The following is a 112498-nucleotide window of genomic DNA, read 5'->3' as shown; positions in this document are numbered from 1 at the left end:
TCGTCGACATCGCCGACCGGCTGCTCGCCCGCGCTGTCGCCCCCGTGGTCTCCGAGTTCTACCTCGAGGCGCACCGCCGCCGCGGCACCGAGGTCCTGCTCGGCACCGGGATCGAGCAGATCGTCGGCTCCGACGGCCACGTGACCGGGGTAAAGCTCGCCGCCGGGCAGACGCTTCCCGCCGACCTGGTCCTCGTCGGCGTAGGCCTGCAGCCGCGCATGGAGCTCGCCGAGCAGATGGGCCTGGACGTCGACGGCGGCATCGTGGTCGGCACCGACGCGCGTACGTCCCACCCCGCCGTGGTCGCTGCCGGAGACTGCACCGTCACCACCCACCCCGACCACGGCTCTCTCCGGCTCGAATCGGTGCAGAACGCGGTGGCACAGGCGAAGGTCGCCGCAGCCACGCTCCTCGGCGTCGTCCCGCCGGCCGCCGGCATCCCGTGGTTCTGGTCCGACCAGGCCGACCTGAAGCTGCAGGTCGCGGGGCTGAACAGCGGCTACGACGACGTGGTCGTGCGCGGCGAGCCCGACAGCGAATCCTTCTCCGCGCTCTACTATCACGACGGTCAGCTCGTCTCGACAGACTCCATCAACGCCCCGCGTGACTACATGGCCGTCCGCAAGATCCTCGAACGCGGCGGCAACGTATCCCCTGCCGCTGCCGCGAACCCCGACATCCCTCTCAAGGATCACCTGAAGGCGATCGCCTGAGCGACGAGCAACAAAGTACGTGTCGTGATCTCAGCCCTGGATGGGGTCAGAGGATGACGGTCACGGACTTGTTCCGGCCGTAGCTCAGCAGCTCGTCGAGCGAGCTCTCCTTGCCGAGACCGCTGCTCTTGAAGCCCCCGAACGGGGAGCCGGTCGGACGCTTGCCGGTGCCGTTGACCGAGATGTAGCCCGAGTCGATGTGCCGAGCCGTGCGAAGCGCCTGCGAGATGTCGTTGGTCCAGACGTTGCCGGTCAGCCCGAACTCGACATCGTTGGCCTGAGCGATCATCTCGTCATAGTCGTCCCAGTCCAGGACGGAGACGACCGGGCCGAAGATCTCCTCCTTGGCGATCCGCATGTCCATCGTGACGTCGGTGAACGCGGTGGGCTCAATGAAGAACCCGGTGTCCAGGCCGGCGGGCCGCTTGCCGCCGTGGGCGAGCGTGGCGCCCTCCTCGATGCCGGCCTCGACGTACGAGCAGACCTTCTCGTAGTGCGCGCGGAAGGCGATCGGGCCCATGTCGGTGTCGTCGCGCATGGGGTCGCCGACCTTCAGCTCGGAGAGCCGCTTGACCAAGGCGTTGACGAACCTGTCCTTGACGTCTCGGTGCACGAACACGCGCGACGACGAGCCACACGACTGCCCCATCGACCGCGCGAAGTTCATCGCTGCCACGGATGCGACCGCAGCCCGCTCGGCCTCAGCATCCGGGAAGACGATCATCGGGTTCTTCCCGCCGAGCTCGAGACTGACGTGCTTGATCGTGGGCGCACCTGCCGCCATGATGCGTGCCCCCGTCGGTACGGAGCCGGTGAAGGCAACCCGGGGTACGTCCGGGTGACCAGAGAGACCCGCGCCCGCCGTGGCACCGGAGCCGGTGATGATGTTGAGCACGCCCACGGGAAAGAGGTCTTTGACCAGCTCAGCGAGGCGGAGCGCGGACAGTGACGACTGCTCCCCCGGTTTGGCGACGACGGGAGCGCCGGCAGCCAGGGCTGCGGCGACCTTGCTCGAGATGAACTTGATGGGATGGTTGAACGGCACGATCCGCGCGACCACCGGGTACGGAACGAACTCGGTGTAGGTGAGCTGGTCGGGTCCGCTGGGGATCGTCTGTCCCTTCGTCTCACCAGCCAAGCCGGCGAAGTAGCGGATCTCGTTGGCAGCGCTCGTCACGTCCGCGCGCATGCTGGCGACAGGGAGGCCGGCATCGAGCGCGTCCAGCTCGGCCAGCTCGTCGCGGTGCTCGTCGAGCAGATCGGCGTAGTCGCGCAGCAATCGGCCGCGCTGCGTCCATGGCGTGCCGCTCCACTCAGGCGATGCTCGCCGCGCCGCCGCAACAGCCCTGTCCACGTCTTCAGCGGTGGCATCAGGAAGGTCGCCGATGACCTGCTCGGTCGTCGGGTTCTCGGCAGGAAGCGTCGCGCCGTTCGACGCGTTCACGAGTTCGCCGTCGATGAGCATCTTGCGGGATTGAATCGTCGTCACACCGTTCTCCGTCACTGTCGAATGACTCCGTCGGATACTTCGGCCCGCCCGAGGACGGGTGAGTGCCGACTTCCGGCACCCACCCGTTTCACGGTGGCTACTTCTGGCCGGTCACCTCGGCGTACATGTCCTGATAGGTGTCGAACTCGTCCTTGAGCTGCTCGACGTCGACCGAGACGATCTCGGTGCCCTGGTCGAGGCCCGCGTTGGCGTCCTTCTTCAGCGCCGAGGTCAGCCCTGCCTCACGCAGCACCTGCTGGCCATCGGTCAGGATCCATACGTAGAAGAGGTAGGCGGACGCGGGGTGGGGCGCACTGTTCATCAGAGCCACCCCGTTCGGCCGCTGCACGACCGGCTGGACCACAGGCTCGTACGACAGTGGCGCGCCGGTATGGGCCACACCGGCTGTCTGGTAGTCGTACGTCGACATCGCGACCGCGTACTTGCCGGCGGCGAGCTGGCTCATCTGCGCTGCGTGACCGTCGACCATGGCGGAGTTGGCGGCGATGGCCTTGAAGAGGTCGGTGACCTCCTGCTCGCTCATCCCCTTCTCGTTCATGTAGTAGTCGCGCAGCGCCATGAACCAGTCGACCTCGTTGATCTCCATGGACAGCTTCCCCTGGTACTTGGGGTCGGCGAAGTCCTCGATCCGCTTCGGCCAGTCCGCATCGGGCAGCTTCTCGGTGTTGCGTGCGACGACGAACCGGTTGAGCCGGTCGGCCGTCCACCCGTCCTTCTGCCCCTCGTCGACCACGAGGTCGCGCTCAGGACCGGTGAACTCACCGAAGTGACCCTCGGCGGCCAGGGCGGTCAGCTCGAAGCCGTTCAGCTCGAGCAGGTCGGCGCCGTTGTCGTTGCCGCCCGCCTGCTCGGTGTCGACCTTGGTGATGACGTCCTCGGACGACATCCGGGGCATCTCGACCTCGATGTCGTACGCGGCCTCGAACGCCTTCTCGACGACCGGCGCTGCCTCGGGGGTGAGGGTCGAGTAGACGGAGAGCTTGCCCTCGGCCTCGGCGGCCTTGACCAGCTCCTCCATGCGCTCCTCGCCCTCGAGGTTGTTGAACCTCTCGTAGACGTCGGCTGCCTGGTCGATGTTCTCCTCGTTGCCGACGGAGGCGGCGCGGTTCACTCCCCCGCCACAGCCGGTGAGCACGATCGATACGACGACCGCAACCGCGGCCAGTCCCTGGTAGGTCTTCATGGCTACTCTCTCTCCGCATCGGGGTCGAGGTCCTGGATCAGCAGGGTGTTGATCCGGTCGGGCGTGATGCCGGGCATCAGGTCGTACGCGAGGTCGGTCAGCGGCATCCGGTAGCCGAGCGGCTCGGCCATCTTGCGGGCGTTGTCGATGTCCTTCTTCCACCAGGTGAAGCGCATGTGGTCGATCTCGGCGAGCGTCCGGCTGGCGGCCGGGCTGTCCAGCAGCGCCTCCCGCAGCTTGGACGGCGCCACCCCCAGCCGTCGGCCGAGCAGCATCGCCTCGTGCACCCCGGAGATCTGGATCCAGTGGCACAGGTTGTTGACCGTCTTGCCCACCTGGCCGGACCCGAGCGGGCCGAGGTGATGGACAGCCTTGGTCCACGGCTCGAGCGACGGACGGATCCGGTCGAGCACTGCCTCGTCGCCACCGACGAGCAGGTTGATCTCGCCGCTCTCCGCCCCGCGTACGCCACCGGTCAGGGCCGCGTCGAGGACGGAGACGCCGTGCGGAGCACCGGCCTTGGCGATGTCCTCGCAGGTCTCGGGGGTGACCGAGGCGCTGATCACGATGACCGAGCCGTCCCTGGGCGCGGACAGCAGCCCGTCCTCACCGAGGCAGACGGTGCGTACGTCCTCGTCGGAGGGGACGACGACCAGGATCACGTCGTTGTCGGCGATCTCCGTCAGCGTCCGGGCAGGCTTCGCGCCACGTTCGACGACCTGCTGGCGCACGTCGGCGTCCACGTCGAGCACCGAGGTCGGCACCCCCGCGTCCACCAGGTACTCGGCCATCGGGCGACCCATCGCGCCCAGACCGATGACTCCCACACTCTGCGTCATATGTTCTGTTCCTCTTCTCGTGCCTGGATGTGATGTGTCAGCGGATGCCGTGGAAGAAGCCGCCGTCGACCAGCAGGTCGGCGGCAGTGACGAACCCGGCGTCGTCGGAGGCCATGAAGGCGACCGCGGCCGCGATGTCCTCGGGCTGCCCACCGCGGCCGAGCAGGTTCTCGCGCTTGCGGCCCTCGGGCTCGACCTCCTCGCCGACGGGCGAGCCGACCTTGTTGGGGATGACGGTGTTGACCCGGATCCCGTGCTTGCCGAGCTGGTTGGCCATCGAGCGCGACATGTTGAGGACTCCAGACTTGGCCACGCCGTAGACCAGCGCGTTGGGTCTGCCGTGGAAGCCGGAGGTGGAGCCGATGTTGATGATCGCGCCCTGCCGCTGCGTCGCGACCATGTGCTGTCCGACGTACTTGCTGCAGAGGAAGACGCTGTCGAGCGTCACCTTCAGGACCCGGTGCCAGACCTCTTCCTCGAGGTCCAGCACGGTGGCGCCGCGGTCGGTGATCGCGACGTTGTTGACCAAGATGTCGATGCCACCGAGATGCTCGACGACGCCTGCGACCAGGGCCCGGACATCGGCGCTCTCGGAAACGTCGCACTTGAAGAACTGCGCGGCGCCCGGGTGGGTCTCCTCTATCTCGGCGACCGTGCGCTGACCGCGCTCGACGTCGAGGTCGACGACCGCGATCCTGGCGCCCTCGTCGGCGAACCGCTTGGCCACCGCGGCGCCGACGTTGCGGCCCGCTCCGGTGACGAGGGCGACCTTGTTCTCGAATCTCATGAGCTCTCCTGGTTGTGGGAGTTGTCGGGTGGTCAGGCGGAGACCGCGGCGCGGAGCCGCGAGGTCTCGGTCTCGTCGACGCGGTAGCCGGCGTCGTCCGCGACCAGCGCGACGCCGTAGTCGCGGCGGGCGCCGTCGACTGTCACGTAGCCGTCGAGGACGTCGGCGACGACCTGCTCGACCGGGCGGGTCAGCGGGTTGCCATAGCCGCCGGCGCCGGTCATCTCGCGGCGCAGCACGTCACCGGCGTGCAGCCGGAAGGTGCCGTCCTCGGACAGGATCACGTGCTCCTGCGGCGTACCCGGGTTGACGACGGTCGCACCGGCCGAGCCCGGGCGGCCGCTCTGGCGTCCGTCCGGCGCCGAGAGCATCTGGCCGACCCGGCTGCTGAACTGGCCCTCGCCGAGCATGCGGTACTCACGGACGTACGCCAGGCCACCCCGGTGGCGACCGGGGCCGCCGGAGTCGGGGACCAGCTCGAAGCGGACCAGTTCGACGGGGAACTCCGACTCGATGATCTCGATCGGGGTGATGGTGCCGTTGGCGACGTGTGCCTTGGAGGCGGAGACGCCGTCCCCGTCGGCGCGAGCGCCGATCGCGCCCGCGGGCAGCTCGTACTGCACCCGCGGGAATCCCCCGCTCCTATCGAAGTGCGCCAGCGTGCCGCTGATCCCGCGGCTGCTCTCCGCGATCCGGGCCATCGGCAGGATCTCGGCGAGCGCATCGAAGACCGCCTCGGCGGCGACGTTCGCGATCGGCATGTAGGTGTTGACCGGTGCCGGGATGTACGGCTCGAGGCAGGATCCCGGACGGGTCAGGCTTTCCACGGCGAGGGTCAGCCCCTCGTTGGAGGGCAGGTCCGGGTCGACCAGGCACTTGATCGCATAGCTGCAGACCGCACGCACCAGCGGCGGCCGGATGTTGTACGGCCCCGCGACCTGGTCGTCGGAGGCCGTCCAGTCGAAGCTCGCCTGACCGCCGTCGATGCGCACCGAGACGCGTACGACGATCGGCTCACCGCCCTCCAGGCCGTCGCTGTGCACCTTGGCGCTGCCCGTGTAGACCCCGTCGGGCCACTCCTTGACCGCCGCGCAAACGCGCTGCTCGGTCAGCAGATAGAGCCGCTTGCCGGCCGCGGCGACGACCGCGGCGCCGTGCTTCGCGCACAGGTCGGCCACCCGGGAGGCACCCAGCGCGGTCGCGCCCACCTGCCCGCTGAGATCACCGAGAACCAGCTCCGGCGTACGGCTGTTGGCGGCCAGGATGGTCTCGACCTCGAGCACCACGAAGCCCTCGGCCATGAACTTCACCGGCGGCAGCATGATGCCCTCGTGGAAGATCTCCCGGGCCTGCCCCGAGCTGCTGCCCGGGACCATGCCACCGATGTCGCTCTTGTGCGCGATGCTGGCGCTGAAGCCGAACAGCTTCCCGTCGAGCACGATCGGCGAGATCAGCGCCATGTCGGGCGCGTGCGGGCTGCCGCCGTAGTAGGGGTGGTTGACAACGAAGGCGTCGCCCGACTTCAGGGTCTTCGCCGGGTAGCGCTCGAGCAGCGCGTCGACGCAGGCGGGGAAGGCACCGAGGTGCAGCGGCAGCACGGTGAACTGTGAGAGCACCCGCCCCTCGGAGTCGAGGATCGCGCAGCTCGCGTCGCGCGACTCACGCACGATGGTCGAGTAGCCGGTGCAGAAGAGCGCGTTCTGCATCTCCTGGACGATCCCGCCCAGGCTCTGGCTGATCACTTCGACGGTGATCGCGTCAACGGTGCTGTCATCGGTCACATGGGCGGTCATCAGCTGTTCTCCACGATGAGGTTGCCGAGGGTGTCGACGGTGACGCGCTGCCCGGGGCACACGACGGTCGTCGAGTCGTACTGGTCGATCAGGGCCGGGCCTTCGAACGAGTGGCCGGCGCGGAGCTTCTCGCGCTGGAAGACGTTCACCGGGAACGGCGTGCCCGAGACCTCGGAGAAGTACGCCTCGCGTGTCCCGACCACGGCGTCGGTGACCGGTCCGGTCGCCTCCTCCACCGCGGCCAGCTCGACCGAGGGGACCCGGCCGTACGCCTCGACGCGGTAGTTGACGACCTCGACCGGCTGGCCGGGTGCGCTGTGCCCGTGGCACTGCTCGTGGATCACGTCGAAGGCGCCGCGGATCGCGGCGACGTCCTCCGGGGTCTGCGGGAGGCCGGTGAGCGGGACCGGGTTCTCATAGCCCTGACCGGCGTAGCGCAGATCGGCGTAGTAGCGGAACGCCATCTGGTCGAGGTCGAAGCCCTCGGCACGCAGCTGCTGCTCACCCTGGGCCCGCAAGTCCTCGAAGAGCTCCGCCATCGAAGCCGGGTCGACGGTGGCGATGTCGGACAGACGGCTGCGCAGATAGTCGTGCTTGACGTCGGACATGAGCAGGCCCAACGCCGAGAACGCGCCCGGGTACGCCGGGATCACGACCTTGGCCAGGCCGAGGTCCTTCGCGATGCGACAGGCGTGCAACGGGCCGGCGCCGCCGAACGGGACCAGCGCGAACTCGCGCAGGTCGAAGCCACGCTCGGTAGAGATCGACTTGACCGCCTCGCCCATCTGGACGTCGATGATCTTCACGTGGCCCTCGGCTGCTTCGAGCAGGTCCATGCCGAGCGGGTCGGCGAGCCCGGTCCGCACGGCCTCCTCAGCGAGCGACCTGTCGATCCTCATCGCGCCGCCGAGGAGGGAGCCGGAGTCGAGGTAGCCGAGGACGACGTTGCAGTCGGTGGTCGTCGGTTGCGTGCCGCCGCGCAGATAGCAGGCCGGGCCTGGGACCGCGCCCGCGGAGGCCGGTCCGACGTGGAGGGCGCCGTAGGCGTCGACACGAGAGATCGTGCCGCCACCGGCGGCGACGGTAGTGATGTCGAGCATCGGGATCGCGATGTCACGACCGTCGATCTTGGAGCGGTCGGTGATCACCGGCTCGCCGTTCTGGATCAGGGCGACGTCGGTGCTCGTGCCGCCCATGTCGAACGTGATGATGTTCAGCGAACCCGTGTCGCGACTCAACGCACTGCCCGCGGTCACCCCGCCGGCCGGGCCGGACAGGATGGTCCCGACCGCGCGGCCCGCGGTGCTGGCGAAGGGAGCCGAGCCGCCGTTGGACTGCATCGTGAAGCGCGCCTCCGGCGCCACCTTGCGCTCGTCGAGCTCGCCTTCGAGCTTCTTCACGTAGCGTCCGAGGATCGGGGAGACGTACGCGTTGATGACGACGGTGCTGAGCCGGAAGTACTCCCTGATCTGTGGCAGGAGCTCACAGGAGGTCGAGACCCACCACTCCGGGTGCGCCTCGACCAGCATCTCCTTGATGCGGCGCTCGTGGGCGTCGTTCATGAAGGCGAAGAGCAGGCAGACCGCGACCGCCTCGACGCCCTCCTTCTCGAAGCGCTTGATGAGCTCCTTGACGGAGTCCTCGTCGAGAGGCTCGCGTACGCTCCCGTCGGCTGCGATGCGTTCGGCAGCCTCGCCCGTACGTCGCCCGGGGGCCAGCAGCGAAGGCTTCTGGTAGCCGAGGTCGAAGACCGCCGGGCCATACGGCCGGCTCTGCTCCATCGTCTCGTAGATGCCCGTGAAGCCCTCGGTCACGACCAGGCCGACATCGGCTCCCTTCTCCTCGAGCAAGGCATTCGTCGCCACGGTCGTCCCGTGGGAGAAGAAGACGATGTCGCTCGCCGCGATGCCCTCGGCTTCGAGGACGTCGAGCCCGTCGAGCACCGCCCTGCCGGGGTCGTCCGGAGTGGACGGGACCTTGAGGATCCGGTGCTTCCCGGTGTCCTCCTCGAGAAGCACGAAGTCGGAGAACGTTCCTCCGGTATCGACGGTCAGGCGATATCTCGGCACGGGCAACCTCCACCAATGGACTAATGTTCTTTGGTTAGTCCATATGAGGTTCGTCACATCCGTCAACCGGATCCACGGAGTGTGCACACAATTCGTGCCGATCCAGAACGGATCGTTCTGAATCGTTCGGCGGCTGGCTCAGGAGCCTGTCAGCAGAGAGACGACGACCCCGACGAGCGGATTGTCCGACCCGGCTCGATACCCCAGCACCAAGTCCAAGGTCCCGGCCTCGGGCAGGTCCCGAAACACCACGCCGTGCAGCGGATGCGAGCGCACCCCCTCGGGCACGATCGCCACCCCGAGACCTGCCGCGACCAGCGCCAGGAGAACCGATCCACCCGCCGCCTCGTGCTCACGCCGCGGCGTGTAGCCGGCCCCTGCACACAGGCGCGTGACTCGCGCATTGAGCGCAGAGTGCGGGCTGCTGTAGCAGACCCACGACTCATCACGCAGATCGCTCACCGAGATCCGTGCCTTCCCCACCAACCGATGCTTCGCGGGAAGGGCGAGCACCAGCGACTCCGAGACGAAGGGCGCCGTGGCGAGGTCCCGGCCGAGCACGGGCGGTCGCAGGATGCCGACCTCGAGGGTGCCGTCACGCAGCCCTTCACACTGAGCAGGGGTCAGCATGTCGGCATGGATCCCGAGCGCGACGTCCGGCAGCGCCCGCTTCACGACGCGGGCGATGCGCGGCAGGTGGGAGAAGGCAGCGGTGCCGTTCATCCCGATCCTGAGCAGGCCGGCCTGCCCCGCCGACAACCGGCGGACGCCGGCGATCGTGTCGTCGAGACGGCCGAACAGCTGGTCCGTCTCGGACTTGAGGAACTTGCCCGCCGTGGTCAACGACACCTGCCGGGTCGTCCGCTCGAAGAGCGTGACCCCGAGCTCCTCCTCCAGTTGGCGCACCTTCAGCGAGAGGGCAGGCTGGGCGACCTGGAGGCGCTCCGCCGCATGACCGAAGTGGCAGGTCTCCGCGACGGCAGCGAAATAGCGGAGATGGCGTAGATCCATCGACTGACACCAACCTTCCTTCTCTGTTCACCTGCAACCGCTCGTCCGGTGGCCACCCGGCCGGACCACCATAGACTCCGCGATTCCAGCACCGACCCTCCAATGCAGATGGGCACACGAGGGGTCCGGCTACAGTGACGCTGACGTCGCGCCGGCGCCCAGCCGGCGCCGAGCCGAGGGGACCAGCGATCGACGTACGACAGCTCCGCTACTTCGCCGCCCTGGCCGATACCCTCCATTACGGTAAGGCGGCCGAGCGCCTGCAGGTATCCCAGTCCGCACTCTCGCAGACGATCCGGCAGCTCGAGACCGAGCTCGGCGTCACTCTGCTCAACCGGACCACGCGCCAGGTGCTGCTCACGCCGGCGGGAGAGTTCCTGCAGTCCGAGGCGCAGCAGATGCTGAGCCGCCTGGACGAGACGACCGACAGCGTGCGCCGCTTCTCCGCCGGCCAGAAGGGATTGCTCCGCCTCGGACTGACCGGGACGGCGGCCTTTGCCTACCTTCCCCAGATCGCGCGTACGCTGCGGCAGCGCCTGCCTGAGGTCGAACTCGCCGTCCACGCCGACATGCTCACCCCAGACCAGTGCGATGGCATCCGCGCCGGCAGCCTGGACATCGGCATCCTGCGTCCGCCCGTGGTCGGCGACGACATCGAGACCATCCCGTTCACCACCGAGCCGCTGCTCCTGGCCATGCCGGCCGACCACAGGCTCGCCGACCGGTCAACCATCTCGGTCGCAGACCTGCGCAACGAGCCATGGGTGACCTACAGCAGTCACTACTCAGCCCTCAACGAGACCGCGACTCGGATGTGCCGCGAGGCCGGGTTCACCCCGCGCCGCGAGCACGCCGGAGCCGGCACCTCGGTCCTCCTCGGTCTCGTCGCCGCAGGCCTGGGCGTCGCGCTGGTACCCGGCGGCGTGCGCGCCTTCCCAATGGAAGGCGTCGTTTTCCACGAGCTCGACGAAGCCGAGCCGCTTGAGCTCGTGCTGGCCTTCCGCGCAAGCGGCGCGAGCGCGGTCGCGAAGGTCGCGCTGCCTCTGCTCGCCGGTTTCTGAGGTACGCACCACCACCGTCTGCTCGCACCTGTCGTCGCACGCCACGCGACACCAGGCAGCCCTGCGCGTCCTGGAGAGACACGCGAATGGTTATTTATTAGCCAGACCCTTGTCAACAACGCCGATTATTCAGTAGCGTCACGCCTCAATCGCACGACGGCGTGCCGACGACTCATGACGGGGCCGCCTAGTTCGACCCCGGGAACGGCGGTGAGGCAAGTGAACGAAGCTCGGCGCAGACGCAGGTCCCAATGTGTGGCGGTCGCGATGCTGGCGACCATGACGTGGGGAGCGGGAGCCTGCGGCTCTTCCCCAGTCGCATCCAAGGATGAATCCGACAGCTCAGCGAACCACCCGTGGACCGGGCTCACCGGTCAAGCACGGGAGGACGCCCTCCTCGAGGCCGCCAAGAAGGAGGACGAGCTCATGGTCTACTCGGCCTTCAACGACGAGCAGGCGATGGCTGATGCGTTCATGAAGGAGTACGGCCTGGAGGTGGCTGTCTACAACGGCAACTCCGAGTCGGTCCTACAGCGAGTCGTCCAGGAGACGTCCGGCAACAAGCTCAACAACGACGTCATCGTGCTCCCGGCACCGGATCTGGAGTCGCTCAACGACAGCGGCATCCTGACCCCGTACGAGTCCGAGTATCGCGACGCGGTCTCGGTGCGCGGCAAGGGCGAGGACTGGACCGGCATCCGTCGACTGGCGTTCGTGGCCGGCTGGAACACCAAGAAGGTGTCGGAAGACGAGGTTCCCACCGACTACGCCGACCTCACCGACCCCATCTGGAAGGACCGGATGAGCATGGAGCTGGGCGACTACGACTGGTATGCCACCTTGGCCGACCACTACCGGGACCAAGGCATGTCGGAGGCCGAGGTCGACGACCTCTTCGAAGGTCTGGTGGCGAACTCCGAGGTGACCAAGGGCCACACGGCCCAGGGTGAGTTCCTGATCGCTGGCAAGTTCGACATCGCCCTCTCGCTCTACTCCCAGACCGTCGACCGCGCGAAGGAGGATGGCGCCCCGATCTCCTACGGTGACGCCACACCACGGATCGGCCCGGTCGTCGTTCGCTACGACGCCGGCGCGCTCATGAAGGGCGCCGAGAACCCGGCTTCCGCCACCTTGTACCTCGACTTCCAGCTCAACGAAGCAGGCTTCGAGGTCGACCGCGAGCTCGGCTCGCTCCCCCCGGTCCCCAGCGCGGACGACCCGATCGCCGGGGCGGACATTCTCGAGCAGGACGTCGCCGAGCTCGTCGAGCACCGCGAGGAGCTGGCCGACAAGTACGACAGCCTCGTCAACCACTGAGAGGGAAGACAACTGCATGTGCATCGAACCCGAAGGCGTCCCCCCGATGCTCCCGAAGGAGGAGCGAGGCCCCTCTGACCGGATCGATCCTCGCGAGCTCACCCCGTTGGGGCCTGTCTCGTGGGGGTACGCGGCGGTCCCGTCTGTACCCGCGACGGCCCCGCGGCCGATCCTCATCCAGTGCCACGAGCGCTACGGTGTCGTCCAGCACACCGTCGAACTGGCCGACAGGTTCGCCGACGCCGGGCTGGTCACGGTGGCTCCGGACTTCTACGCCGATGTAGAGCTCACCGGCGAGGAAGAGCGGCTCCCGGAGATCTCCGACGCAGCGGCACTTCGCCACATCGACGCGGCGATCACGTACGCCCGCACGCTCGAGGGCTGCAGCGACGACTCGCCCGTCGCGGTGATCGGCGTGTGCCGTACCGGAAGCTACGGTCTGGTAGCCGATGCCGAGCGGGACGACATCAACGCCGTCGTCATGCTCTACGGCGGGGCGCAGGCGCGCGAGTACGAGCTCGGCGACCTGCGCTCGGTGCCGTACGACAAGATGATCCGGGCCGGCACCTCGCCCGTTCTGGGTCTGTGGGGCGAGAAGGACCACACGATGTCGGTCGATGACGTGCGCGCTGTGCGCAACCTGATCGAGGACGCCGGCCGCAGCTACGACTTCGTGCTCTACCCCGACATGCCGCACGGGTGGCTCAACGACACCATGCCGGGCCGCTTCCGTGAGCAGGAGGCCACCGAGTCGTTCGAGACCATCACCCGCTGGCTGCACGAGCGGCTCAGTGGCACCGACGACAACCAGGTCATCTGGTCGTTCACCTCGGCGTACGCCACCGACTACGACTTCGCCAGCAACCCCCGACTGCACTGAGGGAGACACCTTCATGGACCGCCCCACCCAACCGATCACCTCCTACGATCCCGCCCGCACGGCGCTCGTCGTCTTCGACATGCTCGAGGCCTACCGCCCAGCGATCGAGGAAGCCGGATCGCACCTGACGACCGCCAAGCTGATCGCGGCGTGCCGCTCGGTCGGAACCCCGATCTTCTACGCCCGGGCCGACCACCGCATCGACGGCGCCGACTTCGCGCGGTCGATCGCCGACACCGACTCCTCCTTCACGCCCTGGGGACCGGAGAACCTGATCAAGCACAACCCACCCCACGACAGCGGCTCCCCCGAGTACCAGGTGCTCGCCGAGCTGGCGCCACAGCCCGGCGACTACGACGTGCCCAAGCATCGCTGGTCGGCCTTCCATGGCACGCACCTGGAGGTATCCCTCCGCAGTCGCGGGATCGAGCGGATCATGCTCGTCGGCGGCTCGGTCCATGTCGGCATCGCCTCCACGGCGTACGACGCCCGCGACATGGACTTCCAGGTCACTGTCGTCGAGGACTGCTGCAACGGTTTCCTCGAGCAGCGCGAGTTCTTCATGCGCAAGGTGTTCCCGCGCATGGTCAACGTACGCACCCTCGATCAGGTCGTCGAAGCGCTCGGCGCGTGAGCGACCGGACGACACCGGAGGGCGCGGTGATGAAGCGATGGACGCAGAACGTGCCCGAGCATGAGGCTGGCGCGCTCGGTGCCGGGCGACTCGGGCTCGGGCAGAGGTCGGCGCTGATCGTCGTCGACGTGACGTACGGGTTCACGGGGTCGGCGGGTCTGACCCTCGATGAGGCACGGCAGGAGTACTCCACCGCGGCTGGCCCCTCGGCGTGGGAGGCCATGCCGCACATCGCCCGGCTGATCGAGCTCGTACGCAGCAAGAGCATGCCCGTCGTCTACACCCGCTCGAGCGCGAACGACCAGGCCTTCGTCGGTCGAGCGACGAAGAAGCCCAGGACCGGCGCCAGGCTCGCGGACGGCTTCGGCGACTTTCCGGGCACGATCGCTCCCGAGACAGGCGACTGGGTGCTCGAGAAGACCAAGGCGAGTGCGTTCTTCCAGACGCCGCTCTCGGTCTTCCTCGTGCGCGAGAAGGTCGAGTCGGTCATCGTCTGCGGCGTATCGACCTCCGGGTGTGTCCGGGCAACGGCCGTCGACTCGTGCTCGAACGGCTTCAGCACCTTCGTCGTCGACGACGCGTGCTTCGACCGGTCCTGGTTCGCGCACTGCAACAACCTCTTCGACATGGCCACCAAGTACGCCGACGTGCTGTCGGTCGACGAGCTCGAGAAGAAATGGAGTTGAGGATGAAGCACCAGGTTCTCGCGGGAACGGCCGGAACGTTCGCTCTCGCACTACTCGTGACCGGATGTGGCGGCAGCCCCGTCGCTGGCAGCGCGCCGGAGGCGAACGCGGACGCGACGGCTGTCTACGACAGGATCAACAGCCTCAGCGGCCAGGAACGCGAGGCGGAGCTGACCGAGCTCGCCGAGGAGGAGGGCCAGCTGACCGTATACACCTCGAACACCGACATGGAGGCGATCATCGCGGGCTTCGAGGAGGAGTACGACATCGATGTCGAGCTCACTCGCGGCAACTCCGAGACGGTGCTGCAGAAGCTCCTCACCGAAGGGAGCGCGGGCAAGCTCAAGGTCGACTTCGTCGACAACAACGCCAACGAGCTCAACATCATGGCCGACCAGGGCTTCCTCTACGACTACGAGAGCGAGTACCGCGATGCCGTCCGTCAGGACGGCCAGATGGACGGCTGGACCTCCCACTACTTCAACGCGTTCGTCGTCGGCTGGAACACCGACAAGGTCGAGGCCACAGACCTGCCGAAGGAGATCAAGGACTTCGCCGACCCGAAGTGGAAGGGCCTCATCTCGCTCGAGCTCAGCGACATCGACTGGTACGCCGCCGTCTCTACCTACTACCTCGACCGGGGCATGAGCGAGCAGGAGGTCGACAGGATGTGGGCCGGCATCGCGGCCAACGCCTCGGTCGAGAAGGGGCACAGCACGATGGGTGACATGCTCTCGGCCGGCAAGCTCGACATCGCCCTCTCGATCTACCAGCACACCGTCGACGGCGCCTCCGCCGACAACGGTGCCCCGGTGGCGTGGAACCCCGACGGTCAGCACGTGGAGCCCGTCGTGGTCCGTCCCAACGGCGCCGGCCTCATGTCGGCGGCCGAGCACCCTGCGGCCGCCATGCTGTTCATGGACTACGTGCTCAGCGAGGGGCAGCAGACCATCGCCGACGTCCACCGGATCCCGACCGTGGAGGGAGTTCCCTCACCGATCGACGAGGTCGAGACGATCGGCGTCCCGGAGGAGGAGATGACCGGCGACCGGTACGAGTACTGGGACGACAAGTACCGCGACCTGGTCGGTGGTTGATGCCGCCCGCCGACGCGAGCGCCGGGTTCGAGGAGTCAGCTGGTCCCGAATGCCTTCTCTACATGGGAGGGGTCGATCAAGCCATCAAGGTCCACGTCCTCGACCCCCTCGACGGACCCATCCAGGAACTCCACCGATAGTTCCAGCTGCTCCGGCGAAGCGAGTGGAGCCTCCTGGATGACCTCGGAGGTGTAGTAGTTCCATGCGTCATCCAGTGCCGCCTGATCGTCCTCACCGAGGTAGTCGCCGAGGATCCGAGTGGCGCCCTTCTGGTTGCCCTGTACGAAGTCCGTGCCCTGCTTCAAGGCAGCGAAGAACTGGTCCAACACCTCCGGGTGTTCCTCGTTGTAGGAGGTCAGTGCGACGTAGCTGACGTTCATGTACGGGATGTCCTCCTTGGCCAGGTCCACCAGACGGTGCAGACCCGCGTTCTTGAACTGCAAGCTCGCCGGCGGATGCGTCGCGGCCGCGTCGATGGCCCCGCTCAGCAGTGCGTTGTTGACGTTGGACACGTTGCCCAAGGGCACCAGGTCGACGTCCGACGGTTCCAAGCCGGCAGCCTTGATCGCCTCGACCGTGCCGACGTACTGCGAACCGCTCTTCGAGGTGTAGCCGACCTTCTTGCCCTTCAGCTCTACACCGGTGGCCACGTCCGCATACAGCTCGAAGGGCAGCACAGGTGTGGCCGCGCCGAGGATCTTGACGTCGTTTCCCGCCGCAGCGGCCGAGACGACCTGAGTGCCACCGATGGCGGCCATGTCGACCTGGCCGGACAGCAACGCCGGGAAGCCCTTCTCACTGTCCAGGTTGACGAGCTCGACCTCGAGGCCATGCGCCTCGAAAAAGCCTTGCTCCTTCGCGGCCCACAGCGGCAGGTTGTCGGCCACCTTCTCGCTGTAGCTCACCTTGATAGTGGTGAGGCCGTCCGCCGACTCGTCGCCGCCGCAGGCGGTGAGTGTGGCTGAGGCGACCGCGATCAGGGCCGCTGCGACGACACCTCGCTTCATCCAGGTTCCTTGGTTCATCTGTCTCTCCTTGTCGTGGGGTTGGACGGTCAGTGGCTGGCGGGGCGCCAGGATGCGAAGTGCGCCTCCACACGGCGCAGGAGCGCCGTAAGCGCCACGCCGGTGATCGCGAAGACGAAGAGGCCGACGAAGATCTTCGACGACTGGTACTGCTGGGCAGCGGTGTTCATCATCATCCCGACGCCGTGTTGGGCACCGCTCAGCTCGGCGACGTAGACGCCGATGAGCGCCTGGCCAACCGCGAGCCGTAGGCCGCCCGCGATGAAGGGGACGGTGCCCGGCAGCGCGACGGTGCGGAAGAGCTGGAGGTCGCTGGCGCCGAAGCACTGGGCCACCCGCACGACGCCCTGCTCGAGGGCGTGCATGCCCTGCGCCGTGTTGATGAGGATCGGGAAGACCGACATCAGGAACACGATGATGACCTTCGGTGTGATGCCGAACCCGAAGAAGACGATGATGAGCGGTGTCATGGCGATGCGCGGCGTCGCGTAGAGGAACGTGATGAACGGCGACAGTGCCCAGTCGACCGGCCGATACCAGCCGATCAGCAGTCCCAGCGGCAGCCCGACGAGCACGGCGAAGAAGAGTCCGATCACCAGCTCTTGGAAGCTGGCCCCCATGTCCGCCCAGAAGGACGCCTGCTGGAACATGGAGACGCCCTCGTCGAGCACGTCGAATGGCCCTGGGAGTACGCCACGTGGCTTGATCTCCAGCAGCACGACCACCTGCCAGGCGACGAGCGCGGTGAGTACCGCTGCGGTTCCCACGAGGAACTTCGGCGACAGCCACGGCCTGCGCGCTGGCCTTCCGCCGGCCGGGGTGCTCGCCTGTGGTGGCGATTTCACCGTGGTCGTCGTGCTCATGATCGGGCTCCTTCCTTGGCGGCGTACAGCACGTCGGCGATCTCGTCGTGCAGGTCGGCGAACTCCCTCGTACGCCTGATGCCCTGCGCCCGAGGGCGCTCCCAGGGCACCGTGATCTCCTGGACGATGCGGCCGGGTCGAGGGCTGAAGACGGCGACCCGGTCGGCGAGAAAGGCCGCCTCGGAGATGTCGTGCGTGACAAACAGCGCGGTGACGTCCCGGGCCGCGCACACCCGCAGCAGCTCGGCCTGGAGAATCTCGCGGGTCTGTGCATCGATGGCCGCGAACGGCTCATCGAGCAGCAGGATCTCCGGGTCGACGGCGAGCGCACGGGCCAGGTTGACCCGTGCCTGCATGCCGCCGGAGAGCTGGCTCGGAAAGGAGCTCGCCGCGTCGGTGAGCCCGACCAGCTCGATCAGCTCCATGCCGCGCTCGCGGGCCTCTGTCTTCGACCAGGCCTTCGAAATCTCGAGCCCGTAGGTGACGTTCGCGAGCACGGATCGCCAGGGCAGCAGGTTGGGCTGCTGGAAGACCATCGCCCGGTCGGGGCCTGGCCCCGGGATGACGCGCCCATCGAGGGTCAACTCTCCCCCACTGGTCGGGACGAAGCCCGCGACTGCGTTCAGCACCGTCGTCTTGCCGCAGCCAGAGGGACCGACGAGGCACACGAAGTCGCCGCGACTGATCTCGAGGTCGACGGAATCTACGGCCGTGACGACCTCGTCCGTGCCCGGTTTCGCATACTGAATGAGCAGGTCACGTGCAAGCAGGTGACTGGCGGTTGCTTCCAAGGCGCTGCCTTTCTGGTGGGGGTGGGGCGATCTCAGATGACGAAGGACTCGGTCGCCTCGGGCGCAAACAGCTCATCGGCGGTCCGAGGCCGGGAGGAGAGTCCCTGATCGTGGTGGTAGCGACAGAAGACATCGAGGACGTGCCGGTTCGCCTCCAGGCCGTAGGACCAGTAGTCCTGGCCGAGCAGCCCGCGTGCCTCCTCGAGGTGAGGCATCAGCCAGGGCTCCATGAACCGCAGCGCGGAGGCGTCATAGATCCGGTCGTACGCCTGGTTCTTGGCGATGTCGAGCGCCTTGGTCAGCGACTGGGCGACCCACGGGTACCGCTCATAGACCTCGCGCCGGACCGCCACCACGTGCATGATCGGGAAGATCCCGGTGCTGGCGTAGTAGTCCTTCTCCGCGGACACCATGTCCGGGAAGAGCCGGCGGACGCGGCCGTCGCCGCGCCCGAACGAGCTCGGGATCCGGGGACCGTAGAACGCGTCGATCTCGCCGGCGTGGAGCATCTCGTTGAGCGTGCGGCCAGCCGGGATCGGGGTCACCTCGAAGCGGGTGCTGATCGCGCCCTTCTCGATCCGGCCTGGTGCCTCCTGACCGCCGGTGAGATAGGTGACCGAGTCCAGCGGGACGTCGTACTCGTCGGCCAGGATTCCGCGGATCCAGACGTTCGCCGTCAGCTGGAACTCGGCGTTGCCGACCTTCTTGCCGCGCAGGTCCGAGGGTTTCTCGATACCGGACTCGGCGTTGACGAAGATCCCACCGTGACGGAACTGCCGCGAGGTGAAGACCGGCAGCGCCACGAACGGGACCGGGTCGCGATCCAGGGTCGCCAGGTAGGTCGACAGCGACATCTCAGCGACGTCGAACTCCTGGTGTCGTGCCATCCGGAAGAAGGTCTCCTCGACCGGCAGACGAAGGTACGTCAGGTCGATGCCGTCCGCGCGGACGGACCCATCCTCGAGGGCCCGGGTGCGGTCGTAGTCGCCGCAGGCGAAGGAGAGATGGAGGTTCCCCATCAGCGCCCCATCGCGGTCAGGCGCTGGTCCAGGCGCGGGTAGACCCGGCGCGCATTCGCCTCATAGATCTTGGTGAGCTCCTCCCGCTTCAGGCCGGAGGCTTCGACGTACTGCAGGGTGTCGTCCCACTCCAAGCCGGTCTCCGGGTCGGCACCACGTACGGCGCCCAGCATCTCGGCGGCGAACAGGATGTTGTCCGCGGGGATCACCCGGGTGAGCAGGTCGATGCCGGGTTGGTGGTAGACGGCGGTGTCGAAGAAGACGTTGTCGAGGAGCTCGGCTGGGTCCTGCCAGCCGTAGCGCATCGCAAGACCGCGGTAGCGGCCCCAGTGGTAGGGCACCGCTCCCCCACCGTGCGGGATCACGAATCTGAGCCCGGGGAACCGCTCGAACAGGTCCGACTGGAGCAGCTGCACGAAGACGCTCGTGTCAGCGTTGAGGTAGTGGGCGCCGAGGGTGTGGAAGTTGGGGTTGCAGGCGCTGGAGACGTGGACCATCGCCGGGACATCCAGCTCCTCGAGGGTCTCGTAGACCGGGAACCAGTAGGGGTCGGTCATCGGGACACCGGCCCAGGTGCCGGACGGGTCCGGGTTGAGGTTGACCCCAACGAACCCGAGCTCGGTGACCACTCGATGGATCTCCTTGACCACCCGGCCGAGCGATCCCTCCGGCGTCTGCGGCAGCTGCGCGACGGGGGCAAAGTTGTCCGGGAAGAGCTGGGTCACCCGGTGGACCAGGTCGTTGCAGGTGCGCGCCCAGTGGACCGCGACATCGCGGTCGGTGACGTGGTGCTCCATACCGGAGGCCTTCGGCGAGAACAGCATGAAGTCGGCGCCGCGCTCGCGCAGGACCTTGAGCTGGTTGTGCTCGATGCTCTCGCGGATCTGGTCGTCGCTGATCTGTGCCGGGTACGGCACGGGCGCCGAGGCGTCGGCGAGCCTGGCGAGCTGTCCGTCGCGGAAGTCCTGGTGCTCTCGCGGCGTGGTCGTGTAGTGGCCGTGGACGTCTATGATCATGCCTGCTGCTCCTTAACCCAGTCCTCGTAGTCGACGTAGCGGGTGCCCGCCTTCTCGACCATCGGACGCATGTTGTTGACGTCGAGCGCGATCTCACCTGCCTGGTAGCGGGCCCGCGCCTTCGACTCCTTCTCCTCGCGGGCGGACGACGCGGCGAGCACGGCCGCGGCCCGCAGTCGCGGGACGGCGACGACCCCGTCGTCATCGGCGACGATCACGTCGCCGGGGTTGACGATGCGACCGGCGATGCTGATCGGCACGTTGACGTCGCCGACGGTGCCCTTGCCGGTGCCTTCGGCCGAGACCGCCTTCGACCAGACCGGGAAGTCCATCTCGTTGAGGTCGGCGACATCGCGTACGCCCGCCTCGATCACCAGGCCGCGTACGCCGCGGGCCTTGAGCGAGGTGGCGAGCAGGTCGCCGAAGTAGCCCATGTCGCATGGCGCGGTCGGCGCGACGACGAGAACATCGCCCTCGGCGCACTGCTCGACTGCGACGCCGATGGTGGTGTTGTCGCCGGGCGCGACGGTGACCGTGACCGCGTTTCCGGCAATGCGTACGCCGTGCTGGATCGGGGTCAGGTGCGACCCGAGCAGGCCGATGCGATTCTGTGCCTCGTGGACGGTGGCGACCCCGTACGCAGCCAGCGCATCCACCGTCTCGCGGTCTGCGCGCGGAGGGTTGGTGACGACGACGGGCATCAGCGCACCGCCCCGCCGGCCTGGCCGATCATGTCGGGCATCATCGAGACGTGGATCGCATCTTCGTCGGTCTCCCCCGCGAGCACGCGGATGGCGTGGTCGACCTGGTCGATGCCGTAGCGATGCGTGGCCAGCTTCTCCAATGGGTAGCGGTGCGAAGCGAGTTGGGCGACCGCCAGCTCGCAGGCGTTGAAGGAGTGGCCACGGGCGGACTTGATCGTGATCGACTTCTCGGTGACCTTCTTGACCGGGAAGTCGGGGAAAGCGGCGAGTTCACCCTGAATGAGCAGGGTGCCCTCTCGGCGCTTGAGAACATCGACGCCCAGCAGCACCGGGGCCGTGCCGGCGCGGGAGGTGCAGTCGAGGACGAAGTCGACACCGCGGCCGTCGGTCAGGTCCATGACCTTCTCGCGCGGGTCCTCCGTGAGGACGTCGACGACCGCGTCGGCGCCGAGTTCCTTCGCGAGCTCGAAGCGCTTCGCATCGCGCGTGGTGCCCGAGACGATCACCTGGGCGGCACCGGCGGTCTTGGCGGCGACCAACTGGGCGAGCCCCTGCTGGCCGGGGCCCTGGATCAGGACGGTGTCGTTGTAACCGACCCCAGCGGTGAGCAGCGCCCACTCGATACCGTTGGACAGCGGCATCACCAGGCCGGCCTCCTCGGCCGTGATGGAATCCGGGATCTTGTGCATCACCGAGTTCCAGGGCAGGTACATGTACTCCGCGAAGCCGCCCCACAGGGCACCCTCGAAGCCGGTGGAGGTGTAGCCGAAGCGACGGGCGTCGGGGTTGGTGCGCCAGTCGGTCGCCTCGCAGTGGCGGTACTCACCGATCCGGCACCACTCGCAGCTGAAGCAGGCCACGTAGTGCTCCAGGAAGATGCGGTCGCCGATCTCGACGTCGTGGCGGCGCAGGAAGTTCTCGCCGGCCTCGGCGATGACCCCGACGTTCTCGTGGCCCATGATCACCTCGCCCTTGGTGGCGGGGGTGGTCGGCGGGCTGGAGTAGAGCTTCACGTCGGTGCCGCAGATGCCTGCGACCTCGACCCGGAGCAGGGCCGAGTCGGCATCGATCCGGGGCCTGTCGAACTCGCGCATCTCGGTCGTGCCGGGTGCGGTGCGGACTGCCGCGAGCACCTTGTCGGTCATGGACTCTCCCTCGTGAACTGGCATTGGCAGAATGGTATGACCAACACTATCATTCAAATGTGAGAGGGGTCACCCGCTGCTCCTCTCCCCCCCGTCTCACGTCAGGAGAGCCGATGCCGGAGCTGAAGACCCTCACCCGCGCCCAGGGCGCAAACCAGGCGCTGATCTCACACGAGGTCGAACCGGACGGCTGGACACTGTCGTTCGCCGACGAGCCCGTCCTCGTCAAGGGCTTCCGCAAGATGGTGCGCGACGACGAGTACGACGTCGCCGAGCTCGCCGTGACGACCTATCTGACGGCCAAGGAGCATGGTGCGAAGTTCACCGCGCTGCCGATCTTCATCGTCCGTGACTTCCACCACGGCAAGACCCAGGTGCTCGCGGACGGGCCCGTCAGGACCACCGCCGATCTGGCTGGCAAGCGCGTCGGCGTGAACCGCGGCTACACCGTCACCGCAGGCGTCTGGGCCCGAGCGGCCCTCGCCGACGCCGGCCTCGACCTGTCCTCGGTCACCTGGGTTCTCTCCGGCGACGAGCACGTGGCGACGTACGTTCCGCCGGCCAATGTCGAGGCCGCTCCCGTGGACCGCACCCTGGAGGAGATGCTGCTCTCCGGCGAGCTCGACGCGGTCGTCAACGCGGGCATCGAGAACGACACCGTCGTCTCCCTCCTACCGGAGAGCGCCGCCTGGGACTCGCTGAAGGAGACCGGTTTCGTGCCGGTCAACCATCTCGTCGTGGTCCGTGACGAGCTGCTCGAGGCGAACCCAGGCCTGGCGACGGCGATCTTCGAGGCCTTCGCCGAGGCCAAACGCAGGTACGTCGCGCGACTCCAGGACGGGCTCGCGGAGACGAAGCAGGACCGCAGCTTCCTGAGGTTCACCGAGGTCACCGGCCAGGTCGACCCGCTGCCCTACGGGGTCGAGGCCAACCGCGCCGTCCTGGAGAAGCTCATGGAGAACGCGATCGCGCAGGGGATCCTGACCAGGCCGCTCGCGCTCGAGGACGTGTTCGCCGCCGAGACCCTCGGGCTTGAGGGATGACCCCGCGACGACTGGCGGTCGCCGCCGACCACAACGGCGTCGCGCTCAAGGCTCTCGTCGTCGAGCGCCTGTCGGCGGCCGGGCACCAGCTGACCGACCACGGCGCCGACGCCGCGGCCGGCGAGGTGCACTACCCGCCGCTGTGTGCCGCCGTGTGCGACGACATCCTCACGGGACGCGCCGACGGCGGGATCATCATCGGCGGCAGCGGCTCTGGCGAGTCGATCGCCTGCAACCGGCGTCCCGGCATCCGCGCGGGCATCGCCTGGTCCCGCTGGGCCACCGAGATCTCCCGCGGCAACAACGACGCCAACGTCATGATCGTCCCAGCCAAGGCACTCGACGACACTGCCGCGCTCGAGCTGGTCGAGATCTGGCTGCGCACGCCCTTCAAGCGCGGCGTGCATGCCGAGCGGCTGGCTCAGATCGAGGCGCACGGGACCGGGCGTTGAGCGATCACGACGGCCCGGCCCGTGGGCACCTCCAAGGTGCAGGCCTGCTCGTCGGTCAGCCCCTCGACCAGCCGCCGCAGCATCCGGATGGTGTTGCCGTGCGAGACGACGAGCACGGTGCAGCCCGCGGCGACCTGCGGCAACAGGATGCTGACCACGTACGGCTCCAGCCGGGCGCGTACGTCGGCGAGGCTCTCGGCCCGACCCTCGGCATCGCGCGGCGGCCGGCCATCGATGCCGCGTCGCCAGCGAGCGACCGGCCCGGCGCCGTAGCGCGCGACCGCGTCGGCGCGGCGCATCCCCTGGAGCGCCCCGTAGTGCCGCTCGTTGAGCAACTCGGTCCGCAGGGCACCCACGTCCGGACCACCGCAGCTCTCCAGCACGAGGTCGGCGGTGTCGACCGCGCGAGCCAGCCGGGAGGTGTGCACCATGTCCGGGACCAGACCATCGGCGAGGAGCAGTCGGCCGGCCGTACGCGCCTCGTCGCGCCCGGTCGCGGTGAGCCCGACATCGACCCAGCCAGCAAACCGGTCCGCGGCGTTCCACTCGCTCTCGCCGTGGCGCAGCACGACGAGGGTCAATGCCGGTCCAAGAAGGCCAGGATGCGCGCCGGTGCGGTCTCCGGAGTCTGCTCGACGACCGGGACGTCCCAGTAGTCGTGCACCGGCAGGCACTCCTCGAGGTAGCGCGCCGCCGAGGGAGCGTGTGAGACGTCCTGTCCCGGCACGATCAGGGCCGGTACCTCGAGGGCCATCAGGTCCTCGGCCTCGACCCCGGGCACGGTGTCCCGGTCGAAGAGCCCGCGAACGGTGGCGGTCACGATCAGGTCGTAGCGCACCGGATCGATCGTGGCGTACTCCTTCGCGAACGCCTCGTCGGTGCGCAGCGGCGCCGCCCACGGCCCCACGCGCGGGTCCTTGCTGAAGCCCGCGGTCGTCGAGCGCGCCAGGTCGACGACCGCGGGCAGGCCGTGCTCGGCGACGTAGGCGAGGTGCTGGACGAAACGGCGGTGCTGCGCCTGGCGGTAACGCGGCCCACCGGCCGGGGAGAAGAGCACCATGCTCCGCACCCGGTCGGGAGCCGCGACCGCGAGCGCGGCAGCGGTGGAGCAGCCCACACAACCGCCCATGGTGTGCGCCTGCTCGATCCCGAGGTGATCGAGCAGGCCGAGCGCCTGGGTCACGTAGACCGGCCAGTCGAGCCGTTCCACGCGGCCGCTCGACTGCCCCGACTCCCGACGGTCGAAGACCACACAGGTGTAGCGGTGCTTGAACGCGTCGACGAACCCGAGGTCGCGGTAGCGGCCGAAGTGGGTCCAGTTGTCGAGGCTCGAGTCGAACCCGCCCGGGCTGAACATCAGGATCGGCGGGCCGTCACCGACGGTCTCGTAGCGGGTCCTGATGCCGTCGATGTCGACGTACGGCATGCTCTGCTCCTGGTTCTCAGCTGGACGGTGGCACCGGGACGCCGCCGCGGATCTGGCGAGCAGCACGGACGTCGGAGGCGTACTCGGTCAGTGCGTCGTACGCCGTCCTGGCCACGTTGGCGTAGGTGTCCGGCTCGGAGTCGAGCCACTTCTCGTGGTAGCCGATGGCAGCGGTCGCCATCCGGATCCGGCCGTCCAGCCAGGGTCCACCGCCGAAGCCACCGAGCACCGGTACGTCCACAGCGGCCACCACGGCCGGCCCGACCACGGGGCCGGAGTTGGTGAAGTTGAGCAGCGAGGCGCCGGCACGGACGAGCCGCTTGGCATCGACGACCATCTCGGCCTGCATCTCCTCGGGGATCGCGCCTGTTGCGGCGCCGGTATAGGCGACGCCATAGCGAAGAGCGGTCTGCGGGGTGATGCCGAACTGGGCGAAGACCGGGATCCCGGCACGCACGATCGCCTCGACCGCCTCCGGGTAGTCGGCCGCACCGTCGAGCTTGACCAGGTCGACGCCGGTCTCCTTGACCAGTCTGATCGCTGCCCTCACCGCAGCGCCGGTGCCTTCCTGGAGAGGACCGTAGGGGAAGTCGACGCTCACCAGAGCGCGCGTGACACCTCGGCGCACGGCCTTCGCCACGACGATCATCTCCTCGAGCGTGACCTCGAGCGGGTTGTCGTGACCCCAGAGGTTGGCGCCGACGGTATCGCCGACCGAGATGATGTCGGCGCCTGCCCTGTCGGCGATCCGGGCCATCTGGTAGTCCCAGGCGACGACGCAGACACTCTTCTCGCCTGCTCGCTTCATCTCCTGCAGTCGCTGCAGCGTGACCTTCTCGATGCTCATGCGCGCGTCGCCCTCAGCAGCTCGACCAGGTCGTCCTCGTCGGCGGGCACCAGCAGGATCCGGGCGTACGGCCGTAGCGTGAGCAGGGCTTCGCTGCTCAGCCTGCCCGGCGTGATGACCAGGCCGGCCGTCATGATGCCGCGAACCTTGCAAGCCGCACCGATGGTGGCGGCCGCCTCCGAGTTCTCACCCGCGGTGGAGACCAGCACGACGGTGTTGCTCTGCTCGAGCTCGCCGGCGAGCGGGACCGTCTCACCAGCCATGGTGATCAGATCGTGTCCGGGGTCGTGCGCGACATAGAAACGAGCCTGCCCCCAGTCCTCTTCCGAGGCCGCGCGGACGATCATCTCTGCGGCCTCGTCCAGGGCGACCACACGGGTGTTGCGTGCCGCCGCTAGCGGGTAGTCGATGCGGTATCGGGCTTCCTCCGTCGTCGTCGCACGAGCGGAGCTGCTGATCGGCACAGGCGTTGACACAGACACAGCTCCTACTCAGACCGTGGTCTGCGGAACGCCCGGCTTGGCGACCATCGCCTCGCCGATACCTTCGACGAAGGGCTGATCCTTGGGCAACACGATGGCAACCGAACGCACCTTCTGGTCCTCTGGGCGGTTGCCGATGGGCTCGACCCCCTCGGCCAGAGCCAGAGCGGCCTTGCGGAGCTTCTGACGGGCCTTGATGATGCCGGCGTCCGTTGCGACGAGTCGTTCCTTGGTCCGGTCGACAACCGGCCCCATCGACTCCTGCAAGGAGGAGTCCTGCAGCGCGATGCCGTGGATCCCGGAGTACGTCTCACCGCGGCGCTGGGCCTCGCGGTCCATCAGATAGTCGTTGTCCTTGTTGGCAAGCGGGCGGTAGGCATCGTCGTTGGCGCTGTGGACACCCTTGCCTGCGCGCATCGCCTCGACCTCGGTGTCAGTGAGCTCGCGGGTGGGGTGGTAGTCGAAGCTCCATGCCCAGCAGTTGTCGTCGTCGATCGGCACCCAGAAGTGGCCGTGCATCGGATGGTCGGCGCGCGGCGGGACCATGGTGAAGTTGGGCAGCACCCACGGCGTCACGCGCCAGTAGTAGTGGCCCTCCTCCGCGTTGCGGCGGGCACCGATGAGCAGGCCGCCCTCGTAGTCGACGACCTCGAAGAACGGCTTGAGGTCACCGGCGTTGTACTCGTTGCCCTTGGATCCCTTGAACAGCGGGTCGGTATTGAGGTTGCCCGAGTGCAGGAAGGTGACGTGGCTGGAGTCGATGCCGCCCTCGAGTGCCTGCAGCCAGTTGCACTCCTGCAGACGCTTGGACGTGAAGTTCTGCTTCTCGGAAACCGTGTAGGCCTCCCACTCGGGAAGCGGCGGCTGGTTGGCCGGGTCACCCATGTAGGTCCACAGCACGTCACCGAGCTTGACCAGCGGGTAGCCCTTGAGCTTGACGTTCTCACAGAAGTTGCTGGTGGCCGGTTCGCTCGGAACCTCGATCGCCTGGCCCGTGTAGTCGTACTTCCAACCGTGGTAGGGGCAACGCAGGCCACCCTCCTCGTTGCGGCCGAACCACAGGCTCACACCGCGGTGGGCGCAGAACTCGTCCATCAGGCCGTAGTTGCCGTCACTGTCGCGGATGGCGATCAGCCGCTCGGAGAGAATCTTGACCCGGACCGGCGGGCAGTCGTTGTCGGGCAGCTCCTCGGCGAGGAGCACGGGCTGCCAATAGCGACGGAACAGGTCGCCCATCTTCGTCCCCGGGCCGGTCTGCGTCAGCAGATCGTTGATCTCTTTCCTGAGCACCACATCGTCCTTTCGCTTGTGGCCGTTGCCACATCAAGATAATTATCAGACCATTAATCCATTAGGCAAGGCCTAGTACTGCGAGGGAGGAACATCGACCACGAGCCCATCCAGCTCGGCCGTCATCTCGATCTGGCAACCCAGGCGGCTTCCAGGCCGTCGGTCCTCGACACCGAGGTCGAGGAGGTCGTCCTCGAGGTCGCCGGGAGCGCCGACCGCATCAAGGAACTCCTCGCGCACCCAGACATGACAGGTCGCGCACGAGTTGTTGCCGCCGCACTCCCCGACGATCCCGGGGACCCCGTTACGGACAGCCGAGGCCATGACGTTGTCCCCGAGCGCAGCATCCACAGCGCGCTCGACACCGGATTCGTCGACGTAGACAACCTTGGGCACTTCAACTCCTCAATTCGAATGACTAATGGCCTTACCAATATACCATCGTCAAGCGAGTGCCACTAGACCCAACTCGATCGCCGTCATGCCGCGGGTCGGCGAGAGCACGTGAAAGCGCTCGGCCGCCCACGGGGCCCAGGGAAGCGCTGGAGAGGGCGCGCGAGGACGCGCCAGCGGCATCGACGAGCGCGGTCGAAGCCGAGATCGACCGCGCGGCAACTCCCGATGCTCCGGGCGCGTGATCGAATCAGAAAGGCCGTCTGATCTGCTTCTCAGCAGGTCAGACGGCCTTTTCGAGGTGGTGCGTGATACTGGGTTCGAACCAGTGACCCCCTCGGTGTGAACGAGGTGCGCTACCACTGCGCCAATCACGCGTTGCGGGTGAAACATTAGCGCATCCGCTCACCGGACCCACATTCGGGCCATGCCGGACGTAGGCTCCCGGCCATCGGCAGGACACGTGGATGCAACCGAAGGAGCGAAGATGCTCGCGTACGAACGGACCGGCAGCGGGGAGCCGCTGCTCCTGATCCATGGCATCGCGCACCGCAGGCAGGCGTGGGGCGGGGTGGTGGAGCGGCTGGCCGAGGAGTTCGAGGTGATCACGATCGATCTGCCGGGGCACGGTGAGTCGCCGGCGTTCGATCTGGCGGGGCGTACGGTGCGGGAGGCGGTGGCCCACGAGCTGAACGAGCTCCGAAGGGAGCTCGGGATCGAGCGGCCGCACGTCGCCGGCAACAGCCTCGGCGGGCTGCTCGCGCTGGAGATGGCCGATGCCGGGCACGCGCGGTCGGTGACGGCGCTCTCCCCCGCCGGGTTCTGGATGAACGGCCTCGACTACCTCTACGTCAGGGGCCTGTTCGCCGGGATCCAGGCGGTCGCGCGGCCGCTGGCGCCGGTGGCGGGGTCGCTGCTGCAGTCGAGGGTGGCGCGTACGGTCACGATGGGCTGCTTCTTCGCCCACCCGGAGCGGCTCGACCCTTCCGTGGCGGCCGCCGATACAGCCAACATGGTCGCCTCGCGCGCGGGGATCAAGACGTTCTTCGGCGGTGTCTACCGCTACAGCTACCCGGGGCCGACACAGACCGATGTCCCCACCACGATCGCCTGGGCGTCGCGCGACCTCACCCTGCTCCCCTACCAGGCGAAGGTGGCCGCGCGGCAGCTTCCGCACGCGACCCACCGGTGGCTTGCGGGTTGCGGCCACGTACCGATGAACGATGACCCCGACCTGGTGGCCGAGGTCATCCGCGAGACTGCCCGGACGCAGCCGCGCGACGAGCAGGTCGCCTAGCCCGTCTAGCCGCGAGCGGCGAGGATCCCGCGCGGGTCGAAGGCGACCCGGATCTCCGTGATCAGCCCATCCTCGACGCGCATCCAGTTGGCGGTGGGGGCGGGCTCGGCGACGGTGGTGTGCAGGTCGAACCAGGTGATCACGCTCGGCCCGTCGGCGAGCCGCTCCTTCACCTCGATCTTGTCGAGCACCTGGGCCATGCCCTCCAGTCCGGCGACGCATTCGTCGGCGCCCTCGATCGTGGCGAGGGGGCCGGCGAAGCTCACGTCGTCGGCGAGCAGCGCACGCAGACGGGTGAAGTCACGCTCTTGCCAGTCGGTGAAGTACGCCTCGGCGAGCTCGGCAGCGGATGCGGTCATCGGATCTCCTCAGGTCGATGGGGCTTTCACCTCCCAGCCTGTCCCGAAGCCAGCAAACACTCAAACAGATAGTTCTGCTGCTTGCTAGCATCAACGGTGATGGAAATCGGACAGCTCCGCTACTTCGTCGCCGTCGTCGACCACGGCTCGTTCACGGCCGCGGCCCAGCGCCTCCACGTCAGCCAGTCGGGCATCAGCGCCCAGCTGGCCAAGCTCGAGCGCGAGCTCGGCCATGACCTGCTCGTCCGGGGTCCCCGCAACGTACGTCTCACCCACGCCGGCGAGACGCTCCTCCCCCGCGCCCGCGAGGCGATCCGGGCGATCGAGGGTGTGCGGCAGAGCGCCGACGAGCTGAGCGACCTGATCCACGGCCAGGTACGCCTCGGGATGATCTCCGGCTGCACGATCCCTGGCTTCCTGGACGCCGTCGCCACCTTCCACCGGGAGCATCCCGGGGTCAGCGTCGAGCTCGTCGAGGACACCTCCGACCGCCTCCAGCGGCGTACGCTGGCCGGCGAGCTCGACCTCGGCCTGATCTCCCACGCGGGACCCGTCATCGACGGCCTGGCCACCGAGTCCGTCAGCGACGAGCGGCTCGCGGTGATCACGCCGCCCGGCCACCGCCTCGCCGGCGCCCGGCCGAGGCTCGCCGACCTCCACGAGGAGACGGTGCTCTGCATCCCGCCGGGCACGGGCGTACGCACGGCTCTGGAGCAGTCGTGCGCGCGGGCGGGTGTGGAGTCGAAGGTCGACCTGTCCGGGTCCAACCCGGAGACGCTGCTCGGGCTGACCGCCCGCGGACTGGGAGTCTGCGTGCTGGCCGAGTCGATGGCGGCCGGGACCGATCTGGTCGCGACGCCGATCGTCGACGCGGAAGTGAGGGCCGGGCTCGCGCTCGTGGTCCGCGACGGTGACCAGCAGCGCGCGACCCGGCGGCTCTACGACCTGCTTCAGGCAGCGCTCACCTGAGGATGGCGCAGCCCGGGATGATCCTCGGGCAGCGAGCGCCGCAGGACGACCCAGCTCACCAGCAGGCACAGCGCGACCAGGGGCCAGCTGAGCGCGACCCGGGCGATCGCCAAGGCGACCACGTCGCCCGACCACCACAGCGGGCCGAAGACGGCGACCCGGATGACGTACTGACACACCCAGACCCAGCTCGCCAGCGCATAGCCCCGCAGCAGGGCGGGGTCGCGACGCCAGGCGCCGCGCTGGCGCAGCACCAGACCGACAACCACGCCGAGCAGCGGCCAGCGGAACGCGATGCTGACCACCCACACCAGGGCGCTGGCCGCGTTGGCGGCGAGCTGGACCACGAAGAAGTCCTCCGCCCGGCCCGTACGCAGCGCGATCATCGCCGCGACCGCGACGCCCGCCACGCCCAGCAACACCGCGCGTGGCTTCCGACCCTTGCGCCACTGCCAGATGGCCACGATCGCGGCCACCGCGACCGCCACCACGGTCGCGATCCACAGCTCTCCGCTGACCAGCCAGCCGGCCGCGAACGCGACCGGCGGGACGGTGGCGTCGATCGCGCCGCGCGCGCCTCCGAGGAGGTCTGCGAGGGTCTCGGCGTCTTCGTTGCGGCGGTCGGTGGTCATCACGCGAGTAAGGCTAGCCTTACTTGCAAGGGCGCGTGACGTCTCGGTCCCCCTGAGTGACTTCTCGGGCGACGGGACTGACGCCTCGGCCGACGGGGGTGACGCCTCGGCAAAATTTCACCGGGAGGGCAACCGGCGGACGTACACCGGCCATCCGGCGCGGCTTTGCTCTGAGCGCCGCTGCTCGGGCACGCGGAAGACGCCCTATCCAAGCGGAGGATTCAACGTGTCACACGAGCACCACCCCCACTCGCACGGGCCGGACGGGCGCCACCACGCCCACGCGCACGGCCACACTCACTCCCACGAGGTCGACGAGATCACCCTCGCCGCCTCCTCGGACGCGTCCGACAGCGACCTGCGTCCCGCCGAGGTCACCCGGCGCAACCTGCTCCGCGCCGCCGGCATCGCCGGCGCCGTGACCGCCGGGATGGCCGGCATGACCGGCGTGACCCCGGCGATGGCCGAGACCGCCACGACCGCCACCGCGAAGGGCGGCAACCGGGCCACGATCCGGCACTGGCTCGCCGGCGACCACCACATCCACACCCAGCACAGCTCGGACGCGATGTACCGGGTCATCGACCAGGCACAGCACGGCGCCGCGTACGGCCTGGACTGGCTGGTCATCACCGACCACGGCGGTGCGACCCACGCCAAGCTGGGCGTCGACCTGGTCAACCCCGACATCGTGGCCGCGCGCAAGGTGCTCAAGGACACCCTGATCTTCCAGGGTCTGGAATGGAACATCCCGGCTGCCGAGCACGGGACCGTCTTCGTCGCGCCGGGGCGCAACGAGGTCGCGGTGCTCAAGCAGTTCGAGAACGACTACGACGGCTCCGTCAAGGGCGCCAGCGGCAACTCCCCGGAGAACGAGGCGCTCGCCGTCGCCGGCATCCAGTGGCTCGGCAAGCAGGTCGACAAGCGCCGCGTCGCGGACGCGCTCTTCCTGGCCAACCACCCCGCCCGCAACGGCATCGACAGCCCCCACGAGGTGCGTGCCTGGCGCGACGCCGACCCGCGGATCGCGATCGGCTGGGAGGGCGCGCCCGGCCACCAGGCGGCGGGCCTGCCCGCCGGCTACGGCCCCGGCAGCGCCCGCGGCTACTACGGCAACTCCGCCGGCCCGAACTCCTTCCCCGGCTACCCCGCCGAGTCCTACCGCTCCTGGGGCGGCTTCGACTGGTTCACCTCGACCGTCGGCGGCCTGTGGGACTCGCTGCTCGCCGAGGGCAAGCCGTGGTCGATCAGCGCCAACTCCGACTCCCACGTCAACTGGGGCACCACCTCGCGCCGCCCCGACGGGTCGGACTCGGCCTACTTCAACGCCAACGGCCGATACGGCGACCCGGTCTACGCCGGCTCCCTCAACACCACCGCCGGTGACTTCTGGCCGGGCTACTACAGCCGCACCCACGTCGGCGCCTCCGAGCGCAGCTACGGCGCGGTCATGAAGGGCCTGCGCAACGGCCGCGTCTGGGTCGACCATGGCGCGCTGGTGAAGTCGGTCGACGTACGCGTCGTCTCCTCCGACGGTGGCTCGGAGAGCCTCGGCGGCACCCTGAAGGCGAAGAGGGGCAGCCGGATCTCGCTGGTCGTCACCATCGCCGCCCAGGACGTCCCGAACTGGTCGCAGTTCCTCCCCAGCCTCAACCGGGTCGACGTGATCCGGGGCGCGGTCGACCCGACGTACGTCTCCGACCGCGACACCTGGAAGGCGCCCGACACGAAGGTGATCGAGCAGACCGACACCTCGGGCCGCACCGGCACCTTCCAGCTGCGCTACGACCTCGGTCGTGTCGAGGAGGCGTTCTACGTGCGTGTCCGCGGCACCGACGCCAACCGGTCCCAGCCCGGCTACCTCGGCGCCAGCATCGACCCGGCCGGTCCCGCCATCGACGTCGTCGGCGACGCCGACCCGTGGGTCGACCTGTGGTTCTACACCAACCCGGTCTGGGTCGTCCCGACTCGATGACCACCCGACCCCTGGCCGTCGATGCCGACGCCCGGGACCTCGCCGCCGCCGAGCACCTCGTCCATCGCCTGGACGAGGTGCTCGGCGCGGGGCAGCCCGAGGATGCGTACGTCATCAGCACCCATGTCGTCCGCGAGCCGACCGGCCGCTTCGTCGCGGTCCTCGACTGGCCCGATGGCCCGGCGGTCGACGAGCTGACCGCGCTCCTCACGGACCAGCTCCCCGAGGCGTACGTCACCCTCGACTCCCCCGCGATCGACGAAGCCGCCGCGCGCACTGCCGGGCGGCTGGCCCGCTACCCGGGACGTACCGCAATCGAGACCGTGACGACGGTGGCCGCCGTCGAGACGGACAGCGTCGTCGACGCCGTCGAGGGCCTGGCCGGGATATCGCTGGAACCCGGCGACACCCTTGATCTCACCGGGTTCGCGCGGCCGGTGTGGCGCGAGGGGCGCTGCGTACTCCTGGTCCAGCGCTCCGCCACCGGTCTGGTGCCGTTCGAGATGCGTCACCAGATCCCCTGCTGCTCGGATCACTGAGGTTCAGACCGACGCGGAGCCTCGCGGCAACGGAGCCTCCCAGTGGCGCCACATCGCCAGCAGCCGCCAGCCGGCGCAGGCGATGAAGGCGGCGGTCATCACCAGCGGCTGGGGCAGCGCGAGGAACAGGCCGAAGGCCACGATCGCGGCGCCGGCGAAGGCGGGGATGGCGTAGAAGACGCTGCGGCGCAGGATGATCGGCACCTGACCGGCGAGCACGTCCCGGAGCACACCACCGCCCACGCCGGTGGCCAGCCCCATGATCGCGGCCGCCAGCGGGGAGAGCCCGAAGTCGAGTGCCTTGACCGCCCCCGCGATGACGAACAGCCCCAGGCCCAGGGCGTCGAAGACGTTGATCATCGGCCCGAGCCGGCCCAGCGCGGGATGGAAGTAGAAGGTGAGCAGACCGGCCGCCATCGGCACCACGAGGTAGCGCCAGTCGGAGAGCGCGGCGACCGGGGTCGCACCTATGGACATGTCACGCAGGATGCCTCCGCCGAGCCCGGTGACGCAGGCGAGGACGACCACGCCGAAGATGTCGAGCTCCTTGCGGACCGCCATCAGGCCGCCGGAGAGCGCGAAGACGAAGCACCCGACCAGGTCGAGCACGAGGAGGGTCAGCGTCTGTTCCACCACCGAATGGTCGCCTCGTTCGTCCCAAAAACCCCAAATGCCACGGCCACGCCGCACGACCACCCAATACGATGCAGGTCTGTGGCGTAGGGTCGTCACAACCGTATCTAGAATTGAGAAGAGGATGTCAGCCGAAGGATTGCCCCTGACTCCGGGCCAGCTCGAAGAGCAGGCACCGGATGAGGCTGGTCCCGTCCTTCTGCGGCTCATCTCGGTCAGTGACGATGGTTTACGCATGCTTCTCGTCGATGACGAGGACCGTGAATACACCGCCGACATCGACGACCGTCTCCGTGCAGCACTCGAGGCTGTGTCGACCCGCCGATCGGAGCAAACCGTGAACAAGACCCCGAGCAGCAGCCTGCGGCCCCGTGACATTCAGACCCGTATTCGTTCGGGCGAGAGTGCCGAGGAGGTCGCCGCTGTCGCCGGCACCACGGTCGAGAAGATCTTGGCCTTCGCCGGTCCCGTCCTCGCCGAGCGCGAGCACATGGCACAGCGCGCCCAGCAGGCTTCCGTGCGCCGTCGGCCCGGTGAGGCCGCCAGCACCGCCCGCACCTTGGGCGAGGCGGTCGGCGCCCACTTCCAGACGATGTACGTCGACCCCGAGTCGGTCAACTGGGACTCCTACCGGCGACCCGACGGGCGTTGGAAGCTCACCGGTGAGTACGAGACCCCCGAGCGCTCCGGCATCGCCGAGCTGACCTACGACGCCCCCGGCAACTTCGTCGAGCTCGACAACGACGACGCCCGCTGGCTGACCGGCGAGAAGCTCGAGGCCGCGGCGCCCGAGCCGGAGCCGATCACCGACGACATGCTCGCCGCGCGGCGTCGCCGCGCACAGAGCTCGACCCCGTCGGCCCCTGCAGCGCAGGCTCCGGCAGCGCCGGCCGCGCCCGCCCCGGCACCGGCTCCGGTCACTCCTCCCCCTGCTCCCCAGCCGGTCAAGGAGGCCAAGCCGGCCAAGACGGCTCAGGTCGATGTCGACACCCCGCTCGAGGCATTCCTCGGCGACGAGACGCCAACCGGCAAGCAGGAGCCGGTCCCGGCCGAGCCCGAGCTCGAGCCGACGGTCGTCGAGCCCGCGGCCGCCGAGGCTCCGGCCGATCCCGAGCAGTCCGACGAGGCCCAGCAGAAACCGGCCAAGAAGTCGTCCGCGCGCCGCAAGCGCGCCTCGGTCCCGAGCTGGGACGAGATCATGTTCGGCGGCGGCAAGTCGGAGTGAACCCACTGGTGTGAACCCGTTCACGGACCGGCCATCGGCCGGTCCGTGTTGCGTCGGCGACCCGACCCGACAGAGTCGGCAGCGGGTCGGGCGCAGTTCACGCGCCCCCGATGAAGTGAGTGGAGGCAAGCACTTCCACCCTTCTCGGAGGCCCCCCGATGCTCCTGCCCGACTCGCTGAGCCGACGCTCCCTCCTCTCCAGCACCGCCACGACCGGCTTCGCCGCATCCGCAGCCATGCTGCTCGGCACCGGCTCGATCCCCGCCGACGCGGTATCCGTCAAGGGCGCCACGTCGCTCTCCGGCTACCCGTTCACCATGGGCGTCGCCTCCGGCGACCCGCTCCCCAACTCCGTCGTCCTCTGGACCCGCCTCGCCCCCGAACCGCTCGCCGCCGATGGTCTGGGCGGCATGCCGCAGCAGCCGGTCAAGGTCCGCTGGCAGGTTGCTGAGGACCCCCTCTTCCGCAAGGTCGTGAAGTCCGGCACCGTCACCGCCACCCCGAACTTCGGCCACTCGGTCCACCCCGAGGTCTGGGGTCTGCGTCCCGGCCGCGACTACTGGTACCGCTTCCTGGCCGCCGGCGAGGTCAGCCAGACCGGGCACACCCGGACCGCCCCGGCGTACGGCTCCTCGCCGCGCCAGATGAGCTTCGCCTTCGCCTCCTGCGCGCTCTACAGCCACGGCTTCTACACCGCCTACCGGCACCTGGCCGACGAGGACGTCGACGTCGTCTTCCACCTGGGCGACTACCTGTACGAGTCCGGCGTGACTCCCGAGAACAACTGGCGCAACACCCCGGTCTCCCCCGCCGTCGGCGGCGAGACGCTCGACCTGGCGCGCTACCGCCTGCAGTACGGCCTCTACAAGTCCGACCCGGACCTGATGGCGGCCCACCAGTCCCACGCGTTCGTCGTGGCACCCGACGACCACGAGGTCGAGAACAACTGGGCCGACGAGACTCCCGAGGAGCGGAGCCAGTCGCAGGGCGAGCTGTGGATGCCACGACGTACGGCTGCCTTCCAGGCCTACTACGAGCATCTGCCGTTCCGCGCCAGCTCGCTGCCGGAGGGTCCGGACATGCAGATCTACCGGAGCCTGCGCTACGGCGACCTGGTCGACTTCAACGTGCTCGACACCCGCCAGTACCGCGACGACCAGGCGTACGCCGACGGCAGCGACCCCGCGAGCCCGGAGCTGACGCCGGACATCTACGATCCGTCGCGTTCGATGATGGGTTTCGAGCAGGAGAAGTGGCTCCAGCGCAGCTGGCGCCGCTCGAGCGCCCGCTGGCAGGTGCTCGCCAACCAGGCGCCGATGGCGGAGACCGACCTAGACGAGACCGAGAAGAAGACCCTCTACATGGACCCGTGGGACGGCTACATCGCCAACCGTAACCGGCTCCTCGAGGGCGCTCGCACCAGCGGCATCGAGAACCTCGTCGTCATCACCGGCGACCGCCACCACAACTACGCCAGCAACCTGCTGGCCGACTACGACGACCCCGAGTCGGCCGTCGTCGGCAGCGAGTTCGTCGGCACCTCCATCGCCAGCGGCGGCGACGGCGCCGACATGACCACCGGCGGCGAGACCCTGCTGCGAGCCAACGACCACCTGAAGTTCTTCAACAGCCAGCGCGGCTACGTACGCGTCACGGTCACGCCCGAGGAGCTCTCCAGCGACTTCCGGGTCGTGCCGTACGTCCAGCGCCCGGGCGCGCCGATCTCCACCCGCGCGACCTACGTCGTCGAGAACGGCCGCCCCGGCGTCCAGCTCGACACCCAGAGCACCCCCGTCGGAACGAGGTACGCCGACGTGCCCATGCCGACGCTCAACCGCTGACCGCTGGTCGAGCCGCCGGAGCCGCTAGGCGGAGGCGTGTCGAGACCAACACGGTCCGATCGAGCGCCGACGGGACCGTGTTGGTCTCGACACGCTCGGCCGCAGGCGGCCTCGCGGCTCGACCAGCGTGGCGGGGTCAGCCGAACGGCAGCGGCTCGGGCACCAGGGAGACCGACTGGGCCCGGGCCGCGGTCAGGCGGCGGCGGTGGTGCTGGCGGCAGAGGACCTCGTAGGAGACCGCGCTGGGGGCCTCGTCGGTGTCGCCGACGACGACCTGGTCGCCCTCGGTGACCATGACGCCGTCCTCGACCCGGGCGTTGTGGGTGGCCCGCTTGCCGCACCAGCACAGCGCCTCGACCTGCAGCACCTCGGTACGGTCGGCGAGCTCGACCAGACGAGCGGCACCGGGGAAGAGCCGGGTGCGGAAGTCGGTGAGGATGCCGAAGCAGAAGACGTCGATCTGCAGCTCGTCGGTGATCTTGGCCAGCGCCTCGATCTGCACTGGCGTGTAGAACTGGGCCTCGTCACAGATGAGGTAGTCGATCCGGGCGCCGTGGGTCAGCGAGTCCACGGCGTGGCGCCAGAAGTCGAAGTCGTCGGTGACCTCGATCGCGTCGTGGGTCAGACCCAGCCGCGAGGTGACCACCGCCTCGCCGGAGCGGTCGTGGGCGGTGAAGATCAGCCCCACCCTGCCGCGAGTCGCGTGGTTGTGGTTGGTCTGCAGCGCGAGAGTCGACTTCCCCGCGTCCATCGTCCCGGTCCAGAAGGTCAGCTCAGCCACTTGCGGAAGCCTAGTGGGCTGCGCTGCGGCTCGTGGCAGGACCCTCAGAGCTGGACGTGTTCCGCCGATAGTGGCGCGCGACCCGTGCCCGGTTGCCGCAGCCCGCGGAGCACCACTCGCGCCGTGGGTGGTCGCGGACGAAGTAAAGGACGCAGCCGGGGCCACCGCACGCCTTCAGCTCGTGGGGCGCGCGCTGGGCCAGCACCTCGGATCCCTCCAGCGCCATCAGGCTCAGCTCCCGCTGCGGACCGGTGCCGTTGGCGAGCCACTCGCGCTCGTAGCCACCCTGCGCACCGTGGCGGAGCGTCGGCGCGCAGTGGGACACGAACTCGTTGAGCACCGCGAGCGCCCCCTCCGTGCTGAGCGCCTCGGAGACGGCGGCCGGCCGGCCGTCGGCGGTCAGGTCGGCGGCCAGCCGGCGCAGGGCGTCGCGCAGCGCTCGGGCCCGGCCGAGGTCGTGCTCGTTCAGATCTGGGTGGCGGCCGAGGCCCGCCTCCTCGGCCCAGGCCTCCAGGTGCGCCAAGCTCTCCAGCGAGTCGTGCACGCCCGTCCGGTCGGCCCAGATCGTGTTCATGAGACGTACGGCCCGGGGCTGGGTCGGGTACAGCACCGGCACCTGCAGCTCCACGGCCGCCTCCTCCGTCATCGATCTCTGTCGGTCGGTTCTAATGGTCAGTCTAAGGTTCAGCCGTTACGCCACGCGAGGCGGCCAGCTCGGTCTCGAGCTCGCTGATCCGCTGGGTCAGCTCGGCGACGGTGTGCCGGGCGGCCTCCAGGGGCACCAGCTGCGGGATGTGCTGCTTGCAGTTCCAGTCGAACGCCTCGACGTCGATCAGGATCCCGCGCTCCACGCGTGCCGAGCTCCCGGCCGAAGCGAGCGAGCCGACCAGCTCGGGGTCGTCCTCGAGCTCGACGACCCGCGCACGACCGAAGATCTTCATCCGGGCCTGCAGCTGGTAGTCGATCAGGAACAGCGAGACCCGCTCGTCGTGATCGAGGTTGCCGCGGGTGATGTACTGCCGGTTGCCCCGGAAGTCGGCGAACCCCAGCGTCGTCTCGTCGACGACCTTCAGGAACCCGGGCGGTCCGCCGCGGTGCTGGACGTAGGGCCATCCGGTCTCGCTGACGGTCGCCAGGAAGAAGCTGTCCCGCGAGGTGATGAACGCAGCCTCGCCCCTGCCGATCCGGTCCGGAGCGTCACCCGCCTCCGCCATCCGCGCGTACGCGGCGGCACTTCCGTGGATCGCCTGGTGCTCGGTCACCAGCGGCGTGAACGCGACCTGCCCGTAGTGCCCGGTCATCGCCGGCCCTCGTCGACTCTGTGCTCACCCATGACAAACCCTTCCGCCGGACACGACGAGTGTCCTTCTAATGGATACGTAAGTTGTAACCATTAAAACGGCCAGTCATTCCCGCCCGACGAGGTTGGAGCAGAGCAGCGCCCGGGACGAGCGCGTCAGGAGACCAGCAGCGGGATGAGCATCTCGTCCGGGGTCAGCGAGCCGTGCAACCCGACCAGGGTCGTCTCGTACTGGAACAGGCTGGTCGAGACGACCGCGTGCTCGCCGTGGGAGGCGACGATGACGTCACCGAGCCGCGGCAGCACCGAGGGGGTGACCGGCCCGAACCAGCCACGCCGGATCGCGGTCTCCCGGGTCATCACGTCGGCCTTGTCCCCCAGCGTCTCCGACCAGGTCGCGACCACGTCTTCGACCGCGCCGCGCGAGCAGTAGAGATGCCGGAAACGGGCCTCGCCACCGACCAGAGCGACCCCGTGGCGGAGCTCGGACGCGTCATCGATGTCGGTGCGGGAGGTGGCGGGCGAGTCGACCATGCCGTGGTCGGCGAGCACCAGGAGGCGTACGGACGGGTCCAGGGCGTCCCGCAGCTGCTCGGCCTCGGCGTCGATCATCGAGAGCTGCTGCAGCCAGGGCGAGGAGGCGACGCCGTACTTGTGGCCGGTCCAGTCGAGGTCGCCGTCGTAGAGGTAGGTCAGGGACCCTGGCACCCGCGAGAGCGCGACCGCCGAGGCGATCCGCTCTCCCACCCGGTCGGCGCCGACGAACTCCGCCCCCCGGTGGGCGGCGATGGTCAGCCCCGAGCCGCCGAAGACGCGCTTGTTGATCACCGTGACCGGCACGCCGGCCTCGCCCAGCCGCTGGAAGACGGTCTGGTTGGGCTGCCACTCGACCGGGTCGACGTCCTTGCGCCACTGCAGCGCGTTGAGCAGGTGCTCGGTGCCGGGGATGCGGGAGGTGTAGCCGACCAGCCCGTGTCCGCCGGGCGTCAGCCCGGTGCCGAACGAGGTGAGGCTGGTCGCCGTCGTCGATGGCACCCCGGCCGTGCCGGTCTCCTGGTCCTCGCTCAGCGAGGCCAGGAACGGCGCGGCGTGCGCATAACGGCGCAGCAGGTTGGTGCCCATCCCGTCGACCAGGAAGACGACGTACGCAGCGGCCGGGGGCAGCTCGAGACCGGGTCGCGCCTCGGAGGTGCCCAACGGGATGCCCATCGCGGCGGCGACCGCCGGCAGGACATCACCCAGTGAGCGCTCCCCGTACGCAGGGGCGACGAACCCGGTCATCAGCTCCTCACCGGTTGTGGGTGCGAGCCGAGAGCGATTCTGCGAAGGAGAGCAGGCGGTCGACCGAGTCGTGACCGTCGGCGGCAGCCGAGACGCGCAGCGAGAAGTCGTCGGGGGTGAGCACCCCGGTGTAGCCGTGGTCGGCGTCGCAGTTGGGGTCGGAGCAGCCCGCGGGCTCCAGGTCGACGCGGTTGACGCCGCCCCAGCCGATGGTCATGACCACCTCGGCCGGCTTGCTCGATCCCTTGGTCGGGTTGGTGATCATCCGGGTCACGACCACGGAGTTGACCGAGTCGATGCGTACGGCCTCGGTCGACGTCGAGGTGTAGGGCTCGGGCAGCAGGTCGTCGCCGGCGTGCTCGTCGGTGTGGGCCAGGATCAACCGCGTCGGGGTCAGCACCAGCACGGAGAGGTGGCGGCGCACCTCGTCACGGTCGAACGTCGGCTCGTGGTGCAGGAAGAAGGAGGACACCTTCTCCCCCGCCACGGCGGAGGCCACGCAGTCGGCCACCACCTCGGGGTAGTAGCCGGTGCGGTCGATCTCGGCGCGCAGGTCGTCGGCGCGGTCGAGATCATCGGTGCGGGTGCTCATGGGTGCCAGTCTGTCACGCTCGCGTGTAGCACGGGCCACTGGCGGCACGGGAGCACGCCTGGAGCATTGCCGTCGACTTTCCCGTTCTGATGGTGTAAATCCTTGCAACGCACCAGACACCGGCGGAGGGAAGCCATGGACGGGATCGGGCTCAGCCAGGCGATCGAGACGTTGAGACAGGAACTCTCCGACGCCCAGGCGAGCGGCCGGGAGGGTGAGCTGCGGTTCGAGCTGGGGACGGTCGACCTGGAGCTCAGCGTCGCCATGACCAAGGACGCCAACGGCAAGGTCGGCTGGAGGATCCTCGAGGCCGGCGGGTCGATCGGCACGGAGCGTACGCAGACGATCAGGCTGTCGCTGAAGCCGCTGCCCAGCGGTGCCGCGTCCGCGCAGGAGAACATGGGCGGGATCATCATCGCCGGCGAGACGTCCCCGTCCCGCGACGGCCACGCACCCGAGCACGTCGTCCCCATGATCGACACGGCAGAGGAAGCCGAATAGTCGTCAGATGACGAGCCACCCGTCCGGTCCGGCGAACGATCGCGTCGTCGCCGTCGTCGTCCATGTCTCCGAGACACGGGAGAAGTGGGGCACCGGATATCTCGTCTCTCCGCACGAGGTCCTGACGGCGTGGCACTGCACGGTCGACGATCCGGACACCGCCGACGCGACGCCAACGCCCAATCCTCGCGTCACGGTCCGCCGGAAGCGCCGGGACGGCACCTGGGAGCACAGCTCCGTCGCGGAAATCACCGCGAGCCGGCAGCGTGACCATGCAGGCTGGGGTCTCGATATCGCGCTCATCACGCTCATCGATCCGCCCTGGCGCGACGCCGAATGGGAGCTGCCGACCTTCGCGCGGTGCGATCGCAGTGGAGGTGGCTCGCTGCGTGACTGCGAGGCTCACGGCTACCCCAGCTTCGCGATCGACCCGACCGATCCGGATCGGAAGCACTCCATCGCGACGCTGTCGGGCACGATCAGGCTCGGGGACCGAGCGAACGAGGCGTACGAACACCTGATCCTGCGTGACTCCGCGATCGGGATCGTCAACGATCCGCTGGCCCCGGCCGGCAAGTCGCCGTGGGGCGGACTGTCGGGTGCCCTGGTCTTCTACGACGGACACGTGCTCGGCCACGTCGTCGAGCACCATCCGCACATGGGAACCAACGCGGTGAAGGTCATTCCCGTCTCCCGGCTCGCCCGAGCCACGAAGCAGCGTGCGAGACAGATCGCCGGACGCCTCGGCATCACCTCGGAGGAGAATCTCGCGCACGTAGGCCCGCCGACTCCGCCCCGCACGTCTAGCCATGGCGACCGACACAGCCTCCTTGCACCGGGGTCTCTGCGTCTCGTTCGGGACGGCCTGCCCCGCGAGGAGCTCGGCATCAAGGAGTCCACCAGGCTCCCCGCCGACCTGCCGGACACCGCAGACGTGGACCTGTCGACCAGCTTCCCGCTGTACGTCGCGCGCGATCACGACCAGCGGGTCCGCCAGGCCATCCGGAGCGCCGCGGAATCAGATGGCGGCATCGTGCTCCTCCGCGGCGAGCCGGGCTCGGGCAAGTCCCGGTGCCTCTACGAGGCGGTCCGAGAGGTCCTCCCCACATGGCGGTTGTTCGCCCCCGTCGGCGACAACGCCTCAGCCGAGCTCACGGAGTGGGCTCGAGGGACCGACGTGGGTCGGACGGTGATCTGGCTGGACGAGATCGCCGGCTTCCTCGGATCGGACAAGGTGCCGTATCGAGTGTTCAAGGACCTGCTCGACGACCGGGACAACCCTGTTGTCATCCTCGGCACGATCTGGCCCAACACCTACGCGGACCTCATCTCGTCCTCTTCTTCTCCTGACGGCCGGGACTACGGCGGCCGTGACTTCGGCGGCCACGACGCACGCCTGCTGCTCAAGTGGGCGCCTCCCGACCGGGTTCCTCTCGAGCCCATCGACATCAGTCTGGAGTTCTCCGAGGAGGAGTACGAACGGGCTGCATCCCTAGCCGCTCGTGATCCGCGGCTGGCATCTGCGGTCGCCGAGGACGGTCAGTCCCTCGCGGAGAGCCTCGCCGCTGCTCCTGCGATCCGTGAGCGACTGTACGGGGACAACAGAGACCCCGGCCAGACCGTGTTGCGCGCCTGCGCGGACATTCAGCGCTACCTGCACCCCGAGCTCATGCCCGTTCCAGGCACGGTGCTGCGGGCCGTCGCACTCACCTATATGACACGTTCCGAGCGTGCGACGCTCGCGTCCCGCCCCGACTGGTTCGACGAAGCGGTCGCGTGGGCGTGCGCGCCCGTCAGGGGCAGCGGCAGCGCCGCGATGCAGGCGCTCGCGCCGGCAGACCCAGCGGCCGACGAGGGTGCGATCGAGGGCTACGTCGTCTCACACTTCCTGCTTCGAGGTGGCCCCAACGATCCGCCTGCGGAGCTGTCCGAACATGTTTGGCGAACACTCGCCAAACATGCTGATGAGGTGCAGCCGACGATGCTCGGCCAGCTCGCCCGCATGGCGTACCGCAAGGACGACTTCCCCCACGCCGAGGAGATTGCGCGCAGCGCGCAGGGCCGGGACGCCGCCGCACTTCTGACGCTCGGCAACGTGAAGCTCGAAGACGGCGACCGCGACGCCGCCGAGCAGTTCTACCTCGAGGCCCACGCCCGCGACGAGAAGTACTCTCCCGCGATGAACGCGCTCGGGTTCCTCGCCTACAAGGACGGTCGCTCCGATGAGGAGCGCGAGTGGTACGAGCGGGCTCATCTCGCCGATGGTTCAGCCGTCTGGCCGATGAACAACCTAGGTGTCCGCGCCCGCATCGAGGGCAACCAGCAGAAGGCGGACGATTGGCATCTCAAGGCATTCGAAGCCGATCCCACCGTGCCGCGGACGATGACCAACCTGGGCGGCATCGCGGCACGTCGCGGGGCAGTCGCGGAGGAGCGCGACTGGTACCAGAAGGCCCATGCCAGCGACCCCTCTGTCTACTGGGTCATGCACACCCTCGGGTACATCGAGGAACGAGCCGGTGACGCCGCGGCTGCCCTTGCGTGGCGCGAGAAGGCTTTCGCCTGCGCGCAGAGCGCCGTCGACTCCTGCCGCCACCTCAGGGAGGCCCACCCCACACGGTATGCATCCTCGCTCGCGGAGAAGCTTCGAGACCTCGGTGACGCACACGCTGCTCTCGGGCAACACGACGAGGCCCTGAGCGTGGCCGAGGAGGAAGTCGCGCTCCACCGCGCCCTGGTCCAGAGATCCGAACGGATGCTTCCTGAGCTGGCGGAAGCCCTCCGCACCCTCGGCATCCGGCTGAGCGCGGTGCAGAAGACCCAGGAGTCTCTCCTCGTCAGCACTGAAGCGGCCTATGTCTACAAGGAGCTCGCAGACCGCAACCCACGGGCATTCCGCGGTGGCTACGCCGCCGCTCTTCACGACGCCGCGTACGCCTACGGCGACCTCAATCGCGAGGTCGCCGCACGCATCATGCGGCGTCAGGCACTCCGGAGCTATCGGTATGCCGCCGATCAGGACAGCGACTGGCAGATCCCGCTCGCAAGCTGCCTCGAGGCTCTGGCGGCCAGCTACGCCAACTACCTGTCCACCACGGAGAGAGCCATTCCACTCTTTCTGGAGGCCCGCCTGATCCGCCGACGCGTGGCAGCCATCGACGTGAGGGAGACAGCCGTGCTTGCTGACGCGAGCGCCTCGCTCGGCCGAGCATTGCTGATGACAAGGCGATACCGTGCCGCGGCGGCTGTGTCAGGCCACGAAGTCCAACTGCGCTCGGGCCTCGACGATGCCCAAGGCACTGAAGGGTCGTTGTGCGACGCATATGTGAGACTCGCCGAGTCCCTCGCCCTGGCTGGAATGCCGGATCTGGCACGCGGCGCCGCCCGACGAGCCGAACGGCTGTACCTCCGAATGATGGCCCGAAGCAGTCAGAGCTCGTACGACTGCGTCGTCATCCTGCGAAAGCTGGCTCGGATGCTGCTCGTGAGCACCCGCTACACCTGCCGCCCGCCGCAGCGTGCCCTGACCTACTCGACGAAGGCGTTCGAGATTCATCGAAGGCTCGCACAGGAGAGTCCCGCGACCTACGTCAGCAGCCTGAGCCGCACGGCGCGTTCTCACGCCGACGTCCTGGCGCGGTTCGGCGCTCATGATCCAGCCACGACAAACAGCACCTAGAGGAGTTGATGACATGCCCGAAGGTCCATCCGAAGACCGTCTGGACAAGTTGCTCGACGAGATCATCGAGGAAGAGATACAGAAGGAGAAGTCGCCGGACCTGTTCTACGGAAATGTCGAGGAATTCGTCAAAGACAGGTTCGTCTATCTGTTCGCGCGGTCCCCCGAGTCGGGGCTCGTGTGGTGCCCGGAGTGGTACCGCCATGCCGAGGCCCTCTCGCGGCTGGACGCGATCTGGCGGGCGTGGGAGAACCTGCGGCTCGACCCTGCGACCGGCATCTCGAACTGGTGGCTGCACCATGTCGACCCGAACATGCGCGTACTGATGGATCCTGTCGCCGGTCCCTTTGCCCGATGCACGAACTGGGTACACGGCGAGACTCTGCCTCCGCTGCCCCACGTGGATGCCCCACCCGGTCTGTTCACCGATGCCCGAGCCGAATGGTACGCCGGATCACCGCTGGGACTGCCCGACAACTGAGGCAGCGCTCGGCGTCAGGTCAGCCCGGCAGGGTGTCGCCGACCGCGGGATTGAGGCGGCGTACGAACCAGTCCGAGCGCGGATCGGCGACCAGGTCGACCCGGGCGCCGGCGGTGAGGACGGCCGATCCCTCGAGCCCGACCAGGACCAGCGAGAGGTCGAGGGAGGAGATCTGGGGCAGGTCGTTCTGCAGCTGAGCGACCCTGAGGACGAGCCGCTCGATCTCGTCGACGTCGACCATGTCGCCGCCGCGGTAGCCGAAGAGCATCGGCGCGGCCTTGATCTCGCGCACCATCGAGGCGGCATCGCGCTCGGACAGCGGCGGGATCCGGTAGGCCTTGTCGGCCACCAACTCGGTGATCGGGCCGGCGATGCCGAAGGAGACCACGGGGCCGAACAGCGGGTCCTCCATCGAGCGGATCGCGACCGGGACACCCGGCGGTGCGGTGCGCTGCACCGTGAACCCGCCGGTCTCGGGCGGGATCCGGCTGGTGATCAGCTCCCAGGCCTCGGTCATCTCGTCGACGTCGTCGATGTTGCGTACGACGTGGGCCTGGTCGGGCCGCTCCCGGACGCTCTCGACGGTCGCCTTGAGGACGACACCCCAGCCGAGGTCGTCGCCTGCGGCGATCGCCTCCTCGAGGGTGCTGACGCTGTGGGTGTTCCACAGCTTGATGCCGTAGGCGGCCAGGACCATGCCCAGGTCCTCGCGGCTCAGGTCGCCTCCGGCCGGGCGCGCGGCGAGCACGTCGGTGACGATCTTGCGCGCCGTGCGCGGGTCGCACTCGTCGGTGCTGAGCCACGGGGTCTCGCCGTCGGCGGAGCGCAGCCACACGGCGTACTCCACGACCTTGGCCAGGGCGCGTACGGCCGACTCCACCGAGGAGTAGGACGGCACCGAGCCGCGGCCGGCGGTCGAGCCGGCGACGTCGGGGACGCGGAGCAGCTCGGGGACACCCTCGGCACCCAGGAAGCTGGTGACCAGCGGCTTGTCGGACTGCTCCCCCACCGCGGCGAGCACGTTGGCGATCTCCTCGCCGGAGACGTTGAGCGGCGGGATGTAGACCGAGATCACCGCGTCGACCTCGGGGTCGTCGATGGCCGCGTCGAGCGCGTCCTCGAAGTCCTCGGCGCTCGGCTCGGTGGGGAGCGGGACCTGCTTGTTGACCTGCAGTCCCGCCGAGACGGCGGCGTCGGCGGCCAGCAGACCGAGGGCGTCGGAGTTGCCGACGATGGCGACCCGCCGCCCGCGCGGGAGCGGCTGGTGGGCGAGGAGCTGGGCGACGTCGAACATCTCGTCGAGGGTGTCGACCTGGATGATCCCGGCCTGGCGGAACATCGCGTCGACGGCCGCCGGCGGGGCGCTGATCTTGCGGACCGCGTGACCCATCGGCACACCCTGGGTGGTGCGGCCCGAGCGGACCGCGACGATCGGCTTGCGCAGCGAGACGCGGCGGGCGATGCGGGAGAACTTGCGCGGGTTACCGATCGACTCGAGGTACATCATCACGACCTCGGTCGAGACGTCCTCCTCCCAGTACTGCAGGAGGTCGTTGCCGGAGACGTCGGCGCGGTTTCCGGCGCTGACGAAGGTCGACAGGCCCAGGCCTCGGTTGTTGACCTTCTCCAGGATCGCGGAGCCGAGCGCACCCGACTGGCAGAAGAAGCCCGCGCGGCCGCGCGGCGGCATCGTCGGGGCGAGGCTGGCGTTGATCTTGACCTGCGGGTCGGTGTTGATGACGCCGAGCGCGTTGGGCCCGATCAGCCGCAGCCCGTAGGAGCGGGACAGGTTCACCAGCCGCCGCTGCCGCTGGCGGCCCTCCTCGCCGGTCTCGGCGAAGCCGCTGGAGATGACCACGAGCCCGTGCACGCCCTTGGCGGCACAGTCGAGGACGACGTCCTGGACGGCGTCGGCGGGCACCGCGACGATGGCCACGTCGACGTCGTCGGGGATGTCCTGGACGCTCTTGTACGCCGGCATGCCGCTGACGGCGGTGGAGCTGGGGTTGACCATGTAGACCCGGCCGGTGAAGTCGCCGATCACCAGGTTGCGCACGAGCGCCTGGCCGACGGTCTCCTGTCGCCGGCTGGCCCCGATGACCGCGACCGAGCGCGGGTTGAAGAAGCGGTGGATGGAGGCGGACTCGGCCTCGTGCTCGCGCAGGGCGAGGCGGCCGACCGCGGTGTCGGTGACGTCGATCCCGAACTGCAGCGAGATGACCCCGTCCTCGTAGACGCTGGCCACCTTGTAGCCGGCGTCGCGGAAGGTCTGGATCATCCGCGCGTTGTCGGGGAGCACGTCGGCGGTGAACTTGGTGACCCCACGCTCACGCCCGGCCTGGGCGAGGTGCTCGAGCAGGATCTGTGCGATCCCCCGGCCCTGGTAGTCGTCCTCGACGAGGAAGGCGACCTCGGCCTCGCCGGGCTTGACCACGTCGTAGCGCCCGACGGCGATCATCCGGCCCCGCAGGGTCAGGATGAACGCCACCCGGTCCTTGTGGTCGACCTCGGTGAAGCGCGCGACGTCGCGGGCGGACAGGTGCGGCATCGGCGAGAAGAATCGGTAGTACTTCGACTCGTCGCTGACCCGGTGGTCGTAGAAGTCGACCAGCAGGTCCTTGTCCGCCGACCGGATCGGCCGGATGTGGGCCGTCCGCCCGTCGCGCAGCAGCACGTCCGCCTCCCAGTGGGAGGGGTACGGCGGGGTCTGCTGCGCGGTCACGAGAGAAATCTAGCGGTACGCACCAGTCGCCGCTCAGTCCACGATGCCCAGACGTGGCGTCGGCGCGAGGACCGTGACCAGATGTGCGAAGGGCTTGAAGTCATCGGCGTTCAGCGTCATGACGCCGGCTCCGTGGCGGTGTGCCTGCGCGGCGATCAGGGCGTCCTTGCCTCTGACCTTGGCGCCCGTGGCCTTGGCTCCGGCCGCGACCAGGCCATAGGACCGCGTCGATTCCTTGTCCATGGGCAACCAGTCGAAGCGTGCGTCGAGCTGGTTGAGACGCTGGGTGCGTTTCGCGATCTGCTCGGGGCTCGTGGCGGCCTGGACGCCGAACTCCAGCTCGGCGCGCGAAAGAATGCTGGCTGCGTAGGCCTCACCAGCGTCGAAGAGGTAGCGGTCGTAGTCGATGAGGACGTTGGTGTCGAGGATGATCACCGGCGGTCCCAGGGATCGGTGACCTCGTCGTCGAAAGTGTCGTCGACATCAGCGAGCCACGCATCAGCCTCCGCCGGCGTGAGGCCGGGCTCGTCGGCGTTGAGCACGTCGCCGCGGACCCAGCGGGCCGGACCCGCGTGCGTCGGAACCAAGCGCACCCCAGTCGCGTGGCCGTGCGCAGTGATCTCGAACTCCTCCCCGGTCTCCAGGACACGCTGGATCACGGAGTTGGGGTTCTGCTTGAGATCGCGGGTTCCGATCGTGTTCATGCACCCATCATAGGCTGGGGTGTAGACGTACGTCTACACCCCGGGTGTCAGTGACGTACGACGTTGGCGCGGTCGCGCTCGTTGAGCACCCGCCAGCCGTCATAGTCCCAGTTCCGCGCCAGCTTCTGGGCGTGCTTGGGAGCGTCGCCCTCATGGTTGCGGATGACGAGCTCGCGCACGGCGAACTCCACCGCCTCCTGGGGCGTGGTCGTGCCGGAGATCCGCTGGATCTCCTCGAGCAGCTCGGTGTCGAGCTCGATCTGGGTGACAGCCATCTTCAAGCACCTCCATGTGCGTTGAACCGGTGACTCCGGACGGATTGATCTCTACTGCCAATGTACGCGGATGCGCGGCGTACGGAAGGGCGGCTCGGCTACGACTTGGGCCCAATCGGCGAGCCCGGTGTGGCGTTCGCACAGGGATTCGAGACAATGCCCCTTATGGCACGCGGCAAGACCAAGCAGGACGTACCCGACGACTTCGAGGAGCACATCCTCGACACCGACATCGGGGACGAGATGCGGTCCTCATTCCTGGAGTACTCCTACTCCGTCATCTACTCCCGGGCACTGCCCGACGCCCGCGACGGTCTCAAGCCCGTGCAGCGCCGGATCCTCTACACGATGAACGACATGGGCGTACGTCCAGACCGCGGCCACGTGAAGTGTGCCCGCATCGTCGGTGAGGTGATGGGCAAGCTGCACCCGCACGGCGACGGCGCGATCTACGACGCCCTCGTCCGGATGGCGCAGCCGTGGGCGATGCGGCTGCCGATGATCGACGGGCACGGCAACTTCGGCTCTCCCGGCGGTGACGACCCGGCTGCCGCGATGCGTTACACCGAGGCCCGGATGGGCCCGGCGGCGCAGGCGATGACCGACGACATCAAGGAAGACACGGTCGACTTCCGGCCCAACTACGACTCGCGGGAGATGGAGCCGAGCGTGCTCCCCGCCGCGATCCCCAACCTGCTGGTCAACGGTGCCACCGGCATCGCGGTCGGCATGGCCACCAACATGGCCCCGCACAACCTGATCGAGGTCATCGCCGCCGCGCGCCACCTGATCAAGCACCCCGGCGCCGAGCTCGACACGCTGATGAAGTTCATCCCCGGCCCCGATCTCCCCACCGGCGGCACCATCGTCGGCCTGGACGGGATCCGGGATGCGTACGAGACCGGCCGCGGCTCCTTCAAGATCCGCGCCACCACGCGGATCGAGCCGTTCGGGCGCCGCAAGGGCATCGTGATCACCGAGCTGCCGTTCAACATCGGCACCGAGAAGATCATCGAGCGCGTCAAGGTCCTGGTGCAGTCCAAGAAGATCCAGGGCATCGCCGACCTCAAGGACCTCACCGACCGCGAGCACGGCACCCGGCTGGTGATCGAGGTCAAGAACGGGTTCGTGCCCGAGGCCGTCCTCGAGCAGCTCTACAAGATGACGCCGCTGGAGGACTCCTTCGGCATCAACAACGTCGCGCTCGTCGACGGGCAGCCGCGCACGCTCGGCCTCAAGGAGCTGCTCGAGGTCTTCCTGGGACACCGCTACGACGTCGTGCGCCGCCGTTCGCAGTTCCGTCGTGACAAGGCTGCCGACCGGCTCCACCTGGTCGACGGGCTGCTGATCGCGATCCTCGACATCGACGAGGTCATCCAGCTGATCCGCGCCTCCGACAACGCCGGCGAGGCCAAGGAGCGGCTGATGTCGGTCTTCGACCTGAGCCAGCCGCAGGCGGAGTACATCCTCGACATGGCGCTGCGCCGGCTGACGAAGTTCTCCAAGATCGAGCTGGAGAAGGAGCGCGACGACCTGCGCGCGACGATCGAGTACCTCGACTCGATCCTCGGCGACGACGAGATGCTGCGGAAGGTCGTCTCCGACGAGCTCGGCGAGGTCTCCAAGACCTTCGGCACGCCGCGGCGCACCGTGCTGCTCGCCTCCGCCGGGACGCCGGCGCTCGAGGCGATGAGCCTCGAGGTCGCCGACGACCCGTGCTTCGCGCTGCTCTCCTCGACCGGTCTCCTGGCCCGCTCCTCGGACGCGGAGCCCTTCTCGACCGGCTCCGGCCGCGCCAACCACGACGTGATCGTCTCGGTGGTCCCGGCGACCGCGCGCGGCCAGATCGGCGTGCTCACCTCCCGCGGCCGTCTCGTACGTCTCGGGGTGCTCGACCTGCCGGCGCTGCCGCCGACGCACGGCGACCCGAACCTCTCCGGCGGCCTGCCGCTGTCCGCGCTGCTCTCGCTGGAGTCCGACGAGCGCGCTCTGGCGCTCACGACGCTGGCCACCGACGGTCCCGGCATCGCGCTCGGCACCAAGCTCGGCGTCGTCAAGCGGGTCAACCCCGAGGTGCTGCTCAACAAGGACGAGTGGGAGGTCATCAAGCTCGCCGACGGCGACGAGGTGGTCGGCGCGGCGCAGCTGCGCACCGGCACCGAGTCGCTGGTCTTCGTCACCTCCGACGCCCAGCTCCTTCACTTCCCGGCGGACGTCGTCCGTCCTCAGGGCCGCAGCGCCGGCGGGATGGCCGGCGTTCGGATGGCGCACGGCTCCCGCGTCGTCTTCTTCGGAGTCGTCTCCGCCGACGCTCCCGAGGGTGCCGCGGTCGTCACCGTCGCCGGCTCCTCGAGCGCTCTGCCAGGGACCGAGACCGGCTCGGTGAAGACCACGCCGTTCAGCGAGTACCCGGCCAAGGGCCGGGCCACCGGCGGCGTACGCGCGCACCGCTACCTCAAGGGCGAGGACTCGATCGTCTTCGCCTGGGTCGGCGCCGCTCCTGCGATGGCCGCCGCGGCCTCCGGGGCGCCCATCGAGCTGCCCGAGATCGACCCGCGCCGCGACGGCTCCGGGATCCCCCTCGAGCAGCCCATCGACGCCATCTCCGGACCGGTCGCCAACAGGTAGCCACCGCCAACCGCCCCGCTGGTCAGCGCAGCGCGATGGGGTTCACCGGGGCGCCGACGGCACCGGTGACGCGCAGCGGCGCCGCGGTGAGCAGGAAGTCGTAGCGCCCGTCCTCCGCGCAGACGGACGCGAGGCCGTCCAGGTCCCACATCTCGCCCAGGAAGAGGCCGAGGTGTGGGATCGCGACCTGGTGCAGGGGCTGGAAGGCGTCGTCGAACTCGTTCGGGCGCACCTCGAAGCCCCAGGTGTCGGTGGCGATCGCGGCGATCTCGGTCCGGTGCAGCCAGTCGGCGGTGGTGAAGGAGAGGCCGGGGGCCGCTCCCCCGGCGTAGCCGCCCCAGCCGTCGCCGGCGGCGACGCCCCGGCGGGCGCGGGAGAGCTGCCCGGTGCGTACGACGACGATGTCGCCGCGGCCCACGGCCGCGCTGGCACCCTGGGCCGCGATCGTTTGCTCCAGGTGCTCCTCGGTGATGGCGAACCCGTCGGGGAGCTCTCCGTCGGTGCCGACCGCGCGGCCGACGTCGAGCAGCACCCCGCGACCGCAGACCACGTCGGCGACCGTCTCGATCCCGGTGACACCGTCGCCCAGCGAGGTCACCACCGACTCCGCCGGGCGGCCGTTCCAGGCCCGTCCGTGGTCGAAGATGTGGCCGAGCCCGTCCCACTGGGTCGAGCACTGCAGCGGCATCGCGATGACGTCGTCCGCGCCGCCGATCCCGTGCGGGAACCCCTGGATGCCGGCGACCGCGTCGGTGCCGGTGTCCAGCATGGTGTGCACCGGATTCGTACGCCGCCGCCAACCGTTCTGCGGCCCGTCCATGTCGAAGGGCAGCGAGAGCGAGTAGGAACGGCCGGCCTGCACCAGCCCCGCAGCCGAGACCCGCTTGGCGTCGGTGAGGAAGTTCATCGTCCCGTGGACGTCGTCCTCGCCCCAGCGCCCCCAGTTGGATACGCGGGCGACCGTCTTCGCGATCTCGCCTTCGGGATCGCTCCGATCAAGGGAGGTCACGACGCGTCCAGCTCGGCGAAGGTGTCGGCGACCCAGTCGGCGATGAAGCCGATGACGTGCGGGAAGTGGTCCAGGCCGATGTGCTCGGTGGCTCCCTCCTCCGGCGTGAAGATCCGCAGCTCGCGCTTGGGGCTGTTGACCGCCTGGTCGTAGGAGCGATGCGCGTACGAGAGCGGGATCTGGCGGTCGTTCTCGCCGTGGGCGATGAGGAACGGCAGGGTGATCTCCTCGACCACGCCGTCGAGGTTCACGTCCTCGGCGAAGTCGATGAAAGTGTCGACGTCGGGCTGCCCCCACACCCACAGCACGTGGTCCCAGTAGTGCGGCACCGGGTTCTCGCCCTCACGCTGCAGCCGGCGCTTCTGCACCGCGCCCCAGTCGTGGTTGGCACCCCAGGCCACGCACAGCGCCAGCCGCTTCTCGTACGCCGCGGCGCGAGGCGCGTAGTAGCCGCCCAGCGACCAGCCCACGAGCCCGATCCGGTCGGCACGTACATCCGAGCGCGTCTCGAGCCAGTCGACGCAGGCCGCGGCCCAGGCCTCGGTGTCGACGCGCGCGGTGAGGCCGTCCAGACGCAGCGCCTCACCGGAGCCACCGCAGTCGACCATCAGCGTCGAGATACCGCGGGCGGCGAGCTCGGTGTGGACACCGGCGCCGACCATCATCTCCTTGGTCGAGTCGAGCCCGTTCCACACGATCATGACCGGCGCCGCCTCGCCCGCACCGACCGCCGGGTGGAAGTAGGCGGGCAGGCTGGTCTCGCGGCCGTTCTCGACGTACGGGATGGCGACCTTGACCGTCGGCTGGTCGAGGAGCTCGAAGGAGCGGACCAGCACGTCGACGCTGCGCTGGTACTCGGCGTTGCGGCCCGGGTCCTTCGCGCTCTGCATCCGCTCGGCCTGGGAGACGTAGACGGAGGCACGGAAGAGCTTCTGCCCAGCCGTACGCCGGTGGCCGGCCTTCTCGGCCTCGGCCGCCTGCTCCTCGAGCTGGTCGGCGACACCGCGCCAGGCGGCCATGAACTCGGCGGTGCCCACGTCGGAGCCCTGTGCCGCCAGCTCCTTCAGCGGCCGGCAGGCACGGTCGACCTCGTCGATCAGGCCGCCGGAGTTGAGCGTGGCGACCACGCCCAGGTTCCAGACGTAGTTGCCGGGAAAGTACTCGAACATCTCTTGTCCTCTTCTAATGGGTGTCTCAGCGCAGGGCGTCGGAGACGGTCTTGGCGCCGGCGTGCGAGGAGACCCCGCCGTCGACGGGGATCTCGGCACCGGTGACGTACGCCGCGCCGTCCCCGAGCAGGAAGACCACGACCGACGCGACCTCCTCAGGCATGCCGGGGCGCCCTAGCGGGGCAGCGGCGACCGAGGCCTCGCGGAACGCAGCCGGAGCCGAGGCGGTCATGGCGGTCTCGATGAAGCCGGGATGTACGGCGTTGACGCGGATGCCGCGCTCCCCCAGCTCGAGCGCCGCGGTGTGTGTGAGCCCGCGGACGGCCCACTTGCTGGTGGTGTAGGCCACCGGGTAGTGCCCCTGCAGCGCGGCGAGCGATCCGATGGTGACGATCGACCCGCCCGGCGGCATCAGCGGCGCCAGCGCCTGGATCCCGAGCAGCGGCCCGAGCACGTTGACGTCATGGGCGTCCCGCATGTCGGCGACGCTCGCAGCCCCGACCCTGGCACGGCGGGTGACGCCGGCGCAGCTCACCAGCCCATGGACCTGCCCGGCGAGCTCGCCCGCGAGGTCGGCCCAGGCGTCCTCGTCGCGGACGTCGAGGCTCCGGACGCCAGGCGCCGCCTCGCGGTCGACGCCCACCGCCGTCCCACCTTCCGCGGTCACGGCGGCGGCCACCGCCGCCCCGATTCCCGAGGCGGCCCCGGTGACCACGACCGTACGTCCGGCCAGCGAGCTCATCGGGGCGCCTCACGAGCAGCCGCCCGTGCGGCACTGTCGCGGCGCCGCACCGGCGGCAGCTCGGGGGCGGGCGGCGCGACGCCGACGGTGTTGGTGAGGGTGCCGATCCCCTCGACCTCGAGGGTGACCACGTCACCGGGTTGCAGCGGCTTCGGCTCCTGCGAGCCATGACGGCCCCACAGCTCGGCCAGGCACCCGCCGTTGCCGACGGTGCCCGAACCGAGGACGTCGCCGGCGACCACGCGGGAGTCGCGGGAGGCGTACGCGATCATCGTCTCGAAGGTCCAGCCGACGTTCGAGAGCCGGTCGCGGCCGATCTCGGCGCCGTTGACCGACACCGTGCACAGCAGGTCGAGGAAGCCGTCCTCGTCGCGGTACGGCTCCAGTTCGTCGGCCGTCACGATCCACGGCCCGAGCGTGGTCGCGAAGTCCTTGCCCTTCGCCGGACCGAGACCGACCTGCATCTCGCGGCCCTGCAGATCACGAGCCGACCAGTCGTTGAAGATCGTGTAGCCGAAGACGTACGCCCCGGCCTCCTCGGGCGGGACCGACCGGCCCTCGGCCCCGACGACGGCGGCGACCTCCAGTTCGAAGTCGCGGGCCGCGCAGGCCGCCGGGAACGGGACCTCCGCGCCCGGTCCGAGGATCGCGTGCGGGTTGGTGAAGTAGAAGGCCGGGGCGTCGTACCAGGCGTCGGGGACCCCGCTGACGCCGTCGACCGAGCGGCGTACGCCCTCGACGTGCTCCTCGAAGGCGACGAAGTCGCGCACCGAGGCCGGCTCCAGCGGCGCCAGCAGCTCGACCTCGGCGAGGTCGATGGCGTCCGCTGCCCGGGCATGGTCGGCGGCACGGTCGAGCACCTCGCGCCCGCCGGCGATGAGCGTACGCATCGTGTGCCGCACGGCGAACGGGTGCAGTCCGTCCTCGGTGACCAGGCCGACGCGCGGCACGTCGAGGTCAGGATCGCGGAAGGTTGCCAGCTTCATCGGGCTCTCCTCATTCGAACGCAGCTCAGACCGGCGGGGCGACGAAGACGCCCTTGTCCGGGTCGTTGAAGGACTTGCCGGCGACCAGCTCGTCCATCGGGTTCGCCGTGCCCCACTGGTCGGAGACGTCCGGGTCGCTGAAGTCGTACAGATGCGGGTGCCAGTTGTCCTCGACGAGCTCCTCGAGCTCGGTGGTGTACTCGACGGTGTTGCCGTGCGGGTCCAGGAAGTAGCTGAAGGTGTTGTTGCCGGCCAGGTGCCGCCCGGGGCCCCAGATCTTCTCCACGCCCGCCCGCAGCAGCCGCCCGGTCCCGCGCATGTACTCGTCCAGGCCGCGCATCTCGAAGGAGGCGTGGTGCAGCGCGACGTGCGGCCCGCGGGCGATCGCGAGGCTGTGGTGGAACCGGTTCGTACGCAGGAACCACATCATCGACCCCAGCCGCGGGTGCATCAAGGTGTCGGAGAGCGCGAAGCCGAGGTGGCGCTGGTAGAACGCCACGGTCTGCTCGGGGTTGGGCGAGTTGATGACGACGTGGGAGAGCTTGACCGGGACCGCCTCGCCCTCCTCGATCTTGCGGTGCTGCCGCACGGCGACGTCGCAGGAGACCTCGACCGTACGTCCGTCGTTGTCGAAGAAGCGGAAGCCGTAGCCGCCGCCCGGCGTCAGGACCGGGCCCGGCTCGCCGACGAGCTTCACCCCGGCACGGCCGAGCCGCTCGGCCATCGCGTCCACGTCGGCCGGGCTGGCCGCACCGAAGGCGATCAGGTCCAGGCGCTTGTCGTCGGCGCGGCGCAGGCGGACGGAGTAGTGCTCCGGGGAGCCCTCCGCGGCCAGGAACGCCAGGCCGCTGTCGGTCGTCTCGGCCTTGAGCTTCCAGGTGTTCGTGTAGAACTCCAGCTGCCGCTCGTAGTCCGGCACGGCCAGGTCGACGTGGCGCAGGTGGGTGATCAGCCGCTCGGCGGGCGGGGTCTCGATGACTGGGTCGATGGCGGTCTCGGTCACGGTGTTCTCCTCGTGAGATGGGGTGGTCAGGCGGGCTGGGTGACGAGGGCGGCGACGCGGGCCATCAGCCCGGGTACGTCACCGCGCTCGCGCGCCTTCAGCCAGGTGCAGAGTTGGAGCGAGGCCTCGACGACGGCCCGCGCACGGGGCAGCCGGCGCTCGGTGAACGCGGGCCAGACGGCGGCCAGGTCGTCGTGGCCGGTGAGCAGCTCGGCGAGCACGGCGGCGTCCTCGAGCGCCTGAGCGGCGCCCTGGGCGAGGGTCGGCGGGCAGCTGTGGGCGGCGTCGCCGATGATCACGACCCGGCCGCGGTTCCAGGGGCCGTCGACGACGTGGCTCTCGAAGTGGGTGTGGTTGACCCGCGTCGGATCGGTCAGCGATCCGCGGATCTCGTCCCAGGGCCCGTGATAGGCCGCCGCGAGCTCGCGCATCACCGCCAGGCCCTCCTCGGCCGACAGACCGCTCCGGTCCTGGGCGGGCTCGACGATGTAGGCGTAGAGGCTCTCCTCCGAGGTCGGGCAGTAGCCGGCGATGTAGGACGGCCCGCCGTAGACGAGGTCGGTGCGGGTGACCTCGGCCGGTCGACGCGTGAACGCGCGCCAGATCCCCATGCCGACCGGCTCGGGCTCGACGTCGATGCCGACCGCCCGCCGCGTCCACGACCGCACGCCGTCGGCGCCGACGACGACGTCGTAGCGTCCGTGCGACCCGTCCGCGAACGCGACGTCGACGCCGGTCTCGTCCTGGGAGAGCTCGGTCGCGGTGGCCCCGAAGCGCACCTTGGCGCCGGCGGCCCTGGCCCGCTCGAGCAGGATCCGGGCCAGCGTGGGCCGGTACATCCCCATCGTCGCGGGCAGGTCCGGCCCGCCGGTGCGGTGGTCCTCGAGCTCGACCAGGAGCGTGCCGGCCGGGTCGGGCGCGCGCAGCCCGAGGGTGTCGTACCCGTAGCCCTCGGCGCGGACCTGCTCCCACACGCCGAGGTCGCGCAGCACCCGCAGCGCGTTGCCCTGCAGGGTGATCCCGGAGCCGAGGGCGGAGACGTCCGGCTTGGCCTCGACGAGGTCGACCGAGACGCCCCGCTCGGCGAGCAGGATGGCGGTCGCCGTCCCGGCGGTTCCGGCACCGATGACGAGAACCGAGCTGATGGCGGGCATGAGATCTCCCTGATGTGCGAGATGGTGGAGTGACGAGCACCACTCTGAACCGCACGCAACTATTCGGGAAGAGCAGATTTCCTATCCCGCCTATACACCGCGTTTATAGTCGGACCATGGCGACCGATCCGCTCCGCAACCTCGATCTCAACCTGCTGCTCTCCCTGGACGCGCTGCTCGAGGAGCGCAACGTGACCCGCGCGGCCGCGCGGCTCGGCCTGAGCCAGCCGGCGGTCTCGGCGGCGCTGCGGCGCCTGCGGCGTCACTTCGGCGACGAGCTCCTCGTCCGCACCGGCAACCGCTACGACCTCACTCCCCTGGCCACCCAGCTGCGCGGGACCACCACGACAGCCCTCGCCGGCGTACGTCGGGTCTTCGAGGCCGAGCCGGGGTTCGACCCGGCGACCTCGACCCGGGAGTTCACCGTGGTCGCCTCCGACTACTCCACGACCGTGCTCGGCGACCACCTCGCCACCGAGCTGGCCCGGGAGGCCCCCGGCGTACGCCTCCGGTTCCAGCTGCAGACCCATCACGACGTCGACCAAGCGCCGGAGTCGCTGCGGCACGTCGACGGGATGGTCCTCCCCCACGGTTTCCTCCAGGACCAGCCCGCGGTCGAGCTCCACACCGACAGCTGGGTGCTGGTCGTGTCCGCCGACAACGACGCCGTCGGCAAGACGATCACCATGGAGCAGCTCGCCGAGATGCCCTGGGTCGTCACCCACCACGCCCCGACCGCCTTCACCCCGGCCGTACGCCAGCTCAGCATGATCGGGGTCGAGCCCGACGTCCATGTGGTGACCGAGAGCTTCCTCCCGGTCCCGTTCCTGGTCGCCGGGACCCCGCGCGTCGCCCTCCTGCAGCGCCAGCTCGCCACCCGGCTGGCGGGCGCCGCCGGCGTACGCACCCTCGACTGCCCCTGGGACGTGGTCCCGCTGAAGGAGGCGTTCTGGTGGCACCCCGCCCATCGCGCGGACCCGGCGCACGGCTGGCTGCGCCGGATGATGACGCGTGCCGCCGCGCGACTGGAGGAGTCGGACTGACGTCGGGCTATCGACGGGGCGGATACCCGGCAGAAGCAGGTTTGGCTTCCGCAATACCTCCTGGATCTCCCACGATGCTGTGACTGCTGTCACACGATCTCGGCCCGATCCATGGAGACCCCATGTCCGACACCCTCACGCCCGTCCGGCAAGCCGGACGCACGCAGGGCTTCCTGCTGATGTTCATGAGCTGCCTGCCGATCCTCGGCGCGGTGCTGCTCGCTCCCGTCCTGCCCCGGATGCAGGACCACTTCGGCGACGGCGGCGCCGCGACCGCGCTGGTCCCGCTCTCCCTCACCGTCCCGGCGCTGATGATCGCGCTGCTGGCGCCGTTCGCGGGCCGCATCGTAGACAGGTTCGGGCGCAAGCGACTGCTGCTGACCGGCCTGGCGGTCTACGCCGTCTTCGGCACCGCGCCGCTGTGGCTCGATGGCCTGGGCGCGATCGTGCTCAGCCGTGCTGGGGTCGGTGTCGCCGAGGCGGCGATCATGACCTGCTGCACCACGTTGATCTCCGACTACTTCTCCGGCACCGAGCGCGACCGCTGGCTCGGCATGCAAACCGTGTTCGCATCGCTGTCGGCCACGTTGTTCTTCGCGCTCGGCGGGGCGCTGGGCGCCCAGGACTGGCGCAACCCGTTCTGGCTCTACGCCTCCAGCCTGATCTTCCTCGTCCTCGCCGCCGCACTCATCTGGCAGCCTGCCGGCGAGTCCGCCCCCACCGAGGAGCGCACCCCGCTCCCGCCGCTGCCCACCCGCGCCCTCGCGCTGCCGTGCGCGGTCACGGTCGTCGGCGGGATCGTCTTCTACACCCCGATCGTGGAGCTCCCCTACGTGCTCGACGCGGCCGGGATCACCGCCGTCCCTGCCATCGGCGCGTTCGCCGCGCTCGCCTCCCTCGCCACGGCCGGTGGTGCGTACGCCTTCGGCCGGGTCTCCGGCCGCGGCACCGCGACGCTGCTGCCGATCGCCTTCGGGCTGGCCGGGATCGGTCTGGTCGTGCTCGGTGCCACCTCGGTCGTGCCGGTCATCGTGCTCGGCGCGGTCATCGCCTCGGCCGGCACCGGCCTGATGCTGCCCACCCTGCTCGTCTGGGCGGTGTCCGGTCTCAGCTTCGAGCAGCGCGGTCGCGGCACCGGCCTGTGGACCGCTGCCCTGTTCCTCGGCGAGTTCGTCTGCCCGCTCCTGGTCGTCGCCTTCACCGGTGCCTTAGGCGGCCTCGGCGCCGCCGTCATCCTCGTCGGCGCCATTGCCCTCCTCCTCGCCCTCCTCACCCGCCGCGTCCTCACCCGCGACGTGGCCGTCACCGCCTGATCAGGAGCCGATCCACATGTGTCATGTCCTCAACGAGGCCGTCGCCTCGATCCCCTCGACCGACCGGCGCCGGCTGCTGTCGATGGTCGGCCTCGGAGCCGTCGGCGCGGTGACCGCGACAGCCCTGGGTACGCCGGCGGCGGCCGCCGCGCCCGCGCCCGCGGCCCGGACCGGGCACGGCTCGAAGGCACGGACCCGTGTCGTGCTGCTCGGCACATCAGGCGGCCCGGCCGTCCTCGACGGCGGCCGGCACGGGGTCTCGACCGCGATCGCCTTCGAGGACAAGGTGTACGTCGTCGACCTCGGGGTGGGCGCCTTCGGCCGGCTGCAGCAGAGCGGCCTCGCCCCGGACACCGGCCTGGGTTCCGCCCTCTCCTGGATGCGCGGCATCTTCTTCACCCACCTGCACAGCGACCACACGGTCGACTGGCCCACGACGTACGCGATCGGGTCGATGAACATCGTCGGGCGCTCCGGCGGGCCGGTCCAGGTGTTCGGCCCCGCTCCCCGCGACACGCTCAGCAGGGTCTTCCCGCCCACCCGGCCCGCACCCGCCCTGGTCAACCCGGACGAGCCGATGCCCGGCATCTCCTCGATGACCGGTCATCTGCGCAACGCGTTCGCCCAGGACTTCAACGACCGGCTCCGAGACAGCAACTTCCCCGACCCGGACACGCTCTTCGAGGTCCACGACATCGACCACTCGGCGCTGTGGACGATCGACCCGGAAGGCGTCCCGCCGCGGCTCGAGGCGCCGATCCAGGTCTGGAAGGACGGCGAGGTCACCGTGACGGCGACGCTCGTCGATCACCATCCCACCGCGCCGGCGTACGGCTATCGCTTCGACACCCCGGACGGGTCGGTCGTGGTCTCCGGCGACACCTGCGTGAGCCAGAACCTCATCGATCTGGCGCGTGGCGCGGACGTCCTGGTCCACGAGGTGATCGACCCCGAGTTCGTCGAGCGGCTCACCGCGGCACTACCTCCCGAGACCGCAGAGGCGCTCCGCAAGCACCTGCTCGAGTCGCACACAACCATCGAGCAGGTCGGCCGTGACGTCGCCGAACCGGCCGGTGTCGGCACCCTCGCCCTCTCCCATCTGGTCCCCGGCAACAACCCGTCCGCACGCTGGCGTAAGGCCCAGCGGGGCTTCTCGGGAGACCTCGTCGTCGGCGAGGACCTGATGGTGATCCCGGTCGGCCGCGCGCGCTGGAACGGCTGAACCGGGATGGCCAAGGCCACCTCACCACCCACAGGGTTGCGGGACGTGGCATTCTGACCCGCATGCTCAGCTCGATTCTGGGACGGACCCTGCCGCGCCTCGTGTTCGGTCTCGTCGCCCTCCTCGCCGCCACGTTGGTGCTCACCTCCTGCGGCGACGAGGACCCCGCCAAGGGACGTACGCCGAAACAGGTGCTCGCGGCGGCGCAGAAGCACCTCGACGAGACGAGCGGGATCAACTTCTCGATCGCCTCCGACGACCTGCCCGAGGGCATCACGACGTTGAAGGCGGCGACCGGGACGCTGACCCGTGAGCCCGCCTTCGAGGGCACCTTGACGGTGCCGGTGATGGGCGCTGAGGCGCAGGTCGAGGTGGTCTCGGTCGATGACGTCGTCTACGCGAAGCTGCCGTTCACGACCACGTTCCAGGAGCTCGACCCGGCCGACTACGGGGTGCCCGACCCGGCCGCGCTGATCGCGCCGGAGACCGGCATCTCCTCGCTGCTGGCCGCGACCGAGGACGTGAAGATCGGCAAGTCCGTACGCGGCGGCGCCGACAACGACGAGATCCTCTCGACCTACACCGGCACGCTCCCGGACACCGCGGTCCAGAAGATCCTCGCCGGCGCGACCGGCGACTTCGACGTCACCTACATCATCAACGACTCCGACGAGCTCACCGAGGCCACCATCAAGGGCAACTTCAGCGGTGAGGGCGAGGCGGCGTACTCCTACACGATCGACGTGACCGAGTACGGCGTCGAGAAGGAGATCGCCAAGCCGTGAGGGCAGTCCTCTGGCTCGCTGCGATCGCGGTGGCGTTCGCCGCCGCGGACACCTACGTCGTGGTGCTGGCACTGCCGGACATGATGGCGGGCGTCGGGCTCTCGATCGAGGAGCTGCAGCGGGCCGCACCGCTGATCTCCGGGTTCCTGCTGGGCTACGTGGCGGTGCTCCCGCTGATCGGGCGGCTCGCCGATCTCCTCGGGCACCTTCCGGTGCTCGTCGGCGGGCTGATCGTCTTCGCGTTCGGCTCGTTCCTGACGGCGCTGTCGTGGGACCTGGCCGCGATGGTGGTCGGCCGGTTCTTCCAGGGGCTGGGCGGTGGTGCACTCGTGCCGGCGACCCTCGCGCTCGTCGCGGCGCTCTACCCCGCTGAGCGCCGTGGGGTTCCGCTCGGGCTGGTCTCGGCGGTCCAGGAGCTCGGCTCGGTGCTCGGGCCGCTCATCGGAGCGGCCGTGCTCGCCGTCGCGGACTGGCGCGCGATCTTCGTGCTCAACCTCGTCGTCGGCGCCATCTTGGCGATCGCCATCAGGCAGATGGGCCGCTCGGATCCTGGCACTGTCGCCCGGGGTCGCCCACGGCCGGACCTGATCGCGCTGCTGCTGTTGCTGGTCGCCGGCGTGGCGTTCGTGCTGTTGGCGATCGAGCCGACCGCCCTGGTCCAGGACCTGACCTGGGGCGCGCTCTACGTGCCCGCGGCCGGGTCGACGCGCTGGCTGACCCCGCTGGGCCTGGTCACGATCATCGCGACCCTCGGGTTCCTGGTGAAGTGCGGCCTGCGGCCGAACGTACGCCGCGTGCTCGGCCGGATCGCCGCCGAGGTCGACGTCCTCGGGGCGCTGCTGCTCTCGTTCGCCCTGGCCGGGGTGATCCTGGCCTTCGCGACCGCCGACCCTGAGGTGGCGGTCTTCTCCGAGCAGGGCACCTGGTACCTGGTCGCCGGTGGGTTGGCGCTGCTCGGCTTCGTCTTCCACCTGCGCCGGGCGCAGGACCCGATCGTGCCCCGGGGCGCGTTCGCCCGGACGCCGGCGTGGGGCTCGGTGCTGATCTCGTTCTTCGTCGGCGCCGCGCTGGTGGCGGCGCTGATCGACGTGCCGCTCTTCGCCCGCACCACGATCTACGGCGACAGCCAGCTGAAGGCGGCCCTGGTGCTGCTCGAGTTCCTGGTCGCGCTGCCGGTGGGTGCCGTGCTGGGTGGCTTCCTGACCAGGCGACTGCCGGCGGGCGTGATCGCGGGTGGCGGGATGCTGCTGGCCGCGGTGGCGTTCGTGCTCATGGCACGCTGGGACGCCGACGCGCTGCGCTCGCTGTCGGCGACCGTCGTGCTCGTCGCCGGCGGCCTCGGCTTCGGCCTCGCCCTGGCGCCGGTCAACGCGGCGATCCTGGCCACGACCGAGCAGTCGATGCACGGCCTGACCACGTCCTTCACCGTGGTGGCCCGCATGGTCGGCATGCTGGTCGGCATCTCCGCGCTGACCACGATCGGCCTGCGCAGCTACTACGCCGCCCAGGCCGACCTCCCATCGCTGTCGTCGGTGTGCACCGGCGGCGGCATGTGCGAGGACTACCAGGACCTGCTCATCGGCGCCGCCATCGCCCAGGAGCACACCGTCTTCGCCGGCGCCGCGGTCTGCGCCGGGATCGCCGCCGTCCTCTCCGTGGTGCTGCTGCGGGGCGCGCCTACACGCGCGCTCTCCCCCAACCAGACCGTCACGGCACTGTAGAGGTCTCGACGTACTCCGGGCGGGTGGAGCCCATCCGCTCGTGGGTCGCGTTCCGCCGTCCGGAGGCACGCTCGACGACCCCGAGCGCGGCACCGAGGCCGAAGGCCGGCATGTTGCCGTACAGCGTCTCGACCTGGTCTGCGGGGACCCGATAGGTCTCGTGCCAGATCCCGATGTCGCCGGTCGAGGCCGCGCGCCGGTTGAAGGCGGCCCAGGCGGGAGCGTGCGTGAGGGACGGGTCCTTGGCGAACCGGCCGAGGTCCTCGACGCTGCGCCAGTACTGAACCGTCAGCAACGCCCTCCCCGACCAGTAGCTGCGGGCCGAGAGAAGCCCGAGGTCGGGCTTCTTGGCGAGCTCGGCGAGCATCCGCGGCATCCCGACGAACGCCGGGAACCAGCTGCGCACCTTGTGCCAGCGGTGGATGCGCATCCCGATCAGGAACACCACGACCTCGTCGGTGCCGACATCGGCGACGCTGTGGCCGGGCGTGACGCCGCCCGGCACGTTCTCAGGAGCCTCCCGATAGCCCCGGGCGATCTTCGACATTCCCGTCCCCCTGACTGGATAGCGATAGTATCTAGTCTAAGATAGTGCTCCTATCCAGCAGCGCTGTCAACCAGTTCCCGGAGGAACGATGCGGATCTCCGAGCTAGCCGACTCGACCGGCGTGAGCGTCGCGACCATCAAGTACTACGTCCGCGAGGGCCTCCTCTCCCCCGGCAGGAAGCTCTCCGAGCGCCTGGCCGACTACGACGACCAGCACGCACGCCGCCTGCGCCTGCTCCGCGTGCTCCGCGATGTCGGCGCCATCCCCGTCGGGGCGCTCAAGGCGCTGGTCGACGCGACCCAGGACCGCACCGCATCGGTGCACGACATGTTCGGCAAAGCCTGCGACGCGCTCCGTGTCGAGACGAGCGTCCCCGCGGCCCGCGGCGACCACACCCGCGAGCTCGCCGACCAGATCGTCGCCCAGGCGGGATGGACCGAGGTCAGGGCCGATGCCCCCGAGCGCGACCACCTCGCCGGGATCATCGAGGTCATCCTCGACAGCGGCCTGCCCACCGACCCCGAAGGCGCTGCGACCTACCTCCCCCTCATCGACGCGATCGCCGCCTACGAGCTCGATCAGATCGACGACACCCAGGACCGCGAGGCGATGATGGAGCAGATGGTCCTGGGGCAGGTCGTCCTCGGGGAGTTCCTGCTCTGTCTGCGCCGGCTGGCCCACGAGCACCACAGCGCTCTGCGATTCGCCGAGCGCCGCTGAGCGATCGGGCAGGGCGCCGCGCTCAGGAGCCGCTGGTGACCCTGTCCCTCACACCCGTCACGCCGACCGAGTGGGCACAGTGGGCGCTGCAGAACATGTGCTCCTCGTTCTGCACGCCGTGCCCGAGGATGCGGGTGCCGCAGTTGACGCACACGGGCGCGATCTGCGGCGCCGCGCACTCGATCGAGTCGAAGACGAAGTGCTCACCCGAGGCCGTCGTCACCTCGAAAGTCCCGTCGTAGTCGTTTCCGCACGTGACGCACTTACCCATGGTCGGTCCTCTCGTTCGACTTCACCCCGGACGCCACGCGACCCGGGACCCTCGAGGGGCACCGGGCCGCATGGTGTCTAGGTGAAGATGCTCACCCCACCGGGACCGACCGCCAAGCCGACCACGATGAGGACGATTCCCCATAGGATTTGGCCACGGACCAGCGACAGGATGCCGCCGATCACCAGGACTGCCGCGATCAACCAGAGAATTAATGCCATTCGGATCTCACCTCGGTGTGTGTGTAGTTGTTCCTGCTCTCGGTACCCATCCGGCACCTGTTCAAACCTCCCGAGTTGCGCTGAGTTCGTCCGAGGTCACGGTGCGGCCCCCGCGACGACCGTATGGAGCACGTCATCCCACTCGTCGAGGAACCGGTCCAGGCCGTAGCGCTTCCTCGCGTGCCGACGCCCGATGAGCCCGGCCTCCTCGGCCACGTCGGGATCCTTCATCAGGTGGCGTACGGCCGGGACGATCTCGTCGCGGCGGGTGGTGACGTAGCCGGCCTCGTGCGGCACCGCGAGCGGGGTCTCGGCCGTGGCCAGGGCGACGACCGGCATGCCCAGATGCATCGCCTCGATCAGGGAGAGTCCCAGCGAGGTCCAGCGATGGAGCTGGACGTAGACGCGTCGCCGCGGGAGGTGGTCGTGCAGGTCCTGCTGCGACAGGTCCTCGTACGTCCGCAGCCCGTGGTACGCCGGCAGGCGCTCGACGCGCATGCCGAAGACGTCGGCGCCGACGCCCTCGGCCAGCGCCGGGATGAGGTCGGCGCCGACCGAGCGGCCTCGGCGTACGGGATCGTTGACGACCACCCCGGCGCGCTCGATGTCGCCGGTGTAGCGGCGACCAGGGTCGAGGATGCCGGGCTCGATCACGGTGGTCGGGGTGCCGGCGCAGTCCCAGACGAGGTCGTTGAAGCCGGTGACGTGAACGATCGGGATGCTGCCGCCCGCCACCGGGTGGCGGGTGTCGAGGACCCCGCCGGCGGGGGTGTTGTGCTCCAGGTAGACGGCGGGCAGATCGCGGCCGGGACGCCGCCCGCCGAGCCACTTCTCGGCCAGTTCGAGCTCGTGCGGACGCTGCAGGACGACGATGTCGACCTCCTCGTCCGCGAGGGCCTCGCTGCTCACCTCACGGGCGGCCGACGGCCAGTCCGATGTCCCGGCGCGGCCGAGACCGTCGGGGCCACGGTCGGGCGTCGTCGGAAGGAGGTATTCGTGGCGGCCGTGCACGAACGCCGTCGTCCAGGGGCCGTGCACGCGCCAGATCAGGATTCTCATTCCCTGTCGGTACCCGCAGCCACCCGTCACAGCCCGGTCGGCGCACTTACCACCCCCAGGGGTGGTTGCGGCGTCGACGACCCACACCCGCGGGGGTGAACCTTGCGGCGAAGCCGTTGGGAGGCGGTCGAGTCGGGCACTACCTACACATGACGACGACAACTTTCGAGACAGACCTACCCCGGGCCGAGCGACAACGACTGACTTCAGAGCTGTTGGCGAAGGCACACACCGCCGTAGGTAAGGAGAAGGACCTGATCCTCGAGGAGGTGATCCTGCTCAACGCCGCGGTCGCCCGCTCGATCGCCCACCGCTACACCGGCCGAGGCATCCCGCGTGCGGACCTGGAGCAGGTGGCGTACACCGCCCTCGTAAGGGCCGCGAAGAGCTTCCACCCCGATCGTGCCGACGACTTCCTCACCTATGCCGTACCCACGATCCGCGGTGAGGTGAAACGCTGGTTCCGTGACCACGGCTGGACGGTGCGGCCGCCGCGCCCCATCCAGGAGCTGCAGAGCACGCTGCTGCGGATCGGATCGGAGCGGGGCAACCTGCCCACCGCCGAGCTGGCCGAGATCGCCCACGTGCCGGAGCAGAGGGTACGCGAGGCGCTCGATGCCCGCGGCTGCTTCACCCCCTCCTCGCTGGACGCCCCGCTGCGCCCCGGCTCGGCCCAGTCCTCGGCCGAGGCGACTCTCGGCGACATGCTGCCCGGCATCGACGGCGGACTCGCCGACTGCGAGACCCGGCTGGCGCTGGAGCAGGCGATCCGCGTGCTGTGCCCGCGTGACCAGCTCGTGGTGAGGCTGCGCTTCATCGAGGACCGCAGCCAGGCAGAGATCGGCGAGGCCATCGGCGTCACCCAGACCCAGGTCTCCCGGATCCTGACGCGGATCATCGACGAGCTCCGTGAGCAGCTCGAAGGAGTAGGGATCGCCGCATGACCTGCACCCACCACGGGTACGGGACACGAAAGCCGACCGCGACACAAGGAGATCTGGCATGACGTACTCAACGATCACCGGCGAGCGCGCCAAGAACGCTCAGCGCTCGCTGTGGAACGGCACGACGCCCAAGACCAAGTGGCAGGAGTCGTCCCGGGGCAAGCGGGTCACGGCTGTCGCCGCGTTCGTGGTCCCGATCGTGATGGCGGTCGCCACCACCGTCATCCGCAAGAAGGGAACCGACGCACTGCTGCGAAAGTTCAAGGCAGGTGAGAAGAAGTGAGGACGAAACGAAACCTCTTCACCTTCGCGCTGGGTGGCGTAATCGGCTACGTCGTCGGCCGCTATCCTGCCGCGACGTACGAGAAGCTACGCGACGGCGCCGGCATGACCTTGAGCCTGGCCCGCGAGCGGATCGGCATCATGTCCGAGACCTTCCCGCTCGGGCGGCCCGGTGACCACCGAGCTCCTACCACCCAGCCGCCGGAGACCGGTGACGACGTCATCGACCGGACCTCGACGGCCTACGTCTCTCGGCCGCATCCCTAGCCCCGGGCTGACCAGCTCCCCACTCATCCGAACTGTCCCCACCTGCGCGAAAAGTGCCCCACCCTCCGGAGGGTGGGGCACTTTCACCGCAGTGGGGAAATGTCTCCGCTAGCGCCCAACCGCCTTCTCGAGCTCGGCCTTGTTCATCTTCGAACGCCCCTTGACGTTCTTGTCCTTGGCCTCTTCGTACAGCTGAGCCTTGGTACGCCCGCCCGGGCCGCGATGACTGCGCAAGCCACCGCGGCGGCCTGAGGAGATGTCCTTGGTCGAGGTACGGCTGCGTTCGCGGGACTCTCCCCCGCGGGCACGCTCCTTGTTCACCGTACGAGCCGCGATCTCCTCGGCGGTGTCCTCGTTCTCACCGCGCTCGAGCAGACCTTCCTTGATGTGGTCGTACTGTCGTTCTCGCTTCTTGCTCCAGGCACGTTGCGGCATCTCAGCTCTTCCTCCTTCTCGGCTGATCGAAGCGCTCCTCGTCATCGGCGACGCGCTTGTTCCGGCGGGCGTCGTAGAGCCAGGCGGCGATGCCGGCCAGGATCACGATCACCCCGATCACGGTGAAGATGACGGCTTGGGTAGTCATATCTACCGGTACCCACCCGATGCATCGGTTACGCGGCGACGGCGATCCGCATCCGGCGGATGATCCGGGCAAGAGCGCGGGAGACCTGCGCCTGGGTGGCACCGATCCGCTCGCCGATCTCGGCCTGAGAAAGACCGTCGATGAAGCGCAGCCGCAGGATCATCAGGTCGGTCTCGCGGAGATCGCCGATCGCCTCCGCGACCACGACTCGCGCCTCGGCGCGGTCGAAGCCGGGGTCGGGCTCCCCCATCTGCCCGAGCAGCTCATCGTCTGCACCGTGCGGACGTACGCAGCGGGCCAGCTCGCGGAAGCAGTGACGGATCTCGCCCTTGGCCATCGGCACGGCGTAGGCCAGGAACTCACCCTCGGCGGGGTCGTAGCGGCGAGCAGCCTTCACCAGCCCCATGTGCGCCGCCTGGCGTAGGTCGTCGGCCTCGACGCCGCGGCCCGAGTAACGGGCAGCGAGTGAACGGGCCACCGGGAGGTGGCTTACGACCAGATCCTCCTGCTGAAGCGGAGGCAACGGCGATGCTTCCTGGGTCCTGTCCATGGTCCGAGTCTGTCGCGCAGACCAGCCAGATCTCCACGCTCAGGGGAGGAAATGGCCCTCAGGGGTGAGCTAAACCCCCACAGCGCACTCACCCCTGAGGGTTAGAACCGCGGTCCCGGGTCCGTTGCCGAGACCGCGGCACCGACAGTGCAATCGTGGTGTCCACCCCCATACCGCGGCAGGCGGAAGTCACCCAGACTGCTCTGTCGATATGCCATCGGTAACCATCCGGGCCGCCACCGATGCACCCGACTCCAGAGAATTCTCGTCGGGCGGCGCGAACCCGTGGGTGATCGCCCAGCTCACCGCCTGGCTGCGGGTGGTGACGTCGATCTTTCGGTAGGCCTGACGGATGTGACTCTTGAGCGTGTTCACGCTCACCACGAGCTTCTCGGCGATCTCCTTGTTTGACAGCCCCTGGGTGATCAGTGCGAGCACCTCGACCTCACGAGTGCTGAGCCCGGCGAGCGTGCCCACCCGGTCCTCGTTCTCGCCGACCGGCTCGCCGGCGGCGACGAGTTCGATGCTGCGTACGAGCTCACCGGCGTGCACGCTCATCGACACCCAGGCCTGGGCTCCCAGCGCGTAGGCCTGGACCCTCAGATCGGGGCGCATGTCGCGGCTGAAGATCAGCACCTTGGCGTCGGTCTCGTGCAGCAGATGCTGCAGATCGGCGCCGTCGCTCAGGTACAGACCGAAGGTGTCGTAGAGGATCACGTCGACGCCCGGCGCCCGGCTGCGTATCGCCGGAAGAGCGGTCACGACCAGCCGGTCGGGAAAGTCCGCGAGCATGCTGACGAGCCCGCGCACGACAACCTCCTGTGGGCTGACCACCGCGACCCGCAACACCCCCGACCTCATCACTCTTGAACTTTCTCAGATCGGTGGTCAATTGGACAGGTGTATGGGCAGAACACGCCGTGGGTACCTGGGCTTATGTCCACAGATCCGAGACAGGAGCAGCCATGTCCCACGTGACCGAAGACCTCAAGAAGGCCTCCGAGCTACCCGACGGCGACGTGGTCAGGATCCTGCTGCAGCAGCACGCCGGCATCCGGCAGCTCTGCGCGACGGTGGGGAACTCCGAGGGCCCGGCCAAGCGCCAGGCGTTCGACGACCGCCGGGTCCTGCTCACGGTGCACGAGACCGCCGAGGAGGAGCGTGTCGAGTTCCCGCTGCTGCTCACGACGATCGATGAGACGTCCCGGCACATGATGGGCAAGCGGCTGAACGCGACCGAGCTCGTCGCGCCGACCCACCCCCACCCCGGTTCCGCCGGATCGGTGCCCAAGCAGCTGGCCACCATGCCGTTCCACTCCATCGTCGACCGAGTCAAGGCGATGTATCGAGCCTGTCGAGATGACGCCCTCCGATCGTGACGTGGCACAGTGGATGCTGAACGGCATCGACGACAGCATCGAAGTCTTCAGATGGGAGCAGAGAACATGGTCGAGAAGGAAACCAAGGACCCCGAGACCGGCGCCGACGAGAGCACCGAGTCCCCAATCCCCTTCCCCACCCCGGAGCGGGTCAAGGAGGAGGGCGACGAGCGCGACCGCCAGGACGAGACCGAGGAAGAGACCTTTCCCGCCAGCGACCCGCAGTCCAGCTGGGCAGGACCTGCGGATCCGCGGGACCGCTGATACTCAGGCGTTCCAGGCCGAGTGGCCAGGGTCGGCCGGACCCTCGACGCGGTATCGCAGATGCGTCACCCGGTCGCCCTGGACCACCTCGGGATCGCTGAGCAGCACCGAGGATGCGTACGTCCCGAAGAACGGCTTTCCCTTGCCGATGAGCAATGGTGCGACATCGAGCTGGATCTCGTCCACCAGCCCGGCAGCGAGCGCCTGACCGGCCACATCGCCGGCGCACAGGCCGATCGGGGTGCCGCCGGCCAACTCCTTCGCCTTGGCGATGCCCGCGTCGACCGAGGTCTCGAAGTGGTAGCTGGCTTCGGGGTGCCACCCTTCGGGCTTGGGTCGATGACTCACGACCACCACGTGCTCGCCCGACGGCGGCTTGCCGTCCCAGCCGTTGGTGATGTCGAAGAGATGGCGCCCGATCACCATCGTCGTCGAGGTCTCCCAGAAGTCGCGTACGTAGTCCCACGACGCCTTCGAGATCCGTCCGGCACCGCCGAGCACCTCGATGTCGCCGTTGTTGTACCAGTCGAACAGGTGCCCGGGCATGTCGTCCTCGTAGCCGATGAACCCGTCGACCGACACCACTGCCTGCATGATCACCGTCATCGTCCCCACCCACCTCCACTAGTCAACCGATTGGTTGATTACTAGGAAAGCGCGAAACGGCGCCGCTTGTCAACCATATAGTTGATAAACGGCGCCGCTCGGCGGTGATCCGAGCGCCTCAGGCGAGGCCGCGGCGCTCCAGCAGCGGAGCGATCGGGGCCGGCCGGCCGCGCCACTCCGCGTAGGACTCCAGCGGGTCCCGAGTGCCGCCGATGCCGATCACATAACGGACGTACGCCTCGCCGTTCTCCCGCGTCAGCCCGCCGTTCTCCTTGAACCACGCGACCGTGTCGGCGTCGAGGACCTCGGACCAGATGTAGGAGTAGTAGGCCGAGGCGTAGCCGCCGAAGATGTGCTTGAAGTACGCCGTGTAGTAGCGCGGCCGCACCGCCGGGTTGTCCAGGCCGACCGCCGAGAGCGCGGCCGCCTCGAACTCCTCCACGGCCTCCGGCGAGGTCGGCACCTCGGCCGGACCGAGCTCGTGCCAGGCGAGGTCGATGAGCGCGGCGGCCAGGTATTCGGAGGTCGCGAACCCCTCGTTGAACGTGGCGGACGCCTCGAGCTTGCCGAGCACGTCGGCCGGGATCGGCTCACCGGTCTCGTGATGCACGGCGTAGTTGGCGAGCACCTCGGGCCAGAGCATCCACATCTCGTTGACCTGGGACGGGTACTCGACGAAGTCGCGGTAGACCGACGTCGCCGCGAACCGCGGGTACGTCGCCCGCGCCAGCAGCCCGTGGAGCGCGTGCCCGAACTCGTGGAAGAGAGTGTTGACCTGGTCGAAGGTGAGCAGCGTCGGCTCCCCCGGCGCCGGCTTGGGCACGTTGAGGTTGTTGGTCACGACCGCCGACGGCTCACCCAGCAGCGTGTTGGCGGTGACGTAGGAGTTCATCCACGCACCGCCCTTCTTCGAGTCCCGGGTGTAGAGGTCGAGCAGGAAGAGCCCGATCGGCTCGCCGTCGCGGGAGACCTCGAAGACGCGTACCTCGGGGTGGTAGCCCTGCAGGTCGGGGCGCTCCTCGAAGGTCAGCCCGTAGAGCCGGCCGGCGGCGAAGAAGACGCCGTCGCGCAGCACCCGGTCGGCCTCGAACCACGGCCGTAGGACGGCCAGGTCGACGTCGTACTCCGAGACCCGGACCTTCTCCGCGTAGTAGGGCCAGTCCCAGGCCTCGATCGGCCCGCCTGCCGATGCCTCGAGCGCAGACTGCTCGGCCCGGGCGTTGCGAGCCGCCGGCGCGGCCAGCCGCTCCAGCATGTCGCGGACGGCCTTCGGGGTGCCGGCCGTGTTGTCGGCGGTCACCAGACCGGCGTAGCTGTCGAACCCGAGCAGCTGCGCCTTCTCGGCCCGCAGCCGCAGCGCGTCGAGCGCGATGCCGCGGGTGTCGTTGGCGTTGCCGCGCGAGCCTCGGGCGAGCTGCGCCTCGAACAGCCGCTGCCGAAGCTCCCGGTTCTCGAGCACCGACAGGTAGGGATGGGCGGTGAACAGGGTCAGCGTGATCAGGAACTTGCCCGCCAGCCCCCTGCCCTCGGCGGCCGCCGCAGCCGCGGAGATCTCCCCCGGGGTCAGCCCGGCGAGCTCCTCGACGGTGTCGACGACCACGGCGAGGTCGTTGGAGTCGGCCTGCGCCGCCTGCCCGAACGCCGCCTCCAGGCCGGAGATCTCCTGGTTGAGCTCCCGCAGCCGGGCCTTCTCGGCGGGCCCCAGAGCAGCACCGGCGAGCACGAAGTCGCGGTGGTAGCGCTCGACCAGATAGCGGTCCTCGCCCTCCAGCTCGGACCGCTTCTCGTAGACCGCGTTCACCCGGGCGAAGAGCACGTCGTCGAGGAGCAGCGCGTCGTGGTGGGCCGCCAGCCGCGGAGCGTACGCAGCGTGGAGCTCGTCCAGATCGTCGTCGGAGTCCGCGGAGAGCAGCGAGAAGAAGACCCGCAGGACCCGGTCCAGCCGCTCACCGGACCGCTCCAGGGCGACCAGGGTGTTCTCGAACGTCGGCTCGTCGGCGGAGGACGTGATCGCCGCGAGCGCGGCCAGCTGATCGGCCATCCCCTGCTCGATCGCCGGGCCGTAGTCCTCGATCGAGATGTCCGCGAAACGGGGCAGGCGGTGGGGCAGGTCACTGGGCTCGAGTAGGGCATCGATCACATCGCGCACGCTATCTGAAACAGCGTGAGGACGGCCCGCGGATATCGGCTACCTTGGCGTCATGGCCGATTTCGATGACCTGCTTGCCGCGAACCAGACCTACGCCAACACGTTCGACACCGGCGGCTTCGACGGCGTCGCCCACGCCGGAGTAGCGATCGTGACCTGCATGGACTCCCGAATCGAGCCGCTGGCCATGCTGGGCCTGAGCCTCGGGGACGCCAAGATCTTCCGCAACCCGGGTGGCCGGGTGACCCCGCAAGCGATGGAGGCGCTGGTGCTCGGCGTGCACCTCCTCAACGTCAAGCGCATCCTGATCGTGCCCCACACCCGCTGTGCGGTCGCCTCCAACACCGAGGCCGAACTGCGCGCCAAGCTCGCCGAGTCCGCCGGCCAGGACGCCTCCTGGCTCCACCTGCACGTCGTCGACGACCAGGTCCGCGCGCTCGCCGAGGACGTCGCCAAGGTCCGCTCGCACCCGTTCGTCCCCGAGGACATCAAGGTCGGCGGCTTCATCTACGACGTCGACACGGGTCTGCTCAACCAGAAGATCTGAGCCCGCTCACCTGCGAGGCGGGTTGCGATCTACCTCTGAAATGGCATGCGCCCCAACCACCTGTAGGCAAGAGTTGAGGCGTGAGCCTCACAGACCCGGCACAGCGTGAGATCGCCGCCCAGGCGATCGACCTGCACAAGACCTACGGCAAGGGCGCCGCGGAGGTCCGCGCGCTCGACGGCGTGAGCCTGGACCTCTATGCGGGGCAGTTCACCGCGATCATGGGCCCATCGGGCTCGGGCAAGTCGACGCTGATGCACTGCCTGGCCGCGCTCGACAAGCCCACGACGGGCGAGGTGGTCGTCGGCGGTCGCAAGCTCGGCAAGATGCGCGACCGCCGCCTCACCTCGCTCCGGCGCGACAAGATCGGGTTCGTCTTCCAGGCGTTCAACCTGGTGCCGACGCTGACCGCGCAGGAGAACATCCTGCTGCCGCTCTCGCTGGCCCGGAAGAAGCCGGATCCGGGCTGGTTCGACCAGGTCATCGACACGGTCGACCTGCGGCCGCGGCTCTCCCACAAGCCGAGCGAGCTCTCCGGCGGACAGCAGCAGAGGGTCGCCTGCGCCCGGGCGCTGGTCTCCAAGCCTGACATCGTCTTCGCCGACGAGCCGACCGGCAACCTCGACTCCACCTCGGCCGCCCAGGTGCTCGACTTCCTGCGTCACAGCGTCGACGACCTGGGCCAGACCATCGTCATGGTCTCCCACGACCCGGTCGCCGCCTCCTACTGCGACCGGGTGATCTTCCTGGCCGACGGCCGCGTCGTCGACGAGCTGGCCAAGCCGAGCCGCGAGGAGATCCTGGCCCACATGGCCGACCTGCAGGCGCGGGCGATGGGCCTGGCTCCGATCCGCGAAGGAGCCTGAGGGTGAACGAGCGTCAGCGAGTGAACCAGACAATCGGCACGCCGCCACGTCCGTACTCTGGCGCCTGCGCAACGGCGACGACCGGAGCGAGGTCGAGCGGCGAGACGACCGGAGCGAGGTCGAGCGGCGAGCTTGCTCGTCCGTTCGCGCCGAGCGAGGGAGTAACCGCGCGCAGCGCGGAGCTTGCTCGTCCGTTCGTGCCGAGCGAGGGAGTGACCCCGCGAAGCGGGGAGGTGGCGGCGTGCTCCGGCTGACGCTGCGCAACCTCGCCGCGCACAAGGTGCGCCTGCTCATGTCGACGCTCGCGATCGTCTTGGGCGTGGCGTTCCTGGCCGGCGTACTCACCTTCTCGCACGGGCTCGACCGCACCTTCTCCGGGATCATCAACGGCTCCACGCCCGACGGCCAGGTACGCCCGACCAACAGCGCCAGCTCGGCCGAGGCCAGCCGCCCCGGCAGTGGCGGCGCGGCCACGCTGGGACCGGCGGCCATCGAGAAGCTGCGTACGCTGCCGGAGGTCGCCCGCGCCGACGGCGTCGTCCAGGGCGCGGGGCTCTACGTGCTCGACACCGACGACAAGCTGGTCAGCAGCTCGGGTGCGCCGACGCTGGCGTTCAACCACACCGGAACCCCCAACCTGCTCGGCGAGCCGTCCCTCGAACTCATCCGAGGGAGCTGGCCGACCGGGGACAAGGAGCTCGTCCTCGACGAGGCGACCGCGGAGAAGGCCGGCTACCAGGTGGGAGACTCCGTCACCCTGATCGCGCCCCAGGGCGAGACCCGCCGCAAGATCACCCTCACCGGCACCGCCTCCTTCAACGGCGGCGGCACCGCCGGCGCGCAGCTGCTGATCTTCAGCACCGCAGGCGCCCAAAGCCTGTTCACCGACGGCAAGGACGTCTACTCCGGGATCTCGTTGACCGCCGCTCCCGGGGTTTCCCAGAAGGAGCTCGTCGAGGCCGCGGAGACGGTGGTCCCGAAGGGGTTCGAGGCCGTCACCGGCGACAAGATGGTCGAGGAGTCCGAGGACGCGATCGGCGAGTTCCTCGACGTGATCTCGGTCTTCCTCATCGTCTTCGCGGTGATCGCGGTCATCGTCGGCGCCTTCATCATCGTCAACACCTTCTCGATCCTGATCGCGCAGCGCTCCCGCCAGCTGGCGCTGCTGCGAGCCCTGGGGGCTTCCCGCCGCCAGGTCACCACCTCGGTGCTCTTCGAGGCGCTGGTGATGTCGCTGATCGCGGCCACCATCGGCGTCATCGCCGGCTGGGGGCTCGCCCACGGCCTGGCCGCCGCCTTCCGTCAGGCGGGTCTGGAGATCGCCTCCGACGTCCTTGTCCTCACCCCGCGCACCATCTGGATCTCCTACGCCGTGGGCGTCTGCGTCACGCTCGCCGCGGCCCTGCTCCCCTCCCGCCGGGCCGGAAAGGTCCCGCCGGTGGCGGCGATGCGCGAGGACACCCAGCCTCCGGCCAGATCCACCATCCTGCGTACGTCGGTGGGGCTCGTCCTGCTGGCCGCCGGGCTCGCGATCGCCGCGGTGCCACGGATCGGAGTCCCGGAGATCACTCTTCCCGGCGGCTTCGACGTGCCGACCAGCCCGGCGCTGTGGGTGGGTGTCGGGGCCGGGATCTCGATCCTCTCGGTCGCCTGGATCAGCGCGTTCCTCGGCCGCCCGGTGCTGGCGGCGCTGCGTACGGTCTCGGGGGCGCTCTTCGGGATGACCGGCAAGCTGGCCGGCCAGAACGCGATGCGCGACCCGCGGCGCACCGGCGCCACCGCGTCGGCGCTGATGATCGGCCTGGCGCTGGTCTCCCTGATCGGCGTGCTCGCCGCCTCGATGAACGCCTCGATCTCCGACGTGGTCGAGGAGCAGTTCAAGCCCGACCTGGTCGTGCAGAGCCCGACCTTCACCCCGTTCCCGACCTCGATCGGCGACGAGATGGAGAAGGTGGAGGGCGTCGCGACCGTCTCCCGCTCGCAGATCGCCCAGGCCGTCGTCGGCAAGGTGGACCTGCAGAACCCCAAGAAGAACGAGGTCGCGTTCCTCTTCGGCGTCGACGAGCACCTGCCACAGGTCTATGACCTCGATGTGCTCGAGGGCAGCGAGGACGTCAAGCCCGGCCAGGTGCTGGTCACCGACGAGGCCGCGAAGGAGCACAACTGGCAGCTCGGCGACCGCATCGACCTCACCTTCGTCAGCGGCCGACAGCAGCGCCCGCAGATCAGCGGGATCATCGCCCAGACCCAGGTCACCGGCGACATCACGGTACGCATCGAGGACCTCGTCGCGGCCAAGGTGCCGCGCGAGGACGCCTCGCTGAGCATCATGCTCGCCCGCGGAGCCGACCCGGCCGTCGTCCACGACCGTCTCGACAAGCTCGTCGAGGACCAGCCGGTGGTCGCGGTGCAGGACAAGGAGGAGTTCGCCGAGTCGATCAAGGGGCAGGTCAACCAGCTGCTCTACATGATCTACGGCCTGCTCGCGCTGGCGATCGTGATCGCCGTGATCGGCATCGTCAACACCCTCGGCCTCAGCGTCATCGAGCGCACCCGCGAGATCGGGCTGCTGCGCGCCATCGGCCTCTCCCGCAGCCAGCTGCGCCGGATGATCACCCTGGAGTCGGTGACGATCGCGGTCCTCGGCGCGGTCCTCGGGCTCGCCCTCGGGGTGCTCTTCGGGGTGCTGCTGCGCGACGCGCTGCGCGAAGACCTCACCAGCCTGTGGGTGCCGCTTGACCAGCTGGCCGTCTTCATGGCGATCGCGGTGGTCGTCGGCGTCCTGGCCGCGCTCCTTCCGGCCATCCGCGCGGGGAGGGAAGACGTCCTCAAGGCCATCGCCTCGGAGTAGTGTGCCTCGGGTGAGCACCGAGCACTCCACCGACCTGCCCGAACCCACCCTCCGCGTCCACAAGCCGGAGACGGCTGCGGTGGGGCTTCCCGGGGTGGCCCACTCGATGGAGTACGCGCTGCGCGAGATGGGCCCCAGACGCAGCCTGCAGACGCTGCTCAAGGTCAACCAGGTCGGCGGCTTCGACTGCCCCTCGTGCGCCTGGCCGGACCCTGACCACCGCAAGGCGGCGGAGTTCTGCGAGAACGGCGCCAAGGCGGTGGCGTGGGAGGCGACCCGCAAGCGGGTCGACCGCGACTTCTTCGCGGCCAACTCGGTCGCCTCCCTCAACGAGCGCGACGACCACTGGCTGGAGTCGCAGGGCCGGCTGACCGAGCCGATGTACATCGCCCCCGGCGAGACCCACTACTCCCCCATCACCTGGTCCGACGCGATCTCGCTGATCGCCGATCGGATGCGCGCGACCGACCCCGACCGTTCGGTCTTCTACACCTCCGGCCGGGCGTCCAACGAGGCCGCGTTCGTCTACCAGCTGCTCGCCCGCCAGCTCGGCACCAACAACCTGCCCGACTGCTCCAACATGTGCCACGAGTCCAGCGGCACCGCGCTCGGCGAGGTCATCGGCATCGGCAAGGGCACGGTCACCTACGACGACCTCGCCGAACACTCCGACCTGATCTTCGTGGTCGGCCAGAACCCCGGCACCAACCACCCGCGGATGCTGACCGCGCTCGAGTCCGCCAAGGAGAACGGCGCCAAGGTGGTGTCGATCAACCCGCTGCGCGAGGCCGGGATGGGGCGGTTCCGCAATCCCCAGACCGTACGCGGCGTCACCGGCGTCGGCACCCAGCTCGCCGACGTCCACGTGCCCGTGCAGGTCAACGGCGACCTGGCGCTGTTCGCCGGTATCAACAAGCTGCTCGTCGAGCGCGACGCCATCGCACACCCCTTCATCGAGGAGCACACCGACGGCTTCGAGGTCGCGGCGCAGGCGTGGGCGGCGATGGAGTGGGACGAAATCACCCGGCTCAGCGGCATCTCCCGCGAGGAGATCGAGTCCCTGACCGACCTGGTCGAGTCCCGCGAGCGCGTCATCGTGTGCTGGGCGATGGGACTGACCCAGCACAAGAACTCGGTCGCCACGATCCGCGAGATCGCCTCGTTCCTGCTGCTGCGTGGCAACATCGGCAAGCCCGGCGCGGGCGCCTGCCCGGTCCGTGGCCACTCCAACGTCCAGGGCGACCGCACGATGGGCATCTGGGAGAAGCCGCCGGCGTGGTTCCTCGACGCGGTCGGTGCCGAGTTCGGGATCACGCCGCCGCGTGAGGACGGATTCGACGTGGTCGCGGCGATCGAGGCGATGCGCGACGGCGCCGTCGACGTCTTCCTCGCCCTGGGCGGCAACTTCGCCGCCGCGACCCCCGACACCGCCGTCACCACGGCCGCGCTGGCCAACGTCGGCCTCACCGTCCAGATCTCGACCAAGCTCAACCGCAGCCACCTCCACCACGGCCGCGAGGGCCTGATCCTCCCCTGCCTGGGCCGCACCGAGCGCGACGAGACCGGCGGCCGCGAGCAGTACGTCACCGTCGAGGACTCGATGGGCATGGTCCACGCCTCCCACGGCCGGCTGCTACCCGGTTCGAAGGAGCTGCGCAGCGAGGTCGGCATCGTCTGCGCGATCGGCGAGGCGCTGTTCGGCTCGGATCAGGGCGTCGACTGGGCCACGATGGGCTCGGACTACTCCCGGATCCGCTGGCACATCTCCGCGGTGATCCCCGGGTTCGAGGACTTCGAGACCCGACTGAAGACGCCCGGGGGCTTCTCCCTGCCCAACGGCCCGCGCGACTCGCGCACCTTCAACACCGCGACCGGCCGGGCCCGGGTCACCGCCAACCCGCTGACCGCGGTATCGGCTCCCCCGGGCCACCTGCTGCTGCAGACCCTGCGCTCCCACGACCAGTTCAACACCACGGTCTACGGCTACAACGACCGCTACCGCGGCATCAAGGGCGGGCGCCACGTCGTCTTCGTCAACCCCGAAGACCTCTTCGAGCTCGGCATCGCCGACGGCGACACCGTCGACATCGTCTCGGTCTGGACCGACGGCGAGCGCCGCGCCGAGGGCTTCCGCGTCGTCGCGTACGCCACCCCGCGAGGTTCCGCCGCGGCGTACTTCCCGGAGACGAACGTCCTCATCCCGCTCGACTCCTACGCCGACGGCAGCCGCACCCCGACGTCGAAGTCGGTCGTCGTGCGCCTCGACGCCCGCTGAGGACCTGGGGTCCACCGATCGGTGGACCCCAGGTTCAACCGGTCGCTGCTGTCGGCAGCATGGCCCGTGCCAACAGCATTGATGCATGACAGATATCCCTGTACGGATGGCGCGCTGGAGCGCCCATCACCCCTGGCGCGCGATCGCCGGCTGGCTCGTCTTCGTGATCGTGTGCCTCGGCGCCGGCATCATGATGGGAGGCGGCCAGGCGGCCACCTCCGCCGACTACCGGGTCGGTGAGGCCGGCCGAGCGGAGGCGATGGCGGCGGCGGGCGGTCTGCAGGAGCGGCCGCTCGAGCAGGTCCTCATCACCCAGAGGGACGGCAGCACCCTGGACGCCGATCACGCGGAGGCGGTCGCCGACGAGGTCACGACCCGGATGGCGGGCCTTCCCGAGGTCGCCTCCATCGCCCCGCCGGTCCTTTCCAAGGACGGTACGGCGATCCGGGTCGACGTCACCATGGAGGGCCCCGAGCTCGAGGGCAAAGAGCATGTCGCTCCCCTGCTCGCCCAGACCACCGCGGTGCAGCGGGCCCACCCCGATCTGCGCGTGGTGGAGACGGGCCGCCCGTCGATCAGCCTGGACGTCCAGGGTCAGCGAAGCGACGATCTGGCCCGCACGGAGATGATCGCGCTGCCCGTGACGTTCCTCGTGCTGCTGCTGGTCTTCCGGTCCCTGGCGATGGCGCTCGTGCCGATGGTGCTGGCGCTCTCCTCGATCGCCGCAGCCGTCGGCCTCTCGATGCTCGCCTCCCACCTGGTCCCGGACGCCGGCGTCGGCACCAACGTCATCCTGCTCATCGGCCTGGCCGTCGGGGTCGACTACACGCTCTTCTACCTCAAGCGTGAGCGCGAGGAACGAGCCCGCTCGGGTGGGCGGCTGTCCGCGGAAGCCGCAGTCGAGCTCGCGGCGAGCACTTCGGGACGGGCTGTCGTGGTCTCGGGCGTGGCGGTCGCCGCCTCCAGCGCAGCGCTCTACCTCGCCGACGACGTCATCTTCTCCTCCCTGGCGACCGGCGCGATCGTGGTCACCGTGGCCGCCGTCGTCAGCTCGATGACGGTCCTGCCTGCCCTGCTGGCGAAGATCGGGACGTACGCCGACCGGTGGGCGCTCCGCCGCCCGGGCAAGCCGATGCGTCCCGAGATCGGCCGGTTCTCGGCAGCGATGCTGCGCCCCACGCGCAGCCGTCCCGCCCTGACGCTCGTCCTGGCGGTGGTCGCGATGCTCGCGATGGCCGCTCCTCTGCTGGGCATCAAGCTGACCGAGGTCGGCCGCGACACCTACTCCCGCGACCTGCCGGCCATGCGGGCCTACGACCAGCTCCACGAAGCCTTCCCCGAGCTCAGGTCGACGAACCAGGTGGTCGTACGCGCAGATGCGAGCCAGGGTGACGAGGTCGCCGCCGCGCTGCAGACCCTCGGCGCACGCGCCGAGGCAGATCCGCTCTTCGCCGGGGCCGCCCGGCTGCGTACGTCAGCCGACGGCCGGGTCAGCGTGCTCGACCTCGGAGTTCCGCATCTGCCCAGCTCCGCCGAGGCCCGGTCCTCGCTGGAGCGGCTGCGGACGGTCTACATCCCTGAGACGGTCGCCGGACTGCCCGGCGCCGAGGTGGCGGTCACCGGCGAGATCGCCCGCTATGCAGACTATCCCGAGCACCAGCAGGGCAAGCTGCCGCTGGTCCTCGGGGCGCTGCTGCTGGTCACCTTCGTGATCACGGTGTGGGCGTTCAGGTCGGTCGTGCTGGGCCTGGTCGGGCTGGTGCTCAACCTGCTCTCGGCCGCTGCCTCCCTCGGCGTGCTGACGCTCGTCTTCCAGGGCAGCTGGGCCGAGGGGCTCCTCGGCTTCACGTCGATGGGCTCGATCGGCTCCCGGGTGCCGCTGTTCCTGTTCGTGATCCTGTTCGGCCTCTCGATGGACTACCAGGTCTTCGTGCTCAGCCGGATCCGTGAGGCTGTGCTCGGCGGTGTGCCGACCCGAGTGGCCGTCATCGACGGCATCGGTCGCTCCGCCGGAGTGGTGACCAGCGCAGCGGTGGTGATGGTGACGGTGTTCGCAAGCTTCATCCCGCTGCACCTGCTCGAGATGAAGCAGATCGGGTTCAGCCTGGCGGTCGGTGTGCTCATCGACGCCATCCTCATCCGGATGCTGGTGCTGCCCTCGATCATGATGCTGCTCGGCGACCGGGTCTGGTGGCCCTCGCGCAGGCGTGCGATAACCACGGGCGTACGCCTCCCCGAGACCGTAGGCTGACCGGCATGCTGAGGGCCGACGACCAGCGCTGGATCCTTCAGTGGACCGCCGGGGTCTGGCTGGTGTTCGGGCTCGCGCCGAACATCGTCGCCGGACTCGGTGACCCGGGACTGTGGCCCTACTGGTCGGCGGCCCTCGTCTGCGTGCTCGCCCTCTCCTACGGCATCGCCCTGCGGTTCCCGGCGAGCCGCACCTGGTTCCTGGGGGTGCTCGTCGTCGGCGTGGGCGTCGGGGCCTTTCTACGGGGCGGCAACGCGGCACTGTTCATCGTGTCCGTCCCGCACTTCTGGATCTTCGCCGGAGGACCCCGTCGGGCGATCGAGCTGAGCGGGGCCGCCGCCGTCTCGGCGGTCGCCGGCGCGGTGCTGCGCACCGGGGAGGTGCTGACGGGGAACGTCGTCGTCACGGTCCTGGGCTACCTGGCCAGTGTGCTCCTCGGCCTCGCCGTGCTCAGGGTCGTCCGCCGGAGCGAGGAGCGTGCCGCACGGCTCGACGCCGAACTCCGGGCCACCCGGGAGCAGCTGGCGAATGCCCACCGTCGCGAGGGCGCTGTCGAGGAACGTGAGCGGCTGGCCCGCGAGATCCATGACACCCTCGCTCAAGGCTTCGCCTCCATCGTCGTGCTGGCCGAGGCGGCGCGGTCCGGTCTCGGCGAGCACGACGATCACACGAGCGCCCGGCAGCTGCGGTCCATCGAGCTGACCGCCCGTGAGAATCTCGCCGAGGCAAGGGCGCTGGTCGGTGCCTCACCAGCCGCCGGGGTCGTCTCCGGGTCGATCGCCGAGACCCTGCGCCGGACCCTGGACCGGTTCAGGGAGGACACCGGCATCACGACGCACGACGAGCTGACCGACATCGACTGCGACCAGCAGACCCGCATCGGGCTGCTGCGCGCCACGCAGGAGTCCCTGGCCAACGTACGCAAGCACGCCGCCGCGAGCACCGTCGGCCTCGTCCTCAGCGAGCACCCGCACGGGATCGAGCTGGAGATCACCGACGATGGGCGCGGCTTCACGGTCGCCGACTCCCGAGGTTTCGGCCTCGACGGCATGCGCCGCCGGCTGAGCGAGCTCGGCGGCGATCTGACCATCACCAGCTCTCCGGGCGACGGGACCCGGGTGCTCGCGCTGCTTCCCCCGACCGCGGCCCGTCACGCCGAGGAAGGTGCCGGATGAACGCTGAGCCGCTCCGGATCGTACTGGCCGACGACCACACGGTGATGCGCGACGGGATCGCCGCTCTACTGGCGACCGAGCCCACCATCAGCGTCGTCGGCGCCGCGGGCAACGGTGCCGAGGCCGTCGACCTCGTCGACCGTCTCGACCCAGATGTCATCCTCCTCGACCTCCGGATGCCCGTCCTCGACGGCGTCGCCGCCACCGAGCGGATCGCGGGTCACCACCGGCGTACCAAGGCCCTCATCCTCACCACCTACGACACCGACACCGACATCGAGCGAGCGGTCGAGGCCGGCGCCATCGGCTACCTGCTCAAGGACGCCACCCGCGAACAGCTCGTGGCCGCGATCCACGCTGCGGCGCGGGGTGAGACCGTCCTGGCCCCGCGGGTCGCCGAACGACTGGTCGCCCGGATGCGTCGGCCCGCTCAGCCGACCTTGACCCCACGGGAACAGCAGGTGCTGGAGGCCGTGGCCGACGGCCTCTCCAACGCCGAGATCGGCAGACGCCTGGTCATCGGCGAGGCGACAGTCAAGACCCACCTGCTCCGCGTCTTCGCCAAGCTCGACGTCAGCGACCGCACCCATGCAGTCGTGGTGGCGATGGAACGCGGTCTGGTGACGCGCACCGGTCCCGCCTGAGAGGCGACTCGGCCGACGCTCTGACGCGCGAGGAATTCGGTTGTCGCGTCCGGTGTTGAGATCTAACGTGATGCGCATGTTCCGCGTGGTTTCCGAGCACCACCTGTCAGGCAAAAGCCTGACGGGCGCTCCCACGTGGGCACCGTCAGTCGATTGCACCGGCGCTCGAAGCTGACCCTCCTCCTGACCCGCAGGACCCGCGGAGGAGGGTGGCCCGCACCGGCCCCCTCACCGCGGTGACAGCGCTGTGACGGCTTGCCGGAGGGTCCTGGCTCACCCCGAAATCTTCTGACTGACAAAGGAACTCTCATGGCCAAGGGCCAGTTCGTGCGGACCAAGCCGCACCTCAACATCGGGACGATGGGTCACGTCGACCACGGCAAGACCACCCTGACCGCCGCGATCACCAAGGTGCTCGCGGAGCGCGACCCGAGCGTGAACCGCTTCATCGCCTTCGACGGCATCGACCGTGCTCCGGAGGAGCTGCAGCGCGGGATCACGATCAACATCTCGCACGTCGAGTACGAGACCGCGACCCGACACTACGCGCACGTCGACATGCCCGGGCACGCCGACTACGTGAAGAACATGATCACCGGCGCCGCCCAGGTGGACGCCGCGATCCTGGTCGTCTCCGCACAGGACGGCGCCATGCCGCAGACGCGGGAGCACGTGCTGCTCGCGCGCAGGGTGGGCGTGCCGTACCTGGTGGTCGCGCTCAACAAGGCCGACACCGTCGACGACCCCGAGCTGCTCGACCTGGTCGAGCTGGAGGTCCGTGACCTCCTCTCGGAGTACGGGTTCCCCGGCGACGACGTACCTGTCGTCCGGGTCTCCGGACTGAAGGCGCTGGACGGCGACCCGGAGTGGACCGCCGCCATCGATGAGCTGCTGGACGCGATCGACGGCTACGTGCCGGTGCCCGAGCGCGAGCTCGGGGAGCCGTTCCTGATGCCGATCGAGAACGTGGTCACCATCACCGGCCGCGGCACGGTGGTCACCGGTGCTGTCGAGCGCGGGTCGCTGAAGGTCGGCGACGCGGTCGAGGTCGTGGGCCTCGGCGCGACGATCACCAGCACGGCGATCGGCCTCGAGACGTTCGGCAAGTCGCTGGAGTCCGCGGACGCGGGCGACAACGCGGCGGTGCTGCTGCGTGGCGTCAAGCGCGACGAGGTCCGTCGCGGCCAGGTGGTGGCGCTGCCGGGCAGCGTACGGCCGCACCGGAAGTTCCGGGCGAACCTGCACGCGCTGTCCACCTCCGAGGGTGGCCGGCACACGCCGTTCGCCGCGGACTACCGGCCGCAGTTCTACTTCCGGACCACGGACGTGCCCGGCGGGATCGACCTGGGTGAGATCGCCCTGGTCATGCCCGGCGACACGATCGAGCTCGGAGTGGAGCTGGAGAAGCCGATCGCGATGAACGTCGGACTCGGCTTCGCAGTCCGCGAAGGCGGTCACACCGTCGCCGCCGGCACGGTGACCGAGCTGCTCGACTGAGAAACGGAACGGTCCCCACCTGGTGGGGGCCGTTCCTCATTTCTCAGTCGCGGGGGCGCCAGCGCTTCCACAGCGCCTCGCCCTCGGCGCGGACTTTCCCGTCCCACTCCAGCCGCACCAGCGAGGTGATCTGGTCCTCGCTGGCGTCCCTGGTGGCGGCGACCAGCGTGACCGGCTCCCTGAGCGGAGCCGGCCGCCGGTAGCGTACGTCGATCCCGGCCGTGACGTAGGCCAGCGACTCCCCCTCGGCAGGCATCCAGCCGTTGAGGAACGCCTCCTGGTGCACCGCGGCGGCGCTGTGGCAGTCCAGCACGGTCGCGATGATCCCGCCGTTGAGGAACCCGCCGCCGTTGTCGTGCTGCGGCCACGGTTGGAAGGTCGCGGTCACGCTCCCGTCCAGCTGCGGATAGCTCTTCAGCTGAAGCCCCTGGGCGTTGGCCGGCCCGCACCCGAAGCAGGTCATCGTCGGCCACCACTCGTCCTGCAACGCGATCATCTTCACCGCGCCACCATAACCACGATCAGCCGATCCCGGTCCGGAAGCCCTCGCGCCAGGTGGCGTACGACGGCGTCCAGCCGAGCTCCCGCTTCGCCTTGGCGTTCGAGGAGCCGCGCACCGAGGTCATCAGCGCGACCCCGAACTCGCCGATCAGCGGCCGGGCGAGCCAGGCCGGCAGTCGCATCGGGTTCCTGCCGCCCACCTCCTCGGCCAGGAGCGGGATCCACTGGTTCACCGGAGCCGGCTCGTCGTCGACGATGTTGTAGATGCCCGGCGCACCGCGGTCGAGGGCCGCGACCGTCGCGGAGGCCACGTCGTCGATGTGGACGAACGACCACACCCCGGTGCCGCCGCCGACCACCGGCATCTTGCCCTTGCGCAGCATCTCGCCGAGCGCGCCCTCGCGGGAGGTGGCGTTACCGGGACCGTAGAAGTTGCCGTAGCGGAGCACGACGCCTTCGAGGTCGGTCGCCGCGGTGACCGCGGACTCCAGGTGCCGGATCGCCGCCAGGCTTCCTCGCGCCTCCTTGCCGGGGTCGTCGATGAGCGGGGCGGTCTCGTCCTTGACCCAGCCGCCGGTGCGCTCGTGGGTCCAGCCGCCGCCGAAGCTCTGCGCGATGAACCGCCGCACCCCGGTCGCCCGGGCCGCCGCCAGCAGGTGGTCGGTGCCCTCGGTACGCAGCCGGTTGGTCATCGCGAAGTCCTGGTCCCACTTCTTCAGGTTGCCGCTGAGGCCGCCCAGCGCGGTGAGCTGGTGCACGACGACCTCGGGCTCGGCCTTGGCGACGGCGTCGTGGACGCTCTGCGCGTCCAGCGGGTCCATCACGATCCCGGTCGCGCCCATGGCGGCCAGGGCCTCGCAGCACGCCTCGTGCCGGGTCGAGCCGTAGACCTCGTGTCCGGCGGCCACCAGGAGCGGCACCATCCGGACTCCGACCGCACCGGTTCCGCCTGCGATGAAGATACGCATCGTTCTGTCCTTTCGTCGTTGTTGACCCCACCGACGAAACAACCTGCGCTCCTGTGACAGCTGGCGTAAGGTCCTGCACTCGTGGACCTCGCAAGCGCTCATGACGGGCTCCGCCCGCTGATGTTCTCGATCGCCTACCGGATGCTCGGCAGCGTCGCCGAGGCGGAGGACATCGTGCAGGAGGCGTTCCTGCGGATGCACCGCAGCACTCAGCAGACCGAGGGAGAGATCGACAACCTCGATGCGTACGCCACCACGGTCACCACCCGCATCGCCATCGACACCCTGCGTTCGGCCCGCCACCGCCGTGAGCAGTACGTCGGCCCGTGGCTGCCCGAGCCGATCCTGGTCTCCGACGAGGACCCGAGCCACCGCCTCGAGCTCGACGAGACCGTCAGCACCGCGTTCCTGGTCCTGCTGGAGTCGCTCACCCCGGTCGAGCGCGCGGTGTTCGTGCTGCGTGAGGTGCTGGGCTATGACTACGAGGACATCGCCCCCATCGTCGACAAGAGCGCGACCAACTGCCGCCAGATCTTCACCCGTGCCCGCAAGCGGATCGCCGACGGGACGCCGCGGTTCGAGCCCTCACGCGAGCGCCGCGACCAGCTCGCCTCGCAGTTCGTCGCCGCGCTGTCCGCGAGCGACATCGCCGGTCTGGAACGGCTGCTCGCCGACGATGTCGTGTTCGTCGCCGACGGCGGCGGCCGGGCTCCCGCGATCCAGAAGCCGATGCTCGGCGCCGTCGCCGTCGCCCGTTTCCTGCTCGGGCTCATGCGTCAAGGCGAGCGCTTCGGCGTACGTCTGGAGCTCTCCCACGCCAACGGTCAGCCGGCGATGCTCACCCGCGGTGCCGACGGCGCCCTGCTGGGCGTCATCGCCCTCGACGTCGACGGCGGCCGGATCGTACGCATGCACAACGTCCTCAACCCCGACAAGCTCGGCCACCTGGGCGAGGTCGGCGACCTCTTCGCCCTGCTGGCGGAGCGCTAACCGTCCAGGAACGTACGCAGCGACTGGTCCACCAGCGGCCGCCCCAGCGTTCCCTCCGCCAGCGCGTCGCGCAGCGCGGTAACCGAGTCGAGATCGGCGACGAGCGTCACCAGCTCGTCGACCTCCTCGCCGATCTCGACGGGTGTGGTGGCCGCGACCGGCCGGTCGAGTAGCAGCGGACAGTCGACCGGACCGCCCTCCGGCTCCGGGTGGCCGAGGGCGGCGACCCAGCAGCCGATCTCGTAACGCAGCGGCGCGCTCGGCCCGGCGCCCTGGGCGCGCAGGTCGACGTACCAGACGATGTCGTCGCTCTTGGGGTCACCGAGCCGGTGATGGCCCTTGCGCAGCGGCATGCCGCCCGTCTTGAACGCCTTGGTCGCCGCAGTCCGGGCTGCCTTCTGGTCCATCGCTGAGGTCACGGCCCTAGAAGTCGAGGTCGGTCTCGGAGAGCTGACCGCCTCCGGCGACGATGAACTCCTTGCGCGGAGCGACGTCGGAGCCCATCAGCAGGTCGAAGACCGCCGCGGCCTCGTCGGCGTCGTCCAGCGTCAGCCGGCGAAGCGTCCGGTGGCGCGGGTCCATGGTGGTCTCGGCCAGCTGGTCGGCGTCCATCTCACCCAGACCCTTGTAGCGCTGCACCGGGTCCTTCCAGGTGACGTTCTTCTTCTTCAGCTCGGCGAGCTTCCGCTGCAGCTCCGGGTCGGAGTAGGTGTAGATGTACTTCTCCATCCCCTTCTTGGGGTTGGAGATCTCGATCCGGTGCAGCGGCGGGACCGCGGTGTAGACCTTGCCGGCGGCGATCAGCTCGGGCATGTACTTGAAGAACAGGGTCGCCAGCAGCGTACGGATGTGGGCGCCGTCGGAGTCGGCGTCGGCCATGAAGATGATCTTGCCGTAGCGCGCCGCGTCCAGGTCGAAGCCTCGGCCGGTGCCCGTCCCGACCACCTGGATGATCGAGGAGCACTCGGTGTTCTTCAGCATGTCGCCGACCGAGGCCTTCTGGACGTTGAGGATCTTGCCGCGGATCGGCAGCAGCGCCTGGAACTCTGAGTTGCGGGCCACCTTGGCGGTGCCGAGCGCGGAGTCACCCTCGACGATGAACAGCTCGGCCCGGTCGTCGGTGGTGCGGCAGTCGGCCAGCTTGGAGGGCAGCGCGGAGGACTCGAGCGCGTTCTTGCGCCGCTGGTTCTCCTTCTGCTGACGCAGCGAGAGCCGGGTCTTGGAGGCGGCGTACACCTTCTCCATCACCAGCTTGGCCTGCTGCTTCTGCGCCCCCCGCGACTCGGTGAGGAACGTCTTCATCTCCGCGGCGACAACCTTGCGCACCACGCTGCGAGCCGCCGGGGTGCCGAGGATCTCCTTGGTCTGGCCCTCGAACTGCGGCTCGGCCAGGCGCACCGTCACCACCGCGGTCAGACCCTCGAGGATGTCCTCCTTGACGATGTCCTTGTCGTTGACCTTGAGCACCTTGGTGGCGCGCATGGCGTCGTTGAACGTCTTGGTCAGCGCGTTCTCGAAGCCGCTGACGTGGGTGCCGCCCTTCGGGGTGGCGATCACGTTGACGAAGGAGCGGATCTCGTTGTCGTAGCCGCTGCCCCATCGCACCGCGATGTCGACGCCGAGCTCGCGCTCGACGTCCTGCGGCGTCATGTGGCCGGCGTCGTCGAGCATCGGCACGGTCTCGGTGAAGGTGTCCGACCCCTGCAGGCGGAGTACGCCGCTGACCGGCTCGTCCTTGGCCAGGAAGTCGACGAACTCGGCGATGCCGCCGTCGTGGCGGAACTTCTCCTCGACCGGGTCCTCGCCGGACTGGTCGCGGATGACCAGCTCGAGCCCGGGCACGATGAAGCTCGTCTGCCGGGCCCGGCCGAGCAGGCCCTCGAGCTCGAAGCGAGCGTCCTTGGTGAAGATCTGCCGGTCGGGCCAGAACCTGACCCTGGTGCCGGTCTTGCCCTTCACGACCCGCTTGCCCTTGCGGGTCAGGCCGCTCTGCGGCGTGAAGGCGGCCGTCGGGCCGTCACCGTCGAACACACCGGGCACACCACGGCGGAACGACATCCCCTGCTGGGCCGGCGAGCGGTCCACGTCGATGTCCATGCGGCTGGAGAGCGCGTTGACGACCGAGAGGCCGACACCGTGCAGACCGCCGGTCGCGTTGTAGGAGCCGCCACCGAACTTGCCGCCCGCGTGCAGCTTGGTCGCGACCACCTCGACGCCCGGCAGCCCGGTGCGGGGCTCCTTATCCGTCGGGATGCCGCGGCCGTCGTCGTAGACCTCCACCGAGCCGTCGGGGTGCATCGTCACCTCGACGTGGCCGGCGACTCCGGCCAGCGCCTCGTCGACGCCGTTGTCGATGATCTCCCACAGACAGTGCATGAGGCCGCGGGTATCGGTCGAGCCGATGTACATACCGGGACGCTTGCGCACCGCCTCCAAGCCCTCGAGGACGAGGAGGTGCGCGGCGTTGTAGGTGTTGTCAGAGATGATCGGCTCCTGCGTAACTGCGTTGTTCCCGGGGTACTGCGTGGGGGTGTTCCTGGTTGAAATCTACCGTGCGACACGCCCGGGTCTCACGCAGGCACGCGGCAACCGGCCCACGCGCCATCGGGCGGCACACGCACGTCGTGATCGGTCCGTTACGTGGAACTTGCGGGTTTCGATGCACGAAATGGTCGGTCGACAGGTAAGAATGTCTGTCACGGACAGCGATGTCCCGCGGGGTAGGTCCGACCCGGATCCCCAACCCGGAGCGACAACTGCAAGGATTAGAGCTGCGACCGAGGTAAGAGTCCAGGCTAGGGAATCTTCCAGGACTCACGTACGTTATCCCGGCGCAATCATGATTCAGAAATGAGGCCGATGTGACCACTGCCGTTGCCACCAGCTCGCCGCTCACGTCCGAGGACCGTTGCGACCGGTGCGGAGCGCAGGCCTACGTACGCGCGGAGCTCCACTCCGGCGGCGAACTGCTGTTCTGCGCCCACCACGCCCGCGAGCACGGTGAGAAGCTCAAGGAGATCGCGAGCTCGATCACCGACGAGACACACAAGCTCACCGAGAAGAACTGACCCCACCCACCGACTCCCCGAAGGCCCGGACCACGACGGTCCGGGCCTTCGGCGTCCGCGGGGTGCCACGGGGCTAGGGTTCGCTCCGTGAGTCTCGTCGAAGTTCTCGTCGCGCTGGCCATCGCCTTCGGCATCGCCGGCATCATCGTCCCTGTCCTCCCCGGCGGAGCGCTGCTCGTCGCCGGCGCGATCCTCGGCTGGGCCATCTGGCTGGGAGAGTCCACCGGGTGGGTGATCTTCGGCATCTCCGCTGCCTTCATCGCCATCGGGCTGATCACCAAGTACGCCATCCCCGGCAAGCACCTCAAGGACTCCGGGATGCCGCTGTCCACCCAGATCGTCGGCGCGACCCTGGCCATCATCGGCTTCTTCGTGATCCCCGTCGTCGGCCTCTTCGTCGGCTTCCCCATCGGCGTCTTCCTCGCCGAGCTCCGTCGCCACGGCGGTGACGCGGGTGAAGCCTGGGCCTCCACCTGGACCGCCCTCAAGGCGATGGGCCTGTTCATCCTGATCGACGCCACCGCCGCCACACTCGCCACCATCACCTGGGTCGTGGGGCTCGTCATCACGCCGTAGCCGCCGGGCGGGATACCCGGTTAACCGGGTATCCCTGCACTTCTCAGGTGTTGCAATGCCCGAGAAGTGCAGGAACTCCCTGAGCGGTGTGACGCAAGTGATCGATGTGATCAGCCGTCAGCGACCAACACGTCGTCGGCCATGACGTACGCGATCCGGTGGTTGAACCAGATCTGGTAGTAGGTCGTGCCGCCGGTGATCACGATGCAGTCGGGGACGCCGTCGACGGTGGCACAGTTGAAGTTGACCGCCTTGTAGTAGTCGGTCGGCACCGTCGCGTCGGCCAGGACGTACTTCTGACCTGCGGGGATGGTGTACTGCAGCGGCGCGATCGTCCGCGGCGTGACGCCGTCGGGGTAGTCGCTGGCCTTCGTCGGATAGGCCGTGCCGTAGATCTTCGCGGTGGTGCCGGGCTTCGGGGTGACGACCTTGCCGTCGGAGGGCACGAGAACGTCGCGGGGGTTCTGGATCCAGCCCTGTTTTCCGCCGAACCAGACGCCCCACCACGTCGAGCGGGTCCGGTCGTTGACGACGACCTTCTGTCCGGCCGCCAGGCGCGGGCCCCAGTTGGAGACCTTGGCGGACCCGCCGACGACGGTGTCCGGCAGCAGCGGAGCATCGGTGGAGGGCTCGGAGTAGACGTTGACGAAGTTGGTGCCCCGGTCGCTCGGGCACGGCACGCCAGTCTCGGTGCAGCCGGTCATCACGTTGCCGGTGTTCGTCTCGAAGTCGGGGTTGACCGTCCAGATCTCGCTGCGCGACTTCCGGTCGGCCTTGATCGGCGACCGCAGCAGGTCGAAGTAGTGGCTCCAGTCCCAGTAGGGGCCCGGGTCCCAGTGCATCCCGGCGACGTTGGCCGGCGCGACGCCCTGGACCTGGTCGTGGCCGATGATGTGGGCCCGGTCCAGCGGGATCCCGTAGCTCTGGGCCAGGTAGCCGACCAGGGTGGCCGAGGTCTGGTACATCGCCTCGGTGTACCAGGCTCCGTCGGCGGCGTAGCCCTCGTGCTCCAGCCCGATCGAGTGGCTGTTGACGTACCAGTTGCCGGCATGCCAGCCGACGTCCTTGCCAGGGATGTGGTGAGCGACGTGGCCGTCGACCGAGCGCAGCGTGTAGTGCCAGCCGAGGTAGGTCGGATCCTGGACCAGCCTCACGGTGCCGTCGTAGGAGGTCTCGGTATCGTGGATGACGATGTAGTCGACCGAGCCCTCCTCGGGCCGGCTGCCGAGGTCGTGGTTGCCGTAGTCGCCGATCGTGTCGCCGGTCTGCTCGTAGGGCGCCGGCAGCGACTCGCAGCCGAGCACCGCCGGACACTCGACCGCGTCCCCGGTCGCGGACTCGGCGAGGTCCAGCCGTCCGACCGCTTCCTCGCTGGCGGCGACCGGCTTCGCGGCCAGGCTGACCTGGTGGCCGTCGTTGGTCGTACGCGACTCCCCCGCGCTCAACGTCGCGAACACCTGCCGGGCGAACTTGAGCGCGGTCGCCTCGTCCGCGGCCCCGCTGTAGCGGCCGACTGCCGCACTCCAGTCCGCCAGGCTCTCGGCCCCGCCCGCAGCCTCCTGGTAGTCGGCGAGCACCGCCGCGCCGCCGCAGATGTTGGCGACCGCGTCCTCGCGCAGGTCGGCGACCGGGATCCCTGTGATGTCGTTGGCCGTACGCAGCGTCTCGACCTCACCAAGCCTGACCGCCTCCTCGCGCTGGCGCGTGGTGCGGGCCTGGTTGGAGCCGTCGCCCTTGCCGAGCGGGTCGGGGTGGGCCTCGGTGTCCTTCGCCAGGGCCGGCAGGTCGGTCAGGTGCATCGGCCCGTAGCCGCCCGATGTGCTCGGTGCCTCCCCGTGGGCATCCCAGCGCGACTCCATGTAGGAAACCGCGAGCAGCACCTCGGCCGGCACCCCGCTGGTCTCCGCAGCTCGCTCGAAGACGGCCTGTCGGTCGGTGGTGCCCTCCAGGCAGGCGTTCCAGTCGGGCTCGGCAGCGGAGGCAACCGCCGTGATCGGCACCGCGACGAGCAGGCCACCGAGCAGCGCTCCGGCCGCGGCCAGGGCCGGCCGGTGTGGACGTGAGAGACGCATAGGCACGAGGAGACCTCCCGAGACGCGGACAAACCGACCCGTGCAACCTAGCCGAATCCGCAGTTGTGGCGGGCGAGTCTGCGGAAATGGCGAACGCCCTCCCAGAAGTCCGGGAAGGCGTTCGAGGAGATCTTAGCCAGATTCAGTCGAGATAGTCGCGCAGAACCTGCGATCGGGACGGGTGTCGCAGCTTCGACATCGTCTTGGACTCGATCTGGCGGATGCGCTCGCGGGTGACCCCGTAGACCTTGCCGATCTCGTCTAAAGTCTTCGGCTGACCGTCGGTCAGGCCGAAGCGCATGCTCACGACGCCGGCCTCACGCTCGGAGAGCGTGTCGAGCACCGCGTGCAGCTGCTCCTGGAGGAGCGTGAAGGAGACCGCGTCGGCCGGGACGATCGCCTCGGAGTCCTCGATCAGATCGCCGAACTCGGAGTCGCCGTCCTCACCCAGCGGGGTGTGGAGCGAGATCGGCTCGCGGCCGTACTTCTGGACCTCGATGACCTTCTCCGGGGTCATGTCGAGCTCCTTGGCCAGCTCCTCCGGGGTGGGCTCGCGGCCCAGGTCCTGGAGCATCTGGCGCTGGACGCGCGCGAGCTTGTTGATGACCTCGACCATGTGCACCGGAATACGGATGGTGCGGGCCTGGTCGGCCATGGCGCGGGTGATCGCCTGACGGATCCACCAGGTGGCGTACGTCGAGAACTTGTAGCCCTTGGTGTAGTCGAACTTCTCGACCGCACGGATCAGACCCAGGTTGCCTTCCTGGATCAGGTCCAGGAAGAGCATGCCGCGGCCGGTGTAGCGCTTGGCCAGCGATACGACGAGACGGAGGTTGGCCTCGAGGAGGTGGTTCTTGGCTCGCTTGCCGTCCTCGGCGATCCACTCGAGCTCGTCGAGGATCTTCGGGGTGATCTTGCCGCCCTTGCCGAGCTTCTCCTCGGCGAAGAGGCCGGCCTCGATCCGCTTGGCGAGCTCGACCTCCATCTCGGCGTTGAGCAGCGGGACCTTGCCGATCTGCTTGAGGTAGTCCTTGACCGGGTCGGCGGTCGCGCCGGCGACCATGACGGTCTGCTCGGGCTCGTCGGTGTCGTCGGAGGTGGAGACGACGAAGCTCTGCTTCGAGGCCTCCTTCTCGTCTTCCTTGATCGTGGGGTCAGCCGCGACATCCTTCTCGAACTGCTCGTCGGGGATGTCGGGCAGAACCTTCTTGCCGTCGGGACCGAGCGGGACGACCGGGGTCTCCTCGTCGGTGTCGTTGTCCGAGTCGTCGACCTCGATGTCGTCGACATCGACCTCGACGTCCTCGAGGACGATCTCTTCGCCGTCCTCGTCGATCTCGGTCGTCTTCTTCGGCTCAGGCTCATCGGCCTTCTTCGCCGCGACCTCGGTGGCCGGCTTCGCGGGCGCAGCCGCCGCCTTCTTGGCGGCGGCCTTCTTCGCCGGCGCCTTGGCCGTGGTCGTCTTGCGGGTCGAGGTAGTCGCCGCCGCGGCACGGCCGGTGACGGCGGTGCCGAGGTCCACCGAGATGCCGAGCGTGCTCAGGTGACCGAGCAGTGCCTTGAGGTGCCTGGGCTCGACCGCGGCATCCTCGCTGGCCTGGCGGACCTGGTCGGGACTGACCCGTCCGGTTGGCTTGGCCTGGTCGATCAGCGCCTTCACGGCAGGGTGGGCGAGTACCTCAGCAGGTATCTTGCGCGCGTTCGAGGACACGAACACCTCTCCGTCGAACTTGGTCGAGACTTATCAAAAACTGAGTTTGGGCGCGGCAGGGCCCGGGGTCGTCAAGAGCCGCAGATTCATTCTGCCACGGTGGTGGTGAACATTCCCCATCCGGGGCATCATGTCCCCCAGCAACTCATCCGGCTGCTTTGGCTGCGGCTTTCTTCTGCTGTTTGTAGTCACGTACCTTCTGCAACGACGCAACGTCGACGACGTCAGCCACAGAACGGTAACCATCGAGCGCGTAGTCACCGACGGCCTCCTGCCAGCCATCGGGCCGCACTCCCAGCTGCTTGGCCAGCAGCGAGACGAAGATCTGCGCCTTCTGCTTCCCGAAGCCCGGGAGCGCCTGGACCCGCTTGAGCAGGTCCTTGCCGCTGGTGGCCTCGGTCCACAGCCGGGTGACGTCACCGCCGTACTCGTTGGTGACGATGGTCGCGATCCCCTGCACCTTCGCCGACATCGAGCCGGGGAACCGGTGGATCGCCGGCGGCGTCGAGGCGATCGCCTTGAACTCCTCGGGGTCCATCTCGGCGATCTTGGCGGGATCCAGATGGCCGAGACGGGTCACCAGCTTGTGACCGCCCTTGAACGCATCCTCCATCCGATACTGCTGATCCAGGGCCATACCCAGCAGCAGCGCGAACGGATCCTCGGAGAGCAGCTTGTCGGCGGCCTCGTCGCCGGTGATGTGGACAGAAGGCATAAGGGACATCCTGCCTCATCCTGCGAGGCAATACGCGGTCGAAGCCGAAGCAGCCGCCAGGAAGGCGATACGGTTTCGTGCAGTCGGCACAACGGGCGTGGGACCGCCCGGGTCCAGGAGGGACGTTTCGATGGCGACGGTGCTGTTCTGTCCGGTGACCTTCAACCTCGCCGAGACCACGCGGATGATCCAGGTCGCTCGAGCGTTGAGTCCGGGCCACCGTGCCGTGTTCATGGGCTATGAGGACGACTACGTCGGCCTCATCCGCGATTCCGGCTTCGAGTACGTCTCGCAGACTCCTGCGTTCACGCGCCAGGAACGCGAGCAGCTGATCGCGTTCGACCAGGGCAAGACGTTGAAGAACCCCTTCACCGAGCGGGTGGTCGCCGACCGCGTCTCGATCGAGCGGCAGGTCATCCGTGAGCAGAGCGCTTCGGCCGTCGCGACTGGCTCGAACCTGACGTCCTATATCTCGGCCCGTGCCGAAGGCGTGCCGCTCTACTATCCGGTCCCGTTCGCACTGACCGAGCCGCAGGTGCGTCAGGCACGGCACCTGTTCCTCGTGGAGGGAAGGGGGCGCGTCGCGCGATTCGCGGATCGATTGGCCACGACCGCGTTTCGCTGGGTCTACACCAAGGCGCCGCTCGCCCCACGTTCGTTCACGACCGTAGCGGTCGCGAACGGCGTGCCTCCGATGCGGACCATCTCCTCGCTCCTCACAGCTGATCGCAACTTGATCACCGAGATGCCGTGGGAACTCGACGGCTTCACGCTGCCGAAAGGCTTCGAGCGAGTCGGGCCGATCTTCGCCCACATCGAGGCGCCGATGCCGTCGATCGTCGAGGAACTGGCAGCCGCATCGCGGCCGCTGGTCTACCTCGGCCTGGGATCCTCGGCGAACCGTCGGCTCGCCGTCGCTGCCGCCCACGCACTCGGCACGCTTCCAGTGAACGTGATCGCCCCGATCTCCCACTACCTGGACGCTGGCGAGACCCTTCCCCCGAATGTCCACGTGACCGGACTGCTGCCCGCGCACCGGCTCGGCGGCTTGGTCGACGCGGCTGTGCTGCATGGCGGACAAGGCACGATCCAGACGGCTTGCGCCACCGGTATCCCATTCGTCGGAATGGGGTTGCAGCCGGAGCAGACCTGGCACGTGCGTATGTGCGAGCAGCGTGGAAACGCGATCTCGGTATCGCCGAAGCACGTCGGGTCGCCCCAGTTCGTCGCAGCCGTACGTCGCACTCTCGCCGATCCGGGCATCCGCGCCGCCGCCTCGGAGGTGCAGCAGGCGTACGCCGGAGCGGATGGTGCCGCAGCATCCGCCCGGATCATCGAAGCCGGGCTATGAGCCGGCAGGCGAACCGAGGTCGTCACGCCGCGCCTGCGACCTGGGCCCTGTGGAAAGACGGTCGCGGGATTCCTGCGTCCGTTGCACGCTAGGCCCATGGCCACCATGCCCATTCTGTCCGAGACGTCCGTCGAAGGGCTGCACGAGCCGCTCTCGCCAGTGCTCGAGAAGCGGTTGCGACGTGCTGTGCTCGACCACACCGCCACCGAGCACCGGCGATCGTTCCTGGCGCTCGTCCATCTCGGCATCCCGGGCGGCAAGGAGGTCGCCCACGCGCATCGCGAGGACGAGCCCACCGACCATTGGCTGCGCACCGACATCATCCACAGCATGCGCCGCCGGCTCGGCGTGCCGGATCCGATCGTGTGGCTGACTCGCGCCGGAAACCTCGGGATCGAGGACGTCGACCTCCGCTGGCTCGCCGCCGCCCGGGCTGCGTTCCGGGAGATCGGGACACCCCTGACGTACGTCGTGGTGACCCGCAACGCGTGGGTCGACCCACGCTCGGGGCTCAGCCGCCGGTGGAAGCGACTGCGCTACCGCAACGACTAGGCCGGACGGTCCGACCAGGTGAGCGCCTCCTCCCAGGCCGTCGGAGGAACGGCACCCTCGAGCATCTGCGCGACCAGCACCCCGAGACCGTGGTGACGCTCGCTCGCGAAGCACCTGTCGAGCGCACACCAGGCGAGCGCGCCGTCACCGCCCAGCCAGGCGGCGAAGGCCAGCACGGCGGCCGGGTGGGCGACATGGTCGTCGGGGCTGCGGCGTACGACATCGGTCCACAGGCGCACGTGGGCCTTGGCCTCCGCCCGGGTCATCCCGCCCCAGGCGGCGTCACGTCGCCGCGGGTCGCGCAGCGCGAGCAGCAGGGAGGCGATCTGGGCAGCCGACAGCACCGTCCCGGCGACCGCGTCGTCGACCAGCCGGCCGACCTCGTAGATCTTCATCGACGACGCCTGCTCCAGCGCCGCCTCGGTCTCGGCGACGACCTCGGGCACCGCTGCGATCGAGGCGGCCAACTCGGTGCGCGAGCGGCGCACCAGATGTCCGTCGTAGACCGCCTGGGCGCGGAACGGATGCGCCCCGACATCGAAGGGCACGCCGTCCTCGGAGACGCCGTGGAATCCGAGCGGGTCGAACCATCGGCCGTCCTGCACCCGCAGGCACCCGATCAGGTCGATCTCGCACTCGGCGAGCCTCTCAGCGAGACGGCGGGCGAGCTTCACGCCGAAGCGCGGGCCACTGTCGTAGAGAACGAGCAGGACGCCGCGCACCTGGTGCCGGACGGCGGGCAGCAGCAGGCTGTCCAGGCAGTCCTCGAGCTCGTCCGGCGGAGGTAGGTCGATCCTGCCATGGACCTGATGCTCACCGCCGAAGGTCAGCATGACGATCGACTTCTCGGGCTGGAAGCCGAGCAGGACGGGGACTGCCGCCAGGACGTCCTCGGGACGGGCGATGGAGAGTTTCGTGGTCATGCGGCCCACACTCGCCGCGACCCACCGACAGTTTCGCCGCCAATAACCGTGCCTGTGGACAACCGCCTCCCCAACCGCACCTGTGGACGGTGAACGGCCCGCCTCAGACTGTCCCCGCTGCCAGATAGGTTGCCACCATGAGAGCGCACGCGTCGGTGATGCACCTCGACCTGGACGCGTTCTTCGCCTCGGTCGAGCAGCGCGACAAGCCGTCCCTGCGCGGCAAGCCAGTGGTCGTGGGCGGCATCGGCGGACGCGGCGTGGTCAGCACCGCCTCCTACGAGGCCAGGACCTTCGGCGTGCGCTCGGCGATGTCGACCCGCGAGGCCCGCGCGCTGTGCGGGCACGCTGCCTTCCTCTACCCGCGCTTCCATGCCTATAAGAAGGTCAGCGAGCAGGTCTTCGGGATCCTGCGCGAACTGTCCCCGCTGGTCGAGCCGCTCTCGCTCGACGAGGCCTTCGTCGACCTCGCCGCCGCCGACCTCCCCGACCTCGAGGTCGACACCGTCACCGCGACCGCCTCGAGGATCCGCGAGGAGGTCGCACAGGTCACCGGCGGCCTGAGCGCCAGCGTCGGTCTGGCCAGCTCGAAGTTCATCGCGAAGATCGCCAGCGACCTCGACAAGCCCGACGGCCTCGTCGTGGTGGCGCCCGGCACCGAGCTCGACCTGCTCCGTCCGATGAACGTCAAGGTGATCCCCGGCGTCGGTCCTGCCACCTCCGAGCGCCTGCGCCGCGCGGGCATCCACACGGTGGCCGATCTGGAGCAGGTCAGCGTCGAGGAGCTCGTACGCCTGGTGGGCAAGTCCCACGGCACCAACCTCTACAAGCTGGCCAGGGCCCAGGACGACCGCCGCGTCGAGCCCGAGCGCGAGACGAAGTCGGTCAGCGTGGAGGGCACCTACGACACCGACCTGACCGACCGGCCGCTCATGGAGCAGATCCTCACCCGGCAGGCCGGGGAGGTCGCCGCCAGGCTGAAGAAGAACGGGCTCTCCGGCCGCACGATCACGATCAAGGTCAGGCTCTACGACTTCACCACGATCAACCGGTCCACGACCCTGCCCGCCCCGACCGACCAGGCCGGCACCATCGCCCGCATGGCCAGGACCCTGCTCGGCGAGCTCTTCACCGCAGGCGAGACGGCCGGGGGCGTACGCCTTCTCGGGGTCGGCGTCTCCGGGCTCGCCGACTGGATCCAGGAGGACCTCTTCGGCGACGACACCGACGAGGACGCCGAGCCCGACCTCCCCCTGCCCGAGCCGGCGCGGCGGCCGACCTGGGCGGCAGGGATGGACGTCGTCCACGCCGAGATGGGCCGCGGCTGGGTCTGGGGCTCGGGGCGCGGCGTCGTGACCGTACGCTTCGAGACCGCCGAGACTCCTGCCGGCCCGGTGAGGTCCTACGCCGTCGACGACCCCGACCTGCAGCCGTTCAGCGAGTCCTGAGGCCCACTCCCCCAGCTCGATCTCGCCGTCGCGGCGAGCGGGTGCAGTATCGCGCCAGACGACCAGGGTGTGCGATAGCGCGACGCGATGCACCCTGCGTGCCGGTCCCGTGGTCGAACCAGCGAGGGTGGCGGGGATAGGGTCTCGTTCATGTCTGCCGCCCTCTCCTCGACGCCCTGGCCGATCGCTCCCAAGAAGCCCTCGTCCAAGCAGTTCCACGGCCTGACCCGGACCGATGACTACGAGTGGCTCCGGGAGAAGGAGAACCCCGAAGTCATCGCCTACATCGAGGCCGAGAACGCCTACACCAAGGAGCAGACCGACCACCTGGCCGACCTGCGCACGCAGATCTTCGAGGAGATCAAGGCGCGAACTCTCGAGACCGATCTGAGCGTCCCGACGCGCTCGCGCGGCTACTGGTACTACGGCCGCAGCTTCGAGGGGAAGCAGTATGGCGCGAGCTGCCGGGTGAAGGCCGCCGACCCCGACGACTGGACCCCACCGACCCCGGCCGACGTCACCCACGATCAGCCCGCACTCCCTGGCGAGGAGGTGCTGCTCGACCTCGACGCGCTCGCCGAGGGCCACGACTTCTTCAGCCTCGGCGGCTCCAGCGTGAGTCCGTCGACCACCCTGCTCGCCTACGCGACCGACGTCGCCGGCGACGAGCGCTACACCGTACGCGTCAAGGACCTCACCACCGGCGAGCTGCTCGACGACGAGCTCACCAACGTCCACGGTGGTGCCACCTGGGACCGCGACTCCTCGGCGCTCTACTACACGACCGCCGACGAGTCCTGGCGTGCCGACAAGATCTGGTGCCACCGCCTCGGCACCAGCCAGGACGAGGACGAGCTGGTCTTCCACGAGACCGACGACCGGTTCTGGGTCGGCGTGGGACGCACCAAGTCCGACCGGTTCATGTTCATCGGCACCGCCGCGAAGATCACCGCCGAATACCGCTTCCTCGACCTCGACGACCCCGACGCCGGCTGGCAGGTCTTCGCCGCCCGCGAGGAGGGCGTCGAATACTCCATCGAGCACGCCACCGTCGCCGGCGAGGACGTCTTCCTGGTCACCCACAACGCCTCGGGTCCCGACTTCGAGATCGCCACCGCGCCGATCGCCCCGACCCCGCGGACCGAGTGGCAGCCGCTCGTCCCCCACACCCAGGGCGTACGCCTGGAGGACGTCGACGCCTTCGCCGGCCACCTGGTCGTGCACCAGCGCAGCGAGGGCCTGACCCAGCTCCGCATCCTGGAGCTCGGTGAGAACGGTGTCGCCGACGACTACCTGGTGAAGTTCGACGACGAGCTCTACACCATCGGCTCCGGCTCCAACCCCACCTTCGATTCCCCGGTCGTGCGGCTCGGCTACACCACGATGCGCACCCCGGCCTCGGTCTACGACTACGACGTACGCAGCCGCGAGCTGACCCTGCTCAAGCAGGCCCCGGTGCTCGGCGGCTACGATCGCGACGACTACGAGGAGCACCGGCTCTGGGCGACGGCCGAGGACGGCGTACGGGTGCCGATCTCGATCGTGGCGAAGAAGGGGCTCCACGAGACCGGGCCGATCCCGGTCCTGCTCTACGCCTATGGCTCCTACGAGGCCAGCATGGACCCCTACTTCTCCATCGCCCGGCTGAGCCTGCTGGACCGCGGGATCGGCTTCGCGATCGCCCACATCCGCGGCGGCGGCGAGATGGGCCGGGCCTGGTACGACGACGGGAAGATGCTGAAGAAGCAGAACACCTTCTCCGACTACATCGCCTGCGCGCGCCACCTCGCCGAGTCGGGCTGGTCGACTCCCAGCCAGATCATCGCCGAGGGCGGCAGCGCCGGCGGGCTGCTGATGGGCGCGGTCGCCAACCAGGCGCCCGACGCCGTGGGCGCGATCGTGGCCGCGGTGCCGTTCGTGGACGCGCTGACCACGATGCTCGACGCGACGCTGCCTCTGACCGTCACCGAGTACGACGAGTGGGGCAACCCGGAGGCCGACAGGGAGACGTACGACTACATGTCCTCCTACGACCCCTACACGAACGTCACCCGGCAGCACTACCCGCCGATCCTCGCCGAGACCAGCATCAACGACACCCGAGTCCTCTACGTCGAGCCCGCGAAATGGGTCGCGAAGCTGCGCGCGACGGCAGAGAATCCTGGTGACGTACTGCTGAAGACGGAGATGGCGGCCGGACACGGCGGAGTCTCGGGGCGCTACAAGGCGTGGGAGGACCGGGCGTTCAGCCTTGCCTGGATGATCGACCAGGTGACCTCTTCGTAGGGCATATCTGCGGGGATCTCGGGGTACTCCATGAGAAACCCCTGAGATTCACCTCACGATGCAACTTATCGCCCGCGGCGTACGTCGAACCGGACAAGAGATCGAAAACGGATTCGATGACAAGGCGCTCTACCAGGGAACACCTGGGAGGGGCGAAGCGTTGAAACCACCGTGAGGCCACAAACCTCACCGTGAGGAGGTTCCCATGGCGACACGCACCGCCACTGCCACCCGAGAGATCGAGGGCCGTGACAGCGTTGGGCTGTATCTCGACGAGATCGCCCGCAACGAGCTCCTGGATGCTGCCAAAGAGGTTGAGCTGTCCAAGGCGATCGAGGCCGGCCTGATGGCCGAGCATCTGCTGGCCGAGGGCCGCGTCGGCCGCAAGAAAGCACCCGGTGGAGCCACCCGAGCCGAGCTGGAGTGGCTGGCCGAGGAAGGCCACCGCGCCACCCGTCAGTTCATCAACGCCAACCTGCGACTGGTGGTGTCGATCGCGCGGAAGTACGGCCGCGCGCAGATGCCGATGCTCGACCTGATCCAGGAAGGAAATACCGGCCTGATCCGGGCCGTTGAGAAGTTCGACTACACCAAGGGCTACAAGTTCTCGACGTACGCGACGTGGTGGGTGCGCCAGGCGATCACCCGTGGCATCGCCCAGCAGGCGCGTGTGGTCCGGCTCCCGGTCCACGTCGTCGAGGAGCTCAACCAGGTCGGCGGCGCCCGCCGCACCCTGGAGCGTCAGCTCGGCCGCGACCCGGAGCCGGAGGAGATCGCCGGCGAGCTCGGGATGGACATCGACCGCGTCCTCGACCTGCTCTCCTGGGGTCGTGACCACGTCTCGCTCGACACGCCGATCGACGAGGACGGCGACACCTCGCTGGGCGACCTGATGGCTCAGGAGTCCTCACCGTCGCCCGACATGGACGTCATCGACGTCGAGTCGCGCGAGCGGCTCAACTCGCTGGTCGGCCAGCTCGACGAGCGTTCCGCCGACATCGTCCGCTCCCGCTACGGGCTCACGGACGGCCGTCAGCACAAGCTCGCCGACATCGGCGTCAAGCACGGCATCTCCGCCGAGCGCGTACGCCAGCTCGAGCGCGAGGCCCTGCAGAAGCTGCGCCGCTTCGCAGACCCCGACCTGGCGGCGTAGCCGACAGGTCGGATATCGGGGCGGCAGACGCACTCGGCCGAGCGAAGCGAAGCCGACTGCGGCTGCCGCGTAAGACTCGCGGCGTAGCCATTCGGCCGAGGCGTCACTTACACAGATCGAGTTGGCACTACGGTGCCAACTCGATCTGCGTATGTGACGTTTCGGCCTGCGCGAGCGACGTCTCGGCGGTCAGTAGCCGCCGGGCGGCGGGGCCATCTCCAGGCGTACGCCGATGAGGCGGACCGGGCGGTCCTTCTCGACCCGCCCCAGGAGCGCCTCGGCCTCGTCGGCGAGGCGGTCGGGGTCGAGGGTGGGCTCGGGGAGCTTGTGGCCGCGGGTGACGGTGAAGAACGGCTTGAGCCGCACCTTGATCTCGACCCTGGTCACCGGGCGGCCCTCCTTCAGCACATCCGCGAGGCACTCGGCGCACAGGCGGCGGGTCGCGGCGACGATGTCGGGCCACTCGACGAGGTCCTGCTGGAAGGTCTCCTCGTGGCCGTGGCCGCGCGCGACCCACGGCGAGGGGTCGACGGGGCTGGTGTCGGCACCACGGCCCAGCCGGCGCAGCCAAGGGCCGGTCGTGGGGCCGATCTCGGCGGCCAGATGCTCCGCCGAGGCCGCTCCCAGGTCGGCTACCGTCTCGATCCCGAGCCCGGCGAGCCGCTTCGCGGTCTTCGCCCCGATCCCCCACAGCGCGTCGGTCGGACGGTGGCCCATCTCGGCGTCCCAGGTCTCGTGGGTGATCCGGTAGACGCCGGTCCCCCGCGGCTGGCCGCCCGGGCCGGGCTCGTGGCCGCCCGCACCGGCCTCACGCGCGAGGGCACCGTCGACGCGCTGCTTGGCGAACCCCGTGGCGAGCTTCGCCTGCAGCTTGTTGTCGCCGACACCGACGCCGCTGCGCAGCCGGGTGCGTTCGAGCACGAGGTCGCGTACGTCCTGGGCGAAGGCCACCGGGTCGCCGAGGTCGCCGTGGTCGGGGCCGGGTCCGAGGAACGCCTCGTCCCAGCCGAGGACCTCGACCAGGACGGGTACGCCGCCCCACTCCAGCGATCGCAGCGTGTCCATGACGCCCGCGGAGGCCTCGTCGTAGGCCACATGGTCGACCGGCAGCAGCACCGCGTCGGGACACTTCCGCACCGCCAGCCGCAGCGGCATCCCCGAACCCACCCCGTGCGCCCGAGCCTCATAGGAGGCCGTCGAGACCACCGCCCGCTCGGTCGGGTCCCCGCGCCCACCCACGATCACCGGTTGACCGGCCAGCTCAGGCCGGCGCAACACCTCCACCGCCGCGATGAACTGGTCCAGGTCGACGTGCAGCACCACCGTCATGCGTCGATGGTGCCACGAACGGCCGCAGCGAAGGGTCAGCCTTGCGAGGCAGCCTCGGAGAGGGCCGCGGAGGCCCGCTCGGCCTGCTCTCGTACGTCACCGGGAACCGGGACCTCACCGGCGGTGCGCTGCTGCCACATCTGCATGGCGACGACCTTCGCGGCGGCGTCCTCGACAAGTGAGCGGTCGAGGCGGCCGGAGCGCAAGGCCTTGACGACGCTGCGGTGGGCGGCCTTGGAGTTGGCCGGCATGAGCAGGAGGTCGGCGCCGGCCTCGAGGGCGGCCACCGAGGGCTTCTTGGTGGTGGTCGTGACCGCGCCCATGCCCAACGAGTCGGTGACGGCGATGCCGTCGAAGCCGAGGTCGTCGCGGAGCAGGTCGTAGATGGGGGCCGCCATGCTGGCGGGCTTGCCCGGGGCCACGGCCTTGACGTCGACGTGGCTGATCATGACGGCCGGTGCGCCGGCATCGACCGCGGCGTCGAACGGCACCAGGTCGCGGCGCTTGAGCTTCTTCTTCCCGAAGTCGAGCTCCTGGAGCCCGAGGTGGGTGTCACCGGTGACCGCGCCGTGGCCCGGGAAGTGCTTCGTGGTGGAGACCAGACCGGCTGCGTTGTAGCCCTGCACGGCCGCGGAGACCGCCGTCGCGGCGATCCTCGGGTCCTCACTCGGGGAACGCGAGCCGATCGTCGGATCGGCCGCGCCGACGGTCACGTCGGCGACCGGCGCGAACGCCCAGGTGAAGCCCAGGTCGCGGAGCTCGAGCGCCGTCGTCCGCGCCGCCTCGGTGGTCACCGCGACTCCCTTGCCCGGCTTCGCCTCGATGGCGTCCCCCGTGCGTGCGAACTCGGGGAAGTCGGTGGCCACGCCGCGCAGGTGGGAGACGACGCCACCTTCCTGGTCGACGCCGATCACCGCGGGGAAAGAACGGCCATCAGCCGCCACCGCACGGGAGACCGCGGCGGTCGTCTCGCGCACCTGGGCCTCGTCGACGACGTTCTCGCCCGTCACGCTGACCCCGGCGAGGTGGAGCTTGCGGACCATCTTGGCGGCCTTGGCCGGGTCGGTGCCGTGGTAGCGGCCGACGATCACCTGTCCGGCGAGCTGCTTCTCGTCCCAGCCCGACACCAGCTCGCGGGCGGTCGCCAGCTCTCCGCGCGTGGGACCCCAGGCGAGCGGCGTGGTGTCCTTCTTCGGGTCGGTCTTCGTGGTGGCATTGGCCGGCCTGTTCGGCTCGTCCTCGACCCTCGTCGGCATTCCGACGGTCACCGCCGCCGCGCCCGCGCCGGCCGCCAGGGCCAGCACGGCACCCGCGATCACCGGTCGCATCCAACGCCTCGGCCGACGCTGCTGATCCTCTGAATCGGTGTGCTTGCCCCCAGTCACGCGGCCGAGTATGTCAGCAACCCCCACTCATTAACACGTTCCGGCGAGGGCGTCGTAGATCTCCCGCACCCGCTTCCGCAGGTCATCGAGGGTGCCGGTGTTGTCGATGACGTACGTCGCCGCGGCGAGTCGATCCTCGCGACTGGCCTGCGCAGCGATGCGGGCGCGGGCGTCGATCTCGGTCATCCCACGCGCGATCGCCCGCTCGACCTGGGTCTCGACCGGTACGTCGACGACGATCACCTCGTCGAAGAAGGGCGCATAGCCCACCTCGACCAGCAGCGGGATGTCGTTGACGACCAGCTTCCCGGCCGTCCGCCCGGTCTCCTCGAGCTCCGCGGAGCGTGCCCCGACCAACGGGTGCACGATCGCGTTGAGCCGCTCACGGGCGCCCTGGTCGGCGAAGACGATCTCCCCCACCTTGGCCCGGTCGAGCGCACCGGACTCGGTCAACACCGACGGCCCGAACTCCGCCACGACCTGGGCGAGCCCCGCTGTGCCCGGCTCGACGACCTCCCGGGCGATCTTGTCCGAGTCCACGATCACCGCCCCGAACCCGGCCAGCAGCTCCGACACCGTGCTCTTCCCCGAGGCGATCCCGCCGGTGAGTCCTACGCGCATGGCCCCAACCTAATGGGGCCGCTGTCGGCGCCTCACGCCGCCTAGGCGGGCATGGCCGAGTCGAGGCTGTCGCTGCAGGCGAACCGGCGCCGGTAGGCCTGCGGGGAGAGCCCTCGCACGCGCGTGAAGTGGTGGCGCAGCGCCGCGGCGTTGCCGAAGCCGACCTCGCCCGCGATCCACTCCACGGACCGGTCGGTACGCTCCAGCAGCTCCTCGGCCCGGCGCACCCGCTGGGCGGTGATCCAGGCATAGGGCGTCGCCCCGGTCTCGGCGCGGAACCTGCGGGCGAACGTACGCGGCGACATCAGCACTCGATGGGCCAGCGAGTCCACGTCGAGGTCTTCGTGGAGGTTCTCCACGATCCACGCCAGCAGCGGACCGAGCGTCTCGGCCTCGACCTCGGGCACGGGGTGGGAGATGAACTGCGCCTGCCCACCGTCGCGCTGGGGCGGCACGACCATGCGCCGGGCCACGGCCGAGGCGACCGCTGCGCCGTACTCCTGGCGCCAGATGTGCAGGCACGCGTCCAGTCCGGCGGCGGTGCCGGCGCTGGTGATGATCTGCCCGGTGTCGACGTAGAGCACCTCGGGCACCACCTTCGCCTCGGGGAACCTCTCCGCGAGCTCGTCGGTGTACTTCCAGTGGGTGGTGCACTCACGCCCGTCGAGCAGACCCGCCGCACCCAGTGCGAAGGCCCCGCCGCAGACGGTCAGGATCCGGGCGCCACGGTGATAGGCGCGCAGCAGCGTCTCGGCCACCAGCGGCGGCACCGGGTCGCCCCTGCGCATCGCCGGCACACACACCAGGTCGGCCTCGTCGGCCCGCTCGAGACCGTACGTGGCCTCGATCCCGAAGCCCAGGTTCGTACGCACCAAGCCGGGCTCGAGCGAACAGACGCCGAACTCCAGCAACGGCACCCCGTCGTCGCGCCGGTCGAGCCCGAACGCCTCGCACACGACTCCGAACTCGAAGGGGGCGACACCGTCCCAGATCACCGCAGCTACGTTCCTAAGCACCTTAGAAGGGTGCCAGTTGGCAGGAAATCGCGCAACTTAGGCATTTCTGCCAATGTGGCAGGAATACCTGGTAGCGAAGAATTACTGCCATGAACACAGCAATCCTCGTCCTCATCGTCCTGCTCGCCGTCGCCGCCTACGCCACCATCTCGACCGTACGCCACGACCGCCCCAAGGCCGCCCCGCGGTCCCACGCCTCCGACCCCGACTTCCTCCCCGCAGTCCGCTGGCACTGAGAGACGGGCACCCGAATGAGTGCACCTGAAGATGCCGAAGACCCGGCCCCACGACGGGGACCGGGTCTTCAGCGTTTCAGCTCAGCGTTTCACTGACCGCCGGTCAGCTTCTCGCGGAGAGCCTGCAGCGCCTCGTCGGAGGCGAGCGAACCGCCCTCGTCCTCGGAGACGGTCTCGTCGACCGAGCCACCCGAGGAGTAGGAGGTGGCCTCGCCGGCCTCGGCAGCCTTCTCGGCGGCCTCCTGCTGCTGCTTGATGTGGGCCTCCCAGCGAGCGTGGGCCTGAGCGTACTGCTGCTCCCACTTCTCACGCTGCTCGTCGTAGCCCTCGAGCCACTCGCCCGTCTCCGGGTCGAAGCCCTCGGGGTAGAGGTAGTTGCCCTGCTCGTCGTAGCTGGCCGGCATGCCGTAGAGCGTCGGGTCGAACTCCTCGACGTCGGTCGAGGTGACCGTCTCGTTGGCCTGCTTGAGCGAGAGCGAGATGCGACGACGCTCGAGGTCGATGTCGATGATCTTGACCATGACGTCGTCGTTGACCTGGACGACCTGCTCGGGGATCTCCACGTGGCGCTCGGCCAACTCGGAGATGTGCACCAGGCCCTCGATGCCCTCCTCGACACGGACGAACGAACCGAACGGCACCAGCTTGGTGACCTTACCCGGGACGATCTGGCCGATCTGGTGGGTGCGGGCGAAGTGCTGCCACGGGTCCTCCTGCGTCGCCTTCAGCGACAGGGAGACACGCTCGCGGTCCATGTCCACGTCGAGAACCTCGACGGTGACCTCGTCACCAACGGTGACGACCTCGGACGGGTGGTCGATGTGCTTCCAGGACAGCTCCGAGACGTGGACGAGACCGTCGACGCCGCCGAGGTCCACGAACGCACCGAAGTTGACGATCGAGGAGACGACACCCTTGCGGATCTGACCCTTCTGGAGCTGGGTCAGGAAGCCGTGGCGAACCTCGGACTGGGTCTGCTCGAGCCAGGCACGGCGCGACAGGACCACGTTGTTGCGGTTCTTGTCGAGCTCGATGATCTTGGCCTCGAGGGTCTGACCCACGTACGGCTGCAGGTCGCGGACGCGACGCATCTCGACGAGGGAGGCCGGGAGGAAGCCACGCAGGCCGATGTCCAGGATGAGACCACCCTTGACGACCTCGATGACCGCGCCCTCGACGACGCCGTCCTCCTCCTTGACCTGCTCGATCGTGCCCCAGGCGCGCTCGTACTGCGCGCGCTTCTTGGACAGGATCAGGCGGCCTTCCTTGTCCTCCTTCTGGAGCACCAGGGCCTCGACCTTGTCGCCGACCTCGACAACCTCGGACGGGTCGACGTCGTGCTTGATCGAGAGCTCGCGCGACGGGATGACACCTTCGGTCTTGTAACCGATGTCGAGCAGGACCTCGTCCCGGTCGACCTTGACGATGACACCGTCCACGATGTCGCCGTCATTGAAGTACTTGATGGTCTCGTCGATCGCGGCGAGGAAGTCCTCTTCCGACCCGATGTCGTTGATCGCGACCTGAGGCGCGTCGTAGTCGGGAAGAGGAATGTTGAGCGTGCTCGTCATAAGGGAGGTGGTTTCCTTGGGTGGACAGATATCGTCGGGTCACACACGTCTCAAGTCTCCGGTCGGCAACCCCTCGCCGGCACCTGCGCAAACAGGCTTCGTCGCCCGGCGTGAACCGGCGGTCGAGGTAGCAGGCCAAGGTCCACTAGGTCTGGGACCCGGGCAGACTTCAGACGCAGTTTCTTAGCCTACGCTCCCGTCACAGGCTCCGTCCAACTGTCGACGTCACCGCGAAGGGCCTAGGCTGTAGGGGTGGACCAAGCCATCAGCCCGGTCGTCCGACCGGAGGCGCCCATCGATCCCTTCGGCGCGATCGAAACCATCGGAACAACCGGCCCTGTGGTCAGAGCCGAGCGGCGTACCATCGGTGAAGCCGAGTCACGCCGCGCGAACGGCCCCGATTGGGATCGTTACGCCGACGAGTACCAGGCCACGCACGGACCGTTCCTCGGTGAGGCCGGGTTCGTCTGGGGCCCGGAGGGCCTGACCGAGGCCGATCTCAGCATCCTCGGCGACATCAGCGGCAAGGACGTGCTCGAGCTCGGCTCGGGCGCCTGTCAGTGCTCCCGCTGGGTGAACACCCAGGGCGGTCGCGCGATCGGTCTGGACCTGTCGGGCCGCCAACTCCAGCACTCCCGGCGCCTCGACGAGCAGACCGGCGTGGTCGTCCCCGCCGTGCAGGCCACCGCGACCGACCTGCCCTTCGCCACCGACTCCTTCGACGTGGTCTTCTGCTCCTTCGGAGCGCTGCAGTTCGTCAGCGACATCGCCCACGCGCTCGCCGAGACGGCCCGCGTCCTGCGGCCCGGCGGACGCTTCGCGTTCTCGATCACCCACCCGACGCGGTGGATGTTCCCCGACGACCCCGGCCCCGAGGGCCTGATCGCCGCCCAGTCCTACTGGGACCGCACCCCCTACGTCGAAGTCGACGACGAGACCGGCGAGGTGTCGTACGTCGAGCACCACCGCACCCTCGGGGACTGGGTCTCGTTGCTGGCCCGTGCCGGGTTCCGGATCACCGACCTGGTCGAGCCCGAGTGGCCCGAGGACCACGAGCGGGTCTGGGGCGGCTGGTCGCGCACCCGGGGGCTGCTGACCCCTGGTACCGCGATCTTCGGTGCGGACCTGGCGAGCAGCTAGACAGCAGGGTCCAGCTCAACCGGCCATGGAAAACGTCTGCGGGCCCGGAGACTGTCCTCCGGGCCCGCAGACGTCGACGCTGGTGTGTGTTGAGCCTCAGGCGTCAACCAGGGTGCGGTCGTCCGCGGAGGCGTGGGCGCCACCGTTGGGCTTGCGACCGCGCAGGGTCAGCCAGAGGCCGATCAGCAGGAAGATCAGACCGGCGACGACGCCGCCGACGGGGATCCAGGTGCCGATCAGGTTGAGCTGGGCGATGTTGTCCTTGGCGTCCTCGGCGTTGGTGGAGACGGTCTCGTCGGA

At 69.1% G+C, this 112498-nt stretch carries 110 protein-coding genes and 1 tRNA gene (2 of these 111 only partly in view); 48 read left to right on the top strand and 63 right to left on the bottom strand.

Annotated elements, in window-relative coordinates:
* A protein-coding gene (locus tag OG801_RS25770; protein WP_406031904.1) for an NAD(P)/FAD-dependent oxidoreductase crosses the window boundary here: on the top strand, positions 1-713 show its 3' portion. The gene continues 523 nt to the left of window position 1, outside the view; 713 of the gene's 1236 nt are visible here — the last part of the coding sequence; the start codon falls outside the window, past its left edge; its stop codon occupies positions 711-713.
* 46 nt (positions 714-759) lie between these two features.
* On the opposite strand, the gene OG801_RS25765 is transcribed toward OG801_RS25770, so the two are convergent.
* From OG801_RS25765 to OG801_RS25735, 7 genes are all read right to left on the bottom strand, one after another.
* Positions 760-2202, bottom strand: coding sequence for an aldehyde dehydrogenase family protein (locus OG801_RS25765; protein WP_406031903.1), 1443 nt, complete (start codon positions 2200-2202; stop codon positions 760-762).
* Between the two features lie 97 nt (positions 2203-2299).
* A complete protein-coding gene (locus OG801_RS25760) occupies positions 2300-3406 on the bottom strand; it encodes an ABC transporter substrate-binding protein (protein WP_406031902.1) in 1107 nt (368 codons plus the stop codon).
* 2 nt (positions 3407-3408) lie between these two features.
* Positions 3409-4245 carry an NAD(P)-dependent oxidoreductase gene (locus OG801_RS25755; protein WP_406031901.1) on the bottom strand — a complete coding sequence of 279 codons (837 nt, stop codon included), beginning with the start codon at positions 4243-4245 and terminating at the stop codon, positions 3409-3411.
* A 37-nt stretch (positions 4246-4282) separates the two neighbouring features.
* The gene (locus OG801_RS25750) at positions 4283-5032 is read right to left on the bottom strand and encodes an SDR family NAD(P)-dependent oxidoreductase (protein ID WP_406031900.1); all 750 of its coding nucleotides are present in this window, start codon (positions 5030-5032) and stop codon (positions 4283-4285) included.
* Positions 5033-5064: 32 nt separating this feature from the next.
* On the bottom strand, positions 5065-6825 hold the full coding sequence (locus OG801_RS25745; protein WP_406031899.1) for a hydantoinase B/oxoprolinase family protein: 1761 nt from the start codon (positions 6823-6825) through the stop codon (positions 5065-5067).
* Positions 6825-8894, bottom strand: coding sequence for a hydantoinase/oxoprolinase family protein (locus OG801_RS25740; RefSeq protein ID WP_406031898.1), 2070 nt, complete (start codon positions 8892-8894; stop codon positions 6825-6827). The genes OG801_RS25745 and OG801_RS25740 overlap by 1 nt, the downstream gene beginning before the upstream one ends.
* 138 nt (positions 8895-9032) lie before the next feature.
* Positions 9033-9905 carry a LysR substrate-binding domain-containing protein gene (locus OG801_RS25735; protein WP_355018409.1) on the bottom strand — a complete coding sequence of 291 codons (873 nt, stop codon included), beginning with the start codon at positions 9903-9905 and terminating at the stop codon, positions 9033-9035.
* 134 nt (positions 9906-10039) lie between these two features.
* Between OG801_RS25735 and OG801_RS25730 the strand changes: the two genes are divergently transcribed.
* The 6 genes from OG801_RS25730 (at position 10040) to OG801_RS25705 (ending at position 15580) form a co-directional block, all read left to right on the top strand.
* Complete coding sequence (locus OG801_RS25730) at positions 10040-10966, top strand: LysR family transcriptional regulator (RefSeq protein ID WP_355018408.1); 927 nt, start codon at positions 10040-10042, stop codon at positions 10964-10966.
* 279 nt (positions 10967-11245) lie between these two features.
* A complete protein-coding gene (locus OG801_RS25725) occupies positions 11246-12283 on the top strand; it encodes an ABC transporter substrate-binding protein (RefSeq protein WP_406031897.1) in 1038 nt (345 codons plus the stop codon).
* Between the two features lie 46 nt (positions 12284-12329).
* Positions 12330-13163 carry a dienelactone hydrolase family protein gene (locus tag OG801_RS25720; RefSeq protein ID WP_406031896.1) on the top strand — a complete coding sequence of 278 codons (834 nt, stop codon included), beginning with the start codon at positions 12330-12332 and terminating at the stop codon, positions 13161-13163.
* A gap of 13 nt (positions 13164-13176) precedes the next feature.
* Complete coding sequence (locus tag OG801_RS25715) at positions 13177-13797, top strand: cysteine hydrolase family protein (RefSeq protein ID WP_406031895.1); 621 nt, start codon at positions 13177-13179, stop codon at positions 13795-13797.
* Complete coding sequence (locus tag OG801_RS25710; RefSeq protein WP_406031894.1) at positions 13794-14483, top strand: isochorismatase family protein; 690 nt, start codon at positions 13794-13796, stop codon at positions 14481-14483. The genes OG801_RS25715 and OG801_RS25710 overlap by 4 nt, the downstream gene beginning before the upstream one ends.
* Positions 14484-14485: 2 nt before the next feature.
* The gene (locus OG801_RS25705; protein WP_406031893.1) at positions 14486-15580 is read left to right on the top strand and encodes an ABC transporter substrate-binding protein; all 1095 of its coding nucleotides are present in this window, start codon (positions 14486-14488) and stop codon (positions 15578-15580) included.
* Positions 15581-15615: 35 nt separating this feature from the next.
* Here the strand turns inward: OG801_RS25705 and OG801_RS25700 are convergent, their stop codons facing one another.
* From OG801_RS25700 to OG801_RS25670, 7 genes are read right to left on the bottom strand one after another with little or no spacing between them, the layout of a single operon-like run.
* A complete protein-coding gene (locus tag OG801_RS25700) occupies positions 15616-16605 on the bottom strand; it encodes an ABC transporter substrate-binding protein (RefSeq protein WP_406031892.1) in 990 nt (329 codons plus the stop codon).
* A 29-nt stretch (positions 16606-16634) separates the two neighbouring features.
* Positions 16635-17468 carry an ABC transporter permease gene (locus tag OG801_RS25695; protein ID WP_378678219.1) on the bottom strand — a complete coding sequence of 278 codons (834 nt, stop codon included), beginning with the start codon at positions 17466-17468 and terminating at the stop codon, positions 16635-16637.
* Positions 17465-18259, bottom strand: coding sequence for an ABC transporter ATP-binding protein (locus OG801_RS25690; RefSeq protein ID WP_355018400.1), 795 nt, complete (start codon positions 18257-18259; stop codon positions 17465-17467). Before OG801_RS25690 ends, OG801_RS25695 begins: the two co-directional genes overlap by 4 nt.
* A 32-nt stretch (positions 18260-18291) precedes the next feature.
* Positions 18292-19278, bottom strand: coding sequence for an ABC transporter substrate-binding protein (locus OG801_RS25685; RefSeq protein ID WP_406031891.1), 987 nt, complete (start codon positions 19276-19278; stop codon positions 18292-18294).
* The gene (locus tag OG801_RS25680; protein WP_406031890.1) at positions 19278-20294 is read right to left on the bottom strand and encodes an amidohydrolase family protein; all 1017 of its coding nucleotides are present in this window, start codon (positions 20292-20294) and stop codon (positions 19278-19280) included. Before OG801_RS25680 ends, OG801_RS25685 begins: the two co-directional genes overlap by 1 nt.
* Positions 20291-20995: a 4-carboxy-4-hydroxy-2-oxoadipate aldolase/oxaloacetate decarboxylase gene (locus OG801_RS25675; protein ID WP_406031889.1), complete on the bottom strand. Its 705-nt coding sequence runs from the start codon at positions 20993-20995 to the stop codon at positions 20291-20293. The genes OG801_RS25680 and OG801_RS25675 overlap by 4 nt, the downstream gene beginning before the upstream one ends.
* A complete protein-coding gene (locus tag OG801_RS25670) occupies positions 20995-22143 on the bottom strand; it encodes a zinc-binding dehydrogenase (RefSeq protein ID WP_406031888.1) in 1149 nt (382 codons plus the stop codon). The genes OG801_RS25675 and OG801_RS25670 overlap by 1 nt, the downstream gene beginning before the upstream one ends.
* A gap of 113 nt (positions 22144-22256) precedes the next feature.
* On the opposite strand from OG801_RS25670, the gene OG801_RS25665 reads away from it, so the two are divergent.
* A complete protein-coding gene (locus OG801_RS25665) occupies positions 22257-23186 on the top strand; it encodes an ABC transporter substrate-binding protein (RefSeq protein WP_406031887.1) in 930 nt (309 codons plus the stop codon).
* Positions 23183-23638 carry an RpiB/LacA/LacB family sugar-phosphate isomerase gene (locus OG801_RS25660; RefSeq protein WP_406031886.1) on the top strand — a complete coding sequence of 152 codons (456 nt, stop codon included), beginning with the start codon at positions 23183-23185 and terminating at the stop codon, positions 23636-23638. Before OG801_RS25665 ends, OG801_RS25660 begins: the two co-directional genes overlap by 4 nt.
* On the opposite strand, the gene OG801_RS25655 is transcribed toward OG801_RS25660, so the two are convergent.
* The 7 genes from OG801_RS25655 to OG801_RS25625 all read right to left on the bottom strand — a co-directional run bounded on the left by OG801_RS25655 (position 23608) and on the right by OG801_RS25625 (position 28453).
* Positions 23608-24219 (bottom strand): 2,3-bisphosphoglycerate-dependent phosphoglycerate mutase, encoded by a 612-nt coding sequence (locus OG801_RS25655; RefSeq protein WP_406031885.1) that lies wholly within the window; start codon positions 24217-24219, stop codon positions 23608-23610. The two genes, OG801_RS25660 and OG801_RS25655, sit on opposite strands and share 31 nt — an antisense overlap.
* The gene (locus OG801_RS25650) at positions 24216-25064 is read right to left on the bottom strand and encodes an alpha/beta fold hydrolase (protein WP_406031884.1); all 849 of its coding nucleotides are present in this window, start codon (positions 25062-25064) and stop codon (positions 24216-24218) included. Before OG801_RS25650 ends, OG801_RS25655 begins: the two co-directional genes overlap by 4 nt.
* A 16-nt stretch (positions 25065-25080) precedes the next feature.
* Positions 25081-25911, bottom strand: a complete 831-nt coding sequence (locus OG801_RS25645) for a 3-methyl-2-oxobutanoate hydroxymethyltransferase (RefSeq protein ID WP_406031883.1) — start codon at positions 25909-25911, stop codon at positions 25081-25083.
* Positions 25908-26387, bottom strand: a complete 480-nt coding sequence (locus OG801_RS25640; protein ID WP_406031882.1) for a hypothetical protein — start codon at positions 26385-26387, stop codon at positions 25908-25910. Before OG801_RS25640 ends, OG801_RS25645 begins: the two co-directional genes overlap by 4 nt.
* Before the next feature lie 15 nt (positions 26388-26402).
* On the bottom strand, positions 26403-27683 hold the full coding sequence (locus tag OG801_RS25635) for a Rieske 2Fe-2S domain-containing protein (protein WP_406031881.1): 1281 nt from the start codon (positions 27681-27683) through the stop codon (positions 26403-26405).
* 72 nt (positions 27684-27755) lie between these two features.
* The gene (locus OG801_RS25630; protein WP_355018388.1) at positions 27756-28079 is read right to left on the bottom strand and encodes a 2Fe-2S iron-sulfur cluster-binding protein; all 324 of its coding nucleotides are present in this window, start codon (positions 28077-28079) and stop codon (positions 27756-27758) included.
* Positions 28080-28378: 299 nt separating this feature from the next.
* Positions 28379-28453: transfer RNA gene (locus OG801_RS25625), tRNA-Val, on the bottom strand.
* 110 nt (positions 28454-28563) lie between these two features.
* On the opposite strand from OG801_RS25625, the gene OG801_RS25620 reads away from it, so the two are divergent.
* Positions 28564-29373 carry an alpha/beta fold hydrolase gene (locus tag OG801_RS25620; RefSeq protein WP_406031880.1) on the top strand — a complete coding sequence of 270 codons (810 nt, stop codon included), beginning with the start codon at positions 28564-28566 and terminating at the stop codon, positions 29371-29373.
* A 5-nt stretch (positions 29374-29378) separates the two neighbouring features.
* Here OG801_RS25620 and OG801_RS25615 read toward each other — a convergent pair whose 3' ends face one another.
* Positions 29379-29732, bottom strand: a complete 354-nt coding sequence (locus OG801_RS25615; protein ID WP_406031879.1) for a nuclear transport factor 2 family protein — start codon at positions 29730-29732, stop codon at positions 29379-29381.
* A gap of 99 nt (positions 29733-29831) precedes the next feature.
* Between OG801_RS25615 and OG801_RS25610 the strand changes: the two genes are divergently transcribed.
* Entirely contained in the window at positions 29832-30701 is an 870-nt protein-coding gene (locus tag OG801_RS25610) for a LysR family transcriptional regulator (RefSeq protein WP_406031878.1), read from the top strand.
* On the opposite strand, the gene OG801_RS25605 is transcribed toward OG801_RS25610, so the two are convergent.
* On the bottom strand, positions 30683-31333 hold the full coding sequence (locus OG801_RS25605; protein WP_406036305.1) for a DUF3159 domain-containing protein: 651 nt from the start codon (positions 31331-31333) through the stop codon (positions 30683-30685). The genes OG801_RS25610 and OG801_RS25605 overlap by 19 nt on opposite strands.
* A 226-nt stretch (positions 31334-31559) precedes the next feature.
* Here OG801_RS25605 and OG801_RS25600 point away from each other — a divergent pair, with 226 nt between their 5' ends.
* Together OG801_RS25600 and OG801_RS25595 are read left to right on the top strand one after the other, a co-directional pair.
* The gene (locus OG801_RS25600; RefSeq protein WP_406031877.1) at positions 31560-33308 is read left to right on the top strand and encodes a histidinol-phosphatase; all 1749 of its coding nucleotides are present in this window, start codon (positions 31560-31562) and stop codon (positions 33306-33308) included.
* The gene (locus OG801_RS25595; RefSeq protein ID WP_406031876.1) at positions 33305-33847 is read left to right on the top strand and encodes a hypothetical protein; all 543 of its coding nucleotides are present in this window, start codon (positions 33305-33307) and stop codon (positions 33845-33847) included. Before OG801_RS25600 ends, OG801_RS25595 begins: the two co-directional genes overlap by 4 nt.
* Before the next feature lie 3 nt (positions 33848-33850).
* Here OG801_RS25595 and OG801_RS25590 read toward each other — a convergent pair whose 3' ends face one another.
* On the bottom strand, positions 33851-34480 hold the full coding sequence (locus OG801_RS25590; RefSeq protein WP_355018382.1) for a trimeric intracellular cation channel family protein: 630 nt from the start codon (positions 34478-34480) through the stop codon (positions 33851-33853).
* Positions 34481-34715: 235 nt separating this feature from the next.
* Here OG801_RS25590 and sepH point away from each other — a divergent pair, with 235 nt between their 5' ends.
* Entirely contained in the window at positions 34716-35705 is a 990-nt protein-coding gene (gene sepH / locus OG801_RS25585) for a septation protein SepH (RefSeq protein ID WP_406031875.1), read from the top strand.
* Positions 35706-35863: 158 nt separating this feature from the next.
* Positions 35864-37546 carry an alkaline phosphatase D family protein gene (locus OG801_RS25580; protein WP_406031874.1) on the top strand — a complete coding sequence of 561 codons (1683 nt, stop codon included), beginning with the start codon at positions 35864-35866 and terminating at the stop codon, positions 37544-37546.
* Positions 37547-37682: 136 nt separating this feature from the next.
* On the opposite strand, the gene OG801_RS25575 is transcribed toward OG801_RS25580, so the two are convergent.
* The 5 genes from OG801_RS25575 to OG801_RS25555 form a co-directional block, all read right to left on the bottom strand.
* On the bottom strand, positions 37683-38327 hold the full coding sequence (locus OG801_RS25575; protein ID WP_355018379.1) for a thymidine kinase: 645 nt from the start codon (positions 38325-38327) through the stop codon (positions 37683-37685).
* 10 nt (positions 38328-38337) lie between these two features.
* Positions 38338-38955 carry a CGNR zinc finger domain-containing protein gene (locus OG801_RS25570; protein ID WP_406031873.1) on the bottom strand — a complete coding sequence of 206 codons (618 nt, stop codon included), beginning with the start codon at positions 38953-38955 and terminating at the stop codon, positions 38338-38340.
* A 49-nt stretch (positions 38956-39004) separates the two neighbouring features.
* On the bottom strand, positions 39005-39628 hold the full coding sequence (locus OG801_RS25565; RefSeq protein ID WP_406031872.1) for a pyridoxamine 5'-phosphate oxidase family protein: 624 nt from the start codon (positions 39626-39628) through the stop codon (positions 39005-39007).
* A 155-nt stretch (positions 39629-39783) separates the two neighbouring features.
* A complete protein-coding gene (locus tag OG801_RS25560; RefSeq protein WP_406031871.1) occupies positions 39784-40908 on the bottom strand; it encodes an alkaline phosphatase family protein in 1125 nt (374 codons plus the stop codon).
* A 7-nt stretch (positions 40909-40915) separates the two neighbouring features.
* A complete protein-coding gene (locus tag OG801_RS25555; protein WP_141804060.1) occupies positions 40916-41500 on the bottom strand; it encodes a DUF5998 family protein in 585 nt (194 codons plus the stop codon).
* Between the two features lie 135 nt (positions 41501-41635).
* Here OG801_RS25555 and OG801_RS25550 point away from each other — a divergent pair, with 135 nt between their 5' ends.
* Genes OG801_RS25550 through OG801_RS25540 form a run of 3 tightly spaced genes read left to right on the top strand, consistent with a single transcriptional unit; the run spans position 41636 to position 46161 of the window.
* Positions 41636-42001, top strand: a complete 366-nt coding sequence (locus OG801_RS25550) for a trypco2 family protein (protein ID WP_406031870.1) — start codon at positions 41636-41638, stop codon at positions 41999-42001.
* A 7-nt stretch (positions 42002-42008) separates the two neighbouring features.
* A complete protein-coding gene (locus tag OG801_RS25545; RefSeq protein WP_406031869.1) occupies positions 42009-45680 on the top strand; it encodes a trypsin-like serine protease in 3672 nt (1223 codons plus the stop codon).
* The gene (locus OG801_RS25540; RefSeq protein WP_406031868.1) at positions 45652-46161 is read left to right on the top strand and encodes a DUF4913 domain-containing protein; all 510 of its coding nucleotides are present in this window, start codon (positions 45652-45654) and stop codon (positions 46159-46161) included. The genes OG801_RS25545 and OG801_RS25540 overlap by 29 nt, the downstream gene beginning before the upstream one ends.
* Positions 46162-46180: 19 nt before the next feature.
* On the opposite strand, the gene OG801_RS25535 is transcribed toward OG801_RS25540, so the two are convergent.
* From OG801_RS25535 to OG801_RS25520, 4 genes are read right to left on the bottom strand one after another with little or no spacing between them, the layout of a single operon-like run.
* The gene (locus OG801_RS25535) at positions 46181-48883 is read right to left on the bottom strand and encodes a GNAT family N-acetyltransferase (RefSeq protein ID WP_406031867.1); all 2703 of its coding nucleotides are present in this window, start codon (positions 48881-48883) and stop codon (positions 46181-46183) included.
* A gap of 33 nt (positions 48884-48916) precedes the next feature.
* A complete protein-coding gene (locus OG801_RS25530) occupies positions 48917-49318 on the bottom strand; it encodes a PIN domain-containing protein (RefSeq protein WP_406031866.1) in 402 nt (133 codons plus the stop codon).
* The gene (locus OG801_RS25525) at positions 49315-49587 is read right to left on the bottom strand and encodes a type II toxin-antitoxin system Phd/YefM family antitoxin (protein ID WP_406031865.1); all 273 of its coding nucleotides are present in this window, start codon (positions 49585-49587) and stop codon (positions 49315-49317) included. The genes OG801_RS25530 and OG801_RS25525 overlap by 4 nt, the downstream gene beginning before the upstream one ends.
* 47 nt (positions 49588-49634) lie before the next feature.
* The gene (locus OG801_RS25520; RefSeq protein ID WP_406031864.1) at positions 49635-49862 is read right to left on the bottom strand and encodes a type II toxin-antitoxin system VapB family antitoxin; all 228 of its coding nucleotides are present in this window, start codon (positions 49860-49862) and stop codon (positions 49635-49637) included.
* Between the two features lie 165 nt (positions 49863-50027).
* Between OG801_RS25520 and OG801_RS25515 the strand changes: the two genes are divergently transcribed.
* On the top strand, positions 50028-52490 hold the full coding sequence (locus OG801_RS25515; protein WP_406031863.1) for a DNA topoisomerase (ATP-hydrolyzing) subunit A: 2463 nt from the start codon (positions 50028-50030) through the stop codon (positions 52488-52490).
* A 22-nt stretch (positions 52491-52512) separates the two neighbouring features.
* Here OG801_RS25515 and OG801_RS25510 read toward each other — a convergent pair whose 3' ends face one another.
* From OG801_RS25510 to OG801_RS25485, 6 genes are read right to left on the bottom strand one after another with little or no spacing between them, the layout of a single operon-like run.
* The gene (locus OG801_RS25510) at positions 52513-53499 is read right to left on the bottom strand and encodes a cyclase family protein (RefSeq protein WP_406031862.1); all 987 of its coding nucleotides are present in this window, start codon (positions 53497-53499) and stop codon (positions 52513-52515) included.
* Complete coding sequence (locus OG801_RS25505) at positions 53496-54668, bottom strand: alpha/beta hydrolase family protein (RefSeq protein WP_406031861.1); 1173 nt, start codon at positions 54666-54668, stop codon at positions 53496-53498. The genes OG801_RS25510 and OG801_RS25505 overlap by 4 nt, the downstream gene beginning before the upstream one ends.
* A gap of 25 nt (positions 54669-54693) precedes the next feature.
* On the bottom strand, positions 54694-55410 hold the full coding sequence (locus OG801_RS25500; protein WP_406031860.1) for an SDR family oxidoreductase: 717 nt from the start codon (positions 55408-55410) through the stop codon (positions 54694-54696).
* Positions 55407-56396 carry a fumarylacetoacetate hydrolase family protein gene (locus OG801_RS25495; protein ID WP_406031859.1) on the bottom strand — a complete coding sequence of 330 codons (990 nt, stop codon included), beginning with the start codon at positions 56394-56396 and terminating at the stop codon, positions 55407-55409. Before OG801_RS25495 ends, OG801_RS25500 begins: the two co-directional genes overlap by 4 nt.
* Positions 56397-56421: 25 nt before the next feature.
* Positions 56422-57399 (bottom strand): VOC family protein, encoded by a 978-nt coding sequence (locus OG801_RS25490; RefSeq protein WP_406031858.1) that lies wholly within the window; start codon positions 57397-57399, stop codon positions 56422-56424.
* 26 nt (positions 57400-57425) lie between these two features.
* Entirely contained in the window at positions 57426-58553 is a 1128-nt protein-coding gene (locus OG801_RS25485) for an FAD-dependent monooxygenase (RefSeq protein ID WP_406031857.1), read from the bottom strand.
* A 116-nt stretch (positions 58554-58669) separates the two neighbouring features.
* Here OG801_RS25485 and OG801_RS25480 point away from each other — a divergent pair, with 116 nt between their 5' ends.
* The 5 genes from OG801_RS25480 to OG801_RS25460 all read left to right on the top strand — a co-directional run bounded on the left by OG801_RS25480 (position 58670) and on the right by OG801_RS25460 (position 64637).
* The gene (locus tag OG801_RS25480) at positions 58670-59596 is read left to right on the top strand and encodes a LysR family transcriptional regulator (protein ID WP_406031856.1); all 927 of its coding nucleotides are present in this window, start codon (positions 58670-58672) and stop codon (positions 59594-59596) included.
* A 122-nt stretch (positions 59597-59718) separates the two neighbouring features.
* The gene (locus tag OG801_RS25475) at positions 59719-60909 is read left to right on the top strand and encodes an MFS transporter (protein WP_406031855.1); all 1191 of its coding nucleotides are present in this window, start codon (positions 59719-59721) and stop codon (positions 60907-60909) included.
* Between the two features lie 16 nt (positions 60910-60925).
* Positions 60926-62131 (top strand): MBL fold metallo-hydrolase, encoded by a 1206-nt coding sequence (locus OG801_RS25470; protein ID WP_406031854.1) that lies wholly within the window; start codon positions 60926-60928, stop codon positions 62129-62131.
* Between the two features lie 62 nt (positions 62132-62193).
* Positions 62194-62916, top strand: a complete 723-nt coding sequence (locus tag OG801_RS25465) for an LppX_LprAFG lipoprotein (protein ID WP_355018364.1) — start codon at positions 62194-62196, stop codon at positions 62914-62916.
* Positions 62913-64637, top strand: a complete 1725-nt coding sequence (locus OG801_RS25460; protein ID WP_406031853.1) for an MFS transporter — start codon at positions 62913-62915, stop codon at positions 64635-64637. The genes OG801_RS25465 and OG801_RS25460 overlap by 4 nt, the downstream gene beginning before the upstream one ends.
* Here the strand turns inward: OG801_RS25460 and OG801_RS25455 are convergent.
* Positions 64624-65184: a DUF4188 domain-containing protein gene (locus OG801_RS25455; protein ID WP_406031852.1), complete on the bottom strand. Its 561-nt coding sequence runs from the start codon at positions 65182-65184 to the stop codon at positions 64624-64626. The two genes, OG801_RS25460 and OG801_RS25455, sit on opposite strands and share 14 nt — an antisense overlap.
* 88 nt (positions 65185-65272) lie before the next feature.
* Between OG801_RS25455 and OG801_RS25450 the strand changes: the two genes are divergently transcribed.
* Entirely contained in the window at positions 65273-65905 is a 633-nt protein-coding gene (locus OG801_RS25450) for a MerR family transcriptional regulator (RefSeq protein ID WP_406031851.1), read from the top strand.
* Between the two features lie 22 nt (positions 65906-65927).
* Here OG801_RS25450 and OG801_RS25445 read toward each other — a convergent pair whose 3' ends face one another.
* From OG801_RS25445 to OG801_RS25435, 3 genes are all read right to left on the bottom strand, one after another.
* Positions 65928-66176, bottom strand: a complete 249-nt coding sequence (locus tag OG801_RS25445; RefSeq protein ID WP_355018360.1) for a hypothetical protein — start codon at positions 66174-66176, stop codon at positions 65928-65930.
* Positions 66177-66253: 77 nt separating this feature from the next.
* Positions 66254-66397 carry a GPGG-motif small membrane protein gene (locus OG801_RS25440; protein ID WP_355018359.1) on the bottom strand — a complete coding sequence of 48 codons (144 nt, stop codon included), beginning with the start codon at positions 66395-66397 and terminating at the stop codon, positions 66254-66256.
* A gap of 96 nt (positions 66398-66493) precedes the next feature.
* On the bottom strand, positions 66494-67456 hold the full coding sequence (locus OG801_RS25435; protein WP_355018358.1) for a glycosyltransferase: 963 nt from the start codon (positions 67454-67456) through the stop codon (positions 66494-66496).
* Between the two features lie 149 nt (positions 67457-67605).
* Between OG801_RS25435 and OG801_RS25430 the strand changes: the two genes are divergently transcribed.
* From OG801_RS25430 to OG801_RS25420, 3 genes are read left to right on the top strand one after another with little or no spacing between them, the layout of a single operon-like run.
* Entirely contained in the window at positions 67606-68400 is a 795-nt protein-coding gene (locus tag OG801_RS25430; RefSeq protein WP_406031850.1) for a sigma-70 family RNA polymerase sigma factor, read from the top strand.
* Positions 68401-68458: 58 nt separating this feature from the next.
* On the top strand, positions 68459-68683 hold the full coding sequence (locus OG801_RS25425; protein WP_355018356.1) for a hypothetical protein: 225 nt from the start codon (positions 68459-68461) through the stop codon (positions 68681-68683).
* The gene (locus OG801_RS25420; RefSeq protein WP_406031849.1) at positions 68680-68949 is read left to right on the top strand and encodes a hypothetical protein; all 270 of its coding nucleotides are present in this window, start codon (positions 68680-68682) and stop codon (positions 68947-68949) included. Before OG801_RS25425 ends, OG801_RS25420 begins: the two co-directional genes overlap by 4 nt.
* A 108-nt stretch (positions 68950-69057) precedes the next feature.
* Here the strand turns inward: OG801_RS25420 and OG801_RS25415 are convergent, their stop codons facing one another.
* From OG801_RS25415 to OG801_RS25400, 4 genes are all read right to left on the bottom strand, one after another.
* Positions 69058-69384, bottom strand: coding sequence for a plasmid stabilization protein (locus tag OG801_RS25415; protein WP_355018354.1), 327 nt, complete (start codon positions 69382-69384; stop codon positions 69058-69060).
* Between the two features lies 1 nt (position 69385).
* Positions 69386-69532 carry a hypothetical protein gene (locus tag OG801_RS25410; protein WP_355018353.1) on the bottom strand — a complete coding sequence of 49 codons (147 nt, stop codon included), beginning with the start codon at positions 69530-69532 and terminating at the stop codon, positions 69386-69388.
* 28 nt (positions 69533-69560) lie between these two features.
* Entirely contained in the window at positions 69561-70082 is a 522-nt protein-coding gene (locus OG801_RS25405) for a sigma-70 family RNA polymerase sigma factor (protein ID WP_406031848.1), read from the bottom strand.
* Between the two features lie 189 nt (positions 70083-70271).
* Positions 70272-70892 (bottom strand): DNA-binding response regulator, encoded by a 621-nt coding sequence (locus OG801_RS25400; RefSeq protein WP_406031847.1) that lies wholly within the window; start codon positions 70890-70892, stop codon positions 70272-70274.
* A gap of 155 nt (positions 70893-71047) precedes the next feature.
* Here OG801_RS25400 and OG801_RS25395 point away from each other — a divergent pair, with 155 nt between their 5' ends.
* Together OG801_RS25395 and OG801_RS25390 are read left to right on the top strand one after the other, a co-directional pair.
* Positions 71048-71461, top strand: coding sequence for a hypothetical protein (locus tag OG801_RS25395; RefSeq protein WP_406031846.1), 414 nt, complete (start codon positions 71048-71050; stop codon positions 71459-71461).
* Positions 71462-71527: 66 nt separating this feature from the next.
* On the top strand, positions 71528-71725 hold the full coding sequence (locus OG801_RS25390; RefSeq protein WP_406031845.1) for a hypothetical protein: 198 nt from the start codon (positions 71528-71530) through the stop codon (positions 71723-71725).
* Between the two features lie 3 nt (positions 71726-71728).
* Here the strand turns inward: OG801_RS25390 and OG801_RS25385 are convergent, their stop codons facing one another.
* Together OG801_RS25385 and OG801_RS25380 are read right to left on the bottom strand one after the other, a co-directional pair.
* On the bottom strand, positions 71729-72331 hold the full coding sequence (locus OG801_RS25385) for a dihydrofolate reductase family protein (RefSeq protein ID WP_406031844.1): 603 nt from the start codon (positions 72329-72331) through the stop codon (positions 71729-71731).
* A 118-nt stretch (positions 72332-72449) separates the two neighbouring features.
* On the bottom strand, positions 72450-74471 hold the full coding sequence (locus OG801_RS25380) for a M3 family metallopeptidase (protein ID WP_406031843.1): 2022 nt from the start codon (positions 74469-74471) through the stop codon (positions 72450-72452).
* A gap of 61 nt (positions 74472-74532) precedes the next feature.
* Between OG801_RS25380 and OG801_RS25375 the strand changes: the two genes are divergently transcribed.
* From OG801_RS25375 to tuf, 8 genes are all read left to right on the top strand, one after another.
* Positions 74533-75027: a beta-class carbonic anhydrase gene (locus OG801_RS25375; protein ID WP_406031842.1), complete on the top strand. Its 495-nt coding sequence runs from the start codon at positions 74533-74535 to the stop codon at positions 75025-75027.
* An 80-nt stretch (positions 75028-75107) separates the two neighbouring features.
* Positions 75108-75893: an ABC transporter ATP-binding protein gene (locus OG801_RS25370; RefSeq protein WP_406031841.1), complete on the top strand. Its 786-nt coding sequence runs from the start codon at positions 75108-75110 to the stop codon at positions 75891-75893.
* Positions 75894-76134: 241 nt separating this feature from the next.
* The gene (locus OG801_RS25365) at positions 76135-78744 is read left to right on the top strand and encodes an ABC transporter permease (RefSeq protein ID WP_406031840.1); all 2610 of its coding nucleotides are present in this window, start codon (positions 76135-76137) and stop codon (positions 78742-78744) included.
* Positions 78745-78754: 10 nt separating this feature from the next.
* Positions 78755-81019 (top strand): FdhF/YdeP family oxidoreductase, encoded by a 2265-nt coding sequence (locus OG801_RS25360; protein ID WP_406031839.1) that lies wholly within the window; start codon positions 78755-78757, stop codon positions 81017-81019.
* Positions 81020-81104: 85 nt separating this feature from the next.
* Positions 81105-83270: an MMPL family transporter gene (locus OG801_RS25355; RefSeq protein ID WP_406031838.1), complete on the top strand. Its 2166-nt coding sequence runs from the start codon at positions 81105-81107 to the stop codon at positions 83268-83270.
* 5 nt (positions 83271-83275) lie between these two features.
* Positions 83276-84445 (top strand): sensor histidine kinase, encoded by a 1170-nt coding sequence (locus OG801_RS25350; protein WP_406031837.1) that lies wholly within the window; start codon positions 83276-83278, stop codon positions 84443-84445.
* Positions 84442-85089, top strand: coding sequence for a response regulator transcription factor (locus OG801_RS25345; protein WP_355018340.1), 648 nt, complete (start codon positions 84442-84444; stop codon positions 85087-85089). The genes OG801_RS25350 and OG801_RS25345 overlap by 4 nt, the downstream gene beginning before the upstream one ends.
* Positions 85090-85398: 309 nt before the next feature.
* Positions 85399-86586, top strand: a complete 1188-nt coding sequence (gene tuf / locus OG801_RS25340; RefSeq protein WP_406031836.1) for an elongation factor Tu — start codon at positions 85399-85401, stop codon at positions 86584-86586.
* Positions 86587-86629: 43 nt separating this feature from the next.
* Here the strand turns inward: tuf and OG801_RS25335 are convergent, their stop codons facing one another.
* Both OG801_RS25335 and OG801_RS25330 read right to left on the bottom strand, forming a co-directional pair.
* Positions 86630-87082: a PaaI family thioesterase gene (locus tag OG801_RS25335; protein WP_406036304.1), complete on the bottom strand. Its 453-nt coding sequence runs from the start codon at positions 87080-87082 to the stop codon at positions 86630-86632.
* Positions 87083-87107: 25 nt separating this feature from the next.
* Positions 87108-88055, bottom strand: a complete 948-nt coding sequence (locus OG801_RS25330; RefSeq protein ID WP_406031835.1) for an NAD-dependent epimerase/dehydratase family protein — start codon at positions 88053-88055, stop codon at positions 87108-87110.
* A gap of 81 nt (positions 88056-88136) precedes the next feature.
* Here OG801_RS25330 and OG801_RS25325 point away from each other — a divergent pair, with 81 nt between their 5' ends.
* Positions 88137-89045 carry an RNA polymerase sigma-70 factor gene (locus tag OG801_RS25325; protein WP_406031834.1) on the top strand — a complete coding sequence of 303 codons (909 nt, stop codon included), beginning with the start codon at positions 88137-88139 and terminating at the stop codon, positions 89043-89045.
* Here OG801_RS25325 and OG801_RS25320 read toward each other — a convergent pair.
* Both OG801_RS25320 and OG801_RS25315 read right to left on the bottom strand, forming a co-directional pair.
* Positions 89042-89464, bottom strand: a complete 423-nt coding sequence (locus OG801_RS25320) for a hypothetical protein (RefSeq protein WP_355018336.1) — start codon at positions 89462-89464, stop codon at positions 89042-89044. The two genes, OG801_RS25325 and OG801_RS25320, sit on opposite strands and share 4 nt — an antisense overlap.
* A gap of 4 nt (positions 89465-89468) precedes the next feature.
* Positions 89469-91532 carry a type IIA DNA topoisomerase subunit B gene (locus OG801_RS25315; protein ID WP_406036303.1) on the bottom strand — a complete coding sequence of 688 codons (2064 nt, stop codon included), beginning with the start codon at positions 91530-91532 and terminating at the stop codon, positions 89469-89471.
* 374 nt (positions 91533-91906) lie between these two features.
* Between OG801_RS25315 and OG801_RS25310 the strand changes: the two genes are divergently transcribed.
* Complete coding sequence (locus OG801_RS25310) at positions 91907-92113, top strand: hypothetical protein (RefSeq protein WP_040756289.1); 207 nt, start codon at positions 91907-91909, stop codon at positions 92111-92113.
* Between the two features lie 87 nt (positions 92114-92200).
* Positions 92201-92689, top strand: coding sequence for a DUF456 domain-containing protein (locus OG801_RS25305; protein ID WP_406031833.1), 489 nt, complete (start codon positions 92201-92203; stop codon positions 92687-92689).
* A 110-nt stretch (positions 92690-92799) separates the two neighbouring features.
* On the opposite strand, the gene OG801_RS25300 is transcribed toward OG801_RS25305, so the two are convergent.
* The 3 genes from OG801_RS25300 to OG801_RS25290 form a co-directional block, all read right to left on the bottom strand.
* Positions 92800-94761, bottom strand: coding sequence for an N-acetylmuramoyl-L-alanine amidase (locus OG801_RS25300; RefSeq protein ID WP_406031832.1), 1962 nt, complete (start codon positions 94759-94761; stop codon positions 92800-92802).
* Between the two features lie 142 nt (positions 94762-94903).
* On the bottom strand, positions 94904-96478 hold the full coding sequence (locus OG801_RS25295; RefSeq protein WP_355231231.1) for an RNA polymerase sigma factor: 1575 nt from the start codon (positions 96476-96478) through the stop codon (positions 94904-94906).
* 139 nt (positions 96479-96617) lie between these two features.
* Positions 96618-97196, bottom strand: a complete 579-nt coding sequence (locus OG801_RS25290) for an HhH-GPD-type base excision DNA repair protein (RefSeq protein WP_406031831.1) — start codon at positions 97194-97196, stop codon at positions 96618-96620.
* On the opposite strand from OG801_RS25290, the gene OG801_RS25285 reads away from it, so the two are divergent.
* Both OG801_RS25285 and OG801_RS25280 read left to right on the top strand, forming a co-directional pair.
* Positions 97147-98538 (top strand): glycosyltransferase, encoded by a 1392-nt coding sequence (locus tag OG801_RS25285; protein WP_406031830.1) that lies wholly within the window; start codon positions 97147-97149, stop codon positions 98536-98538. The genes OG801_RS25290 and OG801_RS25285 overlap by 50 nt on opposite strands.
* Positions 98539-98634: 96 nt before the next feature.
* Positions 98635-99090, top strand: a complete 456-nt coding sequence (locus tag OG801_RS25280) for a hypothetical protein (RefSeq protein ID WP_355018330.1) — start codon at positions 98635-98637, stop codon at positions 99088-99090.
* Here OG801_RS25280 and OG801_RS25275 read toward each other — a convergent pair.
* Complete coding sequence (locus OG801_RS25275; protein WP_406031829.1) at positions 99087-100013, bottom strand: DUF4192 domain-containing protein; 927 nt, start codon at positions 100011-100013, stop codon at positions 99087-99089. The genes OG801_RS25280 and OG801_RS25275 overlap by 4 nt on opposite strands.
* 137 nt (positions 100014-100150) lie before the next feature.
* Between OG801_RS25275 and OG801_RS25270 the strand changes: the two genes are divergently transcribed.
* The 3 genes from OG801_RS25270 to OG801_RS25260 all read left to right on the top strand — a co-directional run bounded on the left by OG801_RS25270 (position 100151) and on the right by OG801_RS25260 (position 104900).
* On the top strand, positions 100151-101461 hold the full coding sequence (locus OG801_RS25270; RefSeq protein WP_406031828.1) for a DNA polymerase IV: 1311 nt from the start codon (positions 100151-100153) through the stop codon (positions 101459-101461).
* A gap of 150 nt (positions 101462-101611) precedes the next feature.
* Positions 101612-103747 carry a S9 family peptidase gene (locus tag OG801_RS25265; protein ID WP_406031827.1) on the top strand — a complete coding sequence of 712 codons (2136 nt, stop codon included), beginning with the start codon at positions 101612-101614 and terminating at the stop codon, positions 103745-103747.
* Between the two features lie 205 nt (positions 103748-103952).
* Positions 103953-104900, top strand: coding sequence for an RNA polymerase sigma factor RpoD/SigA (locus OG801_RS25260; protein ID WP_141803993.1), 948 nt, complete (start codon positions 103953-103955; stop codon positions 104898-104900).
* 189 nt (positions 104901-105089) lie between these two features.
* On the opposite strand, the gene OG801_RS25255 is transcribed toward OG801_RS25260, so the two are convergent.
* The 4 genes from OG801_RS25255 to OG801_RS25240 all read right to left on the bottom strand — a co-directional run bounded on the left by OG801_RS25255 (position 105090) and on the right by OG801_RS25240 (position 109251).
* Positions 105090-106229 carry a DNA polymerase IV gene (locus OG801_RS25255; protein ID WP_406031826.1) on the bottom strand — a complete coding sequence of 380 codons (1140 nt, stop codon included), beginning with the start codon at positions 106227-106229 and terminating at the stop codon, positions 105090-105092.
* Positions 106230-106264: 35 nt separating this feature from the next.
* Entirely contained in the window at positions 106265-107557 is a 1293-nt protein-coding gene (locus OG801_RS25250) for a glycoside hydrolase family 3 N-terminal domain-containing protein (RefSeq protein WP_406031825.1), read from the bottom strand.
* A gap of 87 nt (positions 107558-107644) precedes the next feature.
* Positions 107645-108235, bottom strand: coding sequence for a dephospho-CoA kinase (coaE, locus tag OG801_RS25245; protein ID WP_355018324.1), 591 nt, complete (start codon positions 108233-108235; stop codon positions 107645-107647).
* Positions 108236-108276: 41 nt separating this feature from the next.
* Positions 108277-109251, bottom strand: coding sequence for a helix-turn-helix domain-containing protein (locus OG801_RS25240; protein ID WP_406031824.1), 975 nt, complete (start codon positions 109249-109251; stop codon positions 108277-108279).
* A gap of 89 nt (positions 109252-109340) precedes the next feature.
* Between OG801_RS25240 and OG801_RS25235 the strand changes: the two genes are divergently transcribed.
* Positions 109341-109487: a hypothetical protein gene (locus tag OG801_RS25235; RefSeq protein WP_355018322.1), complete on the top strand. Its 147-nt coding sequence runs from the start codon at positions 109341-109343 to the stop codon at positions 109485-109487.
* Between the two features lie 89 nt (positions 109488-109576).
* On the opposite strand, the gene rpsA is transcribed toward OG801_RS25235, so the two are convergent.
* Complete coding sequence (gene rpsA / locus OG801_RS25230) at positions 109577-111058, bottom strand: 30S ribosomal protein S1 (RefSeq protein WP_350661292.1); 1482 nt, start codon at positions 111056-111058, stop codon at positions 109577-109579.
* Between the two features lie 252 nt (positions 111059-111310).
* On the opposite strand from rpsA, the gene OG801_RS25225 reads away from it, so the two are divergent.
* On the top strand, positions 111311-112198 hold the full coding sequence (locus OG801_RS25225; RefSeq protein WP_406031823.1) for a class I SAM-dependent methyltransferase: 888 nt from the start codon (positions 111311-111313) through the stop codon (positions 112196-112198).
* A gap of 96 nt (positions 112199-112294) precedes the next feature.
* On the opposite strand, the gene OG801_RS25220 is transcribed toward OG801_RS25225, so the two are convergent.
* A protein-coding gene (locus tag OG801_RS25220) for a DUF3068 domain-containing protein (RefSeq protein ID WP_355018320.1) crosses the window boundary here: on the bottom strand, positions 112295-112498 show its 3' end. It continues 759 nt past the right edge of the window; 204 of the gene's 963 nt are visible here — the last part of the coding sequence; its start codon lies off the right edge, out of view — the gene reads right to left on this strand; its stop codon occupies positions 112295-112297.

It is taken from the genome of Nocardioides sp. NBC_00163 (assembly GCF_045206295.1).
Classification (GTDB): domain Bacteria; phylum Actinomycetota; class Actinomycetes; order Propionibacteriales; family Nocardioidaceae; genus Nocardioides.
Note: the sequence above shows the minus strand (reverse complement) of the source record. Positions and strands in the feature narration are given on the sequence as shown.

What these genes read in the sequence shown, in the direction of transcription:
- OG801_RS25760 (WP_406031902.1), bottom strand. Translation starts at nt 3,406, where the DNA reads ATGAAGACCTACCAGGGACTGGCCGCGGTTGCGGTCGTCGTATCGATC.
- OG801_RS25755 (WP_406031901.1), bottom strand. Translation starts at nt 4,245, where the DNA reads ATGACGCAGAGTGTGGGAGTCATCGGTCTGGGCGCGATGGGTCGCCCG.
- OG801_RS25750 (WP_406031900.1), bottom strand. Translation starts at nt 5,032, where the DNA reads ATGAGATTCGAGAACAAGGTCGCCCTCGTCACCGGAGCGGGCCGCAAC.
- OG801_RS25745 (WP_406031899.1), bottom strand. Translation starts at nt 6,825, where the DNA reads ATGACCGCCCATGTGACCGATGACAGCACCGTTGACGCGATCACCGTC.
- OG801_RS25735 (WP_355018409.1), bottom strand. Translation starts at nt 9,905, where the DNA reads ATGGATCTACGCCATCTCCGCTATTTCGCTGCCGTCGCGGAGACCTGC.
- OG801_RS25725 (WP_406031897.1), top strand. Translation starts at nt 11,246, where the DNA reads ATGACGTGGGGAGCGGGAGCCTGCGGCTCTTCCCCAGTCGCATCCAAG.
- OG801_RS25720 (WP_406031896.1), top strand. Translation starts at nt 12,330, where the DNA reads ATGCTCCCGAAGGAGGAGCGAGGCCCCTCTGACCGGATCGATCCTCGC.
- OG801_RS25715 (WP_406031895.1), top strand. Translation starts at nt 13,177, where the DNA reads ATGGACCGCCCCACCCAACCGATCACCTCCTACGATCCCGCCCGCACG.
- OG801_RS25705 (WP_406031893.1), top strand. Translation starts at nt 14,486, where the DNA reads ATGAAGCACCAGGTTCTCGCGGGAACGGCCGGAACGTTCGCTCTCGCA.
- OG801_RS25700 (WP_406031892.1), bottom strand. Translation starts at nt 16,605, where the DNA reads ATGAACCAAGGAACCTGGATGAAGCGAGGTGTCGTCGCAGCGGCCCTG.
- OG801_RS25695 (WP_378678219.1), bottom strand. Translation starts at nt 17,468, where the DNA reads ATGAGCACGACGACCACGGTGAAATCGCCACCACAGGCGAGCACCCCG.
- OG801_RS25685 (WP_406031891.1), bottom strand. Translation starts at nt 19,278, where the DNA reads ATGGGGAACCTCCATCTCTCCTTCGCCTGCGGCGACTACGACCGCACC.
- OG801_RS25680 (WP_406031890.1), bottom strand. Translation starts at nt 20,294, where the DNA reads ATGATCATAGACGTCCACGGCCACTACACGACCACGCCGCGAGAGCAC.
- OG801_RS25675 (WP_406031889.1), bottom strand. Translation starts at nt 20,995, where the DNA reads ATGCCCGTCGTCGTCACCAACCCTCCGCGCGCAGACCGCGAGACGGTG.
- OG801_RS25670 (WP_406031888.1), bottom strand. Translation starts at nt 22,143, where the DNA reads ATGACCGACAAGGTGCTCGCGGCAGTCCGCACCGCACCCGGCACGACC.
- OG801_RS25665 (WP_406031887.1), top strand. Translation starts at nt 22,257, where the DNA reads ATGCCGGAGCTGAAGACCCTCACCCGCGCCCAGGGCGCAAACCAGGCG.
- OG801_RS25660 (WP_406031886.1), top strand. Translation starts at nt 23,183, where the DNA reads ATGACCCCGCGACGACTGGCGGTCGCCGCCGACCACAACGGCGTCGCG.
- OG801_RS25650 (WP_406031884.1), bottom strand. Translation starts at nt 25,064, where the DNA reads ATGCCGTACGTCGACATCGACGGCATCAGGACCCGCTACGAGACCGTC.
- OG801_RS25645 (WP_406031883.1), bottom strand. Translation starts at nt 25,911, where the DNA reads ATGAGCATCGAGAAGGTCACGCTGCAGCGACTGCAGGAGATGAAGCGA.
- OG801_RS25620 (WP_406031880.1), top strand. Translation starts at nt 28,564, where the DNA reads ATGCTCGCGTACGAACGGACCGGCAGCGGGGAGCCGCTGCTCCTGATC.
- OG801_RS25615 (WP_406031879.1), bottom strand. Translation starts at nt 29,732, where the DNA reads ATGACCGCATCCGCTGCCGAGCTCGCCGAGGCGTACTTCACCGACTGG.
- OG801_RS25610 (WP_406031878.1), top strand. Translation starts at nt 29,832, where the DNA reads ATGGAAATCGGACAGCTCCGCTACTTCGTCGCCGTCGTCGACCACGGC.
- OG801_RS25605 (WP_406036305.1), bottom strand. Translation starts at nt 31,333, where the DNA reads ATGACCACCGACCGCCGCAACGAAGACGCCGAGACCCTCGCAGACCTC.
- OG801_RS25595 (WP_406031876.1), top strand. Translation starts at nt 33,305, where the DNA reads ATGACCACCCGACCCCTGGCCGTCGATGCCGACGCCCGGGACCTCGCC.
- sepH (WP_406031875.1), top strand. Translation starts at nt 34,716, where the DNA reads ATGCTTCTCGTCGATGACGAGGACCGTGAATACACCGCCGACATCGAC.
- OG801_RS25580 (WP_406031874.1), top strand. Translation starts at nt 35,864, where the DNA reads ATGCTCCTGCCCGACTCGCTGAGCCGACGCTCCCTCCTCTCCAGCACC.
- OG801_RS25565 (WP_406031872.1), bottom strand. Translation starts at nt 39,628, where the DNA reads ATGACCGGGCACTACGGGCAGGTCGCGTTCACGCCGCTGGTGACCGAG.
- OG801_RS25560 (WP_406031871.1), bottom strand. Translation starts at nt 40,908, where the DNA reads ATGACCGGGTTCGTCGCCCCTGCGTACGGGGAGCGCTCACTGGGTGAT.
- OG801_RS25555 (WP_141804060.1), bottom strand. Translation starts at nt 41,500, where the DNA reads ATGAGCACCCGCACCGATGATCTCGACCGCGCCGACGACCTGCGCGCC.
- OG801_RS25550 (WP_406031870.1), top strand. Translation starts at nt 41,636, where the DNA reads ATGGACGGGATCGGGCTCAGCCAGGCGATCGAGACGTTGAGACAGGAA.
- OG801_RS25545 (WP_406031869.1), top strand. Translation starts at nt 42,009, where the DNA reads ATGACGAGCCACCCGTCCGGTCCGGCGAACGATCGCGTCGTCGCCGTC.
- OG801_RS25540 (WP_406031868.1), top strand. Translation starts at nt 45,652, where the DNA reads ATGATCCAGCCACGACAAACAGCACCTAGAGGAGTTGATGACATGCCC.
- OG801_RS25525 (WP_406031865.1), bottom strand. Translation starts at nt 49,587, where the DNA reads ATGAACACGATCGGAACCCGCGATCTCAAGCAGAACCCCAACTCCGTG.
- OG801_RS25520 (WP_406031864.1), bottom strand. Translation starts at nt 49,862, where the DNA reads ATGGCTGTCACCCAGATCGAGCTCGACACCGAGCTGCTCGAGGAGATC.
- OG801_RS25515 (WP_406031863.1), top strand. Translation starts at nt 50,028, where the DNA reads ATGGCACGCGGCAAGACCAAGCAGGACGTACCCGACGACTTCGAGGAG.
- OG801_RS25505 (WP_406031861.1), bottom strand. Translation starts at nt 54,668, where the DNA reads ATGTTCGAGTACTTTCCCGGCAACTACGTCTGGAACCTGGGCGTGGTC.
- OG801_RS25500 (WP_406031860.1), bottom strand. Translation starts at nt 55,410, where the DNA reads ATGAGCTCGCTGGCCGGACGTACGGTCGTGGTCACCGGGGCCGCCTCG.
- OG801_RS25495 (WP_406031859.1), bottom strand. Translation starts at nt 56,396, where the DNA reads ATGAAGCTGGCAACCTTCCGCGATCCTGACCTCGACGTGCCGCGCGTC.
- OG801_RS25485 (WP_406031857.1), bottom strand. Translation starts at nt 58,553, where the DNA reads ATGCCCGCCATCAGCTCGGTTCTCGTCATCGGTGCCGGAACCGCCGGG.
- OG801_RS25480 (WP_406031856.1), top strand. Translation starts at nt 58,670, where the DNA reads ATGGCGACCGATCCGCTCCGCAACCTCGATCTCAACCTGCTGCTCTCC.
- OG801_RS25475 (WP_406031855.1), top strand. Translation starts at nt 59,719, where the DNA reads ATGTCCGACACCCTCACGCCCGTCCGGCAAGCCGGACGCACGCAGGGC.
- OG801_RS25470 (WP_406031854.1), top strand. Translation starts at nt 60,926, where the DNA reads ATGTGTCATGTCCTCAACGAGGCCGTCGCCTCGATCCCCTCGACCGAC.
- OG801_RS25465 (WP_355018364.1), top strand. Translation starts at nt 62,194, where the DNA reads ATGCTCAGCTCGATTCTGGGACGGACCCTGCCGCGCCTCGTGTTCGGT.
- OG801_RS25455 (WP_406031852.1), bottom strand. Translation starts at nt 65,184, where the DNA reads ATGTCGAAGATCGCCCGGGGCTATCGGGAGGCTCCTGAGAACGTGCCG.
- OG801_RS25450 (WP_406031851.1), top strand. Translation starts at nt 65,273, where the DNA reads ATGCGGATCTCCGAGCTAGCCGACTCGACCGGCGTGAGCGTCGCGACC.
- OG801_RS25445 (WP_355018360.1), bottom strand. Translation starts at nt 66,176, where the DNA reads ATGGGTAAGTGCGTCACGTGCGGAAACGACTACGACGGGACTTTCGAG.
- OG801_RS25440 (WP_355018359.1), bottom strand. Translation starts at nt 66,397, where the DNA reads ATGGCATTAATTCTCTGGTTGATCGCGGCAGTCCTGGTGATCGGCGGC.
- OG801_RS25435 (WP_355018358.1), bottom strand. Translation starts at nt 67,456, where the DNA reads ATGAGAATCCTGATCTGGCGCGTGCACGGCCCCTGGACGACGGCGTTC.
- OG801_RS25430 (WP_406031850.1), top strand. Translation starts at nt 67,606, where the DNA reads ATGACGACGACAACTTTCGAGACAGACCTACCCCGGGCCGAGCGACAA.
- OG801_RS25425 (WP_355018356.1), top strand. Translation starts at nt 68,459, where the DNA reads ATGACGTACTCAACGATCACCGGCGAGCGCGCCAAGAACGCTCAGCGC.
- OG801_RS25415 (WP_355018354.1), bottom strand. Translation starts at nt 69,384, where the DNA reads ATGCCGCAACGTGCCTGGAGCAAGAAGCGAGAACGACAGTACGACCAC.
- OG801_RS25410 (WP_355018353.1), bottom strand. Translation starts at nt 69,532, where the DNA reads ATGACTACCCAAGCCGTCATCTTCACCGTGATCGGGGTGATCGTGATC.
- OG801_RS25405 (WP_406031848.1), bottom strand. Translation starts at nt 70,082, where the DNA reads ATGGACAGGACCCAGGAAGCATCGCCGTTGCCTCCGCTTCAGCAGGAG.
- OG801_RS25395 (WP_406031846.1), top strand. Translation starts at nt 71,048, where the DNA reads ATGTCCCACGTGACCGAAGACCTCAAGAAGGCCTCCGAGCTACCCGAC.
- OG801_RS25390 (WP_406031845.1), top strand. Translation starts at nt 71,528, where the DNA reads ATGGTCGAGAAGGAAACCAAGGACCCCGAGACCGGCGCCGACGAGAGC.
- OG801_RS25385 (WP_406031844.1), bottom strand. Translation starts at nt 72,331, where the DNA reads ATGACGGTGATCATGCAGGCAGTGGTGTCGGTCGACGGGTTCATCGGC.
- OG801_RS25375 (WP_406031842.1), top strand. Translation starts at nt 74,533, where the DNA reads ATGGCCGATTTCGATGACCTGCTTGCCGCGAACCAGACCTACGCCAAC.
- OG801_RS25355 (WP_406031838.1), top strand. Translation starts at nt 81,105, where the DNA reads ATGACAGATATCCCTGTACGGATGGCGCGCTGGAGCGCCCATCACCCC.
- OG801_RS25350 (WP_406031837.1), top strand. Translation starts at nt 83,276, where the DNA reads ATGCTGAGGGCCGACGACCAGCGCTGGATCCTTCAGTGGACCGCCGGG.
- OG801_RS25345 (WP_355018340.1), top strand. Translation starts at nt 84,442, where the DNA reads ATGAACGCTGAGCCGCTCCGGATCGTACTGGCCGACGACCACACGGTG.
- tuf (WP_406031836.1), top strand. Translation starts at nt 85,399, where the DNA reads ATGGCCAAGGGCCAGTTCGTGCGGACCAAGCCGCACCTCAACATCGGG.
- OG801_RS25335 (WP_406036304.1), bottom strand. Translation starts at nt 87,082, where the DNA reads ATGATCGCGTTGCAGGACGAGTGGTGGCCGACGATGACCTGCTTCGGG.
- OG801_RS25330 (WP_406031835.1), bottom strand. Translation starts at nt 88,055, where the DNA reads ATGCGTATCTTCATCGCAGGCGGAACCGGTGCGGTCGGAGTCCGGATG.
- OG801_RS25300 (WP_406031832.1), bottom strand. Translation starts at nt 94,761, where the DNA reads ATGCGTCTCTCACGTCCACACCGGCCGGCCCTGGCCGCGGCCGGAGCG.
- OG801_RS25290 (WP_406031831.1), bottom strand. Translation starts at nt 97,196, where the DNA reads ATGTCCCTTATGCCTTCTGTCCACATCACCGGCGACGAGGCCGCCGAC.
- OG801_RS25280 (WP_355018330.1), top strand. Translation starts at nt 98,635, where the DNA reads ATGGCCACCATGCCCATTCTGTCCGAGACGTCCGTCGAAGGGCTGCAC.
- OG801_RS25275 (WP_406031829.1), bottom strand. Translation starts at nt 100,013, where the DNA reads ATGACCACGAAACTCTCCATCGCCCGTCCCGAGGACGTCCTGGCGGCA.
- OG801_RS25270 (WP_406031828.1), top strand. Translation starts at nt 100,151, where the DNA reads ATGAGAGCGCACGCGTCGGTGATGCACCTCGACCTGGACGCGTTCTTC.
- OG801_RS25265 (WP_406031827.1), top strand. Translation starts at nt 101,612, where the DNA reads ATGTCTGCCGCCCTCTCCTCGACGCCCTGGCCGATCGCTCCCAAGAAG.
- OG801_RS25260 (WP_141803993.1), top strand. Translation starts at nt 103,953, where the DNA reads ATGGCGACACGCACCGCCACTGCCACCCGAGAGATCGAGGGCCGTGAC.
- OG801_RS25255 (WP_406031826.1), bottom strand. Translation starts at nt 106,229, where the DNA reads ATGACGGTGGTGCTGCACGTCGACCTGGACCAGTTCATCGCGGCGGTG.
- OG801_RS25250 (WP_406031825.1), bottom strand. Translation starts at nt 107,557, where the DNA reads ATGCGACCGGTGATCGCGGGTGCCGTGCTGGCCCTGGCGGCCGGCGCG.
- coaE (WP_355018324.1), bottom strand. Translation starts at nt 108,235, where the DNA reads ATGCGCGTAGGACTCACCGGCGGGATCGCCTCGGGGAAGAGCACGGTG.
- OG801_RS25235 (WP_355018322.1), top strand. Translation starts at nt 109,341, where the DNA reads ATGAACACAGCAATCCTCGTCCTCATCGTCCTGCTCGCCGTCGCCGCC.
- rpsA (WP_350661292.1), bottom strand. Translation starts at nt 111,058, where the DNA reads ATGACGAGCACGCTCAACATTCCTCTTCCCGACTACGACGCGCCTCAG.